This window comes from Parabacteroides bouchesdurhonensis (assembly GCF_900186615.1).
Lineage (GTDB): Bacteria > Bacteroidota > Bacteroidia > Bacteroidales > Tannerellaceae > Parabacteroides > Parabacteroides bouchesdurhonensis.
The window spans coordinates 1,659,849-1,775,191 of the sequence record NZ_LT896588.1; the positions used below are offsets into that span (position 1 = coordinate 1,659,849).

The following is a 115,343-nucleotide window of genomic DNA, read 5'->3' on the forward strand; positions in this document are numbered from 1 at the left end:
GAAGGTCCACAAATCGTTACGTACGGATTAATACCTGTTTGTAGAAGAGTATTTCCCATGCCTCCTATGAATGAAGCTGCCAAGAACATATAAAAACCATGTATATGTGGGCTCATACGAGCAGAAAGAATGAATGACAACATACTGAAAGACATTATGATAAGCGCAATTAGCAATGATTTTTTATATCCGATTTTCTTTATTATCCATCCGGAAGGAGCTCCAAATACGAAAAATGCAGAAAAGGTGGCGGCTAATACAAGATAAGACATTCTTTTGCTTAACGAGAATGTACTTTCCAAAATGGGAATCATGATGCCATTTATCCCAACTCCAAAGCCTATAATAAAGAATATAAATGCAATAACAATTAAGGGGTATAAATATTGTTGCTGTTTCATGTTATTTATAATAAGGATTATTACTATGATACTCAATCAGACCTTCCATTGGTTCACGGATAATTCTGCCTACTTCCATAGTGTATTCTTTTGCTGTTTGAGATAGAATATCTTGAAATAACCAACCTATAGAACCTACACTGTTGAATGTTAGAGATTTGTAATCAGGGTATTTGCATATGATATTCTCAAAAAGATCCCGGAATGCATTTATAACCAGTTGCTGCGCATATTCTTTTCCTTTACACTGCTTTGTAAGAAAATGGGTGAAACTTGCACAGTAGCGATTTGGCATTTTATCCATATAAACACGGTGTACAAGTTCTTCTCTTGTTAACTGATATTCACTTTTAAACAACTGTTCAATATCCACAGGCATATTTCCTCTTACATAATCGCGGATAAGATGTTTGCCGATATATCCTCCGCTCCCTTCGTCTCCTAAAAGAAAACCTAATGAGTCAATATTTAGAATTATGTCTGTTCCATCGTAGAGACATGAATTAGTTCCTGTGCCTAAGATTGTCACAAATCCGGCAGTATTACCCAGAAGTGCCCTGGCAGAGGCAAGCAGATCCATTGCAACAAATAGTTCGGCTTTAGGAAAGAAAGGTTTTAAACTTCGTTTTATTATTGTAAATTCTTCTTCGTAGCATCCAGCCCCGTAAAAATAAACAGCGTAGACGCTGTTTCGTTCTATTTCTAATGGAAAAACTTGTTGTAATGAAGAAGTAATATAATCTTCTCCAACATAACATGGGTTATATCCTTCGGTGAAGAATTCAACAATCTTTTTACCGGAATCGACAAGACACCAACTGGTTTTTGTTGATCCGCTATCCGCTATTAGTATCATATTAATAATTATTTTCTTTTATTTTTTTTATTATAGTAGAAAAAGCCTCTTTAGAAAAACATGTGGGCTGTCCGTACCAAAAGAATGATTCGTATCCTTCATAATCTTTAGCTTGAATATGAGGTGGGGTGGCTAGATAGCTGGACACATCATTGGTATAAGCTATTGCTGATACTTTTTGTCCCGTCCAGATGTCACGTATTGCTAAGCCATATTCAGTAGTTACTTCTCTGGATAAAGCAACTAATTTCCAGTTGCCAATATTAAGTGTCTGGTAATAAACAGGCATTTGGGGTAATACTCCGTTTTTTTCGAAAGACCGTAATTGTAAGTTTGCCCAATTTGTATTCCGTTCAGCTCCAATGTCATCATTTAGTTTTTCATTCTTTTCTTTGAATTGGATAATTTGCTCTTTTGTCCAAGGTGTGACTACTGGAGGAATAATAGAATCGAAGTGATAAGATATAGGACCGCTAATGACTTCTAACTTGTTTTTTATAAGATGGGATACGGCACCAGCCAACTTCTTTGCACTTGTTTTGAATGGATCAGTAGGATTGATGTCTCCAGCAAAAGCTTGTAAAAATATACTGTTTTGTATATTATCATCTTGCTCAAGCAGAGTTTTTGCTAGCCCTGGATAATTAGCATTCAATGTATATGGACCTACAGATGGATCGGTGTATACAGGATGGCAGCCTGCCATAAATAAGATAGTTTTTTTCTTGTATTTCTTGTCTATGGCAACAATTACATCTATTGTATTGTCATAAATTATATCAGTTCCTTTCAAACTCCTGTTTATACCTATATTACATGTATCTCTTCCAAAATAGAGGGAAGAAGGAACCATATTGTCTAAAGATTCTTCAATGGCCTGTATAATACCTTTACGAATCACATTTAACAAATAAAGACTGTCCGGATATTGGTTAGGCTTTTGCCAGGTTGTCCAATTTTGTGTTACAGGAGCGTAATGCGTATGTGAAGCATTGATGAGAATTGCGTTTTCATCAATACCTCTTTTTTCTTTTATTTCAGCTTTGATATCATCGGTTAGAGATTTGTTTAGACCACAAACATCAACACCGACAATAACTACGGTGTTACCCCCTTTTTTTATACTCATGGCTTTTGCATTTATATCTCCGACAGAGCTGTGTTTGCTGCGATATACCTTCCCTTCTTTCGATGTGGCATATAAATGATTATTTATATAGTTGATACGCACTACATCTATTGTATACGTATCATTATTTTTGTAACCGATTCGCTGCCAGCATTCATCTGCTTTATCTAAAGATCGCTGGTATAGGACTGTGTCTTCTGTTAATACATACAATCTGTTCTTATCAGAAGTCATATCTATTGCCGGGGGAGTAGAACCGACTTTTGTCCAATGAATATTTTCTTCGGATATATTTCCTTTGTACAGCATTCCCTGAGTATCAGATATGTATAAATTACCATTGGAAGAGGTGATAAATTTAGCATTTACTGTTTGTACGAATTCCCATTCTTTGGCTACCTTGTCTAAAGAGATTCTTATCAGCTTATTTTTGTTTGTTATTCCATATAACCAATTGTTACAAAAAGTAATTTGTTTTAGAGAAGGAGCGGAGTTGATTTTTTGGAATGGTTGTAGTTGTTCCTTATTTCCGTAATACAGATTCATTTTGTCGTCAAGAATAATAACAGAGTCTTTGTAATCTGTAACAGACAAGAATGAACTGTTCTCTACTTGATCCCATGAGAGAGAAAAACGGCCTTTCCATGGGCTGGCATATCCTGCCAATGTTAATGACACTGTCTCGTCTGTTGGTTCCAGACTTACTGAAGATGTTCCCACTTTGTATTCTGAACTACAGCCTCCTGTAAGTAATATAATGGAAAACAGGATATTGATATTTGTATAAACTAACTTCATCTCCTTCTCTCCTTTCTTATTTATTTAATTCTGTTGCGTATTTCTGTATTTTACGTATGGCTTCTACGATTTGTTCCATGTCTGTTCTGGAGCCGAGGAGCATGTTTTGGAAAAGCCATACACCTTGTTTTGTCAATTTGTCGTTTTGCGGGCACTCATTACGTTCTAGCCATTCTTTCATGGTTTTTTCCCCATATATTTTAAGATAGTGTTTATTGGTTGCAAGTTTTTGTACATATTCACTTTTGTTCATGGGACCGTAACCTGCAGAACAAGGTACACCTTCTGCGTTCAATACTTCTAGAAATCTGTTTAGACTCATTCCTGCGAAATGAGTAGGATTGTATCTGAACATATATAGATGATAGGCGCCCATTGTTACCCCGTCATATAATTTTGCTGGAGAAATACCGGGTATTTCACTTAACATTTTATTTAAGTAAGAAGCATTTTTATCACGGATGCAGGCTTGTTGTTCTAAACGATTCATTTGAGCAAGTAACAGACCAGATTGAAATTCGGTTAATCTCATATTAACTCCACGCGTTCCTGAACCACCGACGGCGAATGATGTACTTGTTCCTCCTTGTCCTTGGTTATGGAATGCATAACAACGTTGTATAAAGCTTTCGTCATTAGAAGATATTGCGCCACCTTCTGCACAATTCAGATTTTTTGAAGATTGAAAACTGAAAGCTCCTCCTAACCCGTAAGTGCCAACTTTTTTACCTTTCCATTCTGCAAGATGCGCTTGGCAAGCATCCTCGATCACTGGTAAATTATATTTTTTGCTAATGTTGAGGATTGTATCCAAGTCGGCAGGCAGCCCCCCAATGTGTACAGGCATTATCACTTTGGTTTGTGGAGTAATGGCCGGTTCAATTTTTTTGGCATCAATCTGGAAAGTTTCTATATCGGAGTCAATAAATACGGGCAAAGCATAATTTAGCGTTATTACATTATAAGTGGCAACGAAAGTGTATACGGGCATTATAACTTCGTCTCCCGGGCCTAAATCCAAAGCTCCGAGCATTGTATATAAAGCCGCTGTGCCGCTGGAGACTCCTAATGAATGTTTAACTCCAAGCATTTTAGCATATTCGGATTCAAAAGATGCTGTGGTATGACCGTCTAGTCTCCCCCATTTTCCGGTTCTCAAAGTGTTTATTAAAGCTTGTTCTTCAGACACTCCATAAATAGGCCAACTTTGAAATCCTTTTGGATGAGCTTTACTACCTCCTAGCATAACAGGTTTTATATCCGTTTTTAAAGAACTAGCAGTAGTGAATGACGGTGCAAATAATAAACTGCTACCTAAAAGACCTGTTGTTCCTAAAAATTTTCTTCTGTTCATTTTATTTTCCATGATAATTGATTTTTAAAGTTTTACTTGATTGATTTTAAATAATTAAGTGCTTTTCGCACGTTTTGGTGTTCTAGTATTAGTTTTTTAGCCTTCTCGTAATCAGTTAATCCTGATTTTTCCATCAACATTCTGACGGATCGATCTATTACTTTGTTATTGATGAGGCGTACGTTTACCATTTTGTTGTCTTCAACTCTACCCAATCGGATAAGTACGGAAGTGCTTATCATATCGAATATCATTTTTTGGGCGGTACCACATTTCATGCGTGTACTACCTGTTACGAACTCCGGTCCAAGAATCAACTCAATAGGATAATCGCAGCAAGCTGCAATAGGAGAGCCAGGGTTATTAACAAGGCATCCACAGGATATTCCCAATTTTCTGCATTGTTTCAAACCGGCAAGTACATAAGGAGTCGTGCCGCTGGCAGAAATGCCCAATACAAAGTCTTTGGAAGATACTTTGTGTAAATCCAGTTGACGAATAGCGTCTTCTTCGCTATCTTCCATTGCTTCCAATACTTCCAATAAGCGTTCTTCTCCTCCTGCTAGCAGACAATTAAAAATACCCTTTTCAATCCCATAAGTATTGGGTAATTCTACTTTGTCGAGTACTGATAAACGTCCTCCGCTACCAGCACCTAAATAGAACATTCTTCCACCTTTTTTTAGTTTGTCTTCTATAGTTGTTACTACTTTTGCTATCTGCGGTAATATTTTTTGAATAGCAACAGCAACTCTTTGATCTTCGTGGTTAATGTTGCTGATCAACTCCATAACCGACATTTTTTCAAGATGGTTATAGAGTGATGGTTGTTCTGTTATTTTATCCATACTTTTATGATTTTTTGTTGGTGTCTATTTTGTTGTCCTTAAGTTGAATTTGGACAAAAAAAGAGTGGTGTGGCTGTCTGATAAACAGAATCCAATTTATTAATCTTGCATATATTCCTTTTTATGGGACCGTTTATTGGGCCTTTTTGTTCAAAAGATATATTCTCTTAATATGCTGTTTCCCTAGTATAGAGGAAATAAACTGTTTTCTTTTGATTTAATTACCAGACAGCCACTTCATATTACATATTCTGAATAGTCTATGGAATTGTTTCAACTATTTCAGTTAACGGAGGGATATTGTTGTTTGCTCCGTCGTAACCTTCATTTTGATTAATAACTCCTTTTGTATTTGCCGTGATAACACTTTGTGGTATAGGCCAAAGAACATGAAAAGGATCCATAATAACGTAGTTGGCCAAAACATTTAATTCAGTTTGGTAGTATGTGTTATATTTTAAAATACGATCATAGAACCAACTTTTTTTGCTGAAATCTTGTAATGTGTAACCGTTTATGCCGGATTTTGCCATTATATATGATACTCGGACAAGTTCCGAATGTCTTGGCTCTTCTGCAAATAATTCACGTGCACGTTCATCAAAAATGAACTCAATAGTTACTTCTTCAGGAGTGATGGGTTTGGCCTTTGCCCTGGTTCTTACCTTGTTTATATCTTCTGCTGCAGCAATGTTGTTCTTTAACCAATAATAGGCTTCCGCACGTAAAAGGTATGTTTCTGCAAGACGAAATACATACCAATCTCCATTACTTCCCATTGGATTAATTAACGGATCAGGGGCCGGTACATAGGTGATATAGAATGGGAAAGCGAAAGTATAATAGAAAGTATCTGCTAATGCTGCAAAATTATTAGGATCAATAGTTTTGCCATAATCTACAGATTTCGGATTATTATATTTTAATTCATGCATATCTATCCAGTTTTCGTCAGATCTTCTTAAATCTGAAGTGTTTTGCCAATTTTCGTTTTTGTATGACCAGATATCGAATCGATAATAAGGGGTATTTACCAAATTCGGATTAGCTTCTCCATATAAAGCTTTATATTCTCCGTCGTAAGTCATCCCTTGTTTTCCTTCACTATCGAGTACCGCTGGATACCACCATCCGCAATTATAATTTCTCATTGTTCTCAACCCTGCCGTTTTGGATTCTGCAGGAGCTTCGAATCGGTCTATAGTAGCGAGAATCGTTTCCGTGTTTTCTTTGAGGTTGAAATTTTCCGGACGATGAAGGTCCCACATTAAATTGTATTTCGGATCATTTACATCTTGTCCGAAGCGACGTTCCATAAGTGCGTATGAATAGTCATTTATAACATGGTTGGCAGCTTTTACAGCCTTTTCAAATTTCATATTAGCCAGATATACCTTTGTTAGAAGATGATAGCCGGCACCTGCGGACACTGCACCTGCCGCCGTCTTTTCCGGAGCAGGAAGATATTTGACTGCGAATTCTAAATCCTGTTCTATTTTATTGAGAATAGTCCATCGGCTGTAAGTCGCGAAATCCAGTTTAGGACCTTGCACTTCTTCAAGAATCAGAGGAACATCCCCGTAATTATTTACCAAACGGTAATACCAATATGCTCTATGCCAATATGCCTCTGCTAATAATGTGTTTTTCTCATTTTCATCTTCCCATTGGATATTGTCAATGCGTGAAATTAACACATTGGAGTTTTTAATAAACCCGTATGCACTGGTGAACATTGAGAGGAACGGGTAATAAGTGGAATTACTTGGAGTCAATTTTCTGAAATCTAATTGTACTAAAGGAACTCCCAGATCTGAAGCCGCCATTTCTGTACAAATGTAATGTCTTTCGTCTGTATGATCTCTCCTCAGGTCCTTTCTCATAGTTAGAATGAGGGATTCAAATCCACTTTTATCTGTATATACATTCTCGGGGACATAAAAAGAATGAGGTTTAGGCTCTAACCATTCGTCCGTACACGCTGTATAGGACAAAATGACAAGAAATAAGAATAAATATAATCGTTTCATATTAGTTTATTTTTTATTATAAAGATATATTTACACCAAAAGTATAGGTCCGTGGAAGAGGAGTGTTTAGAGATTCAGGGTCCCAGCCCATCCAGTCTGTAATACACCATAGATTACGGATAGAAAAAGAAAAGCGGGCATTGTTTACGTGTAATTTTTGTGCAATCTTGTCGGGTAAATTATATCCAACTGATACATCCTGTATTCTTAGGAAAGATGCAGGTTTGTATATTTGTAATCCTCCTCCATATGAACTGGGACTCATTCTTAGTCCTCCCCATTCTTGATTTCTATTCTCTGGAGTCCAGTATGGAAAATCGTATGCATTTACACGGTTGTATTCGTACCCTCCATCACGTTCAGCTAATGAAGCTCTGGCTATATGCCCCAGATCGGCTCGCAAGAATATAGATGCTGTAAAATGTTTCAGAAAAGTAAAATCGTTTCCAAAACCTAAACGAAAACGAGGGCTTGTATATCCGATGAATTGTTTATCCATTTTATCCTCATATTTTCCGTTATTGTCTAAATCCTCACTTTTGTAATCGCCGGGAGATAAATTGTATTTAGCCGCTTCATCGGCTTCCTCTGTCTGCCAGACACCAATTACGTTATATCCCCATACTCGATCTATAGGTTGTCCCGGAAATAGCCCGTTGTTATAATCCGGTAATTCTCCGTTAAGCTTTTGTCCCATTAATATGTATTCTCCGTAGTCTCCGAATAATTTTTTGATTTTATTACGGTTTAGAGAGAACACTAAGTTACTGCTCCAACTAAAGTTTTTATTATCTATGTTGACAGTGTTCAATGTCAATTCGAATCCTTTGTTTCCAAGTTCTCCTAAATTGGTTGTAATATTAGAAAAGCCTGTTAGTTCGGGAAGCCTCCTATCCATTAGCAAGTCACTTGTAGTCATAGTGTAGAAGTCGGCGACAATTGATATTCTATTTTTCAATAAAGCCATATCTACTCCGAAATTTAAAGACTCTGTACGTTCCCATTTTAAATCGGGATTTGCTAGAGATGCATTATAAACGTTTGAAATGGAATTTTGGCCATCATAATAAAGACTAGAGGAAACGGTTGCTAATGCAGAATATTGTCCAATAGATCTGTTTCCGTTTACTCCCCAGGAAGCTCTTACTTTCAGAGCACTGATAAACGGTACTTTAAAGAATTCTTCATCTGAAACTCTCCATGCCAAAGCTACAGCAGGGAATACAGCATATGGATTTTTTTGTCCGAAAGCAGAGTAACCGTCTCTTCTTACAGATGCCGTCAATAAATATTTTCCGTGTAAGATATAGTTTATTCTGGCCATTGCTGCATTTCCTGTCAATTCGGTGTCGTTATTGTTTATGGAAATTTTTTGAGCTTGCTGTAAAGCATGCCATCCTAAATTAGCATTGGGAGCAAAAGTTTCTCCAGTCATAGAAGAATTCCAGTCTCTGAATTTCTCTGCACTATATAATAGTGTTAGGTCAAAGCTATGAACCCCAAATTGTTTATTCCAACGAATAATATTATCTAGCATCCATTCAAATTGAGAATATTCTGCGCGGCTACCATATCCTTGGGAATGTGCGATAGTGCCATTAAATGTGTCTGTACCCCAGAAATTATAATCTTTAGAGTATTCATAACGTGGTTGGAAGTTCATTTCATATTTAAAGCCAAAAGGTAAGTCTACTTTGGCAAATATGGAAGAAAATAAGGTGTTTGCCTTCTTACTTCTTTCTTGTTCTTTACTTAATAAAGGATTTATGAGTCCTACATAACCGGAGGGATACCAATTTAATGATCCGTCTTCTTTATATATTGAACAATAAGGACTTACTCTTTCGGAATAGGATATAGCTATTGGGCTTTCATCTCTACTTGCAAATTGTGTATTAATGCCGACAGTTAGCCATGAGGCAATTTTAAAATCAACGTTTAATCTGGTTCTTAAAGCCGAAAAACCTCCGTCTTTTAGGATTGTTTCATTATTATCATAGCCTAGAGACCAGTAATAATTTGTGTTTTCAGTTCCTCCGGAAATGCTTACGTCGTAGCTTTGTCGTAGGCCATTTTGTAATGACATGCTAGGCATATCGATTGTATTTCCTGCCATAAAATTTTCATGTTCTGTAGGAAATAAGTTAAGTCGTGACCCCCATTCGGACCTGTTGTCCGCATTCGGATTGGCACTGGCATTCCTCCATTCTTCCAAAGATGTATCAGTAGGCAGTTCTTCTGGGTTATAATAATAGTATGGGTAATCATTTGGAAACCAGGCAGTCATCGCATCTCTTCTGAATCTGAGAAAATCTTCTCCTTTGTATGATCTGAATTTTTTATTAGAAGGTTGTGCAATCCCTATTTGTGCGGAGAAATTAATCATGGGTTTACCTTTAACACCTTTTTTAGTTGTAATGATCATGACACCTGCAGCTGCTCTTGAACCATAAACTGCAGCAGAACTGGCATCTTTTAAAATGTCAACGGCTTCGATATCATTTGGGTTTATATCATTGAGATTACCGTTATAAATTACCCCATCTAATACGATAAGCGGAGAAGTGGATGCTTTTAAAGACGTAGGTCCCCGGACTTCCAATTTAGAAGCACCGTCACTTGCAGAACCGGATTGTTGTGCATAAAATCCTGCAACTGTACCAAGTAAGAAATCGGAAACTTGTGTCTTTGCTTGGTCTTTGTACTTATCAGTATTTATTCTTACAACAGAACCGGTTAAATCCTTTTTCTTAACGCTTCCGTATCCGACAACTACTACCTCTTCCAATTGTTCAACATCTTCTGTCAGTATAATATTAAATATATCTTTTGAACCTACAGGTATTTCTTTTGGTAAATAACCTATATAGGTGACAACAAGAGTTGAGTTTGGATTTATATCTAGCGAAAAATAGCCGTTTTCATCGGTGATTGTTCCATTTTGTGTATTTTTCTCAATAATATTTGCACCGATTATTGGCTCATTCTGATGATCTTTTATTGTTCCTGTTACTTTTTTCTGTTGTGATATCCTTTGCTTGTTGTCAATAGACTGTTTCGGTATAATAACGATGTGGTTATCTACCATTTTAAAAGTGGCATTTTCTTCTTTCAGTATTTGTTCAAGTATAGAACTCACTGTTTTATTTTCAGCTTTTACAGAAACTATACGATCTAAGTTGATGTCTTTTAAATCATACCAGAAAGAATAATTTGTTTGTTTTTGTATATTACTGAATACTTCGTTTATACTAACATTTTGTAGATTTAATGTAACTTTTACCTCTTGTGAATAAGAGGTTGCCGAAACTGAAAATATCACAAAGAAGAGTAGTAGTGTGGATATTTTCATAATATTTATATTTTTTTTGTTGCATAGAATCCAATATGAAGAATTCTTGCTGCATAATTTTTTATACATTTGCAGTAATTATTAAGCTGTTAATAATCGATTTATTGATTGTTGACAAGAATAGAATTGAGGGATGTTGGCCCATTCCTCAATTTTTATGGTTATCAATTAATTTCTTACATTTCCCATAGGCATTAGACTTTTGTGGTTTAACAAATTTATTTAAAAGATATCTATTTTATTGTCACTTATTTTATATCTAAACTTTTGGTTTGAAGACATTATCTCCAAAATTTTTTCAATTGATTCATTTTGACGGAAATCTCCTCCGAAACGTTTATTCTTCAAATCTTCTGTATGAATTGTAATTTCTATATTGAAATTTCTTTCTAAAATTCGCGTAATCTCTTCAAATGTTTCACCATTGAAAATAAATCGTCCGTTCATCCAACTCAGAACCTCCTTTGGTAAATAAGGATCGACAGAGATTTGATGAGAATTTATATTATATATACCTGTTTCCAAAGGTTTTAATATGGTAGTTTTCGTCTCTCCATTTTTGGAAAGGGAAACACATCCTTGTAATAAAGAAACTTTAATTTCTTTGTTATCTGGGTAGGCATTTACATTGAATATTGTGCCTAAAACTTTTACTTCTAGTTCACCTGCTTTCACAACAAAAGGTAGTTGTTCGTTTTTAGCCACTTCTAAATAAGCTTCCCCTGAAAGAGATAATATCCTGTTACCTTTTCCAAAGTCATTGTTGTATTGAACTGAACTGCCAGAATTTAGCCAAAGGATAGTTCCGTCAGCGAGTTTTACTTGTGTTCTTGAACCTTTTGGGCTTATGATTTCAGATAACGAAATAGTATTATCTTGTATTTTGAAATAAAGGAAAGTGTAATATGTTAAAAAGATAAACGGAATTAATATAGCAGCAGCTCCTATTTTGCTCCAGACTAATCTCTTTTGAAACCATGATTTTTTAGAGTTTTGTTTTGATAAACTTCTAATTCTTTTTTCAAAGAGTGAGAATGCTTTTTCATAATCAAATGATAGTGTGTTATCAGCAATTCCGGATGAATTCCAAATATCTTTTAAACTTTCATAATATAAATGATGTTTATCAGATTCACTAAGCCACTTATTAAGTATAATCTGATCTTTATCGGTTATATTTCCTGAAAGATAATCGATTATTAGATTGTCCCAATATTCTTTATTTTGAATTTGTATGTTCATAATTCACGTTTCTATAAGTATGACAAATGAAATCATAAATCGGGTGAAAAAATCAGCTTTTTTTATTCTGAATTAAAATAGGTACGAGATAAAAAATAAGGAAATAGTATAATTTTTTAAATCTGTTCGTAGTTTATTAAGTACTAAACGGATGTGGTATTTTACGATATCAATTGTTAAATTCTTTTGTCGAGCTATTTCTTCGTATTTCATTCTTTCATTTCTGCTCATCCAAAATATTTCTTGCGTTAGGGCAGGTAGGGAATTAATAGATTGTTCTATTTCATTTTCTAATTCTTTTTCCAGTAAGATACATAAAGGGTAGTTGTCTTGTTCGTAATAAGCACGTTGCTGACCTTTGATTTTATCGGAAAGGTTTTGCATTAAATTATTATGCCTATAGCAGTGGTCCAGATAATTGATGCAAGTGTTTTTTACAGCTTTCATCAAATAGGCCCTTAATGATTGATTGATAGTTAAAGATTCATGATTTTCCCATAAATTGAATATGACATCACTGACTAACGTTTCTGCAATAAAAGAGTTGTTTACGTAACTATATGCAAATGCGCAAAGAACTTTGTAATGGAATTTATATAATTGTCTGTATGCTGTTTCATCTCCTCTGCGCAGACCATTAATTATTTCTTGTTCTGTGTCAATCATTTTATTATCTTTTTGAAAGTCTATGATAGTATTAGTATTTAAAATTATAGATCAATCACAAAGATAAAATAATAAAGAACTTTTAAGAAAATAATTATATTTAAAATGGCATATATGATTTGTTCTCAAAGTTCGTGTGTTGTCCGTTCATTTTCTGTGCTTCTTCTCCTTCGGGATTCAATTCGATGGATTTTTTCAGGTCTTCAAAAGCTCCGTCTTTGTCGCCTTTCAGATTTTTGGCACGTCCGCGCTCCGCGTATGCTTTGGCGAATGACGGGTTTGTATCGATGGCTTCGTCAAAAAAAGTGATTGCCTCGTCTAGTTTTTCTTGTGTTATTAAAAGCTTTCCGGCCAAAAGTGCGGCATCTTCGTTGAATGGGTTTAAATCTAATACGTGTTGGTAGTTTGCGGTGGCATCATCCATGTCTCCAAGTGCTTCGTGGATTTTTCCTTTTAACAAAAAAGCTGTTTCTTCTTCCGGAACAAGTTCTATCACTTTTTCTACATCCGGTAAAGCTTCTTTTGCCTGTTTCATAGATATAAGGATTTCCGCCCGTAATAAATAGGCTTCCGAAAAATCTTCTTTTATAGTGATTGTCTTTGTTAAATCGGCAATGCCCCCTAATAAATCGCCGGTTGCTTTTTTAGCCTTAGACATTAAATAATAGGGTAAATGGTTTTCCGGGTCTAATTCAATAATGTGTTGGCAGACCTCTATTACTTCGGCATCTTTATCCAAGAAGAAAAGAACGTGAACGCGGGTAAGCAACGTGTTGACATGATCCGGTTCTATTTCTACCATGCGGTCAAGTATATGTAACGCATTCTCTTGTTCATTAGCTACAATGTAAGCATTGGCCAGATAGGTCATCGTCTCGAAATCTTCTTGTATATTTAGCGCTTTCGTGAAACATTTGATGGCATACGCCAATCTGCCCATTTTCTGGGCGCGTATACCGTCGTACTTTAATATATCGAAATTCTTTTGATCGGTTTTCGCTTTTTCTTCTTCCGGATTTTCTTCTTTTGAGGAAGAAAATAGTGATTTAAAAATTCCCATGTCTTTTTTCTATTTTTTATAGGTTCGCAAATGTAAACAATTTAGTCATAAACCGCAAAATTGTTGATTATATGAAAAAACGGAATCATCCCGATGATTTGCGAAAATCGCCTCGATGATTTGGAAAAATCATCCTGAACTTATTTTACTCCATTTTTATTCCTTTCGGAAGAAAATTTAATTTCTCTCGAAAGAAATTCCAATTTCATTCGGAAGGAATAAAAAAGCATATAAAATCGTTTGTGATATTTTTATTTAGGAATGCGGAATAATCTTCTTTAGATAAGATCCCTTTGGTTTGTATTCCAGGATGGGTAATATGAAACCAATCCGGTAGTATGTTTGTAATATAAGAAGGACTTTGTATTGGCCTTTATGTTTTCTGTTTTTGGAAACTTTTCTATATTACTTCGTTGTTAAGTTTTTTAAAATATTTTTCAATTTGCTATTTAATAGCTGATTAACATAATTTAATTCGTGAAAAGTTTTCCAAAATGAAGAACGTAATGTATATGTACTTACCTTTGTTGGTGAATAGATAATAATCAGATAAATCATATACCATGATTCAGACAGTAGTCAAAAGAGATGGACGTATCGTTGGTTTCAACGAGGAGAAAATTACTACAGCGATACGAAAGGCAATGTTGCATACCGAAATAGGTGAGGATATGCAGTTAATTCGCCAGATTACCGATCATATCTCTTTCAAAGGGGATTCTCAAATGACGGTAGAAGCTATACAGGATGCTGTGGAATTGGAATTGATGAACAGTAGCCGCAAAGATGTGGCTCAGAGGTATATCGCTTACCGTAATCAACGGAGTATCGCTCGAAAGGCGAAAACCAGAGATATGTTTCTGGAAATAATTAATATTAAATCGAATGATATTACCCGTGAGAATGCGAATATGAATGCCGACACTCCTGCCGGTATGATGATGAAGTTTTCCAGTGAAACTACTAAACCTTTTGTTGACGACTATTTGCTGAGTGAAGATGTAAAAGATGCAGTTGCCAATAATTATCTTCATATTCATGATAAAGATTATTATCCTACAAAGAGTTTAACTTGCGTGCAACATCCGTTGGATCGTATCTTGAAATATGGTTTTTCTGCAGGCCATGGCGAATCCCGTCCGGCCAAACGGATTGAAACTGCAAGTATTTTAGGTTGCATTTCTTTGGAAACAGCACAGAATGAAATGCATGGAGGGCAAGCTATTCCTGCGTTCGACTTTTATCTGGCTCCTTATGTGCGTAACAGTTTTATAGAAGAAATAAAAAATTTAGAGGAATTGAATGGTGAAGAATATTCCCATTTGTATCAAAAAGAACTGGATGATTATATTAATCGCTCACTGGATGGACTGAAAGGGGATGATCGTATCGTGCAGCATGCTATTAATAAAACAGTTAGCCGGGTACACCAGTCGATGGAGGCTTTTATTCATAATATGAACACAATCCATTCAAGGGGTGGAAATCAAGTCGTTTTCAGTTCTATTAATTATGGTACGGATACTTCGGCTGAAGGACGTTGTATTATTCGGGAAATCTTGAAAAGTACTTATCGGGGAGTTGGAAATGGAGAAACTGCTATTTTCCCTATTCAGATATGGAAAAAGAAGCGTGGTGTGAGTTATTTGCCGGAAGATCGTAATTATGATTTATACCAGTTGGCATGTAAAGTAACTGCACGCCGTTTCTTCCCGAACTTCTTGAATCTGGACGCGACATTTAATCAAAGTGAAGAATGGAAAGCCGATGACCCGCAACGTTATGTACATGAGGTAGCAACGATGGGATGTCGTACGCGTGTTTTTGAAAATCGTTTTGGCCCAAAAACATCTATAGGGCGTGGTAATATATCGTTCTCTACTATTAATATTGTCCGTCTGGCGATTGAATGTATGAATATTGCAAATAAGGAAGAGCGTATTGCCCGGTTCTTTGCCAAATTCGATCGTCTGTTAGATATAACTGCAAGCCAGTTACATGAACGTATGGAATTTCAGAAAACAGCTTATGCGAAACAATTTCCTTTGTTGATGTCGTCTCTTTGGCTAGGCAGTGAAAAACTTAAACCAAACGATACGATTGCTTCTGTAATTAATCAGGGGACTTTAGGTATCGGATTTATCGGTTTGGCCGAATGTCTGGTTGCTCTTACCGGTAAGCATCATGGGGAAGATAAAGATTCCCAAGAATTAGGTTTGAGAATTGTTACTTATATGCGTGATCGTGTAAATCAATTTTCGGAACAATATCAACATAATTATAGTGTATTGGCAACTCCGGCTGAAGGATTATCCGGAAGATTTACCCGTCGGGATAGAAAGAAATTTGGGATATTACCCGGCATTACAGACCGCGATTATTATACAAATTCCAATCATATTCCTGTATATTATAAATGTAGCGCTCGCCATAAAGCAGAGATAGAAGCTCCTTATCACGACTTGACTCGTGGCGGACATATATTTTATGTGGAAATGGATGGAGATGCTACACATAATCCGGAAGTTATTATGCAGGTTGTAGATATGATGGATCATTATAATATAGGATATGGTTCAGTTAACCATAATCGTAACCGTTGTTTGGATTGCGGATATGAAAATGCGGAAACGAATTTGGAGGTTTGCCCGAAGTGTGGCAGTAAGCACTTAGATAAACTTCAACGTATTACCGGTTATTTGGTTGGTACAACAGATCGCTGGAATAGTGCTAAATTGGCAGAATTGAATGATCGCGTGATTCATAATTAAAGGGAAATGCTATCTATTATAGATATTATAGAAGATACAACAGTAGACGGTCCGGGTTTCCGGACCGCTATCTATGCGGCCGGTTGTCCGAATCAATGTCCGGGTTGCCACAATCCGGAGTCATGGGATATTAATAAAGGAAAACCTGTGTCGACAGGTGAGATTTTAGAGAAAGTTTTGGCGGATGATTTCGCCAATGTCACTTTTAGTGGTGGCGATCCGATGTTTCAGCCGGAAGGTTTTACCGAATTGGCTCGCGCAATTAAAGAAAAGAGCCGGAAAAATATCTGGTGCTATACGGGATATAAGTTTGAAAATATTCTGAATAATCCGAAACAGGCACAACTTCTTAAATATATAGATGTGCTGGTGGATGGGAAGTTCCAACAATCTCTTCGAGACGAAAGCCTTTTGTTTCGTGGCAGTAGCAATCAGCGCCTGATTGACGTAAAGGCTTCCCTCCGGGAGGAAAAGGTGGTTTGTTTGAACTATAATCCTTATCTATAATTACCATTCAATAAATTTACCGCGTATCCGGCGTTTCTCGAGTTCCTCCTGGAGATGCCGATGGCGGTCTTTAGCTATGTAACGACGGGCAAAAATATTTGGAACGGCTACGCCCAGTGAAATGCAAAGAATAATCAATGCGGAATTGATACCGTTGGAAAAGGCATTTGTAACTTCTCCGATTACTCCGTGCAGATTAATAAAAGCGAGTATTGAACGATACATCAGTACTCCCGGAATCATTGGAATCACAGAGGGAATACTTAATACGTGGTTAGGTACGTGAAACCAGTGTACTGCCTTTACCGCAAGAAGACTGACTACGAAACTTCCCATAAACGAACCGATAACAGGGCCGTATCCTAATTCAAAATTTACAAAATTGCGTGTGCATACAGCAATAACACCTCCAATAGCAACGACCCATAACAAACGACGTTGGATATTGAATATCATAGAGAAACCTACCGCGGCTATAGCTGCGGCAATAGCATATATATAATATGGATCGTGAGGAACCATACTTAGCTCACTAAATTTATGATCGATAGCAACATCATTCATTACTAATAAACGTAAGGCGAATGTTATACCGAAAGTCATTGCCCCTACAATCATAACCGTGTTTGCCGCGCGAGTAATACCGACTAGCAAATGGTTGTCTATCATGTCATCCACGAAATTAATCAATGGCACACCGGGCACGATAAATAAAGCACAAGCGAGCAATGGATGATAAGGTGTATTGGATAATCCAGAGTAAGAAGAGGCATAAGCCAGACAGGTTGATACAAATGCTGCAACGGCGATGCTCATATATACATTAATTCCGGATTCGATGCAACGGGCACGTACTCTGAACCCAATGAATGCACAAATTGAGGCGAATAAAAAAGCGATCCAGTCACATCCGAACAATTTACAGAAGCCTCCACAGGCAAACCCTGCGCCGAGTGCTACTATATATGGCGTATAATTTCGTGATTGATGAGATATTTTTTCCAGTTCTTCTTCATATCTGTCTAATGAATAATCTTGTTCAATGGCATGCCATGATAGTTTGCTTATTTGCGAGAGAGTCGTCATATTTATAGTATGTTTCTCGCATTTCTGGAATTTAGAGAATGAATGTCTTTCATCACTCACATTTACCATCATCATTGTCCATCTGATATCGATATGTAATTTTTCTTCAGGAATACCCATGAACGCAGCTACTCTTTTCATATTACGCTCAATACGATTCGTATCTGCAGCACTTTCCATGAGTAGTTTTCCTGTACGAAGGAGAAGGTCTAATTTACGTCGTAATAACAGTACCTCCTGATCTGTTAAATTTCCGTTTTCCATCTTTTTCTAGTTAATTCCGGTGTAAAAATAAGAAGACCTTAATATCAGGAAGTTTGTTTAGAGATACTGGAATCACGTTTAATTTCTTCCAGACAGGATTTACACAAACAATTAGGAAAGTAATGTTTTTTTACGTATTCACGCTGGATACTGTTAAGCTTCACTGTTACACATTGACAGCCGGTTATATTCTCGGGTTGACAAATAAAGGATGCTCCACATCGTGGACATATTTTCTCCATGAATTACTAACTTTAAGAAATCAATAATCTTTTCGTACTGTTTCTCTAATCCCGCGAGCAAAAACAGTCTTTAATGAATGGCAGGTCTTCTGACTTACTCCCATCTCGAAGCCTTCCCGGCTGTTTTATAACAAGCCAGTGGCAAAAGTAGTTTAGAGATGTTGAAACGGAGTTTCACAGCAGCGGGACTGTCCGGGATTTACACCCGATTCCCTTTTAATCCGTATCCTCGAATGGGTAATACGAAACCAATTCGGTGGCAAAAGTAAGGAAAAAGGATATATTGCAGGTGTTTTTTTACAAAATATATTTCATTTAAATTTCAGATACACAACCTTGCAATTGACTTGCTGTGAGGCAAAGATCAAAAACTGATCTTTGCCCCAGCAAAATAACTACGCGGGCTAGCCGGACCATATATATATGCCGAATCCCTGTCTTTTCCTTGATCGAAATCTGATTGATATGCATTAAAAAGATTCTGTATACCTGTATTAAATTCCAATCTCATTTCTTTGTAGATGGGGAATTCGTAGGCTAACTTTACATTCATGTCAAAAAAGTCGGGAGTTTCTATCGTTTTATCTAATGGAATATATCCTGCTAAATGTTGTACTAGCATACTTCCTGTGTAAGTTCCAGATAATGCTACCGTGAATTGTTTGAATGGGGTTACTGTTGATGTGAAATAACCGTACGTGTTTGGCGTACGGAACATTTTTTTTTCTGCTGGAACGTTTTCATCACTGCTCCATTTTTCTGACTCTTTATAACGGCTGCGTTGTAAAGTAGCCCCAGCCTGAACTGACAGCCACGATGTTAATACGGCTTTTCCTTCCAGAGTAAGCCCCATTACTTTGGCTCCTGAGCCATTGCGACGTTCTTTTATCAGATTGCCTTGTTCGTCTCTACCAATATCTTCTAATACGAATACATCACTTAAATTGGTGAAAAATCCTTCAACAAGAAAATTTACCTGTATCCCATTTCTAAAGCGATGGTAGAAATCTACTGATGTGCTAAGGCTTTGTGACTTTTCTTCTGTTAAGTCTTTTGCTCGTTGTATCATTGCGACTTCACCGCCAACTGCAGAAATATGCATATCTTCATCAAATGCTTGCGGGGCACGGAATCCGCTTGAATAACTGAGGCGAATATTTATATCTTCTGTGGGATTGAAGCGTAGATTAGCACGCGGACTAAATACAAGATTATCTATCATATTATGCTTATCCAAACGGGCACCAATTAGGAAACTCCACATTTTATTTTTCCATTCATTTTGCAGGAATGCGCTTTCTATGTATACATGCTGGTTTGTGTAACGGTTGTATCCTAACATTTTATCTTTTAAATGGTCGAAATTGTATTCTAATCCGGCAGTTAATTCGGATGGCATAAACAATAACTTGTCGAAGCTATAGTTATATTGTGCTCCGGCCATCCAAGTGAGATCTGTCGTTTTTCCGTAGGCATTCGGATCTTTGTTTGTTCCATAATAACTGTCACGGCTGGTATTCTGTGCCGAAGTGAAAATACTTAGTTTTTGCTTATAGTCTTTGGAAAAAAGATCGAATTTCAGACCGCCTCCATCAATAGAATGTTCCAATTGTTCGGCAATGTCGGCTTCATGAGGAGGAATATCTAAGTTGTTTCCTCCACGACGGTATTCGTTCATGTGGTGATATTCAAAAGTTAACTTGCTGTAAGTGCTTGTTTTGATATACGAACGGAAGCCTACGGTTTGGTTTTTTAATTTAGGCAGTTCTGTAAAACCGTCTCCATCATAGTCGAATCCGGCTCGATACCGGTTCTGGCCAAAAATATACATTCCTGCCTTTCCGTTTTCCGTTACCAAAGAGGCATTCATTGTTGTGTTATTATCAAAAGAGGAACTACCTCCGATAGATGTAAATGTATGTCCTAGTTCTCCGGAATTTCGTAATGGCTCCTTGGTGATAATATTGATAGTTCCGGCAATAGCTGAAGAACCGAATAATGCAGATCCGCCTCCACGCATTACTTCTACTCGTTCAATCATATTTGCAGGAATTTGTTCTAGTCCGTAAACGCCGGAAAGAGCACTGAATATAGGACGTGAATCTATTAATATTTGTGTATATGGCCCGTCTAAGCCATTAATTCGCACTTGCTGGAATCCACAGTTCTGGCAATTCGTTTCCACACGTACGCCCGGTTGAAAGTTCAGCCCTTGAGAGAGATTAACTGCATTGGTTGCTTTGAAAATTTTTGCATCCAATACATTGACTAAAGAGGGGGAGAGGCGTCGTGTCGTTTCACTTCGGTTCGCGGAAACAACAACACCATCTAATGCTATCTGGTCTTCTTCCATCTCAATGTTTATTTCCAAAGTTTTTCCATTCTTTAGAGTTACTTCTTTTGTTACGGTTTTATATCCGAGGGATTTATATTCCAGAGTAAATTTTCCTTCCGGTAAATTCTTCAGGAAGTAATGCCCTGAGTTATCTGTAGTGGTTCCGATAGTAGTTCCTTTTAGTATGACACTAATAAAGGGAAGGTGTTCGCCGTTTCTTTTGTCCAATACGTGCCCGAATATGTTCGCATCCGATTCGTTTAGGCGTTCTTCGCCCGTTGCCTGTGCAGCCGATAAGGCACAACATAGGCATAATATAAGTGTTATAATCTTATTCATGTCAATTAATTTTGAAAAAATAGTGATACAACTGTGATTTATATGTCTGTTGAGAATCCATTTATTACCGATGAATTTATATGCAGGTAATTATCAATACATAATTATATCATTATATCGGTTATAAAATGGCATTTGTATCCAATGGAGTCTCCTTTGGACAGGCATAAAATAGAAAACAATAGTTATGTATAAATCAAGATTGAGGTGGGGCTCGGAGAGCTATTTTTCCTCGGAAAGGAATGATATAATCCAGGTATACCGGAGCAAATGACAGGATATGCACATACGCAAAGAGTGCCGCCAACAAAATGGCGATAAAAGCTATTCCTGCTATCTGTAAAGTAGATAACTGATGAAGTAGTTGAAACTCTGCATAGTTGTGTTCATGGTCGGGACGACCATCGCCTGTTTTTTGATATGGATGTGAGTGGACTATCGTAACCCCATTGACTATATGAACGTGGGTAAACGCAATCAAACATCCCAAATAAGCAATAAATAAAGAGGGAAGTAAGACTTTTAGGTATTTTCTATATTTATCCATCTCTCCGGTACAAATATATAAATATAACCGGAGAAATGAATGCTTTATTATGAAATTACCTATTTATGGGTATCAAGAATTCCATGCAAACGATCCTCAAATGCAGAAAGAGCTGCTTTTGCTCCTTCTCCCATGGAGATTATGATTTGCTTGAATGGTACGGTAGATACATCGCCGGCAGCATAGATGCCCGGAATGTTTGTACGGCAATGCGTATCTATAATGATCTCTCCCTGACGATTGGTCTCTATCAATTCGCGGAATATACTGCTATTGGCGGCGAGACCTATTTGCACGAAAATTCCGTCTAATTCAATAATGTGCTCTTTTTCTGTCACCCGGTCTTTTATACGGATACCGGTTACTTTATCGCCATTGCCTATGACTTCCGTAGTTTGGGAGCTGGTGAAAATTTCTATATTGGGCAGACTTTTAGCTTTCTCTTGTAATACTTGATCAGCTTTCAGGCCATCCATAAACTCCAATACAGTTACTTTGGAACAAATTCCGGCTAAGTCTATAGCTGCTTCAATACCTGAATTTCCTCCGCCTACTACAGCGACATGTTTTCCTTTATAGAACGGTCCGTCGCAATGTGGGCAGAATGCAACACCTCGCCCGATATACTCGGTTTCGCCCGGTACATTAAGTTTCCTCCAACTTGCGCCGGTTGCAATGATTAATGCCGGAGCAACGAAGCTTTCTCCACTCGCGGTTGATATTACTTTATTCTTGCCCTCTGTCTCCACTCTTTCTATCTTTCGATGTTCCAGCAGGTCAATTGGATAACGGCTCATGTGCGTTCTCAAATTATCCGCCAGTTCACTTCCTGTTGTTTCCGGTACTGAAATTAGGTTTTCTATGCCGACCGTTTCTTTTACCTGCCCGCCGATTCGTTCGGCAACAACTGCTACCTTTAAGCCTTTGCGTGCGGAATAAATAGCTGCGGACGAACCGGCAGGACCACCACCTAATACAATTATATCGTATTCTTTTACTGTTTTTTGTATCGTATTTTCATGGATGCCATATTGTTCTTCCAGCTTGTTTAGTAATTCACCAAAGTTACCGCGCCCTACATGAATTAACTTATCATCGGCATATACTGAGGGAACAGCCTGGATTTTTAAAGCTTCTACTTCTTCTTGGTTAATTGCACCGTCAACCATTGTATGGTTAATTTTATTGTTTAATGTTGCCATGGCATTTAATGCTTGTACAACATCCGGACAATTGGTGCAAGTTAATGATACATAAGTTGTAATGTTGATCGGACCATTTAAGGCTTTTACTCGGTTGCATACAGCTTCGTCAGGGAAATTCTTGCCTTTGCCATCTGCATTTAGCAGAGCTAATAGTAAAGATGTAAATTCATGTCCGTTTGGTACGCCACGAAAACTGATACCTGTTTTCTGCCCATTCTTTAACAGGGAAAAACTTAGGCCTTTACTGTCTGTTATCTGGATATTCAGTTTTTCGGAACTGTCTGCTACATCATTTAATAAGTCTATTAATTCCTGACGACTTTCGTGCTCAGGAGAGACGTGTATATCGAAGGTATAATTTGCATTCAGATTAGCAAAGATACCTTTTAGTTGATCTTTTAATGCTGATTCTAACATATGCTGAGTTTAATGAAGTGGATAAAAAAGGCCGGCAATGTGCGTTGCCGGCCTTCATCTGGTTTTGTTTAGATCTTACCGACCAGGTCAATACTAGGTTTCAGGGTTGCTTCGCCTTTCTTCCATTTAGCCGGACAAACCTCGTTTGGATGGGAAGCTACAAATTGAGCGGCTTCTACCTTTCTCATCAGTTCGGAGGCATCACGGCCGATACCGTTATCGTGAATTTCAGCAACTTTGATTTTACCTTCCGGATTTACCAGGAAAGTTCCGCGATAAGCCATTCCTTCTTCTTCAATCATTACACCAAATGCACGGCTAAGTGAGCCTGTTGGATCAGCCAACATCGGGTACTTGATTTTACGAATAGATTCGGAAGCATCGTGCCACGCTTTGTGTACGAAATGCGAGTCTGTACTTACGGAATAAATTTCTACTCCCATAGCTTGGAACTGGTCATACTTTTCTGCCATATCTACTAATTCTGTAGGGCATACAAATGTGAAGTCTGCCGGATAGAAAAAGAAAATAGCCCATTTACCTTTTATATCTTCGTTAGTTACAGTTTTGAAACTACCATTGTGAAACGCTTGAACACTGAATTCGGGAACTTGTGAATTAATAATTGTCTCCATGATTCTTACTCTATTTAAATTATTATTTACTTTTGTTTGACGTCACAAAAATATAGCAAAAATCCTCAGTGTTGCAAAATTCCCAATCGAAAGATTTTATGAGCTCATAGATAATTATTGATTGTAAATCTGTTATTTAAGTGGATGCTTTGAAAATAAAAGGAACTCCTTATTGCTCTTCCAGAAGCTTCTTGATTTCGGCTCTCATTTCTTTAATGGCTGTATTTTCTACTTTCGGTTTCTTGTTTAATACGATATTGGCAGCGACTTTCATTTTCTCCGGATTCTTGTAATTCGGATCCGCGTATAACTTGGTAAGCAGGTAGTATGGGTAAATACGCTCCGGTAAAATATTGATAGCGTAGAGCAAATGTTTTTCAGCCTCATCGTATTGTCCGAGAGATTGTTCGTTCTTAGCCATCATGTAGTAAAGCATGGGATCGGAGCTGAGATGTGTGGCCCGCTGCAATAAGAGGTTGGCTTTTGCATATTGCCCTGTTTTACTCAGACATTGAGCGTATTCGAATAAATAATCATGTTTGTGTTTTAGCTGAGGATATAACATAACATAACTGTCGATAGCCGCCTCATATCCCTTGTTGTTGTATAACGCTTTAGCAATTGTCCACTGATTATAAGTTTCGGGCATATGCCTTTCCGCTAAAAATAACAAACCACAACCTAATGTAGTAATAAGGCCAATACAAGGCAGTTTGCATTTGTTTCTTATAGAATGTGATTCTTTGACCTTATTGGTTGATACACAGATGACGGATAAAAAGATGAGTAATACCCAAAAAGAGGGTAGTTGGAACGGATATGAAGAAAAGGCAAATATCATTAACGCTATAATTCCTCCTGTTGTTCCGTACCGTTTGCTTCTTATTCCATAATATAAAGAACAACCAACCCATGCCAGAAATACGATAAGCCCCGGTATTCCTTGTTCTAAACCTATTTGCAGGAATTCATTGAATGCGTATTCAGGGCTGCCTGCTACGTACATTTCTATTTCGCTTGCTTTACCCGAGGCGAAATATTCTGCTTGGGTTTGGGCATAAGTTTCCGGAAATCCACCAATGCCTACGCCTTTTAATGGTTGTTGTTCTATAGCTTTGGCCGTAATATGCCACATGAGTAAGCGACCGTTTGCAGAATCTTTTTTGATTGAATATATGGCAAAAATACCTATCGAAATCACAGCGATGCCTATAAAAAGGAAGCTAATGAACAGTTTTCGATGTTCTTTCCAGTATATGTGGATGTTTTTCCATCCGATTCGATAAGTGACATATACCCAAATACATGAGATAGCAGCAGCTATCCATGCCGAACGGCTCATTCCTGCAGGAAGTATAATTATTATAATGATGATGGCGAGCCATGACAGATAGTAAAGTGTAGTTCTTGGATTCCAGAATTGCGCTTTTTTACAGTTTCTGAATCTTAACATAATACCGAAACTGACAGGAAGAACGATGGCCAAATATCCACTGAATGGTCCTGGATTAAAAAATGTACCTGTAAGTTTGAATAACGAATGATTTGACGGGCTGAAACCATATAATTGTGTCATTCCCCAAATAGCTTCAAAAATACCTGTACATATAATAATGGATAAGTAAAACATTAATAAGGATTGGTAATTCTTAATGGCAAGCCTCAGCATAAACCAAAGCATAATTAACTGCCCTCCGAATAAAAGTTTTTCCGGTTCAGGATTTAGTTTCCAGTTATAAGTTGCTAACGATATGGCTGCAAATAGAAGAATTAAAATGTCGGATAAGATAAACCTGAAATTCTTCGTTCGCATGGTGGTAATTTCCATGAATAAGGTGCTTCCTGCAAAAAGCAATACCATATTATGAAACCAAAATATTTTTCCCATTACCATTCCGTTAACGAAACTTGTATTAGCGGCAAATACAATGCATAATATGAGCATTCCGCTTATAGAAAGAAAAAGCAAACGAAGATATGATAGGAAGGTTGCCATAATAGATGTTGATTTAGAGTTTGAATTGTTGATTAATGGATAGTTCTGAAAAAACGTTCCCAATGATATTGACCAGTATAAAGGTCAGATGATTTCCATATTAACCAGGCTTTACCAACAATGTATTCTTCAGGTAATAATCCCCAATATCTGGAATCTTGTGAATCTTCAGCCTTATCTCCTCCCATGAAATAGTAGTTTTTCTGGAAATGATAGCTTGATATTGGTTGCTTGTTGAGATATACAAGTGAGTCTTTGTATTCCAGTTTACCTTGCTGCTCCCATTCTATTAATTTACGGTAAAAGCAATAATTTGTACGATCCATTATTATTTCGTCATTAGCTTTGGGTATGTACAAAGGACCAAAGTTCTTTATATTCCATTGGATGATAGAATCGTAAGGGAAAGTAATATATACACTTTCTTCAAAAGTACTTTTGTCTCGTTTGGCTATTCGATGTTGGGCTGCCGAATTACCCAAAGATTCATTTACCCCATTTATCCGGTACAATCCGTTTTGTATCTGCAAGGTATCACCTGGCAAACCAATGCAGCGCTTGATGTAATATTTCATCATGTGCATCTCTATTTTCTCCCAAGTATTAGGGTGTGGAAAGTTAAATACTAAAACATCATTCCTCTGTATTTTTTTTAATCCAGGTAGGCGATATATGGTGGTTTTTTCATTTCGCAAAGTTGCAAATATGTTAAATAAACGTGGGCCGATTGATAGTTTATTTACTAATACATTGTCTCCCATAATGAGTTCAGGGCTCATTGAATCACTTGGTATTTTAAATGAGCTAAATACAAAGATTTGCATAGTAAGCAAAAGTACCAGTATAATACATCCTATCCAAAGGATATTGATGATGTAGGTAGCTAATTTTTTGATGTGCCCTTTTATTATCTTCATTATTATAGCCCTATTTCCCTTTATATACCGTTCTTAATGGCAGCTAGTTTAGTTGTATTTTAGACAAATATCAGAATAATTTATAAACAATACTATTATTGTAGTGCTTGACCTGTAATTCTTAATTTTATAAGATGTTCAGTATTACATTTAATAGTAATTGTTTCGTTAAAATGTCCAACTTCCTTTGGCGTCATATCTATATCTACCTGAAGTGTTTCATCTTTTTTAGCCGGATGTTTGTCAAATGATACTGTGGCACAACCACAAGTTGTACTGGCATCTATTATTACAAGCGGATAATTTCCTGTATTTTTAAGGATGAAAGATGCTTTTCTGGTTTCTGCGAGTTTGAAAGAACCTAAGTTTATTTCTGTCGTATTTAATTCTGCGGTTGTTTTTTTGTATTTATCGTAAAGTAGAGGATTTCCTGTTATTTGTTTAATATATAATTCTTTAACTGCCAGGTTATGAATTGGATTCCCAATTACTGTCACTTTGTTGTTTTTATCCAGTAAAAAGGTCTGAAAGCTCATGTTGGATGGAAAATGATTCAGTTTGTTTAGTTCGTCATTTCGATCTATACAAACCGGATAATCAAATTTATCTCTTCTGAACAAATAGCGTAGTTCTTTTTCACTTTTTGGATGAAAAAAGAAAATATAAGGAAGTTGTTTGTCTGTTAGAGAGTCTGTATAAGCAATAAGTTTTTTCCATTTATCTAATTGAAGCTTACAACTGGTACATCCGATGGAATCAACATAGATTAATATTTTATAAGGAGTATCGGGTATTTTAAAATCTACCGTGTCTGCAAGCAATTTTGTAAAAGTTGGTGAGGCAGGGAAAACGATTTCTTTTCCCTGCCATTTTTTTACCAAATGAGTAATTTTCTCTTTTTTGTTTCCATCACATGCAAATAATCCAAGAATTGAAAGAAACAAGAAAATATAAGGAGTTATATTTTTTAGTTGTTTCATATTCTAAACTCAATAATCGGTTCATCGTGATTTACATCTGTCGCGATAATTGTTCCTGTTTGTTCGTTTACGTCAATGCATTGAATGGCATGATCTAAGATGTATTTTTTTACTGGTTCTCCTTTTAAATTAAATACATAAATAAAACGGCCTCCGCTTTCCGGTTTTTCTCCTCTTTTGTATGCGGCACCTATGTCTTTAAATGAACGGTTATGGAATACTGTATAAATGTATTTGTCTGTAACTTTTACATTACTGAATCCCATAATTCCTGTTGGAATACAATCTCCTTCTATTATACGGAATACAGGTTCTCCTTGTGGACCGTAGAAAACAGAATGAGTTCCATCTTTTAAATTATATATTTCTAATACTTCACCTAATTGGGTCACCATTGCTAGTACTCCATTTTGAGGATTATAATCAATAAAAGTACGCCATGCTTGAGCAAGAGCAGGTAAAGATATATCTTCATAGTTGTTTTCAGTAGGAATAAAGCCTTCTGATTTTATTAATTTCCCTTCTTTTGAAACAACGTCATATCTATATTTACCTAGATAGTCAGGTACCAAAAAGCATGAATCCATCGGGGAAAAATCCAAGGTACGCACTAGGGCTTTGTCTAGCTTTATGGTTTCTACCCGTTCCGCAGATTTGTGTGCCGGAGAAATACTCCAGCGCGTAATTTCCATTTTATTGGCATCTAATGCCCAAATGGAGTCTAAGGAATAGAAATGGAATGTTTCTCCGGATAACATTTCTTCCGGAGCTTCACCTCTTTTTCCAAAAGAGGTAATATGTTCCCACTTAGGATAAGTGAAAGCATGGTAAAAATGATCGGCATTATGCAAATCCATTACTATTGCAATACTATCTTTAACCATTACCCGATAAGGGTAACGGAATAAGACAGTATCTAAAGAAATAACCTGTGCTTTTAATGCCTCTTCAACCGGAAAACCCGTATAACGTGGATTAGTTAATTTATTCTTGTTGCAAGAAACAAGTCCGCATACAATTAATAATATATATAGGAAATGTTTCATTCTTCGTAATCAAGACTATATCCCGTGATTTTATATTCAACATTATATCCCATACATTCCACATTGCCTGAACCAACGCAATGTGTGCCAGAACCACCTTCCCCTCCAGCTAATGCTTCTACATTGGAAAATGTAATTTCATTTAATGCTTTATTTTTTTGTTGAGCATAAAAATAAATAGAAATAAAGAATAGAATACCAAATAAAATTTTAATGACTTTCATAATAATATAATTTTGTTCAAAATAAAGGTGATTAATCTGAATTTAGTGTAAAAAAATAATTACATTTTACTGACATTTAAAGAAACGATGGTTTTTAAGTAGTTATTTGCATGGAGCGGAACTATTTATACTTTTGTGTGAAAAATGATATAAAGAAATATGAATTTAGGATTACTCAAAAAGATCTCACTGATTATTTTTCTTATTCTTTTTGTAAATATAATTTGGGGATATGAGATTTATATCCTTTATCAAAAAACGAATGATATTTTACAAAAGGAAATAGATCCTATTTTTATTAAAACAATTTCTTTAGATAGAGATAAAAGAATAAAAGAAGCAAATCTTTTTTATTCATATACATATCAGCCTAATAGTGAAACAGAATATTTAAAGATTGAGCAAGAAGATAAAATTACCTGTATTAATAATACAGATTCACTTAAATCAATATCAATAGAAAATAAACAAAATAATGTGTTGCATTCAATTCTTTTAAGAAAGAATCCTATTGATGTTCGAGTTTTAGATAGTTTATTTCAGCAAGAATTAAAAAAGGAGCATATTATTTCCAAAACATTGATTCAGTATACTGACAAGATTAATAATAGAATATATAGAAATGACAATGATACTATCTTAATTAATTATACGTTCGCTACAAAACTTATAACTTTAGGTATACAAAAGGAAATAACTCTACAAGCCTTCGTGAAAGTGTCTCCATTATGCATATTTCATAAATTGAAAGGTCATTTTTGCATTTTAAGTCTAGTTTGGTTTATTACATTATTAGTATTATTTATAATAATACGTTATATATGGAAGGATCTATCAAAATCTTTTTCTTTGCCTGATGAATACGACTTGGAAAATCTTCTTGATGACAGACTTGTAATGCAAGTCTCTAACGATGAAATACGTATTGCTCCTAATTTGTATTTTGATAGTAAACGCTCAGTTATAATATATGATATTATAGAGGTGAAATTACAGGAACAATCTGCTCAACTCTTTAAACTGTTTTTGGAAAGCCCGGAATACTATATGAGTTATGAAGAAATAGTGGCAGCTAGATGGGGAAAACTTGCTGATTCGTCAAGCCGACTTACGCAGGCTATTAAACGACTTCGAAAATTATTGGCACCTATTCCTGTGTTAACCATAAAAAATGTTCGTAACAGAGGCTATCAGCTAATTATAAAAAACGATAGTTATCTGGAAATAGATGAAGGGAATTTATAACTTAAACGTATCGTTTTTTTCATAGTTATATACGAAGGTAAAAACGGTTTCTTCCGAGAGAAATTCCAATTTCATTCGAGAGAAACTTTAATTTCTCTCGAATCCATTATATTTATTATCTTTGCCCTCATTGAATTAAAAATAGAACGAGAAATGGAAACAGTAGTAAGTGGTATCCGCCCAACGGGTAACCTACATTTAGGTAATTACTTCGGAGCAGTAAAAAGTTTTCTACAAATGCAGAATGAATATAATTGTTATTTTTTTATTGCAGACTGGCACTCGTTGACCACACATCCTCACCCTGATAATATCCGTAAAAGTGCGAAAACAATATTGGCAGAGTATCTGGCTTGCGGTATCGATCCCGAGAAAGCAACTATTTATATACAAAGTGATGTTCGGGAAGTGGCTGAATTATATTTATACCTGAATATGAATGCCGGCATAGGCGAGTTGATGCGTACAGCGTCTTTTAAAGATAAAGCGCGTCAGCAACTTCATATAAACAGAGATAGTAAGGATGATGGCGATGTAGAGAAAGAAATCTTTAATGAGAGTAATAAGCATAGTGTGAGTGCCGGTTTATTGACATATCCTACTCTTATGGCGGCAGACATTATTATACATAAAGCATTGAAAGTTCCGGTTGGTAAAGACCAGGAGCAGAATATGGAAATGGCCCGTCGCTTTGCCCGTCGTTTTAATGCTACTTATGGCGTTGAATTCTTTCCGGAACCAGCCTCTTTCTACATGACAGAAAAAGCAGTAAAAGTTCCCGGCTTAGATGGCTCTGGAAAAATGGGGAAAAGTGAAGGTAACGCTATTTATTTAATAGATGATGAGAAGACTATCAAGAAAAAAGTAATGAAGGCTGTTACTGATGCCGGTCCAACCGAGCCGAATAGTATAAAGCCCGAACCTATTGCCAATCTTTTCACTATGATGGATATTGTATCTACAAAAGATACCTATAACTATTTTAATGAGAAGTATAACAATTGCGAGATACGTTATGGTGATATGAAGAAACAATTGGCTGAGGATATCAATAAATTTTGTGCACCTATCCGTGAACGTATTCTGGACATTGCTCAGAATGACGAATATATGACAAAGGTAGCACTTATGGGTGCGGAGAAAGCACATGAAAGTGCGGCAAAAACTTTACGTGAAGTCCGTGAGATTATAGGCTTCCGCGCAGGATAATTGAGATGGCATCGTTTACTACAGAAGAATTTGAACAAGGTTTCAAGAGTTTATATAAACCCTTGTGTTTGTATGCGCTTCATTATACAGAACGGATAGATGATGCCGAAGATATTGTTCAGCAAGCTTTTGCTGATGTCTGGGATAAAAATAGTGCAGGAGCTTTGATTGGTAACCTTAAAGCCTATTTATATCAAGCGGTTCGTAATCGTTCCCTTTCATTTGTATCCCAAATACCGCAAGCACAAACGACGGATCAGTTACCGGACATGGAAGATGCTTCCGAAGAAGAACAAATCCGATGTGCGGAAAGGGATGCCCGCCTTTGGCAAGCAATCGACAAACTTCCTCCCGAACGAAAAAAGATATTCTTACTCTCTAAACGGGACGGATTGAAGTATCAAGAAATTGCCGAAGAGCTAAACCTGTCGATAAAGACGGTGGAAAATCAAATGAGTAAGGCACTTAAAGCTTTGCGGGAGACGGTTGTACGTATCTATTGCTTTATTTTTGGATTTACATAATAGGGGTTTTTTCTTTTTTCTTGTCTTAATGATGAAAAGTAATTAAAAGATTCAATCATTAAAGAGTAAGAGTGTATGAAAAGAGTGGTATTGTTTGTGATGTTGATGATGTGTGCGGTTTCAGTAAGCGCACAACAATGGTCGTTAACGCCTGAAGTTGGAATGACTGCTATTAAACGGGGAGGTAATTCTTTTGTTGATTTTGGAGGAGATTATGGATGGAGTCCCAGATTTAAAGGAGGAGTTGGTGTAGAATATGCGTTTAAACCCGGATGGTTTGCGTTAAAATCCGGATTATATTATACACAACGCGGGTATAGTGAAGACTTTTTTAACACTCCGACAGTAGGAGACCCGAATGAGCCTGATGCAGAAGTGCTAAGCTTGAAGATAAAACGACATTTTTTGCAATTGCCGGTATTGGCAGACTTTTCGTTCCGGTTGTCGGATGATGTTCGGTTGCACTTGGCTGCAGGACCATATATCGCAGTTTCTTTGTCTGATAGAATGTCTGCATATTATACAGGATATAAAAGTTATGGCGAAGGTGGTTATGGCTCTTGGGGAAGCGGTGGAAATGAAGTGAATGCTGATGGTTATAATGCTTTTGACTGGGGATTTTCTCTTCAAGCAGGAATAGAAGCCAAGCAGTGGGTGATGAATTTTGGTTATGACGCTTCTCTTGGAAAAGAGTTTGATGGCGATCAAATAGATTTGAAATATCATACATTAAGTTTATCTGTTGGTTATAAATTTAAGCTAGGAAAATAAATACGATGAATAACGAGTACGATGATAAATTGGAACAGTCTATTCGCTTTGTAGCAAAACACTATAAAGAAGGATGTATGGATGCGGAAAAGGCGTGGGTGAAGTTTGCTTCAAAACGTCATATATCCCGTAGAGTACCTTTTGTGCGCTATATCTTGCGGGCTGCGGCTGTTCTTCTTCTACTCGTTGGGCTCGGTACATTCTATTTATGGGAACAGAACCTCCCTGATTGGGTGGCTGTTTCAACCATGTCAGGACAGACAAAAGATATTTATCTGCCGGATAGTACATTAATATCATTGGCAGGAGATTCATGGATTCGTTATGATGTAAGAAGCTACGGGAAAGAAAGACGCGTTGTGGAGATGAAAGGAAAAGCATTTTTTCAGGTGGAGAGGAATGAAGCGCGTCCTTTCTCTGTAGAAACTAATTTGGCGGAAGTGAAAGTTCTGGGTACAAGCTTTCAGGTAGAGACACTGGGTAATTTCGTAGAAGTGAATGTGAAAACCGGAAAAGTGAGCTTCACTGCTAATGAGGGAGATAAGCAAGTAATCTTAACAGCCGGTATGTCGGCACAATATTCAGTGGAGAAGAAAGAAATGACAGTTTTAACGGAAGAAGATACCAACTACCTATCTTGGAAAACCGGATTATTGCGTTTCTCAGATACGCCGTTGGATAAAGTGATTGAAGACTTGAACGACTATTATCAGGTGAAAATCACTAACAGAGTGAAGAAGCCGGAGGCAAAATTAACGGCGTCATTTAATGATATGCCATTGGATGAAGTGCTGATGGTGATAAATCAGACATTAGACACCCACTTGGTTCAGGAGACAAGAAAGTAAATATAGAACCTATGTCATACAAATTATTTATATGGCTGATTGGGTTCCTGATATTTACTTGTACAACTAGACAGGTGAGAGCTCAAATACCGGAACCAACTCCTACGGTTACGGTAAATATGAAACGGGCTCCTTTGCCGGAAGTTTTGACTGAAATAGAAAAACAAACGGGTATGTTTTTCTCTTATGAATCCTCTTTATTAGAGAAATTACCTAACGTTTCTCTGGTTGTGCGGGATGAACCGTTAAATTATTGTCTAAGACGGTTGTTTGCTTCATTACCTATTATATATAGGATAACCGGCCAGTATATTATCTTAAAGAAAAAACCTCAACTGTTTACTATTAGCGGTTTTGTACGTGACTCGGCTTCTTATGAAAGCCTTCTGAATGCAACAATTATAGAAAAGATATCCGGTAGAGGCTCCGTTTCCAATAACTATGGCTTTTACAGTATCACACTTCCACCCGGTAAGGTTACATTATTTACCTCTTATGTAGGATACGAACAGAAAGAGGTAAGTTTTTTCCTGACGAAGGATACGCTGATAGACCTGTCTCTTGTTTCAATCGGAATGTTAAAAGAGGTCGTCGTCAGAGGATTGAATCCTCAATCGGAAGTACTTAATAGCCGGAGTGGAGTGTTCGATGTACCGGCCCAGCGAGTCAAATCCATGCCGGCCTTGCTGGGAGAAAACGATTTAATAAAAACCTTGCAGCAACTGCCGGGTGTCGCGGTTGGAGATGAAGCAAGTACCGGACTGTTTGTCCGGGGAGGAGGCTCAGATCAAAACTTGTACCTGTTGGATGGAAATCCGGTTTACCAAATTAATCACTTATTAGGATTCTTCTCTGCATTTAATCCGGATGCGGTGAAGAATTCGGTCTTTTATAAAGAAAGCTTTCCGGCAGAATACGGCGGAAGGCTTTCGTCTGTTGTAGACGTCCGTACAAATGATGGCGACAGGCAGCATTATCATGGTAATTTTTCTATTGGTATGCTTTCCGTACGAGCGAATCTGGAAGGTCCGATCTGGAAAGACCGGACTTCTTTTAACGTCTCTTTCCGCCGTACGTGGATAGACTTGCTCACGACGCCAATTATAGCTTTTACAAATAATGATAATGACCGGAAAGAATCGTATGGTTTTCACTTTTTCGATATTAACGCGAAAGTAAATCATTCTTTTTCCGATCGAAGCCGGCTCTATCTGAGCTTTTACATGGGGCAAGATGCTTTTAAAAATGGAGAAAAATCGAAAGAAGATGAAGATAAAAATGATTTCCACTGGAGATGGGGTAATTTGATTGGATCTGCAGGTTGGAATTATGTGATAAACAACAAACTCTTTGCGAACGTGATGGTAGGCTATAGCCGTTTCCGTTCCCATATATGGAGTGAGAATGTAAGTACTACTGTGTATAAAGGCTCTGCTCCGGATAGCCCGACCGAACCGGGACAAAAATTTTTATCTCTTTTAGAAAACAAATACCGTTCGGAAATTGAAGATATAAGTTTCCGGACTTCGTTCGATTATCGTCCGGTGGTTAGCCATCGTATCCGTATAGGTACGGATTATCAATATCATAGTTTTCATCCGGAAAATAATTCGGCAAGTATAATAAATTGGGAGAAAGACAACAATGTACAGAGCCCGGTTGCGCAATTGACAATTAAAACCCGAATGCCGGGACATGAATTATCTTTTTACGCCGAAGATGAAATGCTTTTGACCGAGCGCTTAAGAGTAAATGTGGGACTGCGTTATACCTTATTTACAGTACAAGGAGAAAAATATCATTCTTTACAACCCCGTTTTTCTGCCCGTTATGTGTTAGGTAAAAACTGGTCTGCTAAATTTTCATATAGTAAGATGAATCAGTATGTTCATTTACTGGCTGATACTTATATTAGTCAGCCTACCGACATTTGGGTTCCGGTAACGCGCCGTATTCCTCCTATGAGTTCTCATCAATTCTCTACCAGTTTATGTTATAATCTGAATAAGAAATATGATTTCATTCTGGAAGGATATTATAAACGTATGAATAACTTGATAGAGTACCGGGATCATGCTTTGCCTGAAAATACTTTTAACGGGTGGGAAGATCGCGTTGGAATTGGCAAAGGGCGTTCATACGGATTGGAGTTTATGGTACAAAAAAAAGTGGGGAAAACGTCGGGGTGGATAGGTTATACACTCTCATGGTCAGACCGTTGGTATCCGGATGGTTCGGTCAATCATGGGGCAAGATACCCTTATAGGTATGACAATCGCCATAAAGTAAACGTTGTACTTTCCCGTCGGCTTTCTCGTAAAGTGGAGTTAACGGGTACATGGATGTTTGCTTCCGGCAATCATATAACTATTCCCGAATATATGTATTCAGGAGCGGGCGGGCAGAAAATAAATGGTTTTATTCCCGGAGACTTGTCTCATGTGCCCGGACGGGGAGCCAGTGCCTGGAACAATTATCAGTTATCCCCCTATCACAGGCTTGATTTGGGAGCTAATTTTTATCGTTACATGAAGAATGGCAGGATAGGAATTTGGAATTTGAGTGTATATAATGTTTATTTGCAACCAAATCCGTTTACCGTAAAAACGGTATGGAAAGAAGGAGTACGAAACGAACCAAAAGCTGCATTGCAGCAAACAATCCTTTTTCTTTGCATGCCGTCGGTTTCTTATACCTATAAATTCTAGAAATGAAGCAGGCTATCTGTTCTATATTGATATTGTTATCCACTATTTCCTGTATCCGGGAAATAGAGCTGGATTATCCGCCTGTGCCACCAAAAATCGTATTGAATGCTTCTGTTTCTCCCGAACAAGACATAAGTGCGTTTGTTTCCAAAACATGGTTTTTATTAGACAGCGTTCCCGATTCTTATTTACCGGATGCTACCATACATGTTTACATAAATGATAACTATAAAGGTGTTATGAAATGTGTAGACGACCCGAAAGATACAATTACTGCCAGAGGTCAGTATCAATTGCCCGGATGCCGTTTACAGACAGGTGATCATCTGTTATTGAAAGCGGAAGCTCCCGGATATGAAACTGCTACGGCGGATGTGGAGATACCCCCTTATACACCAATCTTATCTTTGGATACAGTACGTTTCCAATCCACATCTCTAACATCACCATTTTATAATATAGAAGGACTGCGTTTTTTGATAAATATGAAGAAGGGACAACCGGGACGGCATTATTATCGTGTGCTTATCGAACGGATTGTAGATTATGAGAAAAATGGTGAAAAAGCTACTGTGTCACAATATGGATTAAACAGCTATTTTCTTACATCAGGTTATTATCTTTACGGACAAGTATTGCTTATAGATTATGAAGACCCTATATTTCAAATAACAGGTGTATCAACCGGTTCCGTACAATACAGAAGCTATGGTATTTTTACTGACAATCTGTTGGGAGAGCAGTCGCCTTATAAAGTAAGGATGTCTATAGCTCCGGTAGAAAATTCATATAGAAGTGATACGCTTTCAACGCGCGTGACTTATAAAGTGCATTTGTTAACGGTCTCCGAATCTTATTATCAATATTTCCGAATGATTGGAGGTTTAGGCATATGGCTTGGAAATGTTGATCTTGGAGATGTTATTGAACCGGAAGAAACTTACTCGAATGTATATAACGGTTTCGGGGTGGTTACCGGTTATCAGCGGGATACCTATTCCATTACAATGCCATATGATGTAGTTCCTCCTTCATGGGATCCGTGGAATGGATATACTTCCTGGTAGCCGATTTAGTGCTTATTTCCCAAAGATCGGGAAGAAAAGCACTTGGCGTTCCATTTTCTGTTTTATCGGATTGAATTCGTATTGTACGCCTACGCCCATACCAAAGTCTTCTGTTAATTTAAATTCCAAGGCGCTCCCTACTACCGTGTGATTATAAGAAGGATTCATTATGACAAATGAGTTTTTATCGTTATTCTTGTCATACATAGTATATTGCCCCCATGCCCTTAATCGTAGCCAATCTGTTGCGTTGTAACTTACTTGAGTGTTGAAACCTCCCATAAATCCCGGACTGGGATTGAAAGGCGTATAGAATCTTCCTGCAAATCCGCCTCCGCTAACCATCCACTTGTCTTGATGCCATACGAATTGGGGAGAAATATCTGTTATGCCTCCGGCACCGGGCCATGTAAATTGGCGTCCTGTTATCATAAAAGACAAATTGTCGTTTAGTGGCTTGAGTACTGTTTCGTCAAAATCTAAAGCCATAGGCGATACCTTCTGCAACATAGGAGTGAACACATTAAAATAAGGGCGGTATGCGGCAGACTGTATCTGCATATCCATAGGACGTTCATCAACAGATAAGGGTGTTTCCGGAACAAATCCCCGTAATTTCATATCCAATTCCTGAGTAGAAGCCGGTGTATAAGATTTATATGCAAACTTCGGAATATTGAATTCAAAGTCTGGATACTTAGGAATCGCAATTATTTTTCCTTCTTTGTTTTGTATAAGTGTGAATACCTTTTGTGCTTGTGCAGATAATACAGCTACTAATAATATGACAAATAAACATCCTCTCTTCATAACAACCTCCATCTTTTTCCCGCTTGCAAGATACGTATTTTATATTTTGTAAATGAAATATTCATCGGGATCTTTTTTACAAATCATCCCGATCATTTTTCAAAATCATCCCGATGATTTGTATTTATTGGTGATTTCTATTTAAAGTAGAATATGGAACGGAAATAGAAAACTTTCTCTAACGGGTTAAGATACTAGGGGCATTAAATAAAAGAATACTGATTGTATTGATATAATAAAAAAATCTATACCTTTGCACCAGATTATGGTGTAACCGTTTCGTTTCCTCGAACGGTTAGTAAAAGGGAATCCGGTGTAAAACCGGAGCTGTACCCGTAGCTGTAAGTTCTGTAAACCTCGGCATTTCTTATTGCCACTAACAGATCAATAGATATAGTTGCCTATTGAAAAGTTGGGAAGGCGGCCGACAAAAGGAGGACAAGCCAGAAAACCTGCCATCATCTTTATTATGCGATTCCTCGGGTAAAGGAATTGGTAAACCAAGATAAATGCTATATATGTTCATAAGAAAAAGGTTGTACCTGGTGGGTGCATGGTTGCTTTTTGCCGTGGCGGTATATGCCCAGCAAGTAGATACTGTGTCATATCATCAATTATCGGAAGTGGAAGTGGTTGAAAAAGCCCGTCCTTCGGTTACCCGTGAAGCTACTCCCGTTCAATTGATAGATAGAAAAGGTATTGAAAGGTTGGGAGTTCAGGAACTATCGGAAGCCGTAAAACGTTTTTCCGGTGTAACTGTGCAGGATTATGGAGGAATTGGCGGCCTGAAAACGGTCTCTGTGCGTAGTTTGGGCGCTAAACATACGGCCGTAAGTTATGATGGCGTAACTATTACGGATGCGCAGAGCGGACAAGTGGATATAAGCCGTTTTTCGTTGGATAATGTGGAAATGGTTTCTTTGTCTATTGGCCAGGCCGATAATATTTTCCAGACAGCGCGTATCTATGCTTCGGCAGGCGCGTTAAGTATAAAGACAAGCAAACCTGAATTTACTACTTTGCCATTCCATCTGCGGGCACAAGTAAAAGCAGGATCTTTCGGTTTGGTAAATCCTTCTCTTCGTTATGAACAGAAACTGGGTGAGAAATGGTCTGCGTCTCTTTATGGAGACTGGCAACGGGCAGATGGAAATTATCCTTTTACATTAATAAATGGAAAACTTGAAGATAAGAAGAAGCGCTATAATAGTGATATAGAGACCTGGCGTACGGAATTAAATCTGTATGGCGATTTTGGTAAAGGCGGACGCTTACGTTTGAAAGGTTATTATTTTGACTCCGAACGTGGATTGCCCGGCTCTGTTATCTTATATAATGACTATTCGGGAGAACGGCTTTGGGATAAGAACGGTTTTGCACAAGCTCATTATGAAAACCGTGTTAATGAATTGTTTGCGTTTCAGGCTCAATTGAAATATAACTATGCCTGGATGCGCCATTTGGAAGTTGATAATAAATATGAAAGCGGCAGGCAAGACGACCGGTATACGCAGAATGAGTATTATGGTTCGGCTTCCGCTTTATATACTCCATGGGAATGTGTTTCATTCTCCCTTGCACAAGATTTTTATGTCAATACATTAGATAATACTTTACCGGAATGTCCTTTTCCTACCCGCTATACTTCATTGACTGTGTTGGCTGGACAATATAAAACTTCCCGTTTTACGGCAACAGCCAGTCTTCTGGGAACTTTTATGACTGAAAAGGTAGAAACGGGGGATACTCCGGCAGACCGTAAAAGGTTATCGCCGGCTGTAAGTGCTTCATGGCGTATATTGCCCGAACAGAATTTACGCATAAGGGCATCATATAAAGATATATTCCGCGTACCTACGTTTAATGATATGTATTATTTACGTATCGGTAATACAGGGTTAAAACCGGAACGGGCAACTCAATATAATCTGGGGCTTACCTGGAGTGGAAAGTCGGCTTCATTTGTCAATTATCTGAGTGTCTCTACGGATGGTTATTATAACCGGATAAGAGATAAAATCGTGGCTATGCCTACGATGTTTATATGGAAAATGATGAACATGGGGGAAGTCTCCATCGCCGGAATTGATGCAAATATCTCTACTGAAATTCCTGTTTGCAATAAGGTGGATGTTGTGTTGCAGGGTACTTATACCTGGCAGAAAGCTATTGATATAACAGACGAAAGTGCTAAAAACTATCGTCATCAGATTCCTTATACACCCAAACATAGCGGAACTGTTGCTTTGTCGATAGAGAATCCGTGGGTGAATCTTTCCTATAATCTGACTGCTGTTGGCGACCGGTATTCTTTACCGCAGAATATTGAAGCAAACCTGATAAAGAGCTATGTGGAACAAGGTATTTCTGTAAATCGTGAGTTTAAATTCAATAAGTGTAAACTTCGCCTGCAAGGGGAGATCATTAACTTGGGGAATATCAATTATGATGTTATCCAGTATTATCCGATGCCTGGACGTTCGTACAGGGCTATGGTTGCGTTTATTTTATAAATTATCAATTAAATATAGAGATGAAAAAGAAAAAGTGGTTTTTAGCATCAGCATTATGTGCTATGATGGCTATGTTTTTTGTAGCCTGTGACAATGACGACGATCCAACACCGGGTCCGGATGAACCGGGTACTCCGGATACTGAGCAATACACTGCCGGTTTTTATATTATCAACCGTGGTAAATCGAAATCTAATAATAGTTGTATCTCTTATTATGACCTGCTGAATAAGAAAATTACCGGACATGTTTTTGAAACAGCTAACGGACGTAAATTGGGAGACTCTGCCCAAGAGTTTTTCCAATATGGATCAAAGATTTATATCCCTGTTTATAACTCTATGATTATAGAGGTGATAGATGCGAAAACCTTAAAATCTTTGAAGTCTATAGAACCGAAAGATGCAGACGGAAAGGGAGAAAAGCCTCGTGCTATAACTGCTTCCGGAGATTATGTGTATGCCACTTTATATAATGGTTATGTAGCCCGTATCGATACAGTCACTCTTGAAATTGATAAACAGGTGAAGGTGGGAATGAATCCGGATAAGTTGTCTGCTCAGGGCGATGTATTATATACTGCCAATTCCGGAGGATTAAACAGCCCGGATTATGATAAGACAATTTCTGTTGTAAACCTGAATACTTTTGAAGTTGAACGCAATGTGGAAGTTATTATTAATCCGACGCGCGTAATTACCGACAGTGAAGGAGATGCTTATGTTATTTCGATGGGGAACTACTCGAAAGATCCGGCTACGCTGGTCCCCAATACCTTGCAGTATTTTAAGAAAGGTTCTTCTGACGCGAAAGAGATTTGTCGTGCCTCCGTAATATCTATTTGTAATGATACTATTTATGGCGTATACAAGCAGTACGGTTCTACCACCTATGATTTCTTTACTTATGATGCAAAGGCAGAGAAGATGATATCTGATAAATTTGTAACGGATGATACGGTTATAACCGGAGATCCTCAGGAAATAGATATAGACCCGTTGACTGGAAATGTTTATGTTTCTGTAGGTGGATCAAATGTAAACGGAGATATGTATATTTTCTCTCCCGAAGGTAAGCTCATTAATAAATTCGATACGGAAGGTCTTTATCCTCAAGGTGTTATTTTTGTTTATGATGAACAGCAATTGGAAGATTGAGTAAAATAAGAAGACAATGAAAAAGAACAAGTTTTTATTTTTATCAGCACTGTGTGCTATGATGGCTATGTTTTTTGTAGCCTGTGATAATGACGACGATCCGACACCAGACCCGACACCGGACCCTGAGAAGACAACGGCATTTTATGTCTTGGACGGAGGAAGCTTTGGAAATAATAATGCAGCCATTAGTTATGTGAATGGAGAAGGAGAAGTAACAAACGATATTTTTAAAGATCTGAATGGTCGCAATCTGGGTGATATGGGACAAAACATGATCCGTTACGGTTCAAAATTGTATGTCTCTGTATATGGTTCTAAAACTGTTGAGATATTGAATGCCGCAGATGCAAAAAGCTTAAAGCAATTAAAACTGCTTGATGAACAGGGAAATGAACGTGCTCCACGTATGTTTGCTGCACATGGAGATAAGGTTTACTTAACAACATATGATGGATACGTTGCAAAAATAGATACGGCTTCTATGACTGTTGATGCTTATGTACAGGTTGGGCCTAATCCGGACGGTATCACAATTGCTAATGGACGTATCTATACAGCAGATACCGATGGAATGAATTGGCCAAGTCAAAGTACAAGTGTTTCTGTTGTTGATATCAATACCTTTAAAATGGAGAAGACATTGACTGTCTCTTTGAATCCTAATTATATTTATTCGGATTCGGATGGTGATGTTTATGTCATTTGCATGAGCGACTATAGCGATGATAAATCATATATTATACAGCGAATAGATGCTAAGACAGATGAAGTTACTACAATAGAGGGTGTTAAGGCATATAAAATGACTGTTTATGATGATATAGCCTACATCATGTTTAATGACTACTATGCAGGAGCTGTGAAGTTTTATAAATACGATTTGAAGAATGAGAAACTTCTTAGTGATAACTTTATTACGGATGGAACAGTAATAGATTCTCCAAACGGTATTGGTATCGATCCTTTAAGGGGAGATATTTATGTAGCGAAGAGTAATAAGACGAATAATGGCGATGTTTATGTATTCACGGCAGAAGGTAAGTTGAAAACACAATTTGAAACAGCACCTTATCCTTCCGATTTCGTTTTTATGGTTGATAAGTAAAAATAGAACGATATTTAATGAAACAAATTATATCTCTTCTATTTGTTTTTTGGACTGCCGTATCATGTACGCAGTCTAAAAAGCAGGCGGGTAATGTTCCGGTTTCTGTTGATAATATCCAGTATTCCAAAGGATATACTATAGAACGGCATAGCGATTATATTGTTGCCGAAATACATGATCCCTGGGATATGACGCGTATCCTGCAACGGTATTTGCTGGTAGACCGGAATAAAGATATTCCCGCAGGTATGCCTAAAGGCACGGTTGTTCGTACTCCTTTGCGGAATATCGTAGTCTATAATTCGGTACATAGTTCTATTGTTGAACTTTTGCAAGCTGCAGATAATATTGTGGGAGCTTGCGAGTCTCGTTATATGGACACACCTGTTATTCGCGAGTTGCTAGACAAGGGAGTGATTGCCGATTTAGGAGAAGCTACAGCACCGAATATTGAGAAAATGGTAGATATTGGAGCGGAAGTAATTCTTGCCTCCCCATTTCGTAATGCGGGATATGGCCCTGCCGAAAAACTGGGAATTCCTATTCTGGAATGTGCGGATTATATGGAAGCAACTCCGTTGGGACGTGCCGAATGGTTGCGTTTATATGGTTTACTGTTAGGACGTGAGGAACTGGCAGATTCCATATTCCGTGCGACGGAGTCAAATTATCTATCTCTGGTTAAGTTGGCCGAAGGTGTGGAACATCGTCCTACTGTCTTTTCGGAAAAGCGTTTTGGCTCTTCCTGGCATGTTCCGGGAGGTGGCAGTTATATGGCGCACTTCTTTAAAGATGCCGGAGCAGACTATATGTTTGCCGATCTTTCGGGGGCGGGAAGTACTCCACTCGCCTTCGAAACGGTACTCGATAAGGCGATTCATGCGGATATATGGTTAATAAAGTATAATCAGTCCGCTGATATGACTTATACTACTTTACGTACCGAATACGTTCCGTATGAAAATTTTGATGCGTTTAAGAACAAACGTGTCTATGCTTGTAACACCGCTTTTGTCCCTTATTATGAGGAGTTTCCGATGCGCCCAGATTATCTGTTGAAAGACTTGGTATGGGTGTTTCATCCGGAATTATTGCCGGATTACACGCCCCGTTATTATAAAAAATTAACGGAATAATATTGAGGATTTAAAGGATATATCTTTTGAATATAAAAGTCTCGTCTTAACACTTCAAAAGTTAGCTCTTTTGAAATGTTAAGACGGGACTTTTAGTTGCAAAGGTCAGCTCTTTTTTTTGCTGATCTTATATGGATAAGATTGTATGGTTATGAAGAGTGACCGTATAAAAACTAAATTCCCGATTTCATGACCTGAAACCGGGAATTTATAGTTTGGCGTTTAATAGTACAGGGAGTTTTTTTCTTATGCGTAACCGTTCAGCATGCCGTAAAAATACATAGGTTTTAAAAAGTAAACTTTTAATATCCATGCGGCCCATTGTTCTTTGGATGTATCCAATAACGAGAACGGGAATGATACGTCCGGATTCTTATTATAATCGAATTCGCAAAGCAATACATGTCCGTAATCTGTCACAATCGGGCAAGCGGCATATCCGTTATATTTCTCTGTGGGCTCTTTGCCTTCCATCAGGCTAATCAGATTTTTAGCAGCAATAGGAACTTGTTTGCGTACGGCTGCAGAAGTTTTGCTGGTTGGAATGCCGGCTACGTCTCCTAAGGAAACGATATTCGGATATTTTTGATGAACCAATGTTGTTTTATCTACCATTACCCAAGCATCTGCCGCCAGTTTTCCTTCGGTCCAACCCAGACCGGCTTCACGAACAAAGTCGGGAGCGGACATTGGTGGAGTAAAATGCAGAAAATCGTAATCTTCTATAAGAGGAGTGACAATTTTCTCATCCCCACGGGTTTCTATTTTTTCAAAATGAGCTTGTTTAGCACTGGTGTCTACCCCTTTTAACCGTATGTTTAGATTGATTGGAATATTACGTTCATCATAAATTTCCAACAAACGTTTTGTAAAATAAGGTATATCATATAGCTCATGTGAGGCTGTATAGTAATTTAGATCTATTTTGTCGCGTGTTCCGTGCTTACGGGTGTAATCTTCTGTAAGCAGGCATATTTTTTTAGGAGCACCCCCGCATTTATGTTTTGTATAAGTGTCGGTGTAAAGACCTCTTCCTCCTGTTTTTGAAAATTCCTGCAAAGCTTTCCAAGTCTTTTGTGCACCTTCAAAGTCATAAATTGAATGCGCATTACCCAGACCTAATGTATCGTGGGTGATACCTTCTACTTTTTCCCAATTTGTTTGTACACCCGGAACCAGAACCAGGAAGTCGTATGGGATTTTCCCGTTGTTTGTGGTCGTTACCTGATTCCAAACCGGATCTACAGCAGTAACTGAATCTTTTACCCATTTAACCCCTTTCGGCATACAGTCTTCCTGTTTTTTCCATACATCATTAGGTTCATATACCCCCGATGCTATTAAAGTAAAACCGGGTTGGTAGAATTGGCGACTGCTGGGATCGATCAACGTGATATCCGGTTCTTTCAACCAATTAAGTAAGCGGGAAGCCATGCTGATTCCTGCAGCTCCTCCTCCTATAATGACTATTTTCCCTTTTGCGTTACTGGAAAATGCTTTTGCTTTTGGTGTACTGATTGTTGTAAGAAGACCGGCAGCGGCCATTAATTTTAAGAAGTGACGGCGATTCACGCCATGTTTTTCTAATTCATCTAATTGTTTCTCCATTTCGTGGTGTTTCATCATAATACGAATTAATAATTATCAGGAACAAAGAAACTATAATTATACGATACGTCAAGAAAAAGTACTACAACACTGCTTTCACAGGTGCTTTTTTAGAGATGAGAGAATACAACAATGTTTTCTCATCTTATTTCTTTATGTTTATAATATGTTGTTTTATAGGTGTATAAGAAAATGATTTTTTGAGAAAATGAAGACTAAAAGCCTATTAGAAAATCAACTAAATTCGTGTCGCCGGGTAATCCTAAGCGTTTTCTTAAGCGATAACGGCGGAGTTCTACCGCCCTGATTGAAATGTTTAGCAATGATGCAATCTCTTTGGTAGAAAGATTCATCCGTAAAAAACAACAGATCCGAAGGTCGCCAACCGTAATATCGGAATATTGCTGACGCAGACGGTTGGTGAAGTTTTGATGAGCGCTGTTGAAATAATTTTCGAAAATTATCCAACTGTCTTGATCGTTTAGAGTTTCCTCTATTAGTGAACGCAGACGATTATACATCTTATTGGGGTAGCGGTCGCCCAAACTTTCTTTTTGTTTATCCAGTTCTTCCAGCAAGGTTTGCATGGATTGGTTCTTTTTTACTAAAGCGGATGTTTGTAATGTAAGCTCGTTTTTTTTATCTTGTAATTCTGCTTCTAACATTTCGTTCTTAACTTGATGCATTCTTTGTTGTTCGGCTAATCTTTCCGCATTTATTTTGTCTTGTTCTTCTTTACGCAGGCTTTTGAGGTAGTAATGAAGTCCCAGTTGGATTGTAATCCAGATTAAAAGTATATATGCTATGTAAGCCCAGATGCTGTTATACCATGGGGGACGTACTGTGATAATTAAAGACAGTTCCGGGTAAGGGCCTTTTATTACGTACTTTCTTACTTTCAATTCATACGTGCCTTCCGGCAATTGTAGAAAAGATATCTTTCCGTCTTTTTGCCAGGGAGACCATTTAGAGGAAACACCATCTATTTTATAACTGATTTGGTTATTCTGGGTAAAAATAGAGCTGCCTATGTATACATTCATTTCCTTGAAATCGTGAGGGAGGGATATACTTTTTGTATTATTTAGCGGAAGATTATATATACTATCGTTGTCTGCATAGTCGATTTGTGTGAAACGTAGTGATGGATTCCCCAGATTGGATTCTATCAACCGGCGAGTATCTGCCAGAAGAATGCCTTGCATGGTTGATACAATGAACAGTGAGCCGGTGAGTGGAAATATTTCTTGTCCGCGCGTTACCAGATTCAAGTGATAATTGTCGAACAGAATACGGCATTTCATTGTTCCTGCCTTTCCTTCCCGGTGAAATAAACCGGCCTCATTGCCATGAATAAGCCAATATAAATTATCGGGAGCGGGATAAATAGACTTGGCATTGGCAAATTCGCCTAAATCTTTTGCGTTCCTGAATAATTCGTTGACATCTGATATTTCTTCCGAATTCTTGTTTTTGATGAGAAAGGGCAGGGCTTCCTGTTGTGTTATAGCTTGAAACTTGTCATTGGATTGTAAGGTACGTTTAAAATATCCTTTATTTGTCTGTATATAAAGTTCATCATCATGGAGAGCTACATTTTGCAGTTTTCCAATTAAACTTCTTTCTCCCAGTAAAACGATAGACGGATTTAGTTCAATCTTGGCAAGTCCGTTATCCAAAGCCAGCCAAATAAGTTTTTTATCCTGTACACAGATGGCACGTACCAGATTATCTTGTAATTGGTTTCTGTGATGTAAATGTAATAAGATGTTTTTTTCTTGATCTGTGATGTACAGTCCGTCTGTTTCAGTACCTATAAAATGCAGGTCATCTATAGTCGCATAAGCTGTAGGGTGTGCCTTCAGTATTTCTTCCGGTAATGGATAGGGAGCCGTGTCACGAGTAAAACCTACTCCGTTTGGAAGTTCGTTAATCGGATGATATATAAGTTTACCGAAATTGTCAGGTGTCCAATATCCGTAGGTGTTATTTTCCGTACGGGTATATATTTTATCTTCAAAATAGGTAAGACCGGTTATAACCGAGTTGTCCGGCAGAGGATAGAGTCTCCATGTGTTCCCGTCGAAAGCAAGTAATCCCGAATTATTGGCAACATATAAAATACCGTTGTTGGATACGGAAAGTGCCCAGTTCTGACAACTGGCTTTATAGTCGTCTACATTGTAATTTTGAATAAGTATGGACGGAGGAACTACCGATGCATATACTGCAATGGTTGTCAATAGGGTGAAGAGTATTGTCAACGGTAGTTTAAACATGGTTATCGATGTTGGAAAACAGTAGAGACAAGGATTTTCCTTGTCTCTACATAAATATGATTACAAATATAAGAAAATTCTTATTATTTATATTCCTGCCAGCTCTTAATCTGTATATCTTCTATTTTCATATTACAGAATGCGCTGATAAATGCGCTTGCCAGACGGGCGTTTGTAATTAATGGTACGTTATGGTCGATAGCAGCACGACGTATTTTATATCCGTTGGTAAGTTCTCGTTTACTATGATCTTTTGGAATATTTACTACTAATTCGAACGTATGCTTACTGAACATATCCATGATGTTTAAAGCCCCGTTTTCATCTGGCCAGCATACCCCTATGGCTTTGATACCATTGTCGTTCAAGAATTTGGCTGTACCATGTGTCCCATAGATTGTGTATCCTTTATCCGCCAGCATACGACAAGGTTCTAACAAGTCAACTTTGCTTTTTGCAGCACCGGAAGATACCAGAATATTCTTTTTCGGGATGTTGTTGCCCACAGCAATCATGGCGGAAAGCAAAGCCTCATCGAAGTCGTCGCCAATACATCCAACTTCGCCGGTAGAACTCATGTCTACGCCTAAAACTGGGTCGGCTTTGTGCAGGCGGGCAAAAGAGAACTGGGATGCTTTTACGCCGATCCAGTCAATGTCGAATGCGCTCTTATCCGGTTTGGCATATGGAGCATCCAGCATGATACGCGTAGCTGTCTCGATGAAGTTACGTTTCAGAACTTTCGATACGAACGGGAAACTGCGTGAAGCGCGCAAGTTACATTCAATTACTTTTACATCGTTGTTCTTTGCCAGATATTGTATATTGAAAGGCCCGCTGATGTTTAGCTCCTTCGCTATCATTTTGCTTATTTTCTTAATGCGACGTGCTGTTTCAAAGTAGATTTTCTGCGCTGGGAATACCAACGTCGCATCACCGGAGTGAACGCCTGCGAACTCTATATGTTCGGAAATTGCATATTCAACTACTTCGCCATTCAGTGCTACTGCATCGAACTCAATCTCTTTGGCACCTTGAAGGAATTCGGATACAACAACCGGATATTCTTTGGAAACCTTTGCTGCCAGGTCCAGGAATTCGATCATTTGTTCTTTAGAATGGCAAACATTCATGGCTGCTCCTGAGAGGACGTATGACGGACGAATCAAGATCGGGAAACCAACTTTTTCAATAAAGTCGTCTATTTCGTCCATACTGGTAAGTTCAGCCCAACGTGGCTGGTCAATACCTAACGTATCCAGCATTGCAGAGAATTTATGACGGTTTTCTGCACGGTCTATAGATAGCGGAGAAGTTCCCAGTACCGGTATATTCTGACGGTAGAGCTTCATGGCGAGGTTGTTTGGTATTTGTCCTCCCACAGAGACTATTACCCCTTTCGGCAGTTCCAAGTCAATGACATCCAGTACACGCTCGAATGATAATTCATCGAAATACAGGCGGTCGCACATATCGTAGTCTGTGGATACGGTTTCCGGGTTGTAGTTAATCATAATTGACTTGTATCCCAATTTCCGGGCTGTTTGTGCAGCATTAACCGAACACCAGTCAAATTCAACGGATGAACCGATGCGGTAAGCCCCTGAGCCAAGAATGATAACGTTCTTATCATTTTTGTAATAAGGAATGTCGTGTTCACTACCGTCATAGGTCATATACAGGTAGTTTGTCAGTTCCGGATGTTCGGATGCAATTGTATTGATCCGTTTTACACTTGGAAGAATATTCATCTTTTTACGCAAATTGCGTACGCGGATATTCTCTTTTTCCATATTTCCTTCCGGCTCTTCTACAAAACGGGCAATCTGGAAGTCTGAGAATCCCAGTTTTTTTGCTTCTCTCAATACATCTTCGGGAAGGTCTTCTATCTTGTTGTAGCCTTTCAGTATATTGCTGTAATCAACAATGTTTTTCAGTTTGTTCAGGAACCAGGGATTAATTTTGCTTAGTTCGTAGATGCGGTCTACGCTGTAGCCTTGTTCAAAAGCCTGTGCTACGGCAAAAATACGCAGGTCGGTCGGGTTTGCTAATTCGTCTTCAATATTATCAAATGTAAGATCGTTATTACCAACAAAGCCGTGCATGCCCTGACCGATCATACGAAGGCCTTTTTGCATGATTTCCTCGAAGCTCTTACCGATAGACATGATTTCTCCTACCGATTTCATGCTGGAACCAATCTGGCGGCTGACACCTACAAACTTAGTTAAGTCCCAACGTGGAATCTTTACAATCATGTAGTCTACTTCCGGTGCTTTATAGGCAGAGTTGGATGTGTCCATTTCACCAATTTCATCTAATCCGTACCCTAAAGCTAATTTTGCAGCAACAAATGCCAACGGATAACCGCTGGCCTTAGATGCCAATGCGGAAGATCGGCTAAGACGGGCGTTCACTTCAATGACACGGTAATCGCAAGTTTCTGAGTTAAAAGCATATTGTATGTTACATTCACCAACAATTCCTAAATGACGGATTGTCTTTGTAGAAAGTTCTTTCAGCAAGTCCAATTCTTTTTCTGTCAGGGAACAAGTTGGCGCCACTACAATACTTTCACCGGTATGTACACCCAGCGGATCCACGTTTTCCATGCTTACTACTGTAAAGCAGTGGTCGTTCTTATCACGGATTACTTCAAATTCTATTTCTTTCCAGCCTTTTAAAGATTCTTCAACCAGGATTTGAGAAGAATAAGCAAATGCACTTTCCGCCAATGTCCGTAGTTCTGCTTCATCTTTACAGATTCCGCTGCCCATACCGCCTAAAGCATAGGCAGAACGGATCATAACGGGAAATCCGATTTTATAAGCGGCTGCTACTGCGTCTTCCATACTTTCTACAGCCTGACTGATAGGAGTTTTTACTTCTATTTCATTCAGTTTCTTAACGAACAAGTCGCGGTCTTCCGTGTACATAATTGCTTCAACGGAAGTACCTAATACTTTTACACCATATTTGGCAAGTGTCCCACTGGTATAAAGTTTTGTTCCGCAGTTCAAGGCTGTCTGACCACCAAAGGCCAGCAGGATTCCATCCGGTTGTTCTTTTTTGATAACTTCTTCAACAAAGTAGGGGGTAATAGGCAGGAAATATACCTTATCAGCCACACCTTCCGATGTTTGAATAGTTGCAATGTTCGGATTAAGCAATACGGTACTGATACCTTCTTCTTTCAGAGCCTTTAATGCTTGTGAGCCAGAATAATCAAATTCTCCGGCCTGCCCGATCTTCAGGGCACCCGAGCCCAGAACAATCACCTTTTTGATTCCACTTTTAGACATACTCATTTGGGTTGTTTTTTATTATTGATTTTTTAGAATGTTATCGTCAAAATATATTTGTCAGGATACAAAAAAAATGCGTTAGTAAAAATAACTAACGCATCCTATATAAACAAATTATAATCCTGTAAATTAAAGAAATGAATTTCATTGTCCGACATGTAACCGGAAAAGAACTTCGGATTGTCCTTATGTGTCTTATTTATCATAGAAACTCTTTCTTTGAAATTTCGGCAAAGATAGTCGTTTGTTTTATTAACAACAAATATTGAAAAGAGAAATCTTATTTCTTCTTACGGGGTTGTGCTTTTAATGTGAAAAGAGGCAGATAGAAAAAGATTCCTATAACCGACATAACCAATCCTCCTATTGTTCCTGCTGCCAGTGGAAACCAAAATGCTTCTTTGTCGGTTCCTAACATGAATGGGATAAATCCCAGAATAGTAGAAATGACGGTGAGGAAGATTGGAGTGATTTTTGCATTCCATGCTTTCAAATATGCCCGGTAAGGAGAAATGAGTGGATTATTAATGCGTAACTGGTTATACTCATTTAATATATAGATACTGGCATTGACTGTAATACCGCATAACAGAACAAATGAAGCAAATCCTCCCTGGTCAAAGTTGAGTTTAAACCAGTAGAATGTAAGGAATACTCCTATATAAGAAATAGGAATTACAAAAATTACCGCTAGCGGTTGTTTCAATGAATTGAACAATATACTGGTGGTAAAGAAGATAATTACAATAATCAGAAGTAACAACAAATATTGCTTATTATCCTTTTTCCCCCAATACCAGTAATTAGAGTTTGATTGAGCCGTATAGCCCATAGGAAGCTGATTATTGAATTCTTTCAACTCGCGTTCTTGTATTTTGTTTCCTTGGTTGGATGCTCCTATATATTCATATTGCAGGCAAAGACGGTATTGCTGGTTTACTTTTGCTACTTTTGGAGGCATCTGTCCTTTTCCTACGGTAGCAAGTTCAGATAGTTTATATGCTTTACCATTAATTTCTTGTGGTATATATTGCATACTCCATATATCATACTCTTTGGATTGGCGAGAAGAGAGCTTTAGTTTTTCCATTTCATTATCGACGACAATTGTTCCGCTGTATATGTTTTTCCCGAATACAGGATTTAGGGAGGCAAACAATTTAATCGGAAGAATATCTTCTTGTGCCATTCTCACTTTATTCAGATTGAAATAAAATTCCTGATAGTCGTCTCTCCACCAGGAGAATTCCGAATTGATAAGAACCTCTTTAATACGACGGTAAGTCAACAGCCGGGCTTTTAGTTTTTCTGCCCATTCGTAAAGTTCATCGTAATTGTATCCAAACATCTCGATACGGAATGAGCCTGCATTTTCGCGAACATCGTTACTGAATCCTTGATCCTGTAATCCCCATACGGACCAACTTCCGCCTCCCAGTTCAAGCGCTTTGCTGATAATACGGCTTTTGAGTATATAGGGAAATCCGCTACGCTCGCTTTCACGGGTAAAATATACATTGATACTCGCTTGCCGGGCACTGTAAATGTTTGTTTGGAACTGACGTATCTCTTTAAAACCACTCAAATACGTTTCCATCCGTTTGATAAAATGGTTGGTTTGTTCTAATGTAGTTCCGTTGGGTAAAGATGCGCTTACGTATAATACAGTTTCGTCATTGCGGGTAAAGTAACTTCCTTCATATACTTTCTGTATGAATAGACGAAGTGTTCCTCCCAATGCTTTGTCAATGACGGGCTTGATATTCTCTTTATATATATCGTTGGATACAGCCTTATTGTAAGTTTCAATTAAAAGAGAATCGGTTCTGGAATAACTCTTTTTCCCATCCAGTTCTATTTTGTCAGGTAATAAAAATATAGGTAACCCGAAAGCTAAGAGCAATATCAGGCAAGCTAATTTTTTCCATCGGCATAAAAAGTTGATTTGCCATTGATAATATCGTGAAAAATAAATCGGGAATCGTTTTATTCCTCTATTTAGTTTGGTAAGGAATGAGTTTTTCTTTGCCGGTTTATTTAGTTTTCGAACAATGTATTTTTCACTTAATCCCATTTTATCGATTAAAGCCGGAACAAGGAATAAGGCTATGAATAGTGATACGGCAAGATTAATAATCACGACAGCGGCAAAATCTTGCAAGTTAAGCCGTATTTTCTCATCCAGGAAAAAGATAATAACCAGCGCTCCCATTGTTGTTAATGTAGCTGCCAGAATGGAAAGAAAGGCCTTCTTATTATGACGGTTACGTATATGGTCGGTCATAACAATCGTATTGTCTATAACCAGACTGAGCGAAATAGTGATGCCGGCCAAAGAGTATAACTGCATTTCCAAACCGAGCAGATAATAGAGTATAACCGCAATGCAGAGGTTTACACTCAAGCTAATGATAATAAGGAATAAATACCGGATATTTCGTGTAATTAATAAAACGAAAATTAGCAATATAAGGATTGTTAGTCCCGTACGTAAATAGATTTTATTTAGTTCTTGCTGAATGAATTCTGTAGCGTCATAACTGGTATGTATCTCATAACCGGCTGGAAGTAATGTCCGGATATGATCCATTTCCGCCTTTACTTTCTTTGCCAGTTGAAGCTGGTTGGCTGTTTCTTCTGCTTTAATGGAAAGATAAATAGAGTTTAAACCGTTAATCCGGTAGTAACCTTGGGGTGTTTCTTCTTGTCTTGTTACTTTAATCAATTGGTCAAGCCGTATCAGTTTCCCATCTTTATTTTTTACAGTAATAAGAGAAGGCTCAAAAGATTCCTGACCATTTTCCGGTATTAGCGCCAGTCGAATCCAGTCGACGGACTCCGGTGAAGAGACTACTTCTGTTTGTATGTTGGCTGTACCTAGAAATTCTTTTTTATAATATTGACTGATGGCTGTTTGCAGGTCTTCTAAAGAAATGCCTAAAAGGTTGAGTTGACGGCTATCATATTCTAATCTCCATTCCATAGGGGTAGCACCGGTAACGTCAATTCTGTAAATACCGGAAATTCCGGATAAACGGGGCTTAATCTGATCTTCCGCGAATCGTTGTATGAAAATGGGTGTGGCGGCGGCATTTAAAGTATAGCTCATAAAGGGCCGTGATTCTTTATCGTCCGGCCTGCTCATTTCCAGAATCGGATAACTTAGTCCATTTGGCAAACTGGGCCATGTTTGACGGATAATGGTAGAAGCCTCAAAACGGGCTGCGTCTATATTTGTATGTTTATCAAGTTCTAGAGTGATGTATCCCCAGCCGTTTCCGGAAGTGGACGATATTTCTTTTATCCCTTTTATGCGTGCCAACATTGCTTCCAGGCGTGAGGTAACTTCCATTTCGATGACGCGGGCTGAGTTATTAGGCATATTATAGCTGATACTAAGCTTGGGCAAAGTACGTGACGGAGATAGCTTTATCGGCAGTAGCGGTATAAAAGCGATCCCGGCCAGTGCCACGCAAAGGAAGGTGACAATGATGGTAAAAGAAGATATTTTGGGTGAAGCACTCATTTCATGTAATGGCTATAATCAAATTCGTCGCTAAGACTGATTCCCGTTTCGAAGTCATGCAAAGTCAGTTTGCGTATTTTGTAATAGCTTAACCAATAGTTTTGTAAAGCTGAAATATAATTACGCTGTGCCTCTTGCTGACGGTTTAACGAAAGAGTCAGGCTATTAATGTCTGCTTTTCCAATCATGAAGCGTTGTTTTGTTTCTGCGTAGGCAGTAATGGCTAAATCTAAAGCCTCTTCTGCACTGGCTATCAGATTTTGCTGTATGTTGAAATCTCCAACGGTCATGATAACGTCTTCTTCTACAGTTTGTTCATCCTGGCGGGCTTTTATCTGGGCTACGTTCAGGTTGTTTTTAGCTACGTTATGTTTTCCTTTTCTCACACCCCAATCTATTAGAGGGATAGATAAGGATATAGAAACCATATCTTGTTGCAACGGATCTCTGTAGGCGTCTTTGAAATTATTTGCTACTTGGTTAAAACCTACACTGGCGCTTAAAGATGCATTAAATAAGGTTTCTTTTTTTGTTTTATCTACTTGTTGTTCCGCTTCTAAAATGGTTTGCCTGAATTCTAAAAATAGAGGATTGTTCTCTCGGGCCGTTATTAATGCCATCTCTGCCGATACATTTAAATCTTGAGGACGTCCCGGTAAACGCAAACGTATTTGCGTGTTTTTATCCAGATTCAGGTAAGACGCAAGGCTGAACATGGCTCGTTTTAGAGCAATATCTGCATTTTGTAAAGTATTACGGGCATTTACGGCATCCAGCTTTAAAGTCAATAAATCAGCTTGGCTGATAGATGCTATTTTATGACGTTGCAATCCGGTTTGATATAAAGTATCGGTTGATCGGACGTTTTCTTTGGCTAAATCGAACTCTGCTTGTGCCATGGCTAAAGCAAAGAAGTAAGTGGTTGCCTGTTCGCTTATTGCTTCCCGGTTATAGAGAAATTCTTTCTTTACCTTTTCATATTTCAGCGGTTCGATTTTTCGTTCCCAACGGAAGGGATTATAACCTATCAGATTTTGAGTGTAACCAATTTGTATGGGTACGCTTGTAAATTGGGTGTATGTATTGTCTCCAAAATTACGCATATAACCCAAATCGGAGCGAAGAAAGAAATTTCCGCCTAACAGATCGAAATTTTGCATTACTTCCAGTCCGCCACCGGAATAGAAGGATTGTTGTTTACGATATACATCAATATCATTTTCCGAATCATATCTCTTGGTGATGTCCCGGTAATATTGGGCGGGAGTCAGGTTCAAGGTAAGACTTGGCAAGCGGTCGGCCTTATAAGTCCGGAATTCCCAATATCCGGCAAGATACATATTCTTTGTCCGGAAAGCTTCCAAGGAACTGTCGGCGGCTATCTGGATAGTTTTCTCAAGAGAAAGAACCAGTGGTTGGGCAACAGTACTGCTTACTGTTACCAGGGAGAACGAGAATATTATAGTCAGAAGTTTCATATCGCAATATCTATAAATTCATATTCTGTTTGTTTTACTCTTATGCGTGTTTTCGGTAAATGAACCAATATACCAGCGGAATCACAAACAAGCTGACGGCTGTACCTATAAACATGGCTGAAATCATGGCAATGGAAAGAGGTTTCTGTAATTCGCTTCCCATATCAAAAGAGAACAGCAAAGGAACCATTCCGAATATCGTGGTAAGAGATGTCATAATAATAGGACGGAGGCGTCTTCTCCCGGCTTCATGTATGGCTTCCATAAGCGGTATTCCTTCTTTACGGAGTTCATTGATTGCGTCCAACTTTAAAATGGAGTCATTAATAATAATACCGCATGTTACAACAATGCCAATAGCACTCATCAGGTTTAAAGTGTGCCCGCATATCCAGAGTACTAATAACGAAGCAGCTACGTCAATAGGAATTTCCAATAGTACGATCAGCGGCTGGAGGAAACTTTCAAACTGGGCGGCCAGAATAAAATACATCAGCAGGATAGAGATAAACAAGATAACAACCAACTCATTAAGCATCTGTTTATTGGAGAAAAAACTGCCGGAGAAGTCCAGATCCCAGTCGGTGATACTTGCTTTGATGTTATTCATTAACTTCTCTTCGTTTTTTACATCATAAAAGCTAAATGGAATGTACTCTCCGTTCTTTCCCGCTGTAATTGTCTTTAGGTCTTCACCTTGTGTTACACGAACCAATGATTGCAGAGGGATGTATTGCACTTTCTCTTTATCATTTTCCGGTGTTGTTCGTATAAGAGTATTCTCCAATACTTGATTGATCGTTTGTTCTTTACCGGCTAAAGTTATCGGCAGATATTGCTGATAAGAACGGAGGGTGGTTACCTCATTTTCTTTAAAAGCGGTTTTCAATATTCTGTATACTTCATTGTAGTCTACATTATATAAAAGAAGTTTCTGCCGGTCAATTGAAATATTCAACTGGTCGTCAAACGCGACACCTACCGGACTTTCTCCGGTATTTGCAATAATGTCTTTTTCCAGTTTTCTTAAAGTGATGGCTTCAGGAGCTTCCGCTTTATTGCGTGTATATAATTCGGCAACAATATCGGCTTCTCCGGTGACAAATAACTTTTCAAAAACAGTTTCAGGAGGAGAGAAAGATACAACTGCGTTTGGATATGCTTGCTTTACTTTTTGTTGAATACTTGATTGCAAAGGGGCAATATCGTCAGTTTTAGGTGTCTTGAAGTATAATTCAGCTTCCGAAACGGATAGTTCTCTGTCTCTGTTCAGCAAAAACTGTTGTTGTCCTATATAGGCTGTATATAAAGCTCCGGTTTTATCAGCTTCGGCAAAGATGGAGTTTACTCTTTCTCTGTTTTCATCAACATGGATATTTTCACCCCATTCGATATGCATTATCAGCTCGTTCTGATCTATTTCCGGCATCCTGCTTTTAGGTATTGCATAAAACAGGTATGCGCAAAGGGGTAGAGTAATGGCTACAAATATAAGTGTCGGTTTTTTGTGTCTAAAAATAAAATCGACACCTCCGTCATAAAAACGGTCTAAAGTATGCGCCTTTATCAGATTATTAATTTTCAGATTTATCCATGAATGTTTTATTTCCGGTATGCTATATACCAGTTTATAAAGTACAGGGAGAAGCATAATGCCGGTGAAGTAAGAAACCATTAACCCCACTGTTACGGCAAAAGCCTGGTCGTAAAAGATTGCACCGGCTATACCACTCATAAACACCAACGGAACAAATACGGCAATAGTAGTAAACGTAGAACTTAACATAGGAGTGATTACTTCGGAGGTCCCTTTAATGCAAGCATCCTCCAAAGAAAATCCTTTTGCCCTGTATTGTACGATATTTTCCGTTACGATAATGGAACTGTCTATCATCATACCTAGAGCCAGAATTAATCCTGAAAGGGAAATGATGTTGAGTGACATGTTACATAGATAAAAGAACAGAAAACTGATAATGATGCTGACTACCATACTTAATCCGATAACGGCCGGACTTTTTACGTCTCCAAGGAATAAGATGGCAACGATACAAATAAAAAGGAATCCGAGCGACAGGTTCTGCTTTAGGTTAGAGATGGTATAATCCAGCAATTCTGTTTGATTTCGCGTAACGCTAAACTCAATATCCGGATATACGGAAGCGAAATAATCAGTCACTTCATTAAGCGCTTCTTTCATATTGTCCATATTCTCATCAGACTGCTTAATGATGGCAAGGCTAACTGCTCTTTTGTTTCCTGCTAACGATAACCCGGTTTCTTTCTCCGGTACGATTGCGATACGAGCAATGTCTTTTAGCTGAAAGATACGTCCGTTTTTGCGAATATATATGTTTTGTACATCTTCCGGAGTTCGTAATAATGTAGAAAATTTGATATTGTATTCATAATAACCGTCGCGGACAATCATGCTTCCCGGTTCGATATTATTAGAGTTTAATGCCGTTTCAAGTTCATTTAATGTAATGTTTGCCATTTCCAGCAATTTCATATCTGGAACAATTTGTACCTGCCGTTTCAACATTCCGGTTATGTCTACCATAGCAACCTCCGGCAATTGTTCTATACGTCTTTTTATAACAGTTTCGGCAAACTGGCAAAGGTCAAGAAATGCCGCTTCGTTTTCTTGTCCTTTGTCACTTTTTAAAGTGAGGTTAAGGTAAAATACCGGTATGTCTGTTGCGCTGGCTTTAATTACTCTGGGACGTTCTACCTCTTTGGGCAGATAATTCATCGCTGCATCGATCTTTTCGTTTACTTCAATGAAAGCAAGATCCGTGTTTGTACCGAAATCAAAATTTAGCCGTACAATACCTGCTCCGTCCCTTGTCTCACTGTGTATATCTTTCAACCCGGCTACTTGCATAAGTTGCAAACGGATCGGTTTCACAACTGTATTCTCCAGTTCCCGGGCCGAAGTATTCTGTCCGGTAACTTGTACTGTGATTTCAGGGATGGCAATATCCGGTAACAAAGAGACGGGTATGGTAAAATAAGTCACCAATCCGATGATAAAACAAGCCGTAAAAGCCATTAATACGGCGATAGGTCGTTGGAGCAGGAATTTAATCATAATTTTTCAATTACAGAAACAGGAGCTTCATGTGCCAGATTGATATTGCCACTTGTTATTACAATATCGCCTTCTTTTAATCCATCTACAATGGTGTAACTATTTGCGTTTTCCAGACCGGTCTGTACATAATTCCAGTAAGCTTTACCTTCTACCAGAGTAAATACTACTTGTTTGCCCGAACGAAGAACGAGAGCCTCTTTAGGAATAACCAATTGTTTTCCAAGGGAACGATGAACGCTTACACGTACATTCATACCTTCAAACAACTTGCCTTTCTCCGTAACTGCGGCCTTTATTTTTACCATTCCGTTTTCGTCTACTAAAGGATTTATTTCGGAGATACGTCCTTCTACCTTATTTTCAGGGGAGGCAAAAGGGGAAACTTCTACCCGGTCGCCCACTTTTATCAGAGGAAGCTCACTTTCCAATACGGTAAAAGAGGCTTCTAGCGTTCCTTGGTTTATAATGGTACAGAATACATCGGAACTGGATGCCGTATTGAAAGGTTTAGCAAATAAATTGGCAACAACCCCATCAAAAGGTGCTATGAGAGTTGCGTTCTGTTCTTCAAATTTAGCCAGCTCATATTGTGCAAGGCTTTGGGCATATCCGCTTTTTACTTTAACTAATTGCATTGTTGCTGCAGGAACTTTCGCAGAATCTTCCAATTTATACCCTTGCCCGATTAATACGTCTTGCAGTTCCAGTTTTGCCTGTTCCAATGAGTTTTTGGCTTGCGCTGTTTTATTGGCTAAACGGAATTTTGATAGTTCGGCTAACTTTTGTCCTTTGGTTACCCGTTCTCCATTCTTTACAAAGATAGAAGCGATGGGTTCGGCAGACTCGAATTTCAAGTCCACATACATTCGGGCGGATAATTTACCGTTACTTATTAATTCATGATTGAAATCTGTAGTTTGTAAGGTCATGATAGTGACCTTATTTGTTTCATCAGGTAAGACTGTCTCAACAGATTCTTCTGTTATATCGGTGGTTTTCTTTTCTCCCGAGCAGGCCAGCACGCCGGAGAGTAAAAATATGATAAACACTTTGCAACTTTTCATGATATTAGATTTAATTATTACAAATGTAGTAAATAAATAATAGGTTGTACGAAGTTTTCATAATTATTTTATCGTTAGTTCTATGTCTTCTGTGAATATTGTAAAATAAATTTGTTTCTTTTATTCTGACAATTTACTTAACTGACAAAAAACTGACAAGTCAAAATAACTTATGCTTTAATAAAATAGAAATGTATGTTCTATTGTTTCACCTGTCAGTTGATTTGTCAGAGCATCTATTTTAGTTGATAGAGAACAAGTATCGGATTGCTTTCTTCATCTGTATCCGGACTTGAATAGGCACATCCTAATAGTACCAGAAAAACGTTGATTGTGAATAATGCTGTTATTTTCATTTTTTCTTGTTTTCAAGACTTGATTCTTATTCTATTTTAATTAGTTTTAAACATCTGAATATTAAAATAGTAAAAAAAGAGGGTTATAAATATGAGATATTTCATTAATGTAGAATTTATTAATGCAGCTATATCAATATTTCTATAAAGGCTTAATGATTGAGTGGATATTTTGCAATTCCTACATCAGGCTCTGTATAAATTGTATAAACTATACTGTCGTGTGCTATTGCTAAACGTCCTAAATGTTTGTCTAATAAGTAATTGTTTTCTAATTTACCGTTCAAATCAAAAATTAAGAGATTACTGGGTACTCTACTGATATCATCTATGTCTTTCTTTCCACTATAAAGAGCGTAAATATGTTTATCATTCATTTTAACGTCAAAAAATCCCATTTTATTTCTCTCTCTATCCCATTTTACTCGGCCTCTATTCGTTTCATAATATGGACACGACAAATAGTGTTCCCATAATTTAGTTACATCTCCATTATCTGATATATTATAACTAACAATATATCCATAATACATTGCAGCAAAGGTGAATTGATTTTCATTTGCTGTTAAATACCCAGAAAAAGGGTGTAAAACGGTTACATCCTCTCCTACTGGATTGCTTTCAAATGTATGATGGATTTTCATGTCAGAATCAAATAAAATGAACATTTTGTTAGTTCCTGAAATTACCTGTGCTACAGTATATCCGTTTTTTAAGTGTATTGTTGCACGAAATGAAAGATTATCGCGTAAGATTTTTTTGATGTACATCTTTTAAATATTAATGTATCATTTTGTTTCACTATTTCGTATTCCCGAAATAAATTTAATGAGATGTCGCTAATGTATATTTTATTATTTTCTTTGTCGTAACCGCCATAATAGGGAGATATAAATTCGTCAGGGCCAGGGCCCATTCTTCCAAAATCAGCGACGTTTGTTCCATTTATGTCATCAAATACTTTTGCAGCACATCCATTAACTCTAAAAAGATATAGGTTCGAATTAATCCATTCAATTTGACTGGGAAGACTAACTTCAAATTCTTTAGCCTGTCCTTTTATTGATATTGGCTCTTTTATTTTCAACAATACATAGTCCCTTTTGTTGTTTGTGCAACTAAAGAATATTATGATAGACATAAAAAAATAAGTAGTTTATTCATAAAATAATAATAAAAATAAGAACTGGCTAATAGAAAAACTTTAGTCAGTTCTTTAGTTTAACCTATTTAATGTTTATTAATCATATGAGAGCTGGAATATGAAGTTCCGTTACATGTATAGTCACATCATTTTTATTTTCATTGAAATTCCAAGCTGCAGCTACTGCAATTATAGCAATTGTTGCTATACTAAACAATTTTTTCTTCATGATATTTAAATATTAAATTTGTTATTCTGTTATTTCTTTACTTCTTATCTACGATTCTTCAATAAGAAATTTTTCATACCACGAATGGCATGTTCAACTTTAATCCTAATTCCGCAAATTTTCTTGTTCTCCTGTTTTTCTTCAAGAGTCAATTCTTTTCCTTTAGGTTTCTTTTTGGGCATACTACTTCAATACTGTATTGTATTTGCCAATAATTTGGAAAAACTTAGTACCATTTTATCATACCACGGTCATAGGTAAATATCCTTTCTTTGATTTTTTGTGAGGTAACTTTATACATGGTATTTTGTGGAACTTGCTTAAATGTTATAAAATTGTTGTTTCCTTTTATTGTCTCTACATGCTTCCATTCGTTATCCCAATAGAATAAACTAAAATCGGAAGAATCAACTACCTCGCTTTTTGTATAAGGTATATAAGATATCTGTTCAACAAGACATGGCTTACCCAGATCAAATAATATCCCTCGATTCATTTCTTTTTTATTTTGAAAAGTCCCTTTAAATCCGGTTGCCGATATATGATCGGTAAGCATATCCAATGTTTCTTCTTCTTTAAATCCTTTTGCGTTTGCAGACACTTTTACGTTAGAAATTTCTATTAGTTGTCCGTTTTGTCGTTCAAAAAAGGAAACTTCACATAAGGAGATTGTATCTGATGGAGTCAGAAATTTAATATATCTATAGGGTTCTCTGCCTGATATTTTTATATCATTGGTCCACATATCAATACTGTCTGTCAGAGTAAATAAATTTTCCGACTGATGTTCTGTAGCCTCCGGATCGTTACTACCGGTAAATCGTCCTCCGTTTAACGGCTTTTTCCCATCGGCTATCAGGTTCTTATATAAATAATGTTTGGGAGTTCTGATCGTTATATCTGTTTTTGAACTTGTACATAGTTGTTTTTCAATCGAACCGTCCTGCTTTAAAATGAATAATGGGGCGGCTGGAATGACCGTGCCGTTTTTGAAAAATGCAGGAAGATAGGCAATGTCACGTCCCATATCTTTAAAAGTTACATGTTTATCCTTTTCAATTTTTCCCCATTGTACCGGAATCCAACCGCTAGAGCTATATACACATAAATAACAATATGGGGTTTTGTCCGGAATACGTTCAGTTATTTCTAAAGAAACATCTGTTGTTTGAAAATATTCGGAAGATACATCTTTCTTTCTTAGATTTTTGAATAAGTCCGGAATGTCATTCGGCGATACTTGCTTATCAACCGCAGGCCCTGTAAAATGATATTCGTATGTGTTACGATATACTTTGGGCAATCTGAATTTTCCCCATACCAGATCAAAGCACTCATTGTTGTAAATCCTTTTATACTTCCATCTGTCTTTATCCCAAAATGGTTCAAAAGGATAACTGTTACCATCAACTATAAGTGCATTCCAACTGTGAGATTCGTTTCTATTTCCCCACTCAGGCACGAAATCAATAGCTACAGCCATTCCTAATGCCGAAAAAAGCAGGCAATTATACCATGTCATCTGTTCACATAACCCTCTTTTAACATACTCGAAAGTTGCAACATCGTAAATAGGGACTGCAGTTGCAGCATTAAAATTATATTGGAGAAAACTATATTGATTGCTTAATGAGTCAACCACCTCTTGAACGTTTTTGGTATTATCACTAAAATATCCCGCATGACGTTGATAAAATACTTGTCTGGCATTATCTAAGCACACCCCATTTTGGAATCTATATGGAAGAATATAGGAACAGAAATCTTCAAAAGAAGAGTTCTTTGTATATTCATTCTCCTGCCATGCTTTAAATGCCAGATCAATTACCCCAATAAGCCAATCTGCCTTGACTGTCAAGATATCTTGTCGCATTGGACTGGGAAATATATTTATTTCTAACTTTTCTCCAAAAGCTCTGGTTTCTCTTGCCCATAAACCAGTTCTTTCCCAGTTGTATTTCTCAGAGATAGCACATAGCTGATCATATATAGGCTGCCATTTATTGATATATGTGGAATCATAACCTGCATGACCTGGCATATTTTTGATGAGGAATTTGGCTGCAGTAAGCTTTTGAGAATCCCTTTTATAATGTCTAAGAACAACTTCTAATTCTCCACGATTATTTTCAGCGAAATCTAAAGCATAATTTAACTTCTTATTTTCTTTTTGGATACAAGATAATAAAAAAAAACAGGTTATAAATGTGAAATATTTCATTAATGTAGACTTTATTAATGCAGCTATATCAATATTTCTATAAAGGCTTAATGATTGAGTGGATATTTTGCAATTCCTACATCAGGCACTGAATAGAGGGTATAAGCAATACTGTCGTGTGCTATTGCTAAACGTCCTGACTGTTTGTCTAATAGGTAGTTTTGTTCTAAATTTCCATTCAGGTCAAAAATTAACATATTGTCGGGTATATAGTTATCGGGAGAATCCTTTTTTCCACTATAAAGAGTATAGATATACTTATTGCTCATTTTGACGTCATAAAAGCCTAATCTGTTTCTTTCCTTATCCCATTTAAATTTATTTGCATGCATCTCATAGTATGGGCGTGATAAATAATGTTCCCATAATTTGGTAACATTTCCATTATCTGAAATAATATAACTAACAATATAACCATAATGCATTGCTGCAAAAACGAACTGATTTTCATAAGCTGTCAGAAGTCCTGCAAAAGGATACATATCTGTTGTCTCTATTCCTTTAACAGGGTTCTCTCCAAAAGTATGATGAACTTTCATTTCCGAATCGAATAGGATGAAAAGTTTATTTGTTCCGGCAATAGTTTGTCCTATTGTATATCCGTTTTTTAAGTGTATTGTTGCACGAAATGAAAGATTATCGCGTAAGATTTTTTTTGATGTACATCTTTTAAATATTAATGTATCATTTTGCTTCACTATTTCGTATTCCCGAAATAAATTTAATGAGATGTCGCTAATGTATATTTTATTATTTTCCTCGTCGTAACCACCATAATAGGGAGATATAAATTCGTCAGGACCAGGGCCCATTCTTCCAAAATCAGCGATGTTTGTTCCATTTATGTCATCAAATACTTTTGCAGTACATCCATTAACTCTAAAAAGATATAGGTTCGAATTAATCCATTCAATTTGACTGGGAAGACTAACTTCAAATTCTTTAGCCTGTCCTTTTATTGATATTGGTTCTTTTATTTTCAACAATACATAGTCCCTTTTATTGTTTGTGCAACTAAAGAGTATTATGATAGACATAGAAAAAATAAGTAGTTTATTCATAATATAATAATAAAAATAAGAACTGGCTAATAGAAAAACTTTAGTCAGTTCTTTAGTTTAACCTATTTAATGTTTATTAATCATATGAGAGCTGGAATATAAAATTCCGTTACATGTATATTCACACCATTCTTGTTCTCTCCAATAACAATTAGCAGTGATACAATCTGAACCACTTTCTCTTCTTGCCAATGCTTCCACATTATCTAATGCGATATCGCTCAGTGTAACTTCACTTTTATTCTCATTCACATTCCATGCAGCAGCTACTGCAATCATAGCAACTATAGCTATACCGAATAATTTCTTTTTCATTGTCTTTAAATATTAAATTTATTATTCTATTATATCTTTATTTCTTTATCTACAATTTTTCAATAAGAAATATTGTTATTCCTGAATTCTTCTTACTTTTGCTCCATCACCTCCTTTTTTTTTTGAAGGGGACATGGGGGAAGTTTGCTTTTGGGGTTCTCTAATCTCTGGCATTCTTCCCTTTCTTGCCTTTATTGGGCATGTCCCCGTATCTTTAGTTGAATCGTTTTTTCCGTATTACACTTTACCATGATAACTTCATCAAACATGCCGGATTCTTTCGGTGTCATGTTTACTGTTAAATGAAGACTCTCTCCCGGCTTAGCAGGATGTTTATCAAATGTTGTAACAGCACACCCACAAGTAGTACTGGTTCCTAAAATAACTAAAGGACTGTTTCCTGTGTTTTTTACGATGAAATCGGCCTTTTTTGTCTTTTTGGCAGGAATATCACCTAAGTTCACTTCTGTTATATTTACTTCTGCTGTTGTTTTAATTGAATTGTCAGCTATATGCTTCTCATGCAAAAGTTGTTTCAGATATAAATCTCTTACCGCTAAATTGTGAACCGGATTCCCGATCACAACTACTTTATTGTCTTTATCCAATAGAAAAGTCTGAAATGTAATGTTTGCAGGAAACTTATTTTGTTTATTTAGTGCATCTTCTGTATCTATACAAACAGGAAAATCAAATCCATCTCGTTTTAGAATGTACCGTATTTCTTTATAGTCTTTCGGATGGAGAAAAAAGAGAAAAGGAACTTGACTGTTTGTTAATGAGTCTACCTGAGCGATAAATTCTTTCCATTTGGGTAACTGCAATTTACAACTGGCACATCCAATGGAATCGACATAAATAAGCACTTTGTAATCACTTTGTGTTATTTGATAGTCTGTAGTATCCATCAAATAACGAGTAAAAATCATATCAGGAGGAAACACAATTTCTTTTCCTTGCCATTCATTGACTAGTTCAATAATCTCCTTATTCTTATCTTTTTGACAAGAAAATAAGGATAAGGAAATTAGTATGGATATCAAATATCTCATTTTACTTATTCAAATAAGCTGTATCCGGAATATTTATACTTTACTTTGTCTCCATAACAGTCAATGTCTCCTATACCGATACAATAAGTGTTCCCTGGTCCTTCCGGATATGCTAATGCTTCAACGTTTGATAACATTAAGGACGTGAGATTTCTGCTTTCTATACTTCCGTCTGTAACAAACAGGTATCCCATTATAGAGCCTGTTATAATTAAGGCTAATTTTAAACTTTGTTTTTTCATAATGCAATTAGTTAATAATTTGTATGCAAAAGACGTTTATAACTACGATGTGATAAAATAAAAATGGTGATATTTTTCTGATAATTGAATTCTGACATAAAAATGATATGCTAATTTGATAAAATAGAGTAGGATATGCTTTTTGTTTATATATTTGAAACAAATTTAGAAAACTTGGTTTACAACGGATGAAAGGCTATTTTAAGATATTGAGTGTTGGGATTACCTGCTTCTTTTTTGTGCTGGCAAGTCATTGGCTATATATACAGCAACGAGAGCGTGTATATATTGCAATAAATGATAGCTTTCAAGAAATTATTGCTGAAGACCTTACTATTAGGTGGGAAGAAAAAAAATTGCCGTTTCATATTTACAGCTCACCTGTGAATTCCGGAGATTCAGTAACCATTCAGGATCATCGTGGAATGAAGCGTGCTCCTATTATCGAAAAAAAACAATCAGAGAACGAAAAATATAGTAATATTTTACAGTCTGTTCTCAGGCAAGAAAATCCTATTAATGTAAACAGACTGGATAGTTTGTTGCTCTCTCGCTTGCGTAAACAAGATATATTTGTGACGACTTCCATTTCTTACACGGATAAAGCATCCGATGATACTTATAAGAGCAATAAAGATTCTTCTTTTTATGAGGTAGCTTATGCTACTCCGCAAATCAGGACAGGAGTGGAGCAAGAACTCATATTACAAGCATTTGCAAAAGTGACATGGTATACTGTTTTGCGGAGTTCTAGTGGGTATTTTTTTACTTGGAGTATACTCAGTGTCATTTTTATTGTAATATTTGTTTTGCTACTATCTCAGAAACCGAAACAGATTGTGAAGGTTAGCGGAAATGAGCTTCTTCATCATGAGTCTGCTGTAATTCAAATAACAGAAGAGGTAACGATGAACATGCAAGAGCTTGTTTTACAATATGGTGAACAGAGAATAAAATTGACTCAGCAGATTGTGGACTTACTTAAATTATTTATAGCCCATGAAAACCATTTTATTACTTATGAGGAAATGACAGAGGCTCTATGGGGAAAATCACATGATCCGAGTGATAGTATAACGCAAGTAATTAGAAGATTGCGGGGGTGCTTAAAACCAATACCCTGTTTAGCGATAAATAATGTTCGCGGTAGAGGATATCAACTTACCATAGATGGAGAATCCAAACCTTTACAAAAAGAAGAGCAGCAGGCCGAAAATCTATAGCAGGCCTGTAAAAGAGCTATCTTTTGAGTTGCAAAGTCCCGTCTTAACACTTCAAAGGTCTGCTCTTTTGGAATGTTAAGACGGGACTTTTAATTGCAAAACATATATCCTTTTTGTCTGGAATTAGTCAACGAAAGGCTTGCAAGCTATAATCAAATAAATCTAGTTTATGGACAAAAAACCTTCAACCGTTCATCCCTATTGATTATCAATAGAATAACCCTGAAGGGTTTCCCGAAAAAACTATTCAGGATTATTTGCTTGATAGAATGTTAGAATTTTAAAGAATATTCGACAATATGAAATTCAGGATCATTACTAATTCCGTACAATTTGTTTGTTTCCTCATTTACGGCGAAGCAAAATATGGATTGATCAAGTAGATATCGTTGAATAGGTGTTCCCTCATTATTAAAAACGAATAAATGTTTCATTAAATAAGTAGGCTGCTTAGGATCAAAATAAGCACCCGAATATAAAACATATATTTTATCATTAGTGACTACCGGACAAAAATAGGCATCTTTTGATTTCTCGGGAATTGAACTAACATGAGTCATGTCGTTTTTTGATGCCTCTTTGACTTCCGGGAAGAAATGTTCTGGTCCATGAATCCTTTTTATTAGATTTCCTTCAAGATCATATTGTTCTATCAAATCTGTCTGCTTATAAAAAAGATAGATAAAGTTTTTATAGGGGCTAAGTACTATTGAACAATAAAAACCTTCTATCGATTCAAAAGGCGTTAATTCCTTTTGAAAAGGAGGAAATTCTCCTGCTGTTTTAATAAAATTACCATTTTCATCAAACAAAGTTATTCGTTTATGTTTAGGATTATTTATTGTTGCCATAAAATGGCCATTGGGTAAAACTGTAATTGAACTGAAGTGATCTTCAAATTGGATTCTTTTTATAGCCTTAATATTATTAGAATCCATTTTATTAATCATTTTTATATCGTATTGATTTATAGATCTTTTTTGTAAATCAGATATCCATATATTTGTGTCTAGTGGTTGACAATGATGTATCCACAGGAACTCATCTGGCCCACTTCCAAAAGTAAAGAAGCTCCCTTTTTTCTGTAATGTTTTACTATCATATTGATGTAAAATATTATCTTCTGAATCATCCTTAAAAATGAGGGTATTATTAATACAATACACTCGTGTCGGACGTAACAACGGTTCTCTAAATTTAAGATTCTTACTTTGAAGTTCAGAAAAATGAGAAAAATCATCCCATTGTAAAAGAGAAGAATTTTCATAACTTAATTTGGAATTACATGATACACTACCCAATAAAAAAGAAAATAGTATCAAGAAATGAATTGTTTTCATGTGTAAAATTATTTGTATATACTTGCTATATAATATATAAGAATGTATCTGCGAAATTTCGAAAAAGGAAATGCTCGTTTTTCAACATCAATAACTGTGTTTTTCCCTAAATACTCATTGACAAATTGTTCATTCATTCGTTCTTTTGAATCATCTTCATAGATGAAAACTAATGGGATCTCTTTTTCGTAAACAACATCTTTAGAATATTTAAAATAGACATAATTAAAATATTCATCAGCATTACAAGAACGTTCTCTAATTGCCATAGATCCATCAGGAAAAATAGAAAATATCCTTAATTGATGTTTAGAAGTAGTATCTGGATCAATTTCCCAATGTACATTATAATTTTTATTAGCATTATATACTCCTAATATAGCGTAAGGATCGTAAAGAGATTTCCCCTCAACATACTCTTTTATATATATAGTATACTTTGAATTATCTTTTGTTATTTGGTTTATTATCTTTGTCTTGGGAGTATTAGGATTAGGCTTTGGATCGGGACTCCATTCTCCGATTTTCCGGGTTTTCAATTTGTAAAGAGAATTTTGTGATAATGCACATTGAGACCATATTAAACTCAATATAAAAAAATACAGTATCTTCATAACCAGTAAAATAAATTAAACAATGAAAACAAACTATCTACATTTTTTATTCAGAAAATATACGGGGGATGGGATTTCGTTTAATGATAGATGATGAGAAATAGATACGCGCCACGGGTTAATTATTTACCCGTAGCGCAATTTTCTAGATTTAGCGATGAATATAAAATCCGGATTTATTGAAATCTTGAAAATGAAATCCGTCTTGTTTTCTGACGTTAAGCGAAAGGAAGGGGAATTGAGAAATGGTATCTTTCTCTGATTCAAATCATGATCATATAGAATATGAAAATATTTCATTTAACACTTTTCTTAAAGTAAAACGATTATACAACCGGTTAAAGTAAGGCAGGGAAAATGCCTTCTCCCTGCCAATGAAAAACCACTTTGTATGACGAATATTCAGACCTAAATAGGTTGATTTCGAAGTACCGCTTTTTATTTGTTTGGGGCAAATATTTTACCTGACAAATAGCTGTCAGGTAATGAAAATCGGTTGTCATTAAATATCATATTATTTTTTTATTAATGAATTTGCGGCTATATTTGTCCTGTTGATAGATCTATTATATGAAATTTATACATAGGGAATATATTATACCACTTGCAGTTGCTTTGATTATTAGCGCATTTTGTGTTTGGGGCGTCTGTGAAAGTTATACACATGCACAAATAGAGGTTAAGGAACAATTGCAAAACTTGTTTGAAGAATGCTTGCATAAAGATAAAGATGCCAGGGAAACCCAGACTCCGTTTTTTTACTCCATAGGTCCTGCTCAGGAAAATAAGGCGCCCGATGATGTGGTTATTGAGTATGGAGATACTATGATTGTACGTAAAAAAACGGCAGAAATGCAGAATTTCTCTTCGGAAGATAAGAAGTATTTCATATCTCAGCTTTTTTTGATGAGAACAAATCCGATAAAAGTCGCTGTATTAGATAGCTTCTTTTGTAATACGCTTCATCAAAATAAGATACCGGCGAAAACGGCTGTTGTTTATGAAGAAATGGGAGTAAAGCACTGCAGTTCTTCCGATTCGGCTTTTTATGCTTCTGCCTGGAAGTTGAAAGAGGTTGTTTTCGGATTTGATAGAGAAATTGTTCTTTCCGGATATGTAAAAATACCGATTACATATATTATAGCTCATTCATTACCCGTATATGTTTTGGTTTTCTTAGTTTTTATAACCGGAATATCATGGATTATATTTTGGAGAAAACGTAAAAGAATCTCTTATTTATCTGTGCCTAAAGTTCCTCGAGAAGGTGTTTTATTGAGAGAGGATTTACTGTATGATGAGGCTAACGGCGTATTTGTTTACAAAGATCAAGAGATTGTTTTGACAGGTTATAAACAGGAACTGTTTAATTTGCTCTTGAAGAATAATGGACAGTTTATTCCTACGGATACTTTAAAAGATTCTGTATGGCCGGACGGTTTGGCCAGTAAAGATGCGTTGATGCAAACCGTTAAACGTTTGCGTACCGACTTAAAAGATATTCCATTTTTACAAATTGAAAATTTACGTGGGAATGGTTACCGTTTATTAATTAGAACGGATTAAAATGGAATCCGTTACTAAAGTATCCCTGTTTAGTGGCTTTACTTTAGTGGAATCTTTTATTGTAACTAAAGGTAGCGGTAAGGTTGCTCTATGTTCTTTACGAAACTTTTTTTGTTTGTTGTGCACTTCTAAAGTAGGCAAACTGTTATACGATTTATAAGCAATGGCATGCTTTTTATTATACTCCCTTTGTCGAAAATTTTTACTGAGCGGGTAAGATATAAGGTAATTAAAATCGATTCCGGTGGGGCGTTCCGCATAAGGCATTATATCCGAAGGCCGTATTACCATACCATTCATCATCATTTTTTGTTTGGGAAGCGGCCGGTCCAAACCATAACGCATAAGTACGGCCGGAGGAAGGTCTTTGAATGCTATGCGTTTCTGTTTTATCGTATCTTCTATTTGCAGATATTCGGAAAAGTCTTTTAATATAGGGAGTGTGGTCGGGGCTGAGTGCATTTTATCTGCGGGTTTATCCAAGTTGATTAAAGTACCCTGTTCCAAAGCTTTCTGAACTTCCGGATTTAATTGTAGTTGCTCCTTGCCGGACAATATGTTTTGCAGACGAATGGAATCCTTTTTGGTCCATTGTGCCTGACTATATTCCGTACTGTATGCACAGATAAAAAAAACAATCAGTAGTTTCTTGTTAATAGTAAATTTACAATATTCAACCACACCAATCGATACAATTTGTTATTTCGCTCAAATGTAAGTACTATAAGAACGACTACAGTATAAATTTCTTAAATATGATTTACCGATTTGTAATATTAATCCTTTTTGTAAGGTATTAATATAAAGCAAATATATCCGTGTTAATTATTATTCCAAAAGAGCAGTCCTTTCATTCTTGGATGAAAGAATTGATGAGTTTCTTCAATTCCGACGGTTTGATAGGCTTCGCCAAATAAGCATTAAATCCGCTTTGCTTGACTCTTTCTTCATCTTCGGCAAAGGCGAAAGCCGTTACGGCTATGATGGGAATATTTGTATCTTCTTTGCGGATTTCGGCAGTTGCTTTATAACCATCCATTACCGGCATTTTTAAGTCCATAAGGATAATGTCGGGATGATGGCTCTGAAATAGCTGTACAGCCTCTTGTCCATTCCATGCGTGTAACAGATTATAATCTTTTAGCATGGCATTTAATAATGTGAAGTTACTATCATTATCTTCCGCTATTAATAATGTAACTTTTTGACTTGAATGACTTACCGGCGCAACGCTTACCTTTTTTGTTACAGCCTCTTCCTTGTTTATTTTAAGTACATTCTCAGGAAATGTAAACCAGAATGTAGAACCTTCTCCCAGCTTGGACTTAACACCAATTTCTCCGCCAAGTCTTTTTATAATCATCTGGCAAATAGACAAACCAAGTCCGGTTCCCTGTGCGAAACTGTTCAACTTAACAAAGCGGTTAAATACACTGTCTACCTGGTCTTCCGCTATTCCGCATCCGGTATCTTTCACGAAGAAATAGATACTATCTTCTTGTTTATGGTAGCCGAATTGGATGCTTCCTTCTTTCGTGAATTTTATAGCATTGTTGATGAAGTTTGTAATAACCTGGGACAAACGATTACGGTCTGTTACAATAATGGCATGCGGAATCTTTTCTACGAATGATATTTGTACGCCATCGGCCGCTTTCAGGCGCGAAGTTTGCTCGATATCGGAAAATAGCTGGTTTACATCTACATCCGAATCTATAAACTCTAAAGTACCGGCTTCTATTTTTGCCAGATCAAGAATGTCGTTAATCAATTGTAATAATAAATCGTTGTTGCTATTAATAATATTAATGTATTCTTCTTTTTCGGACGGATCATCCGTACTCATCAGCAAACCGGAAAAGCCTACAATCGCATTTAGCGGAGTTCGGATTTCGTGGCTCATGTTGGCAAGAAATGCCGATTTCAAGCGGTCTGATTGTTCTGCTTTTTCTTTTGCCTCTCTCAGTTCATTTTCAGCCTCTTTCTGTTTGGTGACATCTTCTTTTTTGAGTATGACTCCGATTACGTTCCCTTCTTTATCTAATATCGGATTTGATAAAATGTGAACATATCTGCCCGGAGTACATTCTTTTGTAATTTCTACGAGCTGTTTTGTTTCTATTGCTTTTGTTACGGAACATTCATGGCAAAAGGGCGGAACACTGTCTTTCTTCATAAAACAATGGTCTTCCCCGTTTTCCGGTTTACAACAATATCGCATTTGATTCTCCCATTTAATAGTATAATCCGGATTTATGAACTGAATGGAAGCTTGTATGTTGTTTAGGATTAAGATATTGTCTTTCTGCAAGTCCAATAATTTATCCTTTAACCTGTTGGTGCGAAGGAAGAAATAAAAAACGGTGATGAGGAATATCAACAAAATGCTGATAACAAGCAGTAATATCTCATACTTGTATTTAATAAGCAAACTTTGTTCCTCATTAATCAAAGTAGAGCCTTTAGGCAGCAGATCCCGGTTTATATTGAGTTCCTTTAATTTCTTAACGTCAAAAGCATAATAATTCGGTATTACCTGCGCTTGAATATCATCGTATGCTGTTCTTTTTTCAAGTATGTCGACTGCTTGTTTGGCTAAATCTTTACCTATGCTGCGATATTTTGGGATATATCCGCCAATAGCCCAGTGTCCTAATCCTATAGATGTAAGCGTAAATGCCGGAATGTTTGGTCTTGCAGACATCATTGTGTAAGTCGCGTTACTTACATAATATCCGTCATTTTCGTCTACACGCCAAGTCCCTAATAAAATGACAGTTTCTTCCGGTAGCTCTTTTATCTGTTCTATAATCGTGTATAAGTTGTTTTTTCGTCCATCTAATTCTGTGAAGCTGAGCTCCGGAAATTTCTTCATCTCTTTTTTTACTAAAGATTGAAGCGCTAAACCTCCATAACTATTATCCGTAATTAGTGCAATGTGCTTGGTAGACGGATATAATTTCTGAGCTAATTTAATGTTTTCATAAATATCATAATGATAAATAAATCCGGACACATGTAGCCCTTTGTCAATATATTCTTGGATATCGATACTTTCGGGTTCCCATTCACTTAGATTTTGGGAGGAATCCGGTAGAATGATAGCATTACGACTTACCATTCCGCATAAAACCGGAATATCTTTTGTGCTTAAACTGTCTTGGGAAATATATGCGGACCATCCTTCTTGTCCCAATATAATGATAAGTTTTGGCCTTTGGCTACCTTGATGTTTGTTTAAAAGCAATCTCATTCGTTCCTTCCATTGAGGAGCTTCCGGTAAGCTTTTAAAGTTAAGGTTTTCTATAATAACAGGAGAAGTACCGCCTAATAGCTTGTATTCTTCCATAAACTCTGAAATATTCTGAGTTGTATTTCTTGTGTCGGGATTATATGAGCTGATAATTAAAATAGGACTTGTCTCTGAGGCATGTGTTTGTATCCCAACAAATAAGATACAAAGTGTGGAAAATAATATTAGTATATGCCGCCTGAAACTCATTCGCATTTATGTCTAATTGTAATTACTACGCAAATGTACATATTATTTATATGATACATAATAAAAATATCTAAAAAACAATAGGTTTCTAAGTCTATAATTTTTTGAAATACATTTGTTAAGAAGTGATTTTTTAGTTCTTTTGCAATATGCAAGAAGATAGAATTAAAAGAGAGTTACAATTTACTGCGGATGGCAGCCATACACTATTTGTTCCTTCCATAAATGAGCATTATCATTCAGTGAATGGAGCAGTACAGGAATCGAAACACGTTTTTCTTGAGGCAGGATTACATCATATACAGAAAGGACCTGTTCGCATTTTGGAAATAGGCTTTGGCACGGGGCTAAATGCTTTTCTTACTTTGCAAGACGTGGAACAGAATAACAATCATACTATTGATTATTTCTCGGTAGAGTTATATCCTTTAGATATGGAAACTGTTCAATCCTTGAATTACGGAGAGGTGATATGGCCTGGACATAAAGATTTATTTCATGCTTTACATGCTGCGGAATGGAATACACCGGTTAAGATAACCGGGAATTTTAGTTTACATAAAATAGAAGGAGACGGTAATACTTGTGAATTACCTACAGATATTGACCTTATTTATTTTGATGCGTTTGCACCGGAAAAGCAGCCTGAAATGTGGAGGAGAAGTGTCTATGACCGATTATTTACCTGCATGATGCCGGGGGGAATGATTGTGACTTATTGTGCTAAAGGGGCAGTTCGCAGGGAAATGGAAGCAGCAGGATTTGAAATGAGCCGGCTGCCCGGTCCTCCGGGTAAACGGCATATGTTGAGAGGTATAAAAAACAAGAGGTAAAAGTCAAACGGACTTTTACCTCTTGTTTTTTGCCTGAATGATGATTAAAGCAAAGCTTCTATCTTTTCAATGAATTTATCTTTAGTGGTAGCTCCTACAATTTTGTCTGCAACTTTGCCGTCTTTGAAGAAAAGTACAGTAGGAATATTACGAATGCCGAATTCACCAACTACATCGTTGTTATTGTCTACATCCATTTTTCCGATTGTTACACGTCCTTCATACTCGGTTGCCAACTCGTCGATGATAGGAGATACCATACGACAAGGACCACACCATTCCGCCCAGAAATCAAGTACCATGGGCTTTCCTGAATTTACTAATTCATTGAAATTCTCATCTGTTATCTGTAAAGCCATACTATATTAATTTTAATGTTTTTTCTCTGTTTTATTCTGTAATAGCGAGCCAAAAGTACAAATTCTTTCTACACTTTACAATATTATTCATTTATTTTAAAGTCAATATTTTCGTTCTCTTTCAGAAAATCAATTAAGTCGCGTGTTACGTTTAATCTTACATTCTGGGAGAACAGGTTGAGGGATACATTGTGTTTTCCATCCACAACTTTAAAATATAGTAAGCTATTGCCCGGATTATTTTTTATCAAAACAGATAACTCATTGATAGTTGGTTCGTCCAAATCATGTATCGGCACTGTGATGCTGATACGTTCTATCAGTTTGTCTTTTTCGTCCTGTAGCAAACGTATAGAGCCGATACGGAAATCCAATTCGTCTTCTTTCCAGCGACGGGGTTCCATACGGGCATTAATTAACAGGTACATTCCCATTTTGCCATATTTACTGTATTCAATATAGTCGTTACCAAACAGAGCAATTTCGCCACTTCCTGTAAAATCTTCTATTTTAAGGATACCATACGGTTTTCCTATCTTCGTTGTGCCTTCACGGAAACCGGTCACTATACCTCCTAATAGCAGTTCACGGCCTTTCAGACTTTCTCTGTCACCGATTTCTGCCATGCCTGTATTACATACATACGATAGTATAATACGGTATTCATCTAACGGGTGTGCTGAAAGGTAAATTCCTACCAACTCTTTTTCTTTATTTAGCTTTTCCAGATCACTCCAGCGTTCACATTGGGGTATTTCCGGTTTGGCTATGGCAACGAAGTTGTCGTCTCCGAATAAAGAATTGGATGCTGTATTTTTGTCGCTTTGATATTTGTTGCCATAGCGAACGAGCGTTTCCAGGAATATTTCTCCTTTAAGGCTTTCGGCAAAAAATTGTTCACGTTGAATGCCGAAGTTATCGAATGCTCCTGCCAAAGCCAGTGATTCAATGTTTTTCTTATTGCATGCCGTTAAACTTACACGTTCAACAAAGTCGAAAATGTTTTTGAACGGGCCATTCTTTTCCCGTTCATCAATAATATTCTGTACGGCGGCTTCACCCACACCTTTGATCGCGCCTAAACCAAAACGAATGTTTTTGTTTTTATCGACACTGAATTTCAGGATAGATTCGTTTACATCAGGCCCTAATACTTGAATCCCCATAGCCCTGCATTCATCCATAAATTTGGTAATATCCACAATATTGGATAAACTCCGGCTTAGTACGGCGGCCATATATTCCGACGGATAGTTAGCCTTTAGGTATGCTGTTTGATAAGCTACCCATGAATAACAGGTAGCATGGCTCTTGTTGAAAGCATAGGATGCAAACTTTTCCCAGTCAGCCCATATTTTATTTAATGTCTCTTCTTTATATCCGTTCGCTTTGCCTCCGTCCAGGAATTTGGATTTAAGGTGGTTCATCTTCTCGATGAGTTTCTTACCCATTGCTTTACGTAAAGCATCACTTTCACCACGAGTAAAGTTTGCTAATAAGCGGGAAAGAAGCATGACCTGTTCCTGGTAGACCGTAATGCCGTAGGTGTCTTTCAAATAACGTTCCATCACCGGAATGTCATATTTGATTTCTTCCTTTCCCTGCTTACGGGCAATAAAAGAAGGGATATAGTCCATTGGTCCTGGACGGTATAAGGCATTCATGGCAATCAGGTCTTCAAACTTGGAAGGCTGTAGCTCTTTCAGGTATTTCTGCATGCCGGCCGATTCAAACTGGAAAGTTCCGGTTGTTTTGCCTGCGCAATAAAGTTCAAAAGTCTTGGAATCTTCCAGACTTATATGATCTATATCTAATACATGTCCGGTGGTCCGCTCTATATTTTCAATAGCTTCTTTTATGATGGATAAGGTCTTTAACCCCAGGAAGTCCATTTTGATAAGCCCTGTTTCTTCAATAACAGAGCCTTCATATTGGGTAACCAGCATTTCTTCACCGGTATCTTTGTCTTTTGCCGTACTTACAGGAACTACATCTGATATGTCGTAACGGCCAATGATGACGCCACAAGCATGTACACCCGTATTACGTACGTTGCCTTCCAGCTTCTGAGCGTATTTTAATGTATCTTTGGCTAAAACATCGTTGCCCGTTGCCGCCTCTTTTAATTCGGGTACATATTCAATAGCATCTTTTAGTTTGAATTTTTTCATATCCGGAATCTTATCCGGAACTAATTTGGCAAGACGGTTTGATTCTGATAATGGTAATTTTTGTACACGGGCAACGTCCTTTATAGCCGACTTTGTTGCCATCGTTCCATAGGTGATAATATGTGCTACACGTTCGGCTCCGTATTTGTCGGTTACCCAGCGCAACACTTCTCCACGTCCGTCATCATCGAAGTCTGTATCAATATCAGGAAGGGAGATACGGTCCGGATTCAGGAAACGTTCAAACAGTAAATCGTATTTAATAGGGTCAATCCGGGTAATACCCAAGCAATAGGCTACGGCTGAACCGGCGGCTGAACCACGTCCCGGACCTACCGATACTCCCAGTTCTTCACGAGCCGCTTTAATAAAATCTTGTACGATAAGGAAATATCCGGGGAAACCCATCGTCTTCATGATGTGAAGCTCGAAATTTAACCGCTCTTCTACTTCATCGGACAAATTTTCTCCGTAACATATCTTTGCTCCATCGTAAGTCAGCTTACGCAAATAATCGGCTTCCAGTTTGATACGGTAGAGCTTTTCATAACCTCCCAGCTTTTTAATTTTGGAGTGCGCTTCTTCTTCGCTTAATATGACGTTCCCGTTCTCATCACGTGTGAATTCATCAAACAAGTCTTTCTCCGTGAATTTTTGTCTGTAAGATTCTTCCGTGCCGAAGTCTTCGGGGATAGCAAATGTAGGCATGATAGGGCCATGGTCGATGGAATAAAACTCAACCTTGTCGGCTATCTCAAGCGTGTTGTGCAACGATTCCGGAATATCCGCAAAAATGGCATTCATTTCTGCAGTTGTTTTCATCCATTCCTGTTTCGTATAACGCATACGGTTCGGATCGTCCAGGTCTTTTCCGGTGCTGAGGCAGATAAGACGGTCGTGTGCTTCGGCATCGTCTTCGTTTACAAAATGGACGTCATTCGTTGCTATCAGCTTGATGTTATGTTTGTGGGCCAGTTCAATCAATACCTTGTTTACTTCCTGTTGCCTTGGGTATGTTGTACAATCGGCATTCGGGTTGTGTGTTTCATGGCGCTGCATTTCAAGATAGTAATCATCGCCAAACAACTTTTTGAACCATAAAACGGATTCTTCGGCTTTGTCTATCCTTCCGTTCATAATGTGTTGCGGAATTTCTCCTCCCAGGCAAGCCGAACATACAATTAAATCTTCATGGTATTTTTCCAATAAAGCTTTGTCGATACGCGGACGTCCGTAAAAACCTTCCGTCCACGAAATGGAAACCATCTTAATGAGGTTTTTATATCCGTTCAGGTTTTTAGCCAATACAATAAGATGCCAGCCGCTACGATCTTCTTTTGTGTTTTTGATCTCACGTCCGTTACGGGCACAATAACACTCACAGCCGATAATCGGTTTAAAAATGGACGCTTTGGCATCTGCAATCTGTTTTTCAAGTTCGGCGATCCGTTGCTTGTCTTCTTCGCTTTGCTCTTCTTTGGCCCGTATGGTTTTGAGTTCTTTTTCGCAATCTTTGATAATGCCTAAAGGCTTCCCATTCTTTTTATTTACCTTATTAAAGAATTCTTTTATGCCGAACATAACGCCATGGTCTGTTACGGCAATCGCCCGCATCCCGTCATTATATGCTTTGTCTATTAAAGCATCAATGGATGCTTGTCCGTCAAGTAATGAATACTGGGTGTGTACGTGTAAATGTATAAATGGCTCCATGAGTGAATATAACTTTCAAATTAGGGAAGTAAAGGTACTGCAAAAAAGTAAAAATCATTCTTCTGAATATTAAAATATGATTAAAACGATTTGCTGCCTGTGGAAATATGTATATTTGCCTGCATTAAAGAGGAATTAATATGAAGGTATTTATGCGCAAAATAGGGTTGATGTTACTTGTTGTATTGCTGGTGATGCCTGTTGCTGCCAAAGTTACATATGGTGTGCGTTTCGGTGGAGCTTATTCTTCATTAATACAGAAAGTGAATGACGAATATGAATCCGGTGCCCGCTTCGGCTTTAGCGTGGCCGGTCTGGCTGACATACCTTTATATAAAAGATTCTCTCTTCGTCCTGAGATAGCCTTTGTCAATCAGGGCGGTTCTTATTATTCTGCACCGCAAATGGATGAAATGGCTTATCTGAACAAATGTTCTTATTATTCAATACAAGTTCCTGTAAACTTGGCTTATACTTTCTTGTTTACGGATGTCCGCTTTAGTATATTGGCAGGTCCGGCTTTTGACTTTTCTCTTTTTGGTAAGATGAAGAATAAGGAGACAGACACGGATATATTATTTGGGACAACGGAAGATAAAGACCTGAAATCTTTTGACCTGGGAGTTAAACTGGGTTTGGGTGTGGAATATAGCAATTTCTTTTTCTCTATAGATGCTTTTTGCGGAGCACTGGACCGGAGGGCAACCAAACGTCCCGGTGAAACGTCTGTATATCAAAACAATGTTACGTTTTCTTTAGGTTATTTCTTCCGCTAATACTAAAAAAAGAAGCTGTGCCAAGTCTTTGTTTTGACTTTTGCGACAGCTTCCTTCATTAAAATCTTCAAGCTCTCCGGAAAGATACACTTATGAATTTAAGAACCTCCGGCAAGGCCGTACGCCAATATGTCCAGGTATGACCGCCGCCATGTACCCTGAATTCGTGTTGTATTCCTTTCTGTTGCATAAGTTTATGGGCTTGGAAGTTACCGTCTAGTAATGCGTCTTTATCTCCGCAATCTATATAATAACGTACTTGAGGCAGATTGTCGGGAGTTAGTTCCGACAGGATTTGTAATACACTGTTTTTATGCCAATGATTCAATCCCGGACCATACAGGCGCGCAAACAAATCTTTGTGCGTGTTTTCCTGCCTCTGTTTCATTACCTGATCGTCGAAAACGGCAGCACTTAACGGGGCGCAAGCCGCGAAATAATCCGGGTGATGTAATGAGTAAATAAAAGAACCATATCCTCCCATAGACAGACCTGCCACGGCGCGATATTCCTTTTTAGGCCTTGCCCTGTACGTCTTTTCGATATATGGGATGAGTTCTTCAAAGAACATGTCTTCATAAGATGCTTTCCCGTCATATTGGTTAATGTAAAATGTATCCCAGGCATCGGGCATGACAATAATCATCTGGGCCGCGTCTCCGTCTTCAATGGCGCGGTCGGCTATGGTTTTCACCTCACCGGCTTGTAGCCACATGGTTTCATCGTCCGTATATCCATGTAATAAATAAAGTACCGGATAATTCCTTGAGGATGTGTTATAATCCGAAGGAAGGTAAATAGAGTAGGAGACTTCTTTTCCCAGTTTTTTACTCTGGAATTTCAATGATTCGAACGTACTGCTCTGACTATATCCCACAAAGGAGACGCAGATACAAAAGACAATGGCAAGTATCAGTTTGCTTTTCATATATTATATAGATTTAAATAAGACTTGCTTTTATATAGATGTCGTAAAGGTAATGATAAAAATGAGATTGTAAGGTTTTAAAACCAGTCAATGAAGATTTCAATGAAGATTTGTTCCATTTTGTTCCATGCCGATGAAACAAAAGTTTCACCCTGATGGAACAAATGTTTCATCCCGAAGGAACAACTGTTTCATGCTGATGGAACAAGTGTTTCAAGTCGGAGGAACAAAAGTTTCATCAGCATGAAACTTTTTACGCCAAATTATTTCTTTGTTTTATGTTTTAAGCATCCATATACAAAAATAGCAAGAATAAGTGAATCGCTACGGTTTATGGAGAATAAATAGGTTCTATACTGTTTTATCCGGCAAGACTCTCTTTTTATCTATGTGATAGAATATTCCGGATACGTTTGCTTTGGAAAAAGATGTGGAAAAGTTTTGTATTTCGAATAAAAGACGTACCTTTGCAAGCCGATTATTGTCAAATTATACTAAGAGTTTAGTTCTTAGCGCATTGTTGCTTCATGTGTCCGTAGCGGCAATGTGGCTAAGTAGTTTTTTGAGTTATTAATTATTTAAATTTTAAGCAGTGGATACTTTAAGTTTTAAGACCATTTCTGCAAATAAAGCAACTGTAAACAAAGAATGGGTCATTGTTGACGCAGAAGGACAGACTTTAGGTCGTCTGTGTGCAAAGGTGGCTAAGCTTTTGCGCGGTAAGTACAAACCCAATTTCACTCCGCACGTTGACTGTGGTGATAACGTTATTATCATCAATGCAGACAAAATCGTTATGTCTGGTAACAAGATGAACGATCGTATTTATTTGAGATATACCGGATATCCCGGTGGACAGATTGAATATACGCCAGCCGATCTGATGAAGAAAGGTGAAGACCGTCTGTTCCGTAAAGTAGTTAAAGGTATGTTGCCAAAGAATCGCTTAGGTGCTAAATTACTGAACAATATGTATGTTTATGCAGGTACAGAACACAAGCACGAAGCTCAGCAGCCTAAATTAATCGATATAAACTCATATAAATAATCACAATGGAAGTAGTAAATGCAATAGGAAGACGTAAAGCAGCAGTTGCTCGCGTATTCGTAAGCGAAGGTACAGGAAAAATTACTATCAACAAGCGTGATCTTGCTAATTATTTTCCTTCTACAATTCTTCAGTTCATTGTAAAGCAACCACTTGCAAAACTGAATGTTGCAGAACAATATGATATAAAGATCAACCTTGATGGCGGAGGCTTTAAAGGACAATCTGAAGCCGCTCGTTTGGCAATCGCCCGTGCATTGATAAAAATCAATCCGGAAGATAAGCCTGCATTGAGAGCAGAAGGCTTTGTTACCCGTGACCCGCGTGCTGTTGAACGTAAGAAACCAGGACGTCCAAAAGCTCGTAAGAGATTCCAGTTCAGTAAACGTTAATATTATTTGTGAGTCCCTTACAAGTAAAGCAAAGCGTTTAGTATCTAAATTGTCGGGATTTCTTTTGCATGCAGACATGTCGGAGGACTACCTGATGATTGAGTTAATCAAAAGAATGTAAACGATTTAAGAAAACAAACAATGTCAAGAGTTAATTTTGATCAGTTATTAGAAGCCGGAGTACACTTCGGACACTTGAAAAGAAAGTGGAATCCAGCTATGGCTCCTTATATCTTTATGGAGCGCAATGGTATTCATATCATTGATTTATATAAAACAGTTGCTAAAGTAGACGAAGCAGCAGAAGTAATGAAAAACTTGGCTAAACAAGGTAAGAAAATACTTTTCGTTGCTACCAAAAAACAAGCTAAACAAGTTGTCGCCGATAAGGCTTCTTCTGTTGGTATGCCTTACGTTATCGAACGTTGGCCGGGTGGTATGTTGACAAACTTCCCTACTATCCGTAAAGCTATCAAGAAGATGACTACCATCGATAAGATGACAAAAGACGGTACATTTGATAATTTATCTAAGAGAGAAAAACTTCAAATCACTCGCCAACGCGCTAAGTTGGAAAAGACATTAGGTTCTATTGTAGACCTTACCCGTCTGCCATCCGCTTTGTTTGTTGTTGACGTGATGAAAGAACATATTGCAGTTCGTGAAGCTAACCGTTTGGGTATTCCTGTATTCGGTATGGTAGATACTAACTCGGATCCTAGCAATATTGATTACGTAATACCGGCTAACGATGATGCTACTAAATCAGTAGAAGTAATCTTGGGCGCTATTTGCGAAGCAATGAATGAAGGATTGCAGGAACGCAAAGCAGAGAAAATCGATACGGAAGCTGCTGGTGAAGACGCTCCTAAAAAGGAACGTAAAGCTAAATCGGCTGTAAAGAAAGAACGTACGAAGAAGGAAGACGACGAAGCGTTGAACGCTAAAGTTGCCGACAAGTTCGCTAAGGATATAGAAGAATAATTCATTCTTAATATTGCGGTGTGTCTACTATGCGGTTAACTTTTGGTTATGCAGCTGGTTGGCACATCGTTTTTTAAGTAGTTGGTAGTTAGTAGTTAGTAGAAAATACAATCATTATATTCTATAGCCGATAACCAATTCCTACTAACTACCAACTACAAATAGTAATAATTAAAAAAATAAAGATTATGGCAGTTACAATGGCTGATATTTCTCACCTGCGCAAAATGAGCGGTGCTGGAATGATGGATTGCAAGAAAGCTTTGGAAGAAGCTAATGGTGATTTCGACAAGGCAATGGAAATCATCCGTAAAAAAGGTCAGGCAGTTGCCGCTAAACGTTCAGATCGTGAAGCTTCTGAGGGTTGTGTCTTGGCGGCTGACAAAGGCGGATTCGCTGCAGTTGTTGCTTTGAAATGTGAAACGGATTTTGTTGCAAAGAATGCTGAATTCATTGCTTTGACTCAAGATATTTTAAATGTTGCAATGGATAAGAAACCGGCAACAAAAGAAGATTTACTGGCTGCTCCGTTGGCAGACGGCCGTTCTATTCAGGAACATATCACGGATCGTGTTGGTGTAACAGGTGAAAAGATGGAGCTGGGCTCTTACGAATTCGTTAACGGAGAGTTGACAGTGTCTTATATCCACCCGGGAAACAAACTGGCTACGGTTGTTGCTTTCAACCAGGCTAATGTTGAACATCAGATGGCTCGCGATATTGCTATGCAGGTTGCAGCTATGAACCCGGTTTCTGTTCGTCCGGAGGAAGTTCCGCAGAACATTATCGACCAGGAATTGGAAATAGCAAAGGATAAAGCTCGTGAAGCAGGTAAACCTGAAAACTTGTTAGATCGTATCGCTCAAGGTGCTTTGCAGAAATATTACAAAGAAAATACCTTGTTGCAGCAGGAGTTCGTTAAGGATGCTAAGCAGACTATCGAACAGTATCTGCATTCGGCAAACAAAGAACTGACAGTAGTTGCTTTCAAACGTGTTACTTTGAATGTAGACTAATAATAGGTTTCTATATAATTATAAAAGGCATGTAGAATTTCTGCATGCCTTTTATTTTTTGTATATAGGAATAAGTTTATTTCAATGCGGCCAAAGCTTCTTTGATCCGTTTGATAGCTTCAACAATGTTTTCATCGCTGGTTGCATAGCTCATGCGGATACACTCAGGAGCTCCGAAAGATGTACCGCCAACACAGGCTACATGAGCAACTTCCAGAAGATACATTGCCAAATCATCGGCGTCGTTAATTTTACGTGTACCGTCTGTCTTGCCGTAATAATAGCTGCATTTCGGGAACAGGTAGAAAGCGCCTTCCGGTTTGTTTACTTCAAAGCCCGGAACTTCTTTTGCCAGATTAACGATCAGGTCACGACGGCGTTCGAATGCTTTACGCATTTCTTCAACCGGAACTTGCGTGCCTGTATAAGCGGCTTCGGCTGCTTTCTGAGATACGGAGCAAGGACCGGAAGTGTACTGTCCCTGTAGTTTGTTAACGGCCTTAACTATCCATTCCGGACCGGCAATAAAGCCAATGCGCCATCCTGTCATAGCGTATGCTTTGGAAACGCCGTTTACGATAACAGTGCGGTCTTTCATACCTTCTACAGAAGCAATGCTGTTGTGCTTACCGATGTAATTGATATGTTCATAAATTTCATCGGCAATGACGATAATATCCGGATGTTTTTTCAATACGTCAGCTAAACCTGCCAATTCTTGCGCGCTATATACAGAGCCGGTAGGATTGGAAGGAGAGCAAAGAATTAATGCCTTTGTCTTTGGAGTGATCGCTGCCTCAAGTTGTGCCGGAGTGATTTTGAAATCTTGTTCGATACCAGCCGGAACAATCACCGGTTTACCTTCTGCCAGCTTTACCATTTCCGGATAGCTTACCCAGAAAGGGGCAGGTATAATAACTTCGTCTCCCGGATTTACCAGTACCATGATTGTATTACAAACGGATTGTTTAGCACCGTTCGCGCAAGAGATCTGATTGACTGTATATTCCAATCCGTTTTCGTTTTTCAGCTTAGCAACGATAGCATTGCGTAAGGCCGGATAGCCCGGTACAGGAGAATAACGTGAAAAGTTATCATCTACCGCCTGTTTGGCTGCTTCCTTGATGTGGTCGGGGGTGTTGAAGTCCGGTTCTCCCACACTCAGGTTGATAACATCGATACCTTGAGCTTTGAGTTCATTGCTCTTTTGAGACATCGCCAATGTTGCAGAGGGCGATAAACTTGCTAAACGATCTGAAACTTGTGTCATGACACTGCTTTTTGTATAGGTTATTTTATATTGATACGACAAAATTAATCAATAATTAGAATCGTTGCAACGTTTTGCTAATTATTTGATATTATGTAACACATGTCCCATACGTTCCTTCTTTGTCTTCATATAAAACTCGTTATATGGGTTTGGAGAAACTTCAATCGGGACATTCTCAACAACTTGCAATCCATAAGCTTCCAGACCTACGCGTTTTACGGGATTATTGCTCATCAGGCGCATTTTGTGTATGCCTATATGACGTAATATCTGTGCGCCTACGCCATAATCACGTTCGTCGGCTTTGTGCCCCAGACAGATATTTGCCTCTACCGTGTCCATGCCGTTTTCCTGCAGTTTATAGGCTTTCATCTTTTCCATCAGGCCGATGCCTCGTCCTTCCTGATTCAGGTAGATCACAGCGCCTTTTCCTTCTTTCTCAATCATTTGAAGCGCTTTATGAAGCTGGTCGCCACAATCGCAACGCAAAGAACCGAAAATATCTCCTGTAGCGCAGGATGAGTGAACGCGAACTAAAACGGGTTCGTCCGAATTGATTTCTCCTTTAATGATGGCAATATGTTCCAGTCCATTACTTTTCTGACGGAACGGAATCAGGTGGAAGTGTCCGTATTGGGTAGGCATATCTACTTCAACGCCTTGTTCCACGATTGATTCTTGTTGCAAACGGTAAGCAATCAGCTGGGCAATAGAGATGAGTTTAATATGAAACTCATCGGCCAATTTGCGCAATTCCGGCAAACGGGCCATTGTGCCGTCCTCATTCATAATCTCCATCAATGCTCCCGCCGGATAAAGTCCTGCCAGACGCGCCATGTCGATGGTCGCTTCCGTATGACCGGCACGGCGTAATACTCCTTTTTCCTGAGCGTATAAAGGATTGATATGTCCCGGACGGCCGAATGTTTCCGGTTTTGAATCCGGATCAGCTAATGCCTGGATTGTAGCTGCGCGGTCTGCGGCAGAAACACCGGTTGTACAGCCTTCTAATTTATCAATGGTAACCGTAAACGGCGTACCTAACACGGATGTATTATCTGTAACCTGGTGTGGTAAATCTAATTCTTTACAGCGTGAAACTGTAATAGGAGCACACAAAACACCTCTGGCATGTTTTAACATAAAGTTAATCTTCTCAGGTGTCACCTTCTCTGCTGCAATAATAAGGTCGCCTTCGTTTTCACGATCTTCATCGTCTACTACAATTAAAAACTTTCCTTCACGGAAGTCTTCAATAGCTTCTTCAATGGTGTCTAACTTGATTTCGCTCATATTTTTCGTTTTTAATCTTTACAATAATTCTTTATTATGGATGTTAACTCCTGGCTGGTTTTCTGAATAGTCTGAACGTCATGGCGCAACAACTTTCGTTGATAAGTGGCAATCAGATATACAGGAATACCAATAGGAAAGAAAAAGCCTATTATCAATCCGGTTTTCCCGCTTATTTTTGTATTCAATTGGTTATAGCCTCCAATGATTGGGTAATCCATCAACTTGTTCAGTACCAGATTCTGATCGGAGTTGGAGAGTTCTTCTATGATATTTTCCATTTCGGTCGCTAGTTCTTCTGCCGCATGGTCTTTTCCTCCCTGTTCCCAGAATTTGATATAATTCAGCCAATGTTTATGTCCTGCCAGATAAATATTACTGTTTGCTGCCAGTTTTTCAAGACGCGGAATCAACCCGTTATAATCCGGGTTGAATATAATGACTTCTTTCTTCTCAATTTTACGTCCTGATCGCTTTCCTATCAGATTCTTCAGTGCATTCAGATAAGTGTCGGCATTCAATATCACAGAATCATTAACTGCTTTATAAGTAAGAAATATGCCTAAAGGCGCTAATACGGCAGAACTTAACCACATACCTTCCCATGCTTGCCAAATACCGTCGCGTGCCATTTTAAATCCGATATTATCAATAATGTAATAGAAGATGAATAAGATTACCGAAATAATGACAGGTACACCTAATCCTCCTTTTCTTATAATAGCTCCTAATGGTGCGCCGATAAAGAAGAAGACCAGGCAGGCAAAAGATAAGGTGAATTTTTTATGCCAATCTGTTATATGACGTCGGAGTTTATAGGCTTCGTCGCCAATAGTTGCCGCTTTGAAGTAATATTCGCTTTTCGTGCTTTCAATAGAAGACCTGGCTCTTGCCAACAAACTGGCTTTTGAACTGGGTGTCTGTGCTTGATATAAGCTGTCGAAATTCATAATGATGACAGGCTCTTCTTTTTCTTCTTTTTTTTCGTTGGCAATTTGGCTAGGATTGGTATTTAAAGATTTTTTGTATGAATTGTCATAGATCGCTTTTGAGTTAATGTTTTTGATACTATCCAAACGTACAGTCATCGAATCAATAGAGGTTTGCAGATCGTTCAGCTTTTTACCCATAGATTGGTTTTGCATGAATAACTCATCCGTACGGTTAAAGTTCGCATCAAATTCTATCAGAATATCTTTTGTCTTAAAACTTTCCCTGCGGTAAGGAATTGCCGCTTTGCTCTTGGCGGTAGTTGTTTGGTTTTTCAGGTTCTCAAAAGATTCTCCATTGTATAGAGACAGGATGAGGAATAATTTGTTGGCTGATGTTTTTAATCGTCCGGAATCGGCAAGAATAACTCTGGCATTATTGAATCCTTCCGAAAAATCATAGATCATCATGTCTTTCAGTAAGCCGGTTGCGTTGTCTTTCTGACGTACATATACGTTGAAATTGGGAATGTCTTTATAGAACGTGCCTTCAGGGATATCCAGCTCAGGAGATTTCTGACGCATTGAATATAACAGCGTATATAGTTTGACTTGTACAACGGGCATTACATTGTTCTGAAAATAGAAAGCACCCACACATATAAAGGAGATAGTGATAATAAGGGGTTTCATGATGCGTATAAGCGATACGCCGGCCGATTTCATGGCTAATAATTCCAAGCGTTCCCCTAAATTGCCGAAAGTCATTAATGAAGCTAATAGAATAGCGAGCGGAAGAGCCATTGGCACTAAAAATAGAGCGGCATATAAAAACATTTCTGCAAGTACGGGAACGCCAAGCCCTTTTCCTACCATATCGTCTATATATCGCCAGAGAAACTGCATTAATACGATAAACAGGCATATACCGAAAGTCATTAAGAACAACGGCAGGAACGTCTGCAGCATAAATGTATATAATCGTTTTATTCTTAACATTGCCTTTATTCTATTGAAATGGCAAAAGTAGTGCAAAAAACGATATTAACCTTACGATTTCTCTAAAACTACCCTAAATACCGAGCGTGCGTTTTAATTCTTCTACCTGTGAATCCCATAAATCGATGCTATCTGATTTTTCGTTGGGTTCTGCATAGTCGGTTATTTCAAGAGATGTTGCACCGGTGAGTTCTACAGTGTGTATTATAAATTCAAAGTAAGCATTTTCGTCTTCTTCTTCCAGCCATCGATAACGTATGCTGATTTCCGGCTTTATTGAAAGTACTTCCGCATCTGCCCGTTCTTTATTCCATACAAATGTGTAGGTGTTATTGTTGACTAGGACATCGTCTGCAAACCAAGCAGATAAACCTGGTGGAGTGGTGAGGTGGTTCCACAAACTTCTTCTGGATACTTTATCAAAAATGTATTCGACATGAAACTTTTCTTTCTTCATCGGTCACACTGTTTATTGCGCAGCAAGATACATAAAAGATTTTGATAATGCCAATAAAAATCAATGAAAAGACTTCTCTTGTTTAGGCAATTACTCCAAAACCGTCGAAAATAAATGATTTTTTGCATTTAAATGTTGCATAGTATAAAAATAACCTCTACTTTTGCAGCGTCAATTACGAAATGAATGGCGAGATAGCTCAGCTGGTTAGAGCGCATGATTCATAATCATGAGGTCCCCGGTTCAATCCCGGGTCTCGCTACAGTAAAAGCCAACAAGTATTTACTTGTTGGCTTTTTTGTTTTGTTAATGACTGGAAATGATTGCATGATTTTTGGAATTGTTTTTACTTTGTGCCTGATAATACTTCCCGATATTATAATCTGATACAGAAACCTGTATTTTTGTGGCAAAAATGTATGAGTTTTGTCTTTTTATAGAAAAATGATAAGAATACCTCTATTAAATGATATAAATACATTCTTCTTGTAGAAATCTCTCTTTATATATTTGCATAACAAATAAGCAAAGTGATTTGTGAAATTTTACCCTATGACTCTTGTTTGCAGAAATCCTTAATGATGCAAACAAAACCTAATTAACATAACCGTGAGGTTACATAATTATATGACTGGGATAATTGGTAGGCATATGATACTGGTTATCCTAGTTTTTTACCAGTTAGTTTCTGTTTTTACTGTTGGAGTATAAAAAAACGGCGCACACGCGGATCACTCCGAACGTACGCCTTTATGCATATAAAAAAATTGAGGGTCTATTTTTATTAACTGAATTGTAGGATTTGCATGGCTGTTTTTACAGTATAATTTTAGCAAAACTTACAATAGAGCTAAGAATTTAATTTTTAATTCTCGGCATATACAGGCAAAAACTTGCCTTCCTTTACATTTTCGCTCGAAAATTAATTCGTTATTAATCCGAATTTTTATTACAACGTTTGGAGGTCGGTAGACTTAGGAGTTGTTTTGCGATAAGTTATTTTCTAACTAAAACCAATAAAAGCAACTTTATCGTCACTGTGTTTTCTTTTCTGGAAAACAGACCGAATGGACACAGTTACTCTAAACTATAAAACTGCTTTAAATAAGTGATTTGTGAAATTTTACCCTTTTACATGCCCCTTATTTACCTTATGAATTTACCCTATAACGCTGTGATGCAGATTTGACCAAATATAAAGACTACTATTCTTCTTGCGTTGAATTCCAACCTTCAATCCGGCTTCCTCTTCTGCAAATGTATATACTATATTTTTACTTCCAAATAAAAATGAAGAATATTTTGAGGAAAGGTGGCAAAAAATGTTAATAATGTTGCTTATGGTTGTAAAAATATCAAATAGAGGTGCTAAAATGTTCTTTATGGGTTGCATTTATGTCACTTGATATTATTGAAAATGATTTTTTGAAATGATGTTATATGTTTTATTTTAGCGGGCATTTATTTCAAATTGATGATTTTAATAATATTGTTTTAAATTGTTTGGTTATGATTCGTATTTAATTGAATTTTTGATATTTTTACTTTTCTCTTTTTTTAATCAGATTTTTATTTACACCTTTGTTTCCCATATAAATAGGATAGATACTTTATTGTTTATTTTATTACGAATACTCATACTTTTATTCTTATGGAAATAACACTAATCGTTTTATTGACCTTTTTTTGTATAGCAGTGTTCTTTTATGCGTTTCGGCAGAAATCTATTGTTTCCTTTTTCGTGAAAGTACAAGAAGAAAATGAAAAATTAAAAATAGAATTAGAAGAACTTAAAGATGCTAATGCCGAATTAAAAATAACCAATGATGATTTGACCAGGAAAGTTGAGGAAGAAGAAATGGCTATATCCACTTTAGCCGGAAATAAGCGGGAGTTGGAGCAATTATTGGTTTCAAAGATTAAGGAAAATGATGCAATCATACGTGAGGTTTCTGAAAAAGAAGAAGATGCCCAGCGGAGAATAAAAGAAGCGGAGCTTATGCATGATAGTTTTTTTGTTGAAACAATTCATGAAATGCGTACTCCGTTATCTTTGATTTTGGGCTCATTATCATTAATCGTACAAAAAAGGAATTCGGAGGAAGATTTGTCTACTCACCTTCTGTCTGCTTATCGTAATACTTTAGCTTTGCAAGATTTGGCAGACCAGCTTATTGGTACTGGCCGGAATAACGATATAGCTGATTATCTACGTATTGCGCGTTATGATATGATAGAGATTTCACGTCAGATATGTGATCTGTTTGTAGACTGGGTTTCTATGAATAATATTGATTTCTGTGTGAATACAGAAATTGATGTGTTATGGGTTTGGCTTGATCGTCGTAAGATAGAATACGCTTTACGCACTTTGTTGACGAACGCGTTTAAAAATACTTTTTGTTTCGGTAAGGTGGCATTGAATATTTCGGTTGTTCGTAAAGATAACAAGGCATATTGTTGTTTGTCTGTTCAGGACGAAGGATTGAATGAACAAGAAGGCGTGCATCGTGGATTAAAGCAAATTGTCGATATGATTAATAATATCGGAGGTATATATGAGCATGAAAACAACGACAATGGAACTGTTTATACATTATATATTCCGCTGGGTAAACAACATTTAATGGATCTTCGTGTCGAATTCGTAGAACCGGAGTGTGATCTTGTGAAACTGAATGATCGCCAGAAAGAAGATATTGCTAATTTAATCCAGATTGTACCGAGAAAGAAAGTAACGGGAAAGAAATTGTTGGTAATAGACGATAGTGATCAGATCAGATGGTTCTTGAAGCGTATCTTTAATGACGAATATCAGATGCTTGAAGCGCGTAATGGAGAAGAAGGAATAAAAGTAGCCTTTGAACAATTACCGGATATTATCCTTTGTGATGTAATGATGATCGGTAAAGACGGATTTGAAACATGCCGGGAGATAAAACAAGACCATCGTACGGCGCATATCCCTGTTATCATGCTAACGGCAAAAGTTGAGAATAAGGATGTTTTAACCGGAATTGAAGCCGGTGCCGACGATTATATTACGAAGCCGTTTGATATAGAAATACTTCGTAGTAAAGTTAATAGCTTATTAAAGCGTCGTGAGAAATTGTGGAAATATTTTGCTAACGCGCCCGCGATAGATTCGGCAGAAGCAAATGACGTGCAGCAGCCGGCTGATAATAATATACAGGCCAATCCATTTATGGATTTGGTGATAAAGAATATAGAAAAGCATTTGGACGATCCCACTTTTGCCTCAAAGGTTTTAGCTGATTCGTTAAACATGAGTTTGCCAACTTTATACCGCAAAATGAAACAATATTCTGATAGCAGTATTCTGGAGCTTACGCGTACAATTCGCTTAAAGAAAGCTTCCGAGTTGATACTTACGCAACAATATACCGTTCAGGAAGTGGCGGAAATGGTTGGTTTCAATGATGTTGCTACTTTCCGGAAACGTTTTACGGAGCAATATGGCGTTACTCCTTCCCAATATGGAGTGCCGACAGCTTAATTTTGATTCTGCATATAAACTATGACTCGGGTTTCCGGTGAAAGAAAAACAGTAAATTTATCACCGGTTGCCTCGTTTAATGTGCCTTGCCACCAGGCTGTGAGTGTTCTGTGATTGATAGGCCAGCGTAAACCTTCGGTGCTTATTTCTCCATATGGATACATCGGGAAAATGGAAACTTGTTGTTTGGGGCTACTGGACAAAGTTGTTGTTCGTAGTATTGGAATAAATCTACCGTAGTCGGAAAGCATTTCTATATGTTCAAACAGAGGCGCATATTCCAAAAGCAAAGAAATATTACCTAGCGTATGGTCTTCCCGTAATCCGGTTGCACCAAGTATCAGAATCCGTTTGTATCCGGCTTGGTGAGCGTAATAAACAGATTTTGTCAGGTCGTTTATTTCCTGGTCTTCCACAATATGAATCCGGTCTGCATACAACTCTTTTAATGAAGCAGGAATACTGTCCATATCGCCAATGATGGCAGAAGGTGTTATGCCTTTGTCGTGAAGCGTTTGAACAGCTCCGTCGCAAGCAATCACAACAGGTGCGTTGTGCAGATAATCCAATGGCAATTGTGCGGATGGAAAACTGCCATTGGCTACTATTATACAATCATAAAGCATCTTCATTTGTCCTGATTCCTTTCTTTTTCCAGGTGTACCAACCGGCTATGGCCAATAAGGCGTAGCAAATATAAAGAAACATTGTGGGATAAAGCCCGCGTAAATAGTAAAGATATACGGAGATGATATTGGCTACTATCCAGAATATCCAGTGTTCAATGATGCGTCGCGCCAGCATCCATGTGGCGATAATGCCGATTGCGGTGGTAAAAGCATCGCCTATCGGAATCGGGGAATCTGTGAAATTATTCAAGATATACCAAAGGATAAAAAAGACCACAAGTAACGAACCGCCGATGGCTGCTGCAAGAGGAAACGTCAGATGCCGGTAAATAATCCTTTCGGAAGGAGTTTTATTTTCTTCCGGGAGAACTTCTTTTTTCTTCCTGGACCATTGCAAAAAGCCATAAATACTGATGGCCACATAATAGATATTAAGCCCCATGTCTGCATATATCTTGGAGAAGAAAAAAACGAAGACATAAACAAGGGACGTCAGGAATCCTACTATCCACATGGCCCGGTGTTGTTTTATCTCGAGAATGAGATAAAGCAAGCCGGTTATGACGCCGAAATATTCAAAGAAGTTGACCGTTGACATTTTTGACCGTTGACATTAAAATTTAAGTGTTACTCTTGCCATAACATTGGTGCCTGCCTGTGTAAAATAAGAGGCATAATCTTGCCGTTCACCGTCAATAATGGAAGAATACACATTTCCGTTTGTTTCGTATTTTGTATTAAACAAATTATTGATACTGACGTCCAATCCTATTTCTTTTAAGAATTTCGGATTGATAATATAACCTACGCGCAAACTATTGATAAAATAAGGATCAATAGAACGGGATTTGCAGGATGTATTATCCAGATACTGCCGGCCTACAAATTGCGAATTGAAGCTTGCAGAGAAATTCTTCAAGTTGAAATCGAACATGCTGTTTGCTATTATACCGGGAGAAAATGCGATATTGGTAGTTCCCAAATAGAAACTAACCTCTTCTTTTCCGGGTATCGGATTTTCATTACTGTCCAGATTGCTTACGGTTTCTGTAAAATGTTTGATCTTATTTTGACTTAAGGTTACATTTCCATTCCATCGCAGCCATTTAGTGATGATGGCCCCGGCTGTCAGTTCAATACCCATACGGTAACTGTCCTTTATATTGGAAGTGAGCGCTTCGCCTATCTCACTGATTTTTCCTGTCAGGATAAGCTGGTTGTTATAATCCATGAAATAAAGGTTCGCCCCGATGTGAAAACGGGAATGCGTGAAACTATATCCGGCTTCATAATCGTATAATGTTTCATGCGCAGGCCGCTCATTCGGGCCGGCTTCGGTGAAGTTATCCCGGTTAGGTTCACGGTGTGCTACCGAGAAGGACGCAAATGCGTTATGGCCTTTGTGCTGGAAATTGACTCCGGCTTTCGGGTTGAAGAAGTTCCAATTCTTATTTATATCCAAACCTTCTCCCGCCTTGTCGTCACTTCCTTTTATGGTATAGTGAATGCCTCGATACTGCATATCCAGATAACCGGTAAATAACCGTGAAAGGTGTTGGGTTAGCTTGGCATATACATTATAGTCCAGTTTCTTTCCGGTATTGCGGTAATATTCGTAATCCGGTTGCGGCAAAGAATTTGCTTTCTTTGTCCATATTACCCGCCCGAAATGGTCGCCCGTATAATTGTTTACGGCAGTACCTAAAGCGAGGCGCGTATTCCTGCGTTGGTAATTGGCACTGAAAACAGCTCCATAGAAATTATTATCCAGCCATTTACGTCTCACAAGGTCGGTCTTCTTTACCGTATTTCCTTCCGGATCAATATATTCGGGTAGCTTGTAGCTTGCGTATTTAGCGTTAGATTTATAATCTTCATAATAGCCGTTTCCGTCGGTATAATGAAGGGTTAAGTTCATATTCCAATAATCGCCTAAACGCTGGCTGGCCATCAAATGATAATTATGTTGCCAGTAATTATCGGTTTGGTTGCTATAGAATTTCTTTACTCCGTCTTCCTCATATTCCCCGCAAGGGTTATAGGTCCTGTCTGTGTTTAGCAGATAAGAAGGTACGCCATTCCACGCCTGGTAAGTAGTTTCACTGTTCCCGAATGCCTGAAACTTAATCAACGTGTTGTCTGCATAGAAAGCGGCAGAGGCATAATATGAACCCATGCGGGCAAAAGCGCGGTCGATAAAACCGTCACTGCGTATGTTGGAATAGCGGGCGTCGAAAGCAAAATGGTCGTAAAGCAATCCTGTTCCTCCTTTCACAGTATGTTTGAGAGTCCCGAAAGAACCGGCGGATATTGAATATTCGCCGTAAGGCTGTAATGACGGTTTCTCGGTTTGCATGGCAACAGTAGCCCCGAAAGCGGCCGCCCCGTTGGTGGATGTGCCCGCTCCCCGTTGAATCTGGATAGATTCCACCGAAGATGCCATGTCTGCCATATTTGCCCAAAATACAGTATGCGATTCGGAGTCGTTTACCGGGACGCCGTTTATCGTGATATTGATCCGGTTTGCATCCGTGCCTCGAATCCGGAAACCGGAATAGCCGATGCCTGTTCCTGCGTCGGACGTCATAATAACAGACGGAGATAGTGAAATAAGATACGGAATACCTTGTCCGTCATTTCTTTGCCTTAACTCTTGTCCGGAGATGTCGCTATAAGCTACAGGCGTTTCTTTTCCTGCCTTGGTGGCTGTTATTACCACTTCATCCAATGATACATCTTTATAAACTTTCAGGGAATCTATTGTTTCCTGAGATTTGCTTTGAGCGTGAAAAACGGCCAGTGAAGCGGCCATTACAATTAAAACACTTTTCATCCTTTTGCCTTGTTGTGTGTAAAACGAAATGGTGAATAGTGGAGGAGTGAATGTTGATTAAAATCCCTGCGCCGGCATTATCCGTATCAGGTTCAATGGGTGTAATCTCAGCCTGTATTGAAAAGAATCGGTACAAGCACCCCTTTTATATTCGGGGGACAAACTTACGCATAATCGTTGAAATAAACGAATGAATCAGTCAGAATAGCAGTTTCATTTTGTTCCATGCCGGTGAAACTTTTGTTTCATGCCGAAGGAACAAGTGTTTCATCCCGATGGAACAAATGTTTCAAGCTGATGGAACAAGTGTTTCATGCTGGTGGAACAAAAAACAGAATATGAGAACACGATTTAAAGTGGAAATATAATGAAAAAAACATACGATTCTTTGTAAAGTCGCTGACAATTTGTATATTTGCAAGCGATTAAGCGAAGATGAGGAGGGGGCGGGCAGTCCCCTCCTTTTGTTCTCAACTGTTTGTATATGATTGAAAAGAACGTAGTAATCCGGTTGGTAGAGGAAAAATTAGCCACTTCCGACAATTTTTTAGTAGACGTAGTGATTAAACCTGGAAACCTTATTATTGTCGAGATTGATAATGATGAGGCTGTTTGCATTGATGATTGCGCAGAATTGAGCCGGTATCTGGAAGAACATCTGGATCGAGATGTGGAAGATTACGAACTTGAAGTTGGATCGGCAGGTATTACTTCTCCGTTTAAAGTACTTCGACAATATACCAAAAATGTAGGCAACGAAGTTGAAATGTTGCTGAAGAACGGAACGAAGCAAACCGGCGTGCTGAAATCGGCAGACGAGAATGGTGTGGTAATTACGGTGGAAAAACAGATAAAACCGGAAGGAGCTAAACGTAAAGTGACAGTCCCGGAAGATCAACCGTATACATTTGATGAAATAAAATATACAAAATACTTAATAAGATTCAAGTAAATTATGGCCAGAAAAGAGGAAACAATCAGTATGATTGACACCCTTGCGGAGTTCAAGGAGTTAAAGAATATAGATAAGGAAACAATGATTAGCGTGCTGGAAGATTCATTCCGGAACGTTATTGCGAAAATGTTTGGTACAGATGAGAATTATGATGTAATTATCAACCCGGAAAAAGGGGATTTTGAAATCTGGAGAAACCGTACGGTGGTAGCCGATGACGAATTGGAAGATCCGAATCTGCAACTTACTTTGACCGAGGCCCGTAAGATTGACGCTGATTGTGAAGTGGGTGAAGAAGTAACCGATGAGGTACATTTCGCGGACTTTGGCCGTCGCGCTATCTTGAACCTGCGCCAGACACTTGCTTCTAAAATACTTGAACTGCAAAAAGACAGCCTGTTCGCAAAATATAAAGATAGAATCGGAACAATTATTGCGGCTGATGTATATCAGGTATGGAAGAAAGAAATCTTATTGCTTGATGACGAAGGAAATGAGTTGCTGCTTCCGAAATCAGAACAAATTCCTACCGATTTTTATCGTAAGGGAGAAACCGTACGTGCTATCGTGCAACGGGTAGATAATTTTAATAATAATCCGAAGATTATCCTTTCCCGTACGGATAAAATATTCCTGCAACGTTTGTTTGAACTGGAAGTTCCCGAAATTAACGACGGCTTGATTACCATAAAGGCAATCGCCCGTATACCGGGAGAAAGAGCGAAAGTGGCCGTAGAATCGTATGACGACCGTATTGACCCGGTTGGCGCTTGCGTAGGAATGAAAGGTTCCCGTATACACGGAATAGTACGTGAGCTGAGAAACGAAAATATAGATGTAATAAATTATACATCAAATGTTTCGTTGTTTATACAACGTGCTTTAAGTCCGGCTAAGATTTCATCTATACGCGTGAACGAAGAAGAAAAAAAGGCAGAGGTCTATCTTCGTCCCGAAGAAGTTTCATTGGCAATCGGTAAAGGCGGTTTGAATATTAAACTTGCCAGTATGCTTACAGAGTATACGATTGATGTATTCCGCGATATAGAAGGAACTGATGAGGAGGATATTTATCTGGATGAATTTGCAGATGAAATAGATGGCTGGGTAATCGATGCGCTTAAGAATATTGGTTGCTATACGGCGAAAGGTGTTCTTGCGATGAATCGCGATGAAATTATTGAACGTGCCGACCTTGAAGAACAAACAGTCGACGAGGTACTTGCTATCTTATCTGCCGAATTTGAAGATGAAGAAGTCAATGAATAAGTATTACGACAAAGTTAGATATGCCTATAAAATTAATTCAAGTACAGAGAAAATTGAATGTGGGAATCAACACAGTTGTTGAGTTCCTGCGCCGAAAAGGATTCTCGGTTGAGGATAATCCCAATACGAGGATCAGTGATGAACAATATGCTTTGCTCGTAAAAGAGTTTGGAAAAGACCTGCCGGAGAAGGGACATGAACAGACCACTGTGGCAGAACATGTTAATAAAGAAACCCCTTCTGTGAAAGAAGAAAAAGCTTCGGAGATTAAAACTGAAGTCCCGAAAGATTTGATTCCTAAATTCGTTACAAAAGGAAGGATAGAATTGGATGGACCACATAAAAAGAACCAGGAAGAAGAGGAAGAAACTGTAGTTAAGGAAGAGCCGGTTGTTAAGCAAGAACAACCCGAACCAGTAGCTCCGGTTGTAGAACCTGCTCCTGTTGTGGTGGAAAAACCTGAACCTGCTCCTGTTAAACAGGATATAAAAGTAGAGGAGAAAAAAGTAGTAAAGAATATAGTTGTGGAAAAAGAAAAAGCCGAAGAGAAGCAGCCCGAGGTTGAAGTTGGTGCTGAAAACGTAAATTCAGATCATGAAGTCGAAAGTATAGACGACACTATTGCCTCTGGTGATGATTCCAGTGAGGCTGTTTTCCGACTGAATACTCCGAAGTTTGAATCGAAGATTAAGGTTACAGGCAAGATTGACTTGAACGCACTGAACCAATCTACCCGTCCGAAGAAGAAAACGAAGGAGGAAAAGAAGAAAGAACGCGACGAAAAGCAGAAATTTACAGGAAATAAACCAAATAATCCGAATGGTCCGTTTAAACCGAAGGATGGAACTGCTAAACCGGGCGCTCCTGTAAAACAAGGAGAAGAAGGGGATGCTAAGAAAAAACGCAAGCGTATCAAGAAAGACCGTGTGGATGTAAATAATACACCGGGTACTAATTTCACTCGTCCGCAACGTGACGACCGTAAGCCGCGTTTGAAGAAACCGGTGAAAGCGGAGGTTAGCGAGGAAGATGTACAGAAACAGATTAAAGAAACGCTGGCCCGTTTAACAAACAAAGGCAATAAGAATAACAAAGGCGCTAAATACCGTCGTGATAAACGTGAAGCCATACAAAAGCGTGAACACGAACAGCAGGAACGGGAGGAACAAGAAAGCAAGACCCTGAAACTGACTGAATTCGTTACGGCAAATGACTTGGCTAATATGATGGATGTTCCGGTAACTCAGGTTATCGCAACTTGTATGAGTATCGGAATCATGGTTTCAATTAATCAACGTTTGGATGCTGAGACAATCAATATTGTTGTTGAAGAATTTGGTTTCAAGACCGAATATGTGAGTGCTGAGGTGGTAGAAGCCATTAATGCGGATGATGAAGAAGACAATGAAGATGACTGGGTTGCCCGTCCGCCTATTGTAACGGTGATGGGACACGTTGACCACGGTAAAACATCTTTGTTGGATAATATTCGTAATGCGAACGTTATTGCCGGTGAGGCCGGAGGTATTACGCAGCATATCGGCGCATACAATGTGAAACTGCCCAGCGGTCGTCGTATTACATTCCTGGATACTCCCGGTCACGAAGCATTTACTGCTATGCGTGCACGTGGTGCGAAGGTGACGGATATTGCTATTATTATTGTTGCAGCTGACGATAGTGTGATGCCGCAGACAATTGAAGCTATCAATCACGCTTCTGCGGCAGGTGTTCCTATTGTATTTGCAATCAATAAAATTGATAAGCCGCATGCAAATCCGGAAAAGATCAAGGAAGAACTGGCTAATATGAATTATCTGGTTGAAGACTGGGGAGGTAAATACCAAAGTCAGGAAATTTCAGCCAAGAAAGGCATTGGCGTAAAGGAATTGCTTGAGAAGGTATTGCTTGAAGCAGACCTGTTGGATTTGAAGGCTAATCCGAATAAGCGTGCAACCGGTTCTATTATTGAATCTTCTTTGGATAAAGGACGCGGATATGTTTCTACCATATTGGTGGAAAACGGTACTCTTAAGATGAGTGATATTGTTTTGGCCGGTACGCATTACGGACGTATCAAGGCTATGTTCAACGAGCGTAACCAGCGAGTGGAAAAAGCGGGACCTTCTGAACCGGTAATGATTCTGGGTCTGAATGGCGCTCCTCAGGCTGGTGATACATTTAATGTATTGGAAACAGAACAGGAAGCCCGTGAAATTGCTACCCGCCGCGAACAATTGCAGCGCGAGTTAGGTTTGCGTACGCAGAAGATGCTGACGCTGGATGATATAGGTCGCCGTATTGCCGTTGGTAACTTCCAGGAACTGAATGTGATCGTGAAAGGTGATGTGGATGGTTCTGTTGAGGCTTTGTCTGATTCATTGATTCGTTTGTCTACCGAAGAAATCCAAGTGAATGTGATCCATAAAGCGGTAGGACAAATCTCAGAATCGGATGTCGTTCTGGCGGCTGCATCCAACGCGATTATTATTGGATTCCAGGTTCGCCCGTCACTTCCCGCACGTAGGAATGCTGAAAAAGAAGGTGTTGAAATTCGTTTGTATTCTATCATTTATGATGCGATAGAAGAGGTGAAGGATGCGATGGAAGGTATGCTTTCACCGGAAATCAAAGAAGAAATAACAGCTAACGTGGAAGTTCAGCAGGTATTCAAGATTTCCAAAGTGGGAACAATTGCCGGATGTATCGTGAAGGAAGGTAAGATCAAGCGTACAAATAAAGTACGTGTGATTCGTGATGGTATCGTAATCCACAGCGGTGAACTTGGTTCTTTGAAACGTTTCAAAGACGATGTGAAAGAAGTTGTTTCCGGACAAGACTGCGGTTTGAATATCAACAACTTTAATGATATTCAGGTTGGTGATATCATCGAAGCATACGAAGAAACGGAAATAAAGAAAACGTTATAACTATGAACTGGTTAGACATTACATTGCTATGTCTGGCAGGGATAGGATTTGTAAAGGGCCTGTTTGATGGAGTCATCAAACAGGTTGTTTCGCTTATAGCCCTTGTTGTTGCTATCTTTTTTTGTGGAAAAGCGGCAGCCTGGCTCAAAGGATATATTATTGCTACAGGATGGTTTCCGGCAGAAGGAGTAACGGTTCTAAGTTATATAGCAGGATTCCTTTTGATCGTAGGCGTTTTCTTACTGGCGGGTGAAGTGGTGCACCGTATTGTTGGAGCTACCCCGTTGAGTATATTGAATCATATAGCCGGCGGATTGTTTGGGTTGGTAGTAGTCATGATATTTACAAGTTTATTACTTAATATATTGGAATTTATAGATCGTGGTTCCGTGTTGATACCACGGGAGGCGAAAATAGAATCCCGTTTTTATTATTCAGTGAAGCAAGTAGTACCAACAATCTTCCCCAGTAATTTGTTTACATTGGGAGAATAGTTGGTTCGATATAATATATAATGTGTGTATATGCAGGATTCAAATAATATAATAAATGAGGTAACAGCCGGCGATTATAAGTACGGCTTTGTTACGGATATAGATACAGATGTAATCCATCGTGGACTGGATGAAGAAACAGTCCGCATTATATCTGCGAAAAAGAATGAACCGGAATGGATGTTGGATTTTCGTTTGAAGGCTTACCGCCATTGGTTGACTTTGGAGATGCCGAAATGGCCTCACCTTACTATTCCTACAATCGATTATCAGGATATTATTTATTATGCCGCTCCTAAGAAAAAGGAAGGACCTAAAAGTCTGGATGAAGTAGACCCTGAGTTATTGAAGACTTTCGATAAATTAGGAATACCTCTGGAAGAACAGAAGCATTTGAGCGGTATGGCTGTAGATGCGGTAATGGATAGTGTTTCGGTGAAAACGACATTTAAAGAGACATTGGCCGAAAAAGGGATTATCTTTTGTTCATTCAGTGAAGCTGTGCAACATCATCCGGATTTGGTGCAGGAATATTTAGGAAGTGTGGTAAGTTATCGTGATAACTTCTTTGCCGCTTTGAACTCTGCGGTATTTTCCGACGGTTCGTTTGTATATATTCCGAAAGGAGTACGTTGCCCGATGGAGTTAAGTACTTATTTCCGAATCAATGCGGCTAATACAGGACAGTTTGAACGTACGCTTATTGTTGCGGATGATGAGGCCTACGTAAGCTATCTGGAAGGTTGTACGGCTCCGATGCGTGATGAAAATCAGTTGCATGCCGCTATTGTGGAAATCATAGCCAAAGAGCATGCGGAGGTGAAGTATTCTACCGTACAGAACTGGTATCCGGGAGATAAGGATGGTAAAGGCGGTATTTATAATTTTGTAACAAAGAGAGGCTTGTGCAAGGGTGAAGGCAGCAAGATTTCATGGACGCAGGTGGAAACCGGTTCTGCCATTACCTGGAAGTACCCGAGTTGTATTTTGGCCGGCGATAATTCGGTAGGCGAATTTTATTCTGTTGCCGTTACAAATAACTATCAGCAGGCAGATACAGGTACAAAGATGATCCATTTGGGTAAGAATACGAAAAGTACCATTGTCTCGAAAGGTATTTCCGCCGGACATAGCCAGAATAGTTACCGTGGTCTTGTGAAAGTTTCCCCCCGTGCGGAAGGAGCTCGTAACCATAGTCAGTGTGACAGTTTGCTGCTTAGTTCTACGTGTGGTGCGCATACATTTCCTTATGCCGATATTCAGAATGAAACAGCAGTAGTGGAGCATGAAGCAACTACCAGCAAGATTAGTGAGGAACAATTATTTTATTGTCAGCAACGCGGTATTTCTGTAGAAGAAGCTGTAGGGCTGATTGTTAACGGATATGCCCGTGAAGTAATGAACAAACTCCCGATGGAGTTTGCTGTGGAAGCACAGAAATTGCTTACAATTTCACTTGAAGGAAGTGTGGGATGATTTTGTTTTAATTTTGAATTATGAAACCTATGTTAGAGATAAAGAATTTACATGCCAATGTAAATGGCAAAGAAATATTAAAAGGCATTAATCTGTCGGTAAAGGCCGGTGAAGTACATGCTATTATGGGTCCGAATGGATCTGGTAAGAGCACATTAAGCAGTGTATTGGTTGGTAATCCCGCTTTTGAAGTTACCGAAGGCGAAGTAACATTTGACGGAAAGAACTTGCTTGATCTTTCTCCCGAAGATCGTAGCCGCGAAGGTATCTTCTTAAGTTTCCAGTATCCGGTAGAGATTCCGGGTGTAAGCATGGTGAATTTCATGCGTGCCGCACTGAACGAACATCGTAAATATAAAGGTCTTCCTCCTGTATCGGCAACCGACTTTTTAAAGCTGATGCGTGAAAAGCGCGCGATTGTGGAATTGGATAATAAGCTGGCTAGCCGTAGTGTGAACGAAGGCTTTTCCGGCGGAGAAAAAAAACGTAATGAGATATTCCAGATGGCGATGCTGGAACCGAAACTGGCAATTCTGGATGAAACAGACTCTGGTTTGGATATAGACGCTCTCCGTATCGTTGCCAGTGGAGTGAATAAATTGAAAACGCCTGAAAATGCGGCTATCGTAATTACTCATTATCAGCGTCTGCTGGATTATATCAAACCGGATGTTGTTCATGTGCTTTATAAAGGGCGTATCGTTAAAACTGCCGGACCTGAATTAGCTCTTGAACTGGAAGAAAAAGGATACGACTGGATTAAGAAAGAGATGGGAGATGAATAATATGAGGGCAGAACAACAATATATCGATCTTTTCGCGCAATGCGAAGACCTGATACGGCGTCATGCTTCGGAGGTGATGAATGCTCCCCGAACACAAGCGCTGGCCGATTTCGAGCGATTGGGTTTTCCTTCCGTGAAGAGTGAAGATTATAAATATACAGATGTTGCCGGGGCTTTTGCTCCGGATTATGGGCTGAATATTAACCGCCTGGATATTCCGGTAAATCCTTATGACGTATTTCGTTGTGATGTGCCTAATCTGAGTACATCCCTCTATTTTGTGGTAAATGATTCTTTCTATAGTAAAGACTTGCCAAAGGCGCATTTACCGGAAGGCGTATATGTAGGAGGCTTGAATGCCTTTACGGAACAATACCCCGACGTTGCGGCGCGTTATTACGGTAAAGCTGCATTCGGCAGAGACGGCATTGTTGCTCTGAATACGATGTTGGCGCAAGATGGCTTTGTTATCTATGTGCCCAAGAATGTGGTCGTAGAGCGCCCTATCCAATTGGTAAATATATTCCGTAGTGATGTGGATACAATGGCAAACCGCCGTGTTTTAGTTATTATGGAACCTCATTCGGAAGCAAAATTATTGGTGTGCGACCATAGTATTGATGACGTAAAGTTCCTGGCTACGCAAGTTGTCGAAATCTTTGCGGAAGAAGGTTCTTGTTTTGGTTATTATGATTTGGAGGAAAGCAGCGATTCTACAACGCGTTTTTCGTCAGTTCATGTAAAGCAAGCTGCTTCTTCTAATGTCCTTATAAATGGTATTACGTTAACGAACGGCCTTACCCGTAATAATTATTATATTGAACTGGAAGGCGAATATGCCGATACTGTACTTTGCGGGATGTCTGTTCTGGATAAACAGCAGCAGGTGGATACCTACTCCCATATTACACATGCAGCTCCCAACTGTACCAGCAATGAGTTATTCAAGAATGTACTGAACGACCGTGCCGTCGGAGCTTTCAGCGGACGTATTTTAGTGAAAGAAGGGGCACAAAAGACAGCTGCTTATCAAACGAACCGTAATCTGTGTGCTACGCGTGAAGCCCGCATGTATAGTAAACCCCAATTGGAGATTTATGCGGATGACGTTAAATGTTCTCATGGCATGACGACGGGGCAATTGGATGAAAATGCTTTGTTTTATATGCAAAGTCGCGGAATTCCCCGTGATGAAGCCCGTATGTTGCTTAGTGTTGCCTTTACTGCGGATGTTATTGAACACGTACGTTTGGAGGCTTTGAAAGATCGTCTGCATAAGTTGGTAGAGAAACGTTTCCGCGGTGAGTTGGCTAAATGTGCGGATTGTCGTATTTGTAAGTAAAGATCACCTTTCTGTAAGGTTTTGATTATAGATTATTACAAGGAGCGTATTACAAGGATGCTATATATTCATTTCCTTTTAATACGCTTCTTTTCATTTCTTTTTCATCGGAATATTGCGAAGTAGTGGATATTTCCGTATGTTTGTATATATCAATACTCTGAAATTATGCAGCTTACCCATATTGCTCTCTGGACAAATGATCTGGAACATTTACGTGATTTCTACGTTAAATATTTTGATGGTATAAGTAATGAGAAGTATGTGAATCCGAAGAAAGGGTTTGCTTCTTACTTTGTCTCCTTCGAGAGCGGGCCTTCGCTTGAAATAATGCAACGGCAGGATGTTACCGAAATTTATGGTCGTGAACATATCGGTTTGGCACACATGGCATTCCATGCCGCTACAAGGGAAATAGTCAATCAAAAGATTGAACAGTTCCGTACGGATGGATATACTATTGCAGGAGAACCTCGTGTTTCGGGAGATGGCTATTATGAAGGCGTGGTATTAGACCCCGACGGCAATCGGATAGAAATTGTGGCCTACGGGGAAGTAGAGATAACCAGGGCATTGTTCTTTCCGTATGATTTATTATTGTTGGCCGATCCGGATAAAGAAAAGGTCGATGCTTATTTGCTGGCTTCCGATTGTTTTGTTGCAACGGCCGGTCAGAATATAGTAGGGGTTATTGTTGTTCAGAAACAAGGAAAAGAAGTGGCGGAAATAAAAAATCTGGCTGTATCGGAAACTTATCAACGGCGGGGCATTGCCCGGAAGCTCCTGCGTTATGTTTCGGATAAATGGGCTCCGGCAAATGGAGTAAAACGACTAAAGATTTGTACGGGCACTTCTGCTGTTGCCCCATTAATGCTTTATCAACAGGAAGGATTTGACCTGATGGCTATAGACCGTGATTATTTCGTACGTGAATATAACGAACCCATCTGGGAGAATGATATACAATGCCGGCATCAGTTGATACTGGAAAAGATATTGTGATTTCTATTGACAAAAATTAATTAAGTCATGAAGAAAAAATATTTTCCTCCAAATAACATGACTTATAAGGATATTGAAGGAAAATATATGAATAATATGTATTTTTTTTAAAATGAAACTAATTTATGATAACAACTGAATAATAAAAAGGTTTATCTTTGTCGTGAAAATAAACTATAAATTAACTAAATTGATTAGAAAATGATTGCGTCTATTATTCAGTTGCTTCTAAGTCTCTTGGTAATTGTGAGCCTTTGGAAGATTTTTGAGAAATTCGGAGAAGCTGGCTGGGCTAGTATTATTCCTATTTACAATTTGTATGTTTTGATTCGTATTGTAGGTTGGAAACCAATTAAAATCTTATTGTTTTTAATTCCTCTCTATAATATCTATCTGGCTTATGTATTGTATAGGGATTTGGCTGCTAAGTATGGTAAAGATTCTGTAGGATTTGTTTTAGGAATCCTTTTCTTGCCGTTTATTTTCCTTCCTATCCTGGCATTTGAGTCTGAACCGGTTGCTTAAAAAGAGATATACGGATAAGAAAAAGGCTTCCCGATGGTTACAGGGAAGCCTTTTTTCATGGGATCAATTTTTTTAGTATCTTTTTTGAATAAACTTAGTATCTTTGGCTAGTGTTATTAAGACAAAAAAGAATGCTATGTTAGATGTACAAGCAATAAGAGCTGATTTTCCAATACTGGAACATAAGATATACGATAAACCCCTTATTTATTTTGATAACGGAGCAACTACGCAGAAACCCCGTTGCGTTGTAGAGAAAATAGAGAATGGCTATTATAATGTGAATGCCAATATCCATCGGGGTGTTCACTTTTTGAGTCAGGCTGCAACGGAAGCGCACGAAGAAGCCCGTAAAACCATCCAGCAGTTCCTGAATGCCCGTTCATCTAATGAAATTGTGTTTACACGCGGTACAACAGAAGCTATCAATTTAGTTGCGTCTAGCTTTACCGACGAATGTATGTCTGCCGGAGACGAGGTAATCGTATCCGTTATGGAGCATCATTCAAACATCGTGCCCTGGCAGATACAAGCGGCCCGTAAAGGTATTACTCTGAAAGTAATTCCGATGAACGAAAAGGGAGAACTGAATTTGGATGAATACCGTAAATTGTTCTCCGAACGTACAAAGCTGGTTTCTGTTACACACGTATCGAATGTGTTGGGAACGGTTAATCCGGTTGCTGAAATTATAGAAGAAGCTCACCGGCATGGTGTTCCGGTGTTGATAGACGGGGCTCAGTCTGTTCCCCATATGAGTGTGGATGTACAGGCTTTGGACCCTGAATTCTATGTTTTTTCCGGCCACAAAGTGTATGGCCCGACCGGAATCGGTGTTCTTTACGGAAAAGAAGAATGGTTGGAAAAACTCCCTCCGTATCAAGGTGGCGGGGAAATGATTGCTTCCGTTTCTTTTGAAAAGACAACGTTCAATGAACTGCCTTTCAAGTTTGAGGCCGGTACACCCGATTATATCGGAAGTACGGCATTGGCAGAGGCTTTGCGTTATGTCAGTCGTATAGGAATGGACAATATTGCCGCTTACGAAAAAGAGTTGTTAGACTATGCAACCGATAAATTGAATACTATTGAAGGTATGCGTATTTTCGGACAAGCTGCCGACAAAGGTGCTGTCCTTTCTTTCCTTGTAGGTAATATTCACCATTATGATATGGGTATGCTATTGGATCGTCTCGGTATTGCCGTACGTACCGGACATCACTGTGCCCAACCGTTGATGCAAGCCCTTGGCATTGAGGGTACGGTTCGTGCTTCCTTTTCTTTTTATAATACGAAAGAAGAGATTGACACATTCATTGCCGGTATAGAGCGCGTACGGAAAATGTTCTGATTTCTAACTATAAATAAATTTAAATGCCATGAAAAAGATCTTTTTGCTTGCAGTCGTTTTACTGCTTAGCGTTCCGGTAATCTTACCGGCACGTGAAAAACTGTCTTTTAAAGACGGAAAGTTTAAAATTGTTCAGTTTACAGATATGCATTGGGACAATAAATCCCCGAACTGTGCACAAACTACAGCAACAATACAAGCCGTGTTGAAGGCTGAACAGCCGGATATTGCTCTTCTTACGGGCGATGTGGTTACTGCTTCTCCCGGAGTGGAAGGCTGGAAGGCTGTTATCCGTATTTTTGAAGATGCTGAAATGCCCTTTGCCGTTATGATGGGAAACCATGATGCGGAAATTTTGCCTAAGGAGGATATTTATAATATGCTTCTGCAATCTCCTTATTATATCGGTGAAAAAGGTCCGGATAATATCAAAGGGGCTGGAAACTGTATCTTGCCTGTTTACGGATCAAAGGATAAACAGCAAATCTCTACATTGCTATATTGCCTGGATTCCAATGACTATCCTACTTTGAAGGAATATGGCGCTTACGACTGGGTACATTTTGATGAAATAGCCTGGTATCGTGACCAAAGTACGAAATATACGCAAAACAACGGAGGCAAACCTATTCCGGCTCTGGCCTTCTTCCACATTCCTTTGCTTGAGTATAATCAGGTTTGGGGTGCCAGTACGACATTGGGAGTTATGAATGATGGAGCAGTGGCTTCGCCGGCTATCAATACCGGTTTGTTTGCTTCATTTATCGAAATGGGGGATGTAATGGGAGCTTTTACCGGTCACGACCATGATAATGATTTTATCGGTATAGATTTCGGCATTGCTCTTGCATACGGACGTGTAACCGGTGCGGATGCTTATGGTGATCTGGTCAGAGGCGGACGAGTTATTGAATTGACCGAAGGCGAGAGGGCATTTGATTCCTGGATTCGTACCCCTTCCGGTAAAGAATATACTTATTACTATCCGTCCGGACTGACGTCCAAAGATGAAGAAACCATGACGTATCTGCCTGCTAAGAATGTGAAGCCTAAGAAACAGGGTGTAGCTTATTCATACTACGAAGGAAAATTCAAACATACCGATCAGATAGCATCTGCAACCAAACTGAAAGACGGCACAATGAAGAATTTCTCTATTGCCGAAGCTCCTGTAGAAGATTATTTCGCTTATGATTTCCGTACGTTGATAAAGATTCCCGAAGATGGAGTGTATCGTTTTTATACATTCTCGGATGATGGTTCAAAACTCTTGATAGACGGACAAGTGGTGGTGGATAACGATGGTTCGCATAGTGCTCGTCAGGCAAAGGGAACAGTGGCCTTAAAGGCGGGTTTCCACGAATTAAAGATACTTTATTTTGAGAGTTATATGGGCGAAATGCTGGAAGTTGGTATTTCCAGCCGTCATATTAAGGAATCGGTTATACCGGATGATATGCTTTATCTTCCGGAATAAAAACAAATAGAACGGAGAAGCGGATTTATGTTGTTACCTTATATGGAACCCGGTCGTGTGGAGGCTGGCTGCGATGAAGCCGGTCGTGGATGTTTAGCCGGTGCGGTGTTTGCTGCTGCGGTTATTTTGCCTCCGGATTTTCAGAATGAAGATTTGAACGATAGTAAGCAACTGAGTGAAAAGAAACGCTATGCCCTCCGTCCTGTTATTGAGCAGGAGGCGCTGGCGTGGGCTGTTGGTATCGTGTCGCCGGAAGAAATAGACCGGATTAACATATTGAATGCTTCTTTTTTGGCAATGCACCGGGCTGTAGAGCAACTTGCTATTCAGCCCCAGCATTTGCTGATAGATGGCAACCGCTTTAATCCTTATCCCGATATACCGCATACAACGGTTATAAAAGGAGACGGGAAATTTATGAGCATTGCGGCTGCTTCCATTCTGGCTAAGACGTATCGTGATGATTACATGAATCGCCTGGCAGAAGAATACCCCGATTATCACTGGATGGAAAACAAAGGTTATCCCACCCGTGCCCATCGGATAGCGATTCGCCAAAAGGGGATTACGCCTTACCATCGTAAGACATTTACATTGTTGCCCGAACAGCTGGAGTTTCCCTTCTGATTCTTTTTTAGTTCATTTCTTTCGTACGGAAAGCCAATGCGTACATGCGCATCTGTTTAACCATTGCAACAAGACCATTGGAGCGGGTGGGTGAAAGGTGCTCTTTCAGCCCGATCTTCTCGATGAAATAAAGGTCGGCATCTAGAATTTCCTGAGGCGTGTGACCGGAAAGGATATTGATGAGCAAAGAAACAATTCCTTTTACTATAACGGCATCGCTTTCGCCTTGAAAGATCAGTTTGCCTTTCACGTAATCAGCTTGCAGCCATACACGGCTTTGGCAGCCTTCAATCAGGTTGCTTTCGGTTTTATACTTTTCGTCCAAAGGGGGGAGGGAGTTACCGAGGTCTATCAGTAACGCATACTTATCCATCCAGTCGTCGAAGGCTGAAAACTCTTCGATTACCTGATCTTGAAGTTCATTTATTGTCATTGTCTTCTGTTTTTTATCTATTGTATACAACTTCGAGTACTGTCTGACCCACAGCTTTCAATACGTTTTTGTCTATATTGCTCATGTTGTCTTTTTGCGTATGCCAATGCTCCCGGAAGCCTTGATTGGATTGCGGATCATAGTTAATGATATCCAGGCAGGGAATGCCGGTTTCTTCAATTACCGCTTCATGGTCGTCGGTTACTCCGCCGCCATTTGCATTGATAAAGTATTTGCCATAACCAAGATCGCGGGCAGTGCTCCATATTTCGTCCACATAGCGGGCGGCATACTTCATGGAGATATATTCCTTATAAAATACGGCATCTTTGGCCCCAACCATGTCAAGCAAGATTCCGAACTCAGCCTTATAGTTCGGCTTGTGCGGGTTCTTACCCCAAAAGCGGCTGCCCAGACACCAGGTGTCACTGCTGTCGCTGTATTTCTCTTTTGCAAATTCGGGTGTCCCGTAGTCTTCCGCATCAAAAAAAATGATATCTATACCTATTTCCGGTGCTTTCATTCCAAACTGACGGGCCATCTCCAACAGAGCGCCTACACCGCTGGCTCCGTCGTCTGCTCCGTCTAGTGGTTTGCGATAGTTAGCCGGGTCTGGGTCATGGTCTGAATAAGGACGCGAATCCCAGTGGGCACAGAGCAAAATGCGTTTCTTACTGTCCGGATTATACGAACCTATGATGTTCCGTGCTTCCAGCCTGGTGTTGTCGTAAGCGGTAAGTAATACTTCCTGTTCGTATACTTTTGCTCCGAAGCGTTTCAATGCGGATACCAGATAATCTCCGCAAGCTTTATGCGCTTTCGTATTCGGAACACGTGGCCCGAATTCTACTTGTTTTGCTACATATGTATACGCGCTGTCAGCGTTAAATTCAGGGGTTGTCACAGAAGAAGCAACAGCTTTTTTTATTTCAGATGAGGCTGTTGATTCTCCCGCTCCTTTCTGTCCGCAGGAGAGCATCGAGATACCTACTAAAGTAAGAACTACTTTTGTCATGTCTAACTTCGGTTTATAGTGTATAATTCTCTTTTGTTTTATATTCTCTTTTCTTCTCATCTCATCACATCACTTTAATCAGTCTCGGGCCGATTGCACTTTATTCATAACACGTAGCAGATTGCCGCCCCATATCTTCCGGATATCTTTTTCTTTATACCCTTGTTCCAGAAGTTTCACGGTGATATTAATCAGCTCGTTGGCGGCACGGCAACCTATCAATTCACCGTCTCCGTCAAAATCGGAACCGATACCCACAAAATCTGCTCCTACCAGATCAACAATATGATTGATATGCCGGATAGCATCATCCAGAGATGCTTTTTCGGCATCTTCATTGATGAATCCTTTGTATAAACAAACTTGTACAACGCCCTGTTTTTCCGCAATGGCTTTTATCTGGTCGTCTGTCAGGTTTCGGGGGTGGTTACATAAAGCTCGGGCGGAAGAGTGGGATGCGATGATCGGATATCGGCTTGTTTCAAGTGCGTCATAAAACGTTTTCTCCGAAGCATGTGAAACATCTACCATAATGCCGAGGCGGTTCATTTCGTGAATTACTTCTTTGCCGAAAGGACTTAAGCCGTTCCATTCGTTATTGCCACGGGCGGAATCACAAATGTCATTGTCTCCGTTATGACATAAGGTGATATATACGACACCCTGTTCCTGGAAACGGGCTATATTTTGGAGATCTTTACCTATGGCATATCCGTTTTCCACTCCCAGCATGATCGCCTTCTTTCCTGCAGCTTTCAGCACGTGCACCTCTTGTGGCGTATAAGCAATGCACATACGCTTGCGGTTTAATTCCATTTGCCGGTGTATCTCTGCAATTCGGTTCATGGCAAAATCGGTAGCTTTCTGTAAGGAGGCATCATCTCTCGCCCCTTGCGGGATATAGGCTACCATAATGGCGGCATCTATCCGGCCTTCTTCCATAAGTGGCAGATTTACTTTTCCTCCTTCTTTTATGCCGAGGTTAAATTCTTTAGGGAAAATCATTGGCGTATCCGTGTGCGAATCGATAGTGACGTTCCTTTCATGAATCCTTTTAGCCTGATTGAATTTGAGGGCATTGTTTACAAAATGCTCGAATAGACCTTGCATTTGTTTGTCTCCATTAGCGGCCATTGCTTCCGGATGCCATTGTACGCTGAAAACAGCTTTCTGTAAATGTTCCATCCCCTCGTTAATTCCATCGGGAGCAACAGCAGTGGCAATAAATTCCGGCGCCAAATCTTTTATCGCTTGATGATGGAAAGAGTTGACCAGTATCTTGTCGTCGCCGTTAAAGATATGGCTTAAACGGTTTTTTCCACTAAGTATGGATACGGAATGGGAGGCAAATTCGCGGGCCATAGATTGGCTGTGCTTTATCAACGGATGGTCTGTCTGCGAGTGAATATCCTGATAAATACTACCCCCGAATGCTATATTCATAAGTTGGTGCCCGCGGCAAATGCCCATAACAGGCAATTGATAATTCATTGCAAGGCGGAGCAGAATCAAATCATATTCGTCACGAAGTGTGTCTACATCTTGTAGCTGAGGTATAGGCTCTTCAAGCAAATAGAGCGGATTGATGTCTCCACCACCGCTCATCAGTAATCCGTCCAGTTCGTAAACAATAGAGGACAATGCGTTAATATCCGTAATTACCGGAACTATAACCGGAGCGCCTCCGGCCTTTACGACAGATTCGGCGTATGTCTCGGCAATACAAGACAGTCCGTCTTTCCGGTTTGCAGATATACCTATTCGGGGAGGTCGGGGGCCATCCTGCGATGCCGGAATAAAATTATCAACTTCCTTGAATAAACTCTCTAAATTCGGATGGCGGACTTCCATAGAAAATAAATTTTTTAGTTGCTAATAAGCCAATATGCCAATTCAAACTGGCATATTGGCTTATTGATAATTCGGCCTGTTATTTACGCATCA

General features: G+C 38.4%; 90 protein-coding genes, 1 tRNA gene and 3 riboswitches (2 of these 94 cut by a window edge). Of the genes, 35 read left to right on the plus strand and 56 right to left on the minus strand.

Annotated features, from left to right (window positions below; genetic code table 11):
• The 10 genes from C1721_RS07110 to C1721_RS07155 form a co-directional block, all read right to left on the minus strand.
• Positions 1 to 401, minus strand: the beginning of a protein-coding gene (locus C1721_RS07110) for an MFS transporter (RefSeq protein WP_102407740.1). Its footprint begins 916 nt before the window's first position; the window shows 401 of its 1,317 coding nt (coding positions 1-401); it begins with the start codon at positions 399 to 401; the stop codon falls past the left edge of the window.
• A 1-nt stretch (position 402) separates the two neighbouring features.
• Positions 403 to 1,257: an N-acetylglucosamine kinase gene (locus C1721_RS07115; RefSeq protein WP_102407741.1), complete on the minus strand. Its 855-nt coding sequence runs from the start codon at positions 1,255 to 1,257 to the stop codon at positions 403 to 405.
• A gap of 1 nt (position 1,258) precedes the next feature.
• Positions 1,259 to 2,980 carry a hypothetical protein gene (locus tag C1721_RS07120; protein ID WP_159063557.1) on the minus strand — a complete coding sequence of 574 codons (1,722 nt, stop codon included), beginning with the start codon at positions 2,978 to 2,980 and terminating at the stop codon, positions 1,259 to 1,261.
• A gap of 220 nt (positions 2,981 to 3,200) precedes the next feature.
• Positions 3,201 to 4,550, minus strand: coding sequence for a DegT/DnrJ/EryC1/StrS family aminotransferase (locus tag C1721_RS07125; protein ID WP_102407743.1), 1,350 nt, complete (start codon positions 4,548 to 4,550; stop codon positions 3,201 to 3,203).
• A 20-nt stretch (positions 4,551 to 4,570) separates the two neighbouring features.
• Entirely contained in the window at positions 4,571 to 5,386 is an 816-nt protein-coding gene (locus tag C1721_RS07130; protein WP_102407744.1) for an N-acetylmuramic acid 6-phosphate etherase, read from the minus strand.
• Positions 5,387 to 5,646: 260 nt separating this feature from the next.
• Positions 5,647 to 7,416 carry a RagB/SusD family nutrient uptake outer membrane protein gene (locus tag C1721_RS07135; protein WP_102407745.1) on the minus strand — a complete coding sequence of 590 codons (1,770 nt, stop codon included), beginning with the start codon at positions 7,414 to 7,416 and terminating at the stop codon, positions 5,647 to 5,649.
• 16 nt (positions 7,417 to 7,432) lie between these two features.
• Complete coding sequence (locus C1721_RS07140) at positions 7,433 to 10,768, minus strand: TonB-dependent receptor (protein WP_159063558.1); 3,336 nt, start codon at positions 10,766 to 10,768, stop codon at positions 7,433 to 7,435.
• A gap of 222 nt (positions 10,769 to 10,990) precedes the next feature.
• On the minus strand, positions 10,991 to 12,010 hold the full coding sequence (locus C1721_RS07145; RefSeq protein WP_102407747.1) for a FecR family protein: 1,020 nt from the start codon (positions 12,008 to 12,010) through the stop codon (positions 10,991 to 10,993).
• Positions 12,011 to 12,082: 72 nt separating this feature from the next.
• Complete coding sequence (locus C1721_RS07150; protein WP_102407748.1) at positions 12,083 to 12,676, minus strand: RNA polymerase sigma-70 factor; 594 nt, start codon at positions 12,674 to 12,676, stop codon at positions 12,083 to 12,085.
• A 100-nt stretch (positions 12,677 to 12,776) separates the two neighbouring features.
• Complete coding sequence (locus tag C1721_RS07155; protein WP_102407749.1) at positions 12,777 to 13,736, minus strand: tetratricopeptide repeat protein; 960 nt, start codon at positions 13,734 to 13,736, stop codon at positions 12,777 to 12,779.
• A gap of 563 nt (positions 13,737 to 14,299) precedes the next feature.
• Here C1721_RS07155 and C1721_RS07160 point away from each other — a divergent pair.
• Positions 14,300 to 16,507, plus strand: a complete 2,208-nt coding sequence (locus tag C1721_RS07160; protein ID WP_102407750.1) for an anaerobic ribonucleoside triphosphate reductase — start codon at positions 14,300 to 14,302, stop codon at positions 16,505 to 16,507.
• Between the two features lie 6 nt (positions 16,508 to 16,513).
• The gene (nrdG, locus tag C1721_RS07165; protein ID WP_102407751.1) at positions 16,514 to 17,014 is read left to right on the plus strand and encodes an anaerobic ribonucleoside-triphosphate reductase activating protein; all 501 of its coding nucleotides are present in this window, start codon (positions 16,514 to 16,516) and stop codon (positions 17,012 to 17,014) included.
• Here nrdG and C1721_RS07170 read toward each other — a convergent pair whose 3' ends face one another.
• The 11 genes from C1721_RS07170 to C1721_RS07220 form a co-directional block, all read right to left on the minus strand.
• On the minus strand, positions 17,015 to 18,364 hold the full coding sequence (locus C1721_RS07170) for a threonine/serine exporter family protein (protein ID WP_102407752.1): 1,350 nt from the start codon (positions 18,362 to 18,364) through the stop codon (positions 17,015 to 17,017).
• Between the two features lie 44 nt (positions 18,365 to 18,408).
• Positions 18,409 to 18,606 (minus strand): cysteine-rich CWC family protein, encoded by a 198-nt coding sequence (locus C1721_RS07175; protein ID WP_102407753.1) that lies wholly within the window; start codon positions 18,604 to 18,606, stop codon positions 18,409 to 18,411.
• A gap of 62 nt (positions 18,607 to 18,668) precedes the next feature.
• Positions 18,669 to 18,875, minus strand: a riboswitch (cobalamin riboswitch).
• 95 nt (positions 18,876 to 18,970) lie between these two features.
• On the minus strand, positions 18,971 to 21,280 hold the full coding sequence (locus tag C1721_RS07180; protein ID WP_102407754.1) for a TonB-dependent receptor: 2,310 nt from the start codon (positions 21,278 to 21,280) through the stop codon (positions 18,971 to 18,973).
• A 196-nt stretch (positions 21,281 to 21,476) separates the two neighbouring features.
• Positions 21,477 to 21,827, minus strand: a complete 351-nt coding sequence (locus C1721_RS07185) for a hypothetical protein (RefSeq protein ID WP_102407755.1) — start codon at positions 21,825 to 21,827, stop codon at positions 21,477 to 21,479.
• 59 nt (positions 21,828 to 21,886) lie between these two features.
• Positions 21,887 to 23,449, minus strand: a complete 1,563-nt coding sequence (gene ahpF / locus C1721_RS07190; RefSeq protein ID WP_102407756.1) for an alkyl hydroperoxide reductase subunit F — start codon at positions 23,447 to 23,449, stop codon at positions 21,887 to 21,889.
• Between the two features lie 68 nt (positions 23,450 to 23,517).
• Positions 23,518 to 24,084: an alkyl hydroperoxide reductase subunit C gene (ahpC, locus tag C1721_RS07195; protein ID WP_102407757.1), complete on the minus strand. Its 567-nt coding sequence runs from the start codon at positions 24,082 to 24,084 to the stop codon at positions 23,518 to 23,520.
• 169 nt (positions 24,085 to 24,253) lie between these two features.
• The gene (locus C1721_RS07200; protein WP_234347385.1) at positions 24,254 to 26,080 is read right to left on the minus strand and encodes an O-antigen ligase family protein; all 1,827 of its coding nucleotides are present in this window, start codon (positions 26,078 to 26,080) and stop codon (positions 24,254 to 24,256) included.
• Positions 26,081 to 26,112: 32 nt separating this feature from the next.
• On the minus strand, positions 26,113 to 26,997 hold the full coding sequence (lepB, locus tag C1721_RS07205) for a signal peptidase I (RefSeq protein ID WP_102407758.1): 885 nt from the start codon (positions 26,995 to 26,997) through the stop codon (positions 26,113 to 26,115).
• A gap of 95 nt (positions 26,998 to 27,092) precedes the next feature.
• A complete protein-coding gene (locus tag C1721_RS07210) occupies positions 27,093 to 27,977 on the minus strand; it encodes a DUF1573 domain-containing protein (protein WP_102407759.1) in 885 nt (294 codons plus the stop codon).
• Complete coding sequence (locus C1721_RS07215; RefSeq protein WP_102407760.1) at positions 27,974 to 29,023, minus strand: BF3164 family lipoprotein; 1,050 nt, start codon at positions 29,021 to 29,023, stop codon at positions 27,974 to 27,976. The genes C1721_RS07210 and C1721_RS07215 overlap by 4 nt, the downstream gene beginning before the upstream one ends.
• Positions 29,020 to 29,247 (minus strand): NVEALA domain-containing protein, encoded by a 228-nt coding sequence (locus tag C1721_RS07220; protein WP_102407761.1) that lies wholly within the window; start codon positions 29,245 to 29,247, stop codon positions 29,020 to 29,022. The genes C1721_RS07215 and C1721_RS07220 overlap by 4 nt, the downstream gene beginning before the upstream one ends.
• 159 nt (positions 29,248 to 29,406) lie before the next feature.
• On the opposite strand from C1721_RS07220, the gene C1721_RS07225 reads away from it, so the two are divergent.
• The 7 genes from C1721_RS07225 to C1721_RS07255 all read left to right on the plus strand — a co-directional run bounded on the left by C1721_RS07225 (position 29,407) and on the right by C1721_RS07255 (position 37,619).
• Positions 29,407 to 30,492, plus strand: coding sequence for a winged helix-turn-helix domain-containing protein (locus C1721_RS07225; protein ID WP_102407762.1), 1,086 nt, complete (start codon positions 29,407 to 29,409; stop codon positions 30,490 to 30,492).
• Between the two features lie 153 nt (positions 30,493 to 30,645).
• Positions 30,646 to 31,701 carry a tryptophan--tRNA ligase gene (gene trpS, locus C1721_RS07230; protein ID WP_102407763.1) on the plus strand — a complete coding sequence of 352 codons (1,056 nt, stop codon included), beginning with the start codon at positions 30,646 to 30,648 and terminating at the stop codon, positions 31,699 to 31,701.
• 5 nt (positions 31,702 to 31,706) lie between these two features.
• Positions 31,707 to 32,225, plus strand: coding sequence for an RNA polymerase sigma-70 factor (locus tag C1721_RS07235; RefSeq protein ID WP_102407764.1), 519 nt, complete (start codon positions 31,707 to 31,709; stop codon positions 32,223 to 32,225).
• A 75-nt stretch (positions 32,226 to 32,300) separates the two neighbouring features.
• Positions 32,301 to 32,996 carry a porin family protein gene (locus tag C1721_RS07240; protein WP_102407765.1) on the plus strand — a complete coding sequence of 232 codons (696 nt, stop codon included), beginning with the start codon at positions 32,301 to 32,303 and terminating at the stop codon, positions 32,994 to 32,996.
• 5 nt (positions 32,997 to 33,001) lie between these two features.
• Entirely contained in the window at positions 33,002 to 33,844 is an 843-nt protein-coding gene (locus C1721_RS07245) for a FecR family protein (RefSeq protein ID WP_102407766.1), read from the plus strand.
• 11 nt (positions 33,845 to 33,855) lie between these two features.
• Positions 33,856 to 36,552, plus strand: a complete 2,697-nt coding sequence (locus C1721_RS07250) for a TonB-dependent receptor (protein WP_102407767.1) — start codon at positions 33,856 to 33,858, stop codon at positions 36,550 to 36,552.
• A gap of 2 nt (positions 36,553 to 36,554) precedes the next feature.
• A complete protein-coding gene (locus C1721_RS07255) occupies positions 36,555 to 37,619 on the plus strand; it encodes a DUF4249 domain-containing protein (RefSeq protein WP_102407768.1) in 1,065 nt (354 codons plus the stop codon).
• Between the two features lie 12 nt (positions 37,620 to 37,631).
• Here C1721_RS07255 and C1721_RS07260 read toward each other — a convergent pair whose 3' ends face one another.
• A complete protein-coding gene (locus C1721_RS07260; protein ID WP_102409310.1) occupies positions 37,632 to 38,429 on the minus strand; it encodes a hypothetical protein in 798 nt (265 codons plus the stop codon).
• Between the two features lie 249 nt (positions 38,430 to 38,678).
• A riboswitch (cobalamin riboswitch) is annotated at positions 38,679 to 38,903 on the plus strand.
• 35 nt (positions 38,904 to 38,938) lie between these two features.
• Here C1721_RS07260 and C1721_RS07265 point away from each other — a divergent pair.
• Genes C1721_RS07265 through C1721_RS07280 form a run of 4 tightly spaced genes read left to right on the plus strand, consistent with a single transcriptional unit; the run spans position 38,939 to position 44,346 of the window.
• On the plus strand, positions 38,939 to 40,942 hold the full coding sequence (locus tag C1721_RS07265; protein WP_102407769.1) for a TonB-dependent receptor plug domain-containing protein: 2,004 nt from the start codon (positions 38,939 to 38,941) through the stop codon (positions 40,940 to 40,942).
• A gap of 20 nt (positions 40,943 to 40,962) precedes the next feature.
• Entirely contained in the window at positions 40,963 to 42,099 is a 1,137-nt protein-coding gene (locus tag C1721_RS07270; RefSeq protein WP_102407770.1) for a YncE family protein, read from the plus strand.
• Between the two features lie 16 nt (positions 42,100 to 42,115).
• Positions 42,116 to 43,207, plus strand: coding sequence for a DUF5074 domain-containing protein (locus tag C1721_RS07275; RefSeq protein WP_102407771.1), 1,092 nt, complete (start codon positions 42,116 to 42,118; stop codon positions 43,205 to 43,207).
• Between the two features lie 17 nt (positions 43,208 to 43,224).
• Entirely contained in the window at positions 43,225 to 44,346 is a 1,122-nt protein-coding gene (locus C1721_RS07280) for an ABC transporter substrate-binding protein (protein ID WP_102407772.1), read from the plus strand.
• Between the two features lie 246 nt (positions 44,347 to 44,592).
• Here C1721_RS07280 and C1721_RS07285 read toward each other — a convergent pair whose 3' ends face one another.
• The 16 genes from C1721_RS07285 to C1721_RS07350 all read right to left on the minus strand — a co-directional run bounded on the left by C1721_RS07285 (position 44,593) and on the right by C1721_RS07350 (position 67,323).
• Complete coding sequence (locus C1721_RS07285) at positions 44,593 to 45,969, minus strand: NAD(P)/FAD-dependent oxidoreductase (protein WP_420872731.1); 1,377 nt, start codon at positions 45,967 to 45,969, stop codon at positions 44,593 to 44,595.
• A gap of 200 nt (positions 45,970 to 46,169) precedes the next feature.
• Positions 46,170 to 48,233 carry a helix-turn-helix and ligand-binding sensor domain-containing protein gene (locus tag C1721_RS07290; protein ID WP_102407774.1) on the minus strand — a complete coding sequence of 688 codons (2,064 nt, stop codon included), beginning with the start codon at positions 48,231 to 48,233 and terminating at the stop codon, positions 46,170 to 46,172.
• A gap of 83 nt (positions 48,234 to 48,316) precedes the next feature.
• Complete coding sequence (gene carB / locus C1721_RS07295; protein ID WP_102407775.1) at positions 48,317 to 51,535, minus strand: carbamoyl-phosphate synthase (glutamine-hydrolyzing) large subunit; 3,219 nt, start codon at positions 51,533 to 51,535, stop codon at positions 48,317 to 48,319.
• 283 nt (positions 51,536 to 51,818) lie between these two features.
• Positions 51,819 to 55,064 (minus strand): efflux RND transporter permease subunit, encoded by a 3,246-nt coding sequence (locus C1721_RS07300; RefSeq protein ID WP_102407776.1) that lies wholly within the window; start codon positions 55,062 to 55,064, stop codon positions 51,819 to 51,821.
• A complete protein-coding gene (locus C1721_RS07305) occupies positions 55,061 to 56,542 on the minus strand; it encodes a TolC family protein (protein ID WP_102407777.1) in 1,482 nt (493 codons plus the stop codon). Before C1721_RS07305 ends, C1721_RS07300 begins: the two co-directional genes overlap by 4 nt.
• A gap of 40 nt (positions 56,543 to 56,582) precedes the next feature.
• On the minus strand, positions 56,583 to 59,636 hold the full coding sequence (locus C1721_RS07310) for an efflux RND transporter permease subunit (protein ID WP_102407778.1): 3,054 nt from the start codon (positions 59,634 to 59,636) through the stop codon (positions 56,583 to 56,585).
• Positions 59,633 to 60,703 (minus strand): efflux RND transporter periplasmic adaptor subunit, encoded by a 1,071-nt coding sequence (locus C1721_RS07315; protein ID WP_102407779.1) that lies wholly within the window; start codon positions 60,701 to 60,703, stop codon positions 59,633 to 59,635. Before C1721_RS07315 ends, C1721_RS07310 begins: the two co-directional genes overlap by 4 nt.
• A gap of 508 nt (positions 60,704 to 61,211) precedes the next feature.
• Positions 61,212 to 61,829, minus strand: coding sequence for a BF3164 family lipoprotein (locus tag C1721_RS07320; RefSeq protein ID WP_102407780.1), 618 nt, complete (start codon positions 61,827 to 61,829; stop codon positions 61,212 to 61,214).
• Complete coding sequence (locus C1721_RS07325) at positions 61,772 to 62,200, minus strand: 6-bladed beta-propeller (protein ID WP_102407781.1); 429 nt, start codon at positions 62,198 to 62,200, stop codon at positions 61,772 to 61,774. The genes C1721_RS07320 and C1721_RS07325 overlap by 58 nt, the downstream gene beginning before the upstream one ends.
• Positions 62,201 to 62,303: 103 nt before the next feature.
• Positions 62,304 to 62,432 carry a hypothetical protein gene (locus C1721_RS16415; RefSeq protein ID WP_262497548.1) on the minus strand — a complete coding sequence of 43 codons (129 nt, stop codon included), beginning with the start codon at positions 62,430 to 62,432 and terminating at the stop codon, positions 62,304 to 62,306.
• 44 nt (positions 62,433 to 62,476) lie between these two features.
• Positions 62,477 to 62,614, minus strand: a complete 138-nt coding sequence (locus C1721_RS16535; RefSeq protein ID WP_108745537.1) for a transposase family protein — start codon at positions 62,612 to 62,614, stop codon at positions 62,477 to 62,479.
• A gap of 44 nt (positions 62,615 to 62,658) precedes the next feature.
• Positions 62,659 to 64,653: a hypothetical protein gene (locus C1721_RS07330; RefSeq protein WP_102407782.1), complete on the minus strand. Its 1,995-nt coding sequence runs from the start codon at positions 64,651 to 64,653 to the stop codon at positions 62,659 to 62,661.
• Between the two features lie 47 nt (positions 64,654 to 64,700).
• The gene (locus C1721_RS07335; RefSeq protein ID WP_102407783.1) at positions 64,701 to 65,714 is read right to left on the minus strand and encodes a BF3164 family lipoprotein; all 1,014 of its coding nucleotides are present in this window, start codon (positions 65,712 to 65,714) and stop codon (positions 64,701 to 64,703) included.
• A 66-nt stretch (positions 65,715 to 65,780) separates the two neighbouring features.
• Complete coding sequence (locus C1721_RS07340) at positions 65,781 to 66,029, minus strand: NVEALA domain-containing protein (RefSeq protein ID WP_102407784.1); 249 nt, start codon at positions 66,027 to 66,029, stop codon at positions 65,781 to 65,783.
• A 191-nt stretch (positions 66,030 to 66,220) separates the two neighbouring features.
• Positions 66,221 to 67,081, minus strand: coding sequence for a DUF1573 domain-containing protein (locus tag C1721_RS07345; protein WP_102407785.1), 861 nt, complete (start codon positions 67,079 to 67,081; stop codon positions 66,221 to 66,223).
• A gap of 5 nt (positions 67,082 to 67,086) precedes the next feature.
• Complete coding sequence (locus tag C1721_RS07350) at positions 67,087 to 67,323, minus strand: NVEALA domain-containing protein (RefSeq protein WP_102407786.1); 237 nt, start codon at positions 67,321 to 67,323, stop codon at positions 67,087 to 67,089.
• Between the two features lie 188 nt (positions 67,324 to 67,511).
• Here C1721_RS07350 and C1721_RS07355 point away from each other — a divergent pair, with 188 nt between their 5' ends.
• Entirely contained in the window at positions 67,512 to 68,546 is a 1,035-nt protein-coding gene (locus C1721_RS07355) for a helix-turn-helix domain-containing protein (RefSeq protein ID WP_102407787.1), read from the plus strand.
• A 272-nt stretch (positions 68,547 to 68,818) separates the two neighbouring features.
• On the opposite strand, the gene C1721_RS07360 is transcribed toward C1721_RS07355, so the two are convergent.
• Together C1721_RS07360 and C1721_RS07365 are read right to left on the minus strand one after the other, a co-directional pair.
• Entirely contained in the window at positions 68,819 to 69,886 is a 1,068-nt protein-coding gene (locus C1721_RS07360; protein ID WP_102407788.1) for a BF3164 family lipoprotein, read from the minus strand.
• A gap of 8 nt (positions 69,887 to 69,894) precedes the next feature.
• Complete coding sequence (locus C1721_RS07365) at positions 69,895 to 70,500, minus strand: hypothetical protein (RefSeq protein ID WP_102407789.1); 606 nt, start codon at positions 70,498 to 70,500, stop codon at positions 69,895 to 69,897.
• A gap of 570 nt (positions 70,501 to 71,070) precedes the next feature.
• On the opposite strand from C1721_RS07365, the gene C1721_RS07370 reads away from it, so the two are divergent.
• A complete protein-coding gene (locus C1721_RS07370; RefSeq protein WP_102407790.1) occupies positions 71,071 to 72,066 on the plus strand; it encodes a winged helix-turn-helix domain-containing protein in 996 nt (331 codons plus the stop codon).
• Here the strand turns inward: C1721_RS07370 and C1721_RS07375 are convergent.
• Both C1721_RS07375 and C1721_RS07380 read right to left on the minus strand, forming a co-directional pair.
• Complete coding sequence (locus C1721_RS07375) at positions 72,049 to 72,747, minus strand: DUF4858 domain-containing protein (protein WP_159063561.1); 699 nt, start codon at positions 72,745 to 72,747, stop codon at positions 72,049 to 72,051. The two genes, C1721_RS07370 and C1721_RS07375, sit on opposite strands and share 18 nt — an antisense overlap.
• A gap of 169 nt (positions 72,748 to 72,916) precedes the next feature.
• Complete coding sequence (locus C1721_RS07380) at positions 72,917 to 75,574, minus strand: ATP-binding protein (RefSeq protein WP_420872719.1); 2,658 nt, start codon at positions 75,572 to 75,574, stop codon at positions 72,917 to 72,919.
• A gap of 143 nt (positions 75,575 to 75,717) precedes the next feature.
• On the opposite strand from C1721_RS07380, the gene mnmC2 reads away from it, so the two are divergent.
• Positions 75,718 to 76,401, plus strand: a complete 684-nt coding sequence (mnmC2, locus tag C1721_RS07385) for a tRNA (5-methylaminomethyl-2-thiouridine)(34)-methyltransferase MnmC2 (RefSeq protein WP_102407793.1) — start codon at positions 75,718 to 75,720, stop codon at positions 76,399 to 76,401.
• A 44-nt stretch (positions 76,402 to 76,445) separates the two neighbouring features.
• Here mnmC2 and trxA read toward each other — a convergent pair whose 3' ends face one another.
• Positions 76,446 to 76,760 (minus strand): thioredoxin, encoded by a 315-nt coding sequence (gene trxA / locus C1721_RS07390; RefSeq protein ID WP_102407794.1) that lies wholly within the window; start codon positions 76,758 to 76,760, stop codon positions 76,446 to 76,448.
• Between the two features lie 83 nt (positions 76,761 to 76,843).
• Positions 76,844 to 80,644, minus strand: a complete 3,801-nt coding sequence (dnaE, locus tag C1721_RS07395; RefSeq protein WP_102407795.1) for a DNA polymerase III subunit alpha — start codon at positions 80,642 to 80,644, stop codon at positions 76,844 to 76,846.
• A gap of 152 nt (positions 80,645 to 80,796) precedes the next feature.
• Between dnaE and C1721_RS07400 the strand changes: the two genes are divergently transcribed.
• Positions 80,797 to 81,420 carry a porin family protein gene (locus C1721_RS07400; RefSeq protein ID WP_102409312.1) on the plus strand — a complete coding sequence of 208 codons (624 nt, stop codon included), beginning with the start codon at positions 80,797 to 80,799 and terminating at the stop codon, positions 81,418 to 81,420.
• 67 nt (positions 81,421 to 81,487) lie between these two features.
• On the opposite strand, the gene C1721_RS07405 is transcribed toward C1721_RS07400, so the two are convergent.
• Positions 81,488 to 82,348, minus strand: coding sequence for an alpha/beta hydrolase (locus tag C1721_RS07405; RefSeq protein WP_102407796.1), 861 nt, complete (start codon positions 82,346 to 82,348; stop codon positions 81,488 to 81,490).
• Between the two features lie 592 nt (positions 82,349 to 82,940).
• Here C1721_RS07405 and rplM point away from each other — a divergent pair.
• The 4 genes from rplM to tsf all read left to right on the plus strand — a co-directional run bounded on the left by rplM (position 82,941) and on the right by tsf (position 85,788).
• On the plus strand, positions 82,941 to 83,396 hold the full coding sequence (gene rplM, locus C1721_RS07410; protein WP_102407797.1) for a 50S ribosomal protein L13: 456 nt from the start codon (positions 82,941 to 82,943) through the stop codon (positions 83,394 to 83,396).
• A 5-nt stretch (positions 83,397 to 83,401) separates the two neighbouring features.
• Positions 83,402 to 83,788: a 30S ribosomal protein S9 gene (gene rpsI / locus C1721_RS07415; RefSeq protein WP_102407798.1), complete on the plus strand. Its 387-nt coding sequence runs from the start codon at positions 83,402 to 83,404 to the stop codon at positions 83,786 to 83,788.
• A 141-nt stretch (positions 83,789 to 83,929) separates the two neighbouring features.
• Positions 83,930 to 84,772 carry a 30S ribosomal protein S2 gene (rpsB, locus tag C1721_RS07420; RefSeq protein ID WP_102407799.1) on the plus strand — a complete coding sequence of 281 codons (843 nt, stop codon included), beginning with the start codon at positions 83,930 to 83,932 and terminating at the stop codon, positions 84,770 to 84,772.
• Positions 84,773 to 84,960: 188 nt separating this feature from the next.
• A complete protein-coding gene (tsf, locus tag C1721_RS07425; protein WP_102407800.1) occupies positions 84,961 to 85,788 on the plus strand; it encodes a translation elongation factor Ts in 828 nt (275 codons plus the stop codon).
• Between the two features lie 76 nt (positions 85,789 to 85,864).
• Here the strand turns inward: tsf and C1721_RS07430 are convergent, their stop codons facing one another.
• The 4 genes from C1721_RS07430 to C1721_RS07445 form a co-directional block, all read right to left on the minus strand.
• Complete coding sequence (locus tag C1721_RS07430; RefSeq protein ID WP_102407801.1) at positions 85,865 to 87,058, minus strand: pyridoxal phosphate-dependent aminotransferase; 1,194 nt, start codon at positions 87,056 to 87,058, stop codon at positions 85,865 to 85,867.
• A gap of 81 nt (positions 87,059 to 87,139) precedes the next feature.
• Positions 87,140 to 88,354: a bifunctional 3,4-dihydroxy-2-butanone-4-phosphate synthase/GTP cyclohydrolase II gene (locus tag C1721_RS07435; RefSeq protein ID WP_102407802.1), complete on the minus strand. Its 1,215-nt coding sequence runs from the start codon at positions 88,352 to 88,354 to the stop codon at positions 87,140 to 87,142.
• A gap of 11 nt (positions 88,355 to 88,365) precedes the next feature.
• Positions 88,366 to 90,252, minus strand: coding sequence for an LptF/LptG family permease (locus tag C1721_RS07440; RefSeq protein ID WP_102409314.1), 1,887 nt, complete (start codon positions 90,250 to 90,252; stop codon positions 88,366 to 88,368).
• A 103-nt stretch (positions 90,253 to 90,355) separates the two neighbouring features.
• On the minus strand, positions 90,356 to 90,739 hold the full coding sequence (locus C1721_RS07445) for an START-like domain-containing protein (RefSeq protein WP_102407803.1): 384 nt from the start codon (positions 90,737 to 90,739) through the stop codon (positions 90,356 to 90,358).
• A 188-nt stretch (positions 90,740 to 90,927) separates the two neighbouring features.
• Here C1721_RS07445 and C1721_RS07450 point away from each other — a divergent pair.
• Together C1721_RS07450 and C1721_RS07460 are read left to right on the plus strand one after the other, a co-directional pair.
• A tRNA-Met gene (locus C1721_RS07450) sits at positions 90,928 to 91,001 on the plus strand.
• A gap of 1,389 nt (positions 91,002 to 92,390) precedes the next feature.
• Complete coding sequence (locus C1721_RS07460; protein WP_102407805.1) at positions 92,391 to 94,256, plus strand: response regulator; 1,866 nt, start codon at positions 92,391 to 92,393, stop codon at positions 94,254 to 94,256.
• Here the strand turns inward: C1721_RS07460 and C1721_RS07465 are convergent.
• From C1721_RS07465 to C1721_RS07475, 3 genes are read right to left on the minus strand one after another with little or no spacing between them, the layout of a single operon-like run.
• Positions 94,253 to 94,888 (minus strand): thiamine diphosphokinase, encoded by a 636-nt coding sequence (locus tag C1721_RS07465; protein ID WP_102407806.1) that lies wholly within the window; start codon positions 94,886 to 94,888, stop codon positions 94,253 to 94,255. The two genes, C1721_RS07460 and C1721_RS07465, sit on opposite strands and share 4 nt — an antisense overlap.
• Positions 94,872 to 95,483, minus strand: a complete 612-nt coding sequence (gene pnuC / locus C1721_RS07470; RefSeq protein ID WP_102407807.1) for a nicotinamide riboside transporter PnuC — start codon at positions 95,481 to 95,483, stop codon at positions 94,872 to 94,874. The genes C1721_RS07465 and pnuC overlap by 17 nt, the downstream gene beginning before the upstream one ends.
• Before the next feature lie 15 nt (positions 95,484 to 95,498).
• Positions 95,499 to 97,718: a TonB-dependent receptor gene (locus C1721_RS07475; protein ID WP_102407808.1), complete on the minus strand. Its 2,220-nt coding sequence runs from the start codon at positions 97,716 to 97,718 to the stop codon at positions 95,499 to 95,501.
• 45 nt (positions 97,719 to 97,763) lie between these two features.
• Positions 97,764 to 97,872, minus strand: a riboswitch (TPP riboswitch).
• Between the two features lie 330 nt (positions 97,873 to 98,202).
• On the opposite strand from C1721_RS07475, the gene rimP reads away from it, so the two are divergent.
• The 12 genes from rimP to C1721_RS07535 all read left to right on the plus strand — a co-directional run bounded on the left by rimP (position 98,203) and on the right by C1721_RS07535 (position 111,951).
• On the plus strand, positions 98,203 to 98,670 hold the full coding sequence (rimP, locus tag C1721_RS07480) for a ribosome assembly cofactor RimP (RefSeq protein ID WP_102407809.1): 468 nt from the start codon (positions 98,203 to 98,205) through the stop codon (positions 98,668 to 98,670).
• Positions 98,671 to 98,673: 3 nt separating this feature from the next.
• A complete protein-coding gene (nusA, locus tag C1721_RS07485; protein WP_102407810.1) occupies positions 98,674 to 99,942 on the plus strand; it encodes a transcription termination factor NusA in 1,269 nt (422 codons plus the stop codon).
• Positions 99,943 to 99,962: 20 nt separating this feature from the next.
• A complete protein-coding gene (gene infB / locus C1721_RS07490) occupies positions 99,963 to 102,872 on the plus strand; it encodes a translation initiation factor IF-2 (protein WP_102407811.1) in 2,910 nt (969 codons plus the stop codon).
• A gap of 2 nt (positions 102,873 to 102,874) precedes the next feature.
• On the plus strand, positions 102,875 to 103,366 hold the full coding sequence (locus tag C1721_RS07495; protein ID WP_102407812.1) for a CvpA family protein: 492 nt from the start codon (positions 102,875 to 102,877) through the stop codon (positions 103,364 to 103,366).
• A 30-nt stretch (positions 103,367 to 103,396) separates the two neighbouring features.
• Positions 103,397 to 104,842 (plus strand): Fe-S cluster assembly protein SufB, encoded by a 1,446-nt coding sequence (gene sufB / locus C1721_RS07500; RefSeq protein WP_102407813.1) that lies wholly within the window; start codon positions 103,397 to 103,399, stop codon positions 104,840 to 104,842.
• Positions 104,843 to 104,871: 29 nt separating this feature from the next.
• Entirely contained in the window at positions 104,872 to 105,627 is a 756-nt protein-coding gene (sufC, locus tag C1721_RS07505; RefSeq protein WP_102409316.1) for a Fe-S cluster assembly ATPase SufC, read from the plus strand.
• Positions 105,620 to 106,969 (plus strand): Fe-S cluster assembly protein SufD, encoded by a 1,350-nt coding sequence (sufD, locus tag C1721_RS07510; RefSeq protein ID WP_102407814.1) that lies wholly within the window; start codon positions 105,620 to 105,622, stop codon positions 106,967 to 106,969. The genes sufC and sufD overlap by 8 nt, the downstream gene beginning before the upstream one ends.
• A gap of 168 nt (positions 106,970 to 107,137) precedes the next feature.
• Positions 107,138 to 107,971, plus strand: coding sequence for a GNAT family N-acetyltransferase (locus C1721_RS07515; RefSeq protein WP_102407815.1), 834 nt, complete (start codon positions 107,138 to 107,140; stop codon positions 107,969 to 107,971).
• Between the two features lie 201 nt (positions 107,972 to 108,172).
• A complete protein-coding gene (locus C1721_RS07520; protein WP_102407816.1) occupies positions 108,173 to 108,496 on the plus strand; it encodes a DUF5684 domain-containing protein in 324 nt (107 codons plus the stop codon).
• Positions 108,497 to 108,632: 136 nt separating this feature from the next.
• The gene (locus tag C1721_RS07525; protein WP_102407817.1) at positions 108,633 to 109,847 is read left to right on the plus strand and encodes an aminotransferase class V-fold PLP-dependent enzyme; all 1,215 of its coding nucleotides are present in this window, start codon (positions 108,633 to 108,635) and stop codon (positions 109,845 to 109,847) included.
• A 28-nt stretch (positions 109,848 to 109,875) separates the two neighbouring features.
• Positions 109,876 to 111,324 carry a PA14 domain-containing metallophosphoesterase gene (locus C1721_RS07530; RefSeq protein ID WP_102407818.1) on the plus strand — a complete coding sequence of 483 codons (1,449 nt, stop codon included), beginning with the start codon at positions 109,876 to 109,878 and terminating at the stop codon, positions 111,322 to 111,324.
• Positions 111,325 to 111,351: 27 nt separating this feature from the next.
• Complete coding sequence (locus C1721_RS07535) at positions 111,352 to 111,951, plus strand: ribonuclease HII (protein WP_102407819.1); 600 nt, start codon at positions 111,352 to 111,354, stop codon at positions 111,949 to 111,951.
• Positions 111,952 to 111,958: 7 nt separating this feature from the next.
• Here the strand turns inward: C1721_RS07535 and C1721_RS07540 are convergent, their stop codons facing one another.
• The 4 genes from C1721_RS07540 to gyrB form a co-directional block, all read right to left on the minus strand.
• The gene (locus C1721_RS07540) at positions 111,959 to 112,384 is read right to left on the minus strand and encodes a SufE family protein (protein WP_102409318.1); all 426 of its coding nucleotides are present in this window, start codon (positions 112,382 to 112,384) and stop codon (positions 111,959 to 111,961) included.
• 13 nt (positions 112,385 to 112,397) lie between these two features.
• Complete coding sequence (locus C1721_RS07545) at positions 112,398 to 113,399, minus strand: M20 family metallopeptidase (protein ID WP_102407820.1); 1,002 nt, start codon at positions 113,397 to 113,399, stop codon at positions 112,398 to 112,400.
• Positions 113,400 to 113,477: 78 nt separating this feature from the next.
• Positions 113,478 to 115,250, minus strand: a complete 1,773-nt coding sequence (locus C1721_RS07550) for a gamma-glutamyl-gamma-aminobutyrate hydrolase family protein (RefSeq protein WP_102407821.1) — start codon at positions 115,248 to 115,250, stop codon at positions 113,478 to 113,480.
• An 83-nt stretch (positions 115,251 to 115,333) separates the two neighbouring features.
• Positions 115,334 to 115,343: the end of a DNA topoisomerase (ATP-hydrolyzing) subunit B gene (gene gyrB / locus C1721_RS07555; protein ID WP_102409320.1), read on the minus strand. Its footprint extends 1,946 nt past the window's final position; 10 of the gene's 1,956 nt are visible here — the last part of the coding sequence; its start codon lies off the right edge, out of view; the stop codon is at positions 115,334 to 115,336.

What these genes read in the sequence shown, in the direction of transcription:
- C1721_RS07115 (WP_102407741.1), bottom strand. Translation starts at nt 1,257, where the DNA reads ATGATACTAATAGCGGATAGCGGATCAACAAAAACCAGTTGGTGTCTT.
- C1721_RS07125 (WP_102407743.1), bottom strand. Translation starts at nt 4,550, where the DNA reads ATGGAAAATAAAATGAACAGAAGAAAATTTTTAGGAACAACAGGTCTT.
- C1721_RS07130 (WP_102407744.1), bottom strand. Translation starts at nt 5,386, where the DNA reads ATGGATAAAATAACAGAACAACCATCACTCTATAACCATCTTGAAAAA.
- C1721_RS07135 (WP_102407745.1), bottom strand. Translation starts at nt 7,416, where the DNA reads ATGAAACGATTATATTTATTCTTATTTCTTGTCATTTTGTCCTATACA.
- C1721_RS07140 (WP_159063558.1), bottom strand. Translation starts at nt 10,768, where the DNA reads ATGAAAATATCCACACTACTACTCTTCTTTGTGATATTTTCAGTTTCG.
- C1721_RS07145 (WP_102407747.1), bottom strand. Translation starts at nt 12,010, where the DNA reads ATGAACATACAAATTCAAAATAAAGAATATTGGGACAATCTAATAATC.
- C1721_RS07150 (WP_102407748.1), bottom strand. Translation starts at nt 12,676, where the DNA reads ATGATTGACACAGAACAAGAAATAATTAATGGTCTGCGCAGAGGAGAT.
- C1721_RS07155 (WP_102407749.1), bottom strand. Translation starts at nt 13,736, where the DNA reads ATGGGAATTTTTAAATCACTATTTTCTTCCTCAAAAGAAGAAAATCCG.
- C1721_RS07160 (WP_102407750.1), top strand. Translation starts at nt 14,300, where the DNA reads ATGATTCAGACAGTAGTCAAAAGAGATGGACGTATCGTTGGTTTCAAC.
- nrdG (WP_102407751.1), top strand. Translation starts at nt 16,514, where the DNA reads ATGCTATCTATTATAGATATTATAGAAGATACAACAGTAGACGGTCCG.
- C1721_RS07170 (WP_102407752.1), bottom strand. Translation starts at nt 18,364, where the DNA reads ATGGAAAACGGAAATTTAACAGATCAGGAGGTACTGTTATTACGACGT.
- C1721_RS07175 (WP_102407753.1), bottom strand. Translation starts at nt 18,606, where the DNA reads ATGGAGAAAATATGTCCACGATGTGGAGCATCCTTTATTTGTCAACCC.
- C1721_RS07180 (WP_102407754.1), bottom strand. Translation starts at nt 21,280, where the DNA reads ATGAATAAGATTATAACACTTATATTATGCCTATGTTGTGCCTTATCG.
- C1721_RS07185 (WP_102407755.1), bottom strand. Translation starts at nt 21,827, where the DNA reads ATGGATAAATATAGAAAATACCTAAAAGTCTTACTTCCCTCTTTATTT.
- ahpF (WP_102407756.1), bottom strand. Translation starts at nt 23,449, where the DNA reads ATGTTAGAATCAGCATTAAAAGATCAACTAAAAGGTATCTTTGCTAAT.
- ahpC (WP_102407757.1), bottom strand. Translation starts at nt 24,084, where the DNA reads ATGGAGACAATTATTAATTCACAAGTTCCCGAATTCAGTGTTCAAGCG.
- C1721_RS07200 (WP_234347385.1), bottom strand. Translation starts at nt 26,080, where the DNA reads ATGGCAACCTTCCTATCATATCTTCGTTTGCTTTTTCTTTCTATAAGC.
- lepB (WP_102407758.1), bottom strand. Translation starts at nt 26,997, where the DNA reads ATGAAGATAATAAAAGGGCACATCAAAAAATTAGCTACCTACATCATC.
- C1721_RS07210 (WP_102407759.1), bottom strand. Translation starts at nt 27,977, where the DNA reads ATGAAACAACTAAAAAATATAACTCCTTATATTTTCTTGTTTCTTTCA.
- C1721_RS07215 (WP_102407760.1), bottom strand. Translation starts at nt 29,023, where the DNA reads ATGAAACATTTCCTATATATATTATTAATTGTATGCGGACTTGTTTCT.
- C1721_RS07220 (WP_102407761.1), bottom strand. Translation starts at nt 29,247, where the DNA reads ATGAAAGTCATTAAAATTTTATTTGGTATTCTATTCTTTATTTCTATT.
- C1721_RS07225 (WP_102407762.1), top strand. Translation starts at nt 29,407, where the DNA reads ATGAATTTAGGATTACTCAAAAAGATCTCACTGATTATTTTTCTTATT.
- trpS (WP_102407763.1), top strand. Translation starts at nt 30,646, where the DNA reads ATGGAAACAGTAGTAAGTGGTATCCGCCCAACGGGTAACCTACATTTA.
- C1721_RS07235 (WP_102407764.1), top strand. Translation starts at nt 31,707, where the DNA reads ATGGCATCGTTTACTACAGAAGAATTTGAACAAGGTTTCAAGAGTTTA.
- C1721_RS07240 (WP_102407765.1), top strand. Translation starts at nt 32,301, where the DNA reads ATGAAAAGAGTGGTATTGTTTGTGATGTTGATGATGTGTGCGGTTTCA.
- C1721_RS07245 (WP_102407766.1), top strand. Translation starts at nt 33,002, where the DNA reads ATGAATAACGAGTACGATGATAAATTGGAACAGTCTATTCGCTTTGTA.
- C1721_RS07250 (WP_102407767.1), top strand. Translation starts at nt 33,856, where the DNA reads ATGTCATACAAATTATTTATATGGCTGATTGGGTTCCTGATATTTACT.
- C1721_RS07255 (WP_102407768.1), top strand. Translation starts at nt 36,555, where the DNA reads ATGAAGCAGGCTATCTGTTCTATATTGATATTGTTATCCACTATTTCC.
- C1721_RS07260 (WP_102409310.1), bottom strand. Translation starts at nt 38,429, where the DNA reads ATGAAGAGAGGATGTTTATTTGTCATATTATTAGTAGCTGTATTATCT.
- C1721_RS07265 (WP_102407769.1), top strand. Translation starts at nt 38,939, where the DNA reads ATGCTATATATGTTCATAAGAAAAAGGTTGTACCTGGTGGGTGCATGG.
- C1721_RS07270 (WP_102407770.1), top strand. Translation starts at nt 40,963, where the DNA reads ATGAAAAAGAAAAAGTGGTTTTTAGCATCAGCATTATGTGCTATGATG.
- C1721_RS07275 (WP_102407771.1), top strand. Translation starts at nt 42,116, where the DNA reads ATGAAAAAGAACAAGTTTTTATTTTTATCAGCACTGTGTGCTATGATG.
- C1721_RS07280 (WP_102407772.1), top strand. Translation starts at nt 43,225, where the DNA reads ATGAAACAAATTATATCTCTTCTATTTGTTTTTTGGACTGCCGTATCA.
- C1721_RS07285 (WP_420872731.1), bottom strand. Translation starts at nt 45,969, where the DNA reads ATGAAACACCACGAAATGGAGAAACAATTAGATGAATTAGAAAAACAT.
- C1721_RS07290 (WP_102407774.1), bottom strand. Translation starts at nt 48,233, where the DNA reads ATGTTTAAACTACCGTTGACAATACTCTTCACCCTATTGACAACCATT.
- carB (WP_102407775.1), bottom strand. Translation starts at nt 51,535, where the DNA reads ATGTCTAAAAGTGGAATCAAAAAGGTGATTGTTCTGGGCTCGGGTGCC.
- C1721_RS07300 (WP_102407776.1), bottom strand. Translation starts at nt 55,064, where the DNA reads ATGAGTGCTTCACCCAAAATATCTTCTTTTACCATCATTGTCACCTTC.
- C1721_RS07305 (WP_102407777.1), bottom strand. Translation starts at nt 56,542, where the DNA reads ATGAAACTTCTGACTATAATATTCTCGTTCTCCCTGGTAACAGTAAGC.
- C1721_RS07310 (WP_102407778.1), bottom strand. Translation starts at nt 59,636, where the DNA reads ATGATTAAATTCCTGCTCCAACGACCTATCGCCGTATTAATGGCTTTT.
- C1721_RS07315 (WP_102407779.1), bottom strand. Translation starts at nt 60,703, where the DNA reads ATGAAAAGTTGCAAAGTGTTTATCATATTTTTACTCTCCGGCGTGCTG.
- C1721_RS07320 (WP_102407780.1), bottom strand. Translation starts at nt 61,829, where the DNA reads ATGTACATCAAAAAAATCTTACGCGATAATCTTTCATTTCGTGCAACA.
- C1721_RS07325 (WP_102407781.1), bottom strand. Translation starts at nt 62,200, where the DNA reads ATGTCTATCATAATATTCTTTAGTTGCACAAACAACAAAAGGGACTAT.
- C1721_RS16415 (WP_262497548.1), bottom strand. Translation starts at nt 62,432, where the DNA reads ATGAAGAAAAAATTGTTTAGTATAGCAACAATTGCTATAATTGCAGTA.
- C1721_RS16535 (WP_108745537.1), bottom strand. Translation starts at nt 62,614, where the DNA reads ATGCCCAAAAAGAAACCTAAAGGAAAAGAATTGACTCTTGAAGAAAAA.
- C1721_RS07330 (WP_102407782.1), bottom strand. Translation starts at nt 64,653, where the DNA reads ATGAAATATTTCACATTTATAACCTGTTTTTTTTTATTATCTTGTATC.
- C1721_RS07335 (WP_102407783.1), bottom strand. Translation starts at nt 65,714, where the DNA reads ATGAATAAACTACTTATTTTTTCTATGTCTATCATAATACTCTTTAGT.
- C1721_RS07340 (WP_102407784.1), bottom strand. Translation starts at nt 66,029, where the DNA reads ATGAAAAAGAAATTATTCGGTATAGCTATAGTTGCTATGATTGCAGTA.
- C1721_RS07345 (WP_102407785.1), bottom strand. Translation starts at nt 67,081, where the DNA reads ATGAGATATTTGATATCCATACTAATTTCCTTATCCTTATTTTCTTGT.
- C1721_RS07350 (WP_102407786.1), bottom strand. Translation starts at nt 67,323, where the DNA reads ATGAAAAAACAAAGTTTAAAATTAGCCTTAATTATAACAGGCTCTATA.
- C1721_RS07355 (WP_102407787.1), top strand. Translation starts at nt 67,512, where the DNA reads ATGAAAGGCTATTTTAAGATATTGAGTGTTGGGATTACCTGCTTCTTT.
- C1721_RS07360 (WP_102407788.1), bottom strand. Translation starts at nt 69,886, where the DNA reads ATGAAAACAATTCATTTCTTGATACTATTTTCTTTTTTATTGGGTAGT.
- C1721_RS07365 (WP_102407789.1), bottom strand. Translation starts at nt 70,500, where the DNA reads ATGAAGATACTGTATTTTTTTATATTGAGTTTAATATGGTCTCAATGT.
- C1721_RS07370 (WP_102407790.1), top strand. Translation starts at nt 71,071, where the DNA reads ATGAAATTTATACATAGGGAATATATTATACCACTTGCAGTTGCTTTG.
- C1721_RS07380 (WP_420872719.1), bottom strand. Translation starts at nt 75,574, where the DNA reads ATGCGAATGAGTTTCAGGCGGCATATACTAATATTATTTTCCACACTT.
- mnmC2 (WP_102407793.1), top strand. Translation starts at nt 75,718, where the DNA reads ATGCAAGAAGATAGAATTAAAAGAGAGTTACAATTTACTGCGGATGGC.
- trxA (WP_102407794.1), bottom strand. Translation starts at nt 76,760, where the DNA reads ATGGCTTTACAGATAACAGATGAGAATTTCAATGAATTAGTAAATTCA.
- dnaE (WP_102407795.1), bottom strand. Translation starts at nt 80,644, where the DNA reads ATGGAGCCATTTATACATTTACACGTACACACCCAGTATTCATTACTT.
- C1721_RS07400 (WP_102409312.1), top strand. Translation starts at nt 80,797, where the DNA reads ATGCGCAAAATAGGGTTGATGTTACTTGTTGTATTGCTGGTGATGCCT.
- C1721_RS07405 (WP_102407796.1), bottom strand. Translation starts at nt 82,348, where the DNA reads ATGAAAAGCAAACTGATACTTGCCATTGTCTTTTGTATCTGCGTCTCC.
- rpsI (WP_102407798.1), top strand. Translation starts at nt 83,402, where the DNA reads ATGGAAGTAGTAAATGCAATAGGAAGACGTAAAGCAGCAGTTGCTCGC.
- rpsB (WP_102407799.1), top strand. Translation starts at nt 83,930, where the DNA reads ATGTCAAGAGTTAATTTTGATCAGTTATTAGAAGCCGGAGTACACTTC.
- tsf (WP_102407800.1), top strand. Translation starts at nt 84,961, where the DNA reads ATGGCAGTTACAATGGCTGATATTTCTCACCTGCGCAAAATGAGCGGT.
- C1721_RS07430 (WP_102407801.1), bottom strand. Translation starts at nt 87,058, where the DNA reads ATGACACAAGTTTCAGATCGTTTAGCAAGTTTATCGCCCTCTGCAACA.
- C1721_RS07435 (WP_102407802.1), bottom strand. Translation starts at nt 88,354, where the DNA reads ATGAGCGAAATCAAGTTAGACACCATTGAAGAAGCTATTGAAGACTTC.
- C1721_RS07440 (WP_102409314.1), bottom strand. Translation starts at nt 90,252, where the DNA reads ATGCTGCAGACGTTCCTGCCGTTGTTCTTAATGACTTTCGGTATATGC.
- C1721_RS07445 (WP_102407803.1), bottom strand. Translation starts at nt 90,739, where the DNA reads ATGAAGAAAGAAAAGTTTCATGTCGAATACATTTTTGATAAAGTATCC.
- C1721_RS07460 (WP_102407805.1), top strand. Translation starts at nt 92,391, where the DNA reads ATGGAAATAACACTAATCGTTTTATTGACCTTTTTTTGTATAGCAGTG.
- C1721_RS07465 (WP_102407806.1), bottom strand. Translation starts at nt 94,888, where the DNA reads ATGAAGATGCTTTATGATTGTATAATAGTAGCCAATGGCAGTTTTCCA.
- pnuC (WP_102407807.1), bottom strand. Translation starts at nt 95,483, where the DNA reads ATGTCAACGGTCAACTTCTTTGAATATTTCGGCGTCATAACCGGCTTG.
- C1721_RS07475 (WP_102407808.1), bottom strand. Translation starts at nt 97,718, where the DNA reads ATGAAAAGTGTTTTAATTGTAATGGCCGCTTCACTGGCCGTTTTTCAC.
- rimP (WP_102407809.1), top strand. Translation starts at nt 98,203, where the DNA reads ATGATTGAAAAGAACGTAGTAATCCGGTTGGTAGAGGAAAAATTAGCC.
- nusA (WP_102407810.1), top strand. Translation starts at nt 98,674, where the DNA reads ATGGCCAGAAAAGAGGAAACAATCAGTATGATTGACACCCTTGCGGAG.
- infB (WP_102407811.1), top strand. Translation starts at nt 99,963, where the DNA reads ATGCCTATAAAATTAATTCAAGTACAGAGAAAATTGAATGTGGGAATC.
- C1721_RS07495 (WP_102407812.1), top strand. Translation starts at nt 102,875, where the DNA reads ATGAACTGGTTAGACATTACATTGCTATGTCTGGCAGGGATAGGATTT.
- sufB (WP_102407813.1), top strand. Translation starts at nt 103,397, where the DNA reads ATGCAGGATTCAAATAATATAATAAATGAGGTAACAGCCGGCGATTAT.
- sufC (WP_102409316.1), top strand. Translation starts at nt 104,872, where the DNA reads ATGTTAGAGATAAAGAATTTACATGCCAATGTAAATGGCAAAGAAATA.
- sufD (WP_102407814.1), top strand. Translation starts at nt 105,620, where the DNA reads ATGAATAATATGAGGGCAGAACAACAATATATCGATCTTTTCGCGCAA.
- C1721_RS07515 (WP_102407815.1), top strand. Translation starts at nt 107,138, where the DNA reads ATGCAGCTTACCCATATTGCTCTCTGGACAAATGATCTGGAACATTTA.
- C1721_RS07520 (WP_102407816.1), top strand. Translation starts at nt 108,173, where the DNA reads ATGATTGCGTCTATTATTCAGTTGCTTCTAAGTCTCTTGGTAATTGTG.
- C1721_RS07525 (WP_102407817.1), top strand. Translation starts at nt 108,633, where the DNA reads ATGTTAGATGTACAAGCAATAAGAGCTGATTTTCCAATACTGGAACAT.
- C1721_RS07530 (WP_102407818.1), top strand. Translation starts at nt 109,876, where the DNA reads ATGAAAAAGATCTTTTTGCTTGCAGTCGTTTTACTGCTTAGCGTTCCG.
- C1721_RS07535 (WP_102407819.1), top strand. Translation starts at nt 111,352, where the DNA reads ATGTTGTTACCTTATATGGAACCCGGTCGTGTGGAGGCTGGCTGCGAT.
- C1721_RS07540 (WP_102409318.1), bottom strand. Translation starts at nt 112,384, where the DNA reads ATGACAATAAATGAACTTCAAGATCAGGTAATCGAAGAGTTTTCAGCC.
- C1721_RS07545 (WP_102407820.1), bottom strand. Translation starts at nt 113,399, where the DNA reads ATGACAAAAGTAGTTCTTACTTTAGTAGGTATCTCGATGCTCTCCTGC.
- C1721_RS07550 (WP_102407821.1), bottom strand. Translation starts at nt 115,250, where the DNA reads ATGGAAGTCCGCCATCCGAATTTAGAGAGTTTATTCAAGGAAGTTGAT.